Origin of the sequence: Apilactobacillus xinyiensis, from assembly GCF_019656235.1 — a bacterium.
GTDB classification, from domain to species: Bacteria; Bacillota; Bacilli; order Lactobacillales; family Lactobacillaceae; genus Apilactobacillus; species Apilactobacillus xinyiensis.
On the sequence record NZ_BPLL01000003.1, the window covers coordinates 1 to 89,879 of the forward strand.

At 30.4% G+C, this 89,879-nt stretch carries 77 protein-coding genes and 2 riboswitches; of the genes, 5 read left to right on the top strand and 72 right to left on the bottom strand.

Annotation, left to right across the window (positions count from 1 at the left end; all coding sequences use genetic code 11):
- Positions 1–75: 75 nt before the first annotated feature.
- Positions 76–1,800: an NFACT RNA binding domain-containing protein gene (locus K5Q11_RS01355; protein WP_220750960.1), complete on the bottom strand. Its 1,725-nt coding sequence runs from the start codon at positions 1,798–1,800 to the stop codon at positions 76–78.
- Positions 1,801–1,945: 145 nt separating this feature from the next.
- On the opposite strand from K5Q11_RS01355, the gene fakB reads away from it, so the two are divergent.
- Both fakB and K5Q11_RS01365 read left to right on the top strand, forming a co-directional pair.
- Positions 1,946–2,812, top strand: a complete 867-nt coding sequence (gene fakB, locus K5Q11_RS01360; RefSeq protein WP_220750961.1) for a DegV family protein — start codon at positions 1,946–1,948, stop codon at positions 2,810–2,812.
- Positions 2,813–2,866: 54 nt separating this feature from the next.
- Positions 2,867–2,962: riboswitch (THF riboswitch) on the top strand.
- A 41-nt stretch (positions 2,963–3,003) separates the two neighbouring features.
- Positions 3,004–3,540, top strand: a complete 537-nt coding sequence (locus K5Q11_RS01365) for a folate family ECF transporter S component (protein ID WP_220750962.1) — start codon at positions 3,004–3,006, stop codon at positions 3,538–3,540.
- 443 nt (positions 3,541–3,983) lie between these two features.
- Here K5Q11_RS01365 and msrA read toward each other — a convergent pair whose 3' ends face one another.
- From msrA to parE, 6 genes are all read right to left on the bottom strand, one after another.
- On the bottom strand, positions 3,984–4,502 hold the full coding sequence (gene msrA, locus K5Q11_RS01370; RefSeq protein WP_220750963.1) for a peptide-methionine (S)-S-oxide reductase MsrA: 519 nt from the start codon (positions 4,500–4,502) through the stop codon (positions 3,984–3,986).
- 38 nt (positions 4,503–4,540) lie between these two features.
- On the bottom strand, positions 4,541–4,960 hold the full coding sequence (msrB, locus tag K5Q11_RS01375) for a peptide-methionine (R)-S-oxide reductase MsrB (protein ID WP_220750964.1): 420 nt from the start codon (positions 4,958–4,960) through the stop codon (positions 4,541–4,543).
- A gap of 103 nt (positions 4,961–5,063) precedes the next feature.
- Positions 5,064–5,990, bottom strand: a complete 927-nt coding sequence (locus K5Q11_RS01380; protein ID WP_220750965.1) for a manganese-dependent inorganic pyrophosphatase — start codon at positions 5,988–5,990, stop codon at positions 5,064–5,066.
- Positions 5,991–6,006: 16 nt separating this feature from the next.
- Positions 6,007–6,981 (bottom strand): LysR family transcriptional regulator, encoded by a 975-nt coding sequence (locus tag K5Q11_RS01385; RefSeq protein WP_220750966.1) that lies wholly within the window; start codon positions 6,979–6,981, stop codon positions 6,007–6,009.
- 109 nt (positions 6,982–7,090) lie between these two features.
- A complete protein-coding gene (gene parC / locus K5Q11_RS01390) occupies positions 7,091–9,535 on the bottom strand; it encodes a DNA topoisomerase IV subunit A (protein ID WP_220750967.1) in 2,445 nt (814 codons plus the stop codon).
- 15 nt (positions 9,536–9,550) lie between these two features.
- Positions 9,551–11,515, bottom strand: a complete 1,965-nt coding sequence (gene parE, locus K5Q11_RS01395; protein WP_220750968.1) for a DNA topoisomerase IV subunit B — start codon at positions 11,513–11,515, stop codon at positions 9,551–9,553.
- A 154-nt stretch (positions 11,516–11,669) separates the two neighbouring features.
- Here parE and plsY point away from each other — a divergent pair, with 154 nt between their 5' ends.
- Positions 11,670–12,281, top strand: coding sequence for a glycerol-3-phosphate 1-O-acyltransferase PlsY (gene plsY / locus K5Q11_RS01400; RefSeq protein ID WP_248601403.1), 612 nt, complete (start codon positions 11,670–11,672; stop codon positions 12,279–12,281).
- 46 nt (positions 12,282–12,327) lie between these two features.
- On the opposite strand, the gene K5Q11_RS01405 is transcribed toward plsY, so the two are convergent.
- The 32 genes from K5Q11_RS01405 to dnaE all read right to left on the bottom strand — a co-directional run bounded on the left by K5Q11_RS01405 (position 12,328) and on the right by dnaE (position 46,134).
- A complete protein-coding gene (locus K5Q11_RS01405) occupies positions 12,328–13,194 on the bottom strand; it encodes an aldose 1-epimerase family protein (protein WP_220750969.1) in 867 nt (288 codons plus the stop codon).
- Between the two features lie 25 nt (positions 13,195–13,219).
- Positions 13,220–14,632, bottom strand: a complete 1,413-nt coding sequence (gene hslU, locus K5Q11_RS01410) for an ATP-dependent protease ATPase subunit HslU (RefSeq protein WP_220750970.1) — start codon at positions 14,630–14,632, stop codon at positions 13,220–13,222.
- Positions 14,633–14,647: 15 nt separating this feature from the next.
- Entirely contained in the window at positions 14,648–15,190 is a 543-nt protein-coding gene (gene hslV / locus K5Q11_RS01415) for an ATP-dependent protease subunit HslV (protein WP_220750971.1), read from the bottom strand.
- A 17-nt stretch (positions 15,191–15,207) separates the two neighbouring features.
- Complete coding sequence (xerA, locus tag K5Q11_RS01420; RefSeq protein WP_220750972.1) at positions 15,208–16,104, bottom strand: site-specific tyrosine recombinase/integron integrase; 897 nt, start codon at positions 16,102–16,104, stop codon at positions 15,208–15,210.
- A gap of 81 nt (positions 16,105–16,185) precedes the next feature.
- Positions 16,186–18,282, bottom strand: a complete 2,097-nt coding sequence (topA, locus tag K5Q11_RS01425) for a type I DNA topoisomerase (protein WP_220750973.1) — start codon at positions 18,280–18,282, stop codon at positions 16,186–16,188.
- A 14-nt stretch (positions 18,283–18,296) separates the two neighbouring features.
- Positions 18,297–19,184, bottom strand: a complete 888-nt coding sequence (gene dprA, locus K5Q11_RS01430; protein ID WP_220750974.1) for a DNA-processing protein DprA — start codon at positions 19,182–19,184, stop codon at positions 18,297–18,299.
- Positions 19,185–19,223: 39 nt separating this feature from the next.
- On the bottom strand, positions 19,224–19,997 hold the full coding sequence (rnhB, locus tag K5Q11_RS01435) for a ribonuclease HII (RefSeq protein ID WP_220750975.1): 774 nt from the start codon (positions 19,995–19,997) through the stop codon (positions 19,224–19,226).
- On the bottom strand, positions 19,990–20,850 hold the full coding sequence (gene ylqF, locus K5Q11_RS01440; protein ID WP_220750976.1) for a ribosome biogenesis GTPase YlqF: 861 nt from the start codon (positions 20,848–20,850) through the stop codon (positions 19,990–19,992). The genes rnhB and ylqF overlap by 8 nt, the downstream gene beginning before the upstream one ends.
- Positions 20,851–20,919: 69 nt before the next feature.
- Positions 20,920–21,141, bottom strand: coding sequence for a YozE family protein (locus tag K5Q11_RS01445; RefSeq protein ID WP_220727809.1), 222 nt, complete (start codon positions 21,139–21,141; stop codon positions 20,920–20,922).
- A gap of 17 nt (positions 21,142–21,158) precedes the next feature.
- The gene (locus tag K5Q11_RS01450; protein WP_220750977.1) at positions 21,159–21,758 is read right to left on the bottom strand and encodes a YpmS family protein; all 600 of its coding nucleotides are present in this window, start codon (positions 21,756–21,758) and stop codon (positions 21,159–21,161) included.
- Positions 21,759–21,779: 21 nt separating this feature from the next.
- Positions 21,780–22,682: a GDSL-type esterase/lipase family protein gene (locus K5Q11_RS01455; protein ID WP_220750978.1), complete on the bottom strand. Its 903-nt coding sequence runs from the start codon at positions 22,680–22,682 to the stop codon at positions 21,780–21,782.
- An 18-nt stretch (positions 22,683–22,700) separates the two neighbouring features.
- The gene (locus K5Q11_RS01460) at positions 22,701–23,192 is read right to left on the bottom strand and encodes a dihydrofolate reductase (protein ID WP_220750979.1); all 492 of its coding nucleotides are present in this window, start codon (positions 23,190–23,192) and stop codon (positions 22,701–22,703) included.
- A gap of 23 nt (positions 23,193–23,215) precedes the next feature.
- A complete protein-coding gene (locus K5Q11_RS01465) occupies positions 23,216–24,166 on the bottom strand; it encodes a thymidylate synthase (RefSeq protein WP_220750980.1) in 951 nt (316 codons plus the stop codon).
- Positions 24,167–24,184: 18 nt separating this feature from the next.
- Complete coding sequence (locus K5Q11_RS01470) at positions 24,185–26,089, bottom strand: ABC-F family ATP-binding cassette domain-containing protein (protein ID WP_220750981.1); 1,905 nt, start codon at positions 26,087–26,089, stop codon at positions 24,185–24,187.
- 5 nt (positions 26,090–26,094) lie between these two features.
- On the bottom strand, positions 26,095–27,303 hold the full coding sequence (locus K5Q11_RS01475; protein WP_220750982.1) for a CCA tRNA nucleotidyltransferase: 1,209 nt from the start codon (positions 27,301–27,303) through the stop codon (positions 26,095–26,097).
- A 120-nt stretch (positions 27,304–27,423) separates the two neighbouring features.
- Entirely contained in the window at positions 27,424–28,680 is a 1,257-nt protein-coding gene (locus K5Q11_RS01480) for a tetratricopeptide repeat protein (RefSeq protein ID WP_220750983.1), read from the bottom strand.
- A 96-nt stretch (positions 28,681–28,776) separates the two neighbouring features.
- Positions 28,777–29,052, bottom strand: coding sequence for a non-specific DNA-binding protein Hbs (gene hbs / locus K5Q11_RS01485; RefSeq protein WP_220727801.1), 276 nt, complete (start codon positions 29,050–29,052; stop codon positions 28,777–28,779).
- A gap of 118 nt (positions 29,053–29,170) precedes the next feature.
- Complete coding sequence (gene der / locus K5Q11_RS01490) at positions 29,171–30,478, bottom strand: ribosome biogenesis GTPase Der (protein ID WP_220727800.1); 1,308 nt, start codon at positions 30,476–30,478, stop codon at positions 29,171–29,173.
- Between the two features lie 76 nt (positions 30,479–30,554).
- Positions 30,555–31,769 carry a 30S ribosomal protein S1 gene (gene rpsA / locus K5Q11_RS01495; RefSeq protein WP_220750984.1) on the bottom strand — a complete coding sequence of 405 codons (1,215 nt, stop codon included), beginning with the start codon at positions 31,767–31,769 and terminating at the stop codon, positions 30,555–30,557.
- A gap of 84 nt (positions 31,770–31,853) precedes the next feature.
- Positions 31,854–32,525, bottom strand: a complete 672-nt coding sequence (gene cmk / locus K5Q11_RS01500; RefSeq protein WP_220750985.1) for a (d)CMP kinase — start codon at positions 32,523–32,525, stop codon at positions 31,854–31,856.
- Positions 32,526–32,545: 20 nt separating this feature from the next.
- Positions 32,546–33,232 (bottom strand): LysM peptidoglycan-binding domain-containing protein, encoded by a 687-nt coding sequence (locus K5Q11_RS01505; RefSeq protein ID WP_220750986.1) that lies wholly within the window; start codon positions 33,230–33,232, stop codon positions 32,546–32,548.
- Positions 33,233–33,261: 29 nt separating this feature from the next.
- On the bottom strand, positions 33,262–34,725 hold the full coding sequence (locus K5Q11_RS01510; RefSeq protein WP_220750987.1) for a RecQ family ATP-dependent DNA helicase: 1,464 nt from the start codon (positions 34,723–34,725) through the stop codon (positions 33,262–33,264).
- The gene (locus K5Q11_RS01515) at positions 34,725–35,762 is read right to left on the bottom strand and encodes a helix-turn-helix domain-containing protein (RefSeq protein WP_220750988.1); all 1,038 of its coding nucleotides are present in this window, start codon (positions 35,760–35,762) and stop codon (positions 34,725–34,727) included. Before K5Q11_RS01515 ends, K5Q11_RS01510 begins: the two co-directional genes overlap by 1 nt.
- On the bottom strand, positions 35,763–36,326 hold the full coding sequence (locus K5Q11_RS01520) for an ECF transporter S component (protein ID WP_220727794.1): 564 nt from the start codon (positions 36,324–36,326) through the stop codon (positions 35,763–35,765).
- A gap of 87 nt (positions 36,327–36,413) precedes the next feature.
- A riboswitch (FMN riboswitch) is annotated at positions 36,414–36,534 on the bottom strand.
- Between the two features lie 49 nt (positions 36,535–36,583).
- Entirely contained in the window at positions 36,584–37,303 is a 720-nt protein-coding gene (locus tag K5Q11_RS01525; RefSeq protein WP_220727793.1) for a pseudouridine synthase, read from the bottom strand.
- Positions 37,304–37,307: 4 nt separating this feature from the next.
- A complete protein-coding gene (gene scpB / locus K5Q11_RS01530) occupies positions 37,308–37,823 on the bottom strand; it encodes an SMC-Scp complex subunit ScpB (RefSeq protein ID WP_220727792.1) in 516 nt (171 codons plus the stop codon).
- A gap of 24 nt (positions 37,824–37,847) precedes the next feature.
- Positions 37,848–38,564: a segregation and condensation protein A gene (locus tag K5Q11_RS01535; RefSeq protein ID WP_220727791.1), complete on the bottom strand. Its 717-nt coding sequence runs from the start codon at positions 38,562–38,564 to the stop codon at positions 37,848–37,850.
- Positions 38,545–38,916 carry a riboflavin biosynthesis protein RibT gene (locus tag K5Q11_RS01540; RefSeq protein ID WP_220750989.1) on the bottom strand — a complete coding sequence of 124 codons (372 nt, stop codon included), beginning with the start codon at positions 38,914–38,916 and terminating at the stop codon, positions 38,545–38,547. The genes K5Q11_RS01535 and K5Q11_RS01540 overlap by 20 nt, the downstream gene beginning before the upstream one ends.
- Positions 38,917–38,935: 19 nt before the next feature.
- Positions 38,936–39,838 (bottom strand): site-specific tyrosine recombinase XerD, encoded by a 903-nt coding sequence (gene xerD / locus K5Q11_RS01545; RefSeq protein ID WP_373310649.1) that lies wholly within the window; start codon positions 39,836–39,838, stop codon positions 38,936–38,938.
- Positions 39,838–40,719: a CvfB family protein gene (locus K5Q11_RS01550; RefSeq protein WP_220727789.1), complete on the bottom strand. Its 882-nt coding sequence runs from the start codon at positions 40,717–40,719 to the stop codon at positions 39,838–39,840. The genes xerD and K5Q11_RS01550 overlap by 1 nt, the downstream gene beginning before the upstream one ends.
- Before the next feature lie 123 nt (positions 40,720–40,842).
- Positions 40,843–42,603, bottom strand: a complete 1,761-nt coding sequence (pyk, locus tag K5Q11_RS01555; RefSeq protein WP_220727788.1) for a pyruvate kinase — start codon at positions 42,601–42,603, stop codon at positions 40,843–40,845.
- Between the two features lie 159 nt (positions 42,604–42,762).
- On the bottom strand, positions 42,763–46,134 hold the full coding sequence (gene dnaE, locus K5Q11_RS01560) for a DNA polymerase III subunit alpha (protein WP_220750990.1): 3,372 nt from the start codon (positions 46,132–46,134) through the stop codon (positions 42,763–42,765).
- Between the two features lie 123 nt (positions 46,135–46,257).
- On the opposite strand from dnaE, the gene K5Q11_RS01565 reads away from it, so the two are divergent.
- A complete protein-coding gene (locus K5Q11_RS01565) occupies positions 46,258–46,452 on the top strand; it encodes a DUF2929 family protein (protein ID WP_220727786.1) in 195 nt (64 codons plus the stop codon).
- 46 nt (positions 46,453–46,498) lie between these two features.
- On the opposite strand, the gene clpB is transcribed toward K5Q11_RS01565, so the two are convergent.
- The 15 genes from clpB to rpsU all read right to left on the bottom strand — a co-directional run bounded on the left by clpB (position 46,499) and on the right by rpsU (position 62,763).
- The gene (gene clpB / locus K5Q11_RS01570; protein WP_220727785.1) at positions 46,499–49,081 is read right to left on the bottom strand and encodes an ATP-dependent chaperone ClpB; all 2,583 of its coding nucleotides are present in this window, start codon (positions 49,079–49,081) and stop codon (positions 46,499–46,501) included.
- A gap of 110 nt (positions 49,082–49,191) precedes the next feature.
- Positions 49,192–50,427 carry a peptidase T gene (pepT, locus tag K5Q11_RS01575; protein WP_220727784.1) on the bottom strand — a complete coding sequence of 412 codons (1,236 nt, stop codon included), beginning with the start codon at positions 50,425–50,427 and terminating at the stop codon, positions 49,192–49,194.
- A 16-nt stretch (positions 50,428–50,443) separates the two neighbouring features.
- A complete protein-coding gene (locus K5Q11_RS01580) occupies positions 50,444–51,247 on the bottom strand; it encodes a Nif3-like dinuclear metal center hexameric protein (protein ID WP_220750991.1) in 804 nt (267 codons plus the stop codon).
- Positions 51,234–51,944 (bottom strand): tRNA (adenine(22)-N(1))-methyltransferase, encoded by a 711-nt coding sequence (locus tag K5Q11_RS01585; protein WP_220727782.1) that lies wholly within the window; start codon positions 51,942–51,944, stop codon positions 51,234–51,236. The genes K5Q11_RS01580 and K5Q11_RS01585 overlap by 14 nt, the downstream gene beginning before the upstream one ends.
- 92 nt (positions 51,945–52,036) lie before the next feature.
- A complete protein-coding gene (rpoD, locus tag K5Q11_RS01590) occupies positions 52,037–53,149 on the bottom strand; it encodes an RNA polymerase sigma factor RpoD (protein ID WP_220727781.1) in 1,113 nt (370 codons plus the stop codon).
- A 15-nt stretch (positions 53,150–53,164) separates the two neighbouring features.
- Complete coding sequence (gene dnaG, locus K5Q11_RS01595) at positions 53,165–54,973, bottom strand: DNA primase (protein WP_248700634.1); 1,809 nt, start codon at positions 54,971–54,973, stop codon at positions 53,165–53,167.
- 109 nt (positions 54,974–55,082) lie between these two features.
- On the bottom strand, positions 55,083–57,164 hold the full coding sequence (gene glyS / locus K5Q11_RS01600) for a glycine--tRNA ligase subunit beta (RefSeq protein WP_220750992.1): 2,082 nt from the start codon (positions 57,162–57,164) through the stop codon (positions 55,083–55,085).
- A 1-nt stretch (position 57,165) separates the two neighbouring features.
- Positions 57,166–58,092 (bottom strand): glycine--tRNA ligase subunit alpha, encoded by a 927-nt coding sequence (gene glyQ, locus K5Q11_RS01605; RefSeq protein WP_220750993.1) that lies wholly within the window; start codon positions 58,090–58,092, stop codon positions 57,166–57,168.
- A gap of 284 nt (positions 58,093–58,376) precedes the next feature.
- Positions 58,377–59,138 (bottom strand): DNA repair protein RecO, encoded by a 762-nt coding sequence (gene recO / locus K5Q11_RS01610; RefSeq protein WP_220750994.1) that lies wholly within the window; start codon positions 59,136–59,138, stop codon positions 58,377–58,379.
- 21 nt (positions 59,139–59,159) lie between these two features.
- Positions 59,160–60,068 (bottom strand): GTPase Era, encoded by a 909-nt coding sequence (era, locus tag K5Q11_RS01615; RefSeq protein ID WP_220750995.1) that lies wholly within the window; start codon positions 60,066–60,068, stop codon positions 59,160–59,162.
- 14 nt (positions 60,069–60,082) lie between these two features.
- Positions 60,083–60,481: a diacylglycerol kinase family protein gene (locus K5Q11_RS01620; RefSeq protein ID WP_220750996.1), complete on the bottom strand. Its 399-nt coding sequence runs from the start codon at positions 60,479–60,481 to the stop codon at positions 60,083–60,085.
- On the bottom strand, positions 60,465–60,944 hold the full coding sequence (gene ybeY / locus K5Q11_RS01625) for an rRNA maturation RNase YbeY (protein ID WP_220727773.1): 480 nt from the start codon (positions 60,942–60,944) through the stop codon (positions 60,465–60,467). The genes K5Q11_RS01620 and ybeY overlap by 17 nt, the downstream gene beginning before the upstream one ends.
- 15 nt (positions 60,945–60,959) lie before the next feature.
- Positions 60,960–61,934: a PhoH family protein gene (locus K5Q11_RS01630; protein ID WP_220750997.1), complete on the bottom strand. Its 975-nt coding sequence runs from the start codon at positions 61,932–61,934 to the stop codon at positions 60,960–60,962.
- A 122-nt stretch (positions 61,935–62,056) separates the two neighbouring features.
- Complete coding sequence (locus K5Q11_RS01635) at positions 62,057–62,500, bottom strand: GatB/YqeY domain-containing protein (protein WP_220727771.1); 444 nt, start codon at positions 62,498–62,500, stop codon at positions 62,057–62,059.
- 71 nt (positions 62,501–62,571) lie between these two features.
- Entirely contained in the window at positions 62,572–62,763 is a 192-nt protein-coding gene (rpsU, locus tag K5Q11_RS01640; protein WP_056966837.1) for a 30S ribosomal protein S21, read from the bottom strand.
- A 175-nt stretch (positions 62,764–62,938) separates the two neighbouring features.
- Between rpsU and K5Q11_RS01645 the strand changes: the two genes are divergently transcribed.
- Positions 62,939–63,754 carry a pyruvate, water dikinase regulatory protein gene (locus tag K5Q11_RS01645; RefSeq protein WP_220750998.1) on the top strand — a complete coding sequence of 272 codons (816 nt, stop codon included), beginning with the start codon at positions 62,939–62,941 and terminating at the stop codon, positions 63,752–63,754.
- 38 nt (positions 63,755–63,792) lie between these two features.
- Here the strand turns inward: K5Q11_RS01645 and K5Q11_RS01650 are convergent, their stop codons facing one another.
- The 18 genes from K5Q11_RS01650 to lepA form a co-directional block, all read right to left on the bottom strand.
- The gene (locus K5Q11_RS01650) at positions 63,793–64,698 is read right to left on the bottom strand and encodes a deoxyribonuclease IV (protein ID WP_220727769.1); all 906 of its coding nucleotides are present in this window, start codon (positions 64,696–64,698) and stop codon (positions 63,793–63,795) included.
- Complete coding sequence (locus K5Q11_RS01655; protein ID WP_220727767.1) at positions 64,688–65,905, bottom strand: CDP-glycerol glycerophosphotransferase family protein; 1,218 nt, start codon at positions 65,903–65,905, stop codon at positions 64,688–64,690. The genes K5Q11_RS01650 and K5Q11_RS01655 overlap by 11 nt, the downstream gene beginning before the upstream one ends.
- Before the next feature lie 19 nt (positions 65,906–65,924).
- Positions 65,925–66,734, bottom strand: a complete 810-nt coding sequence (locus K5Q11_RS01660; RefSeq protein ID WP_220727766.1) for an ABC transporter permease — start codon at positions 66,732–66,734, stop codon at positions 65,925–65,927.
- Between the two features lie 16 nt (positions 66,735–66,750).
- The gene (locus K5Q11_RS01665) at positions 66,751–67,914 is read right to left on the bottom strand and encodes a CDP-glycerol glycerophosphotransferase family protein (RefSeq protein WP_220727765.1); all 1,164 of its coding nucleotides are present in this window, start codon (positions 67,912–67,914) and stop codon (positions 66,751–66,753) included.
- A 73-nt stretch (positions 67,915–67,987) separates the two neighbouring features.
- Positions 67,988–68,866, bottom strand: a complete 879-nt coding sequence (locus tag K5Q11_RS01670) for a YitT family protein (RefSeq protein ID WP_220727764.1) — start codon at positions 68,864–68,866, stop codon at positions 67,988–67,990.
- A gap of 95 nt (positions 68,867–68,961) precedes the next feature.
- On the bottom strand, positions 68,962–70,740 hold the full coding sequence (gene aspS / locus K5Q11_RS01675; protein ID WP_220750999.1) for an aspartate--tRNA ligase: 1,779 nt from the start codon (positions 70,738–70,740) through the stop codon (positions 68,962–68,964).
- A 14-nt stretch (positions 70,741–70,754) separates the two neighbouring features.
- Positions 70,755–72,044: a histidine--tRNA ligase gene (gene hisS, locus K5Q11_RS01680; protein ID WP_220751000.1), complete on the bottom strand. Its 1,290-nt coding sequence runs from the start codon at positions 72,042–72,044 to the stop codon at positions 70,755–70,757.
- A 290-nt stretch (positions 72,045–72,334) separates the two neighbouring features.
- Entirely contained in the window at positions 72,335–72,988 is a 654-nt protein-coding gene (locus K5Q11_RS01685; RefSeq protein ID WP_220751001.1) for an HAD-IA family hydrolase, read from the bottom strand.
- 49 nt (positions 72,989–73,037) lie between these two features.
- The gene (gene dtd, locus K5Q11_RS01690; RefSeq protein ID WP_220751002.1) at positions 73,038–73,484 is read right to left on the bottom strand and encodes a D-aminoacyl-tRNA deacylase; all 447 of its coding nucleotides are present in this window, start codon (positions 73,482–73,484) and stop codon (positions 73,038–73,040) included.
- A gap of 21 nt (positions 73,485–73,505) precedes the next feature.
- Complete coding sequence (locus tag K5Q11_RS01695) at positions 73,506–75,737, bottom strand: RelA/SpoT family protein (protein ID WP_220751003.1); 2,232 nt, start codon at positions 75,735–75,737, stop codon at positions 73,506–73,508.
- A 71-nt stretch (positions 75,738–75,808) separates the two neighbouring features.
- Complete coding sequence (locus K5Q11_RS01700) at positions 75,809–76,549, bottom strand: 16S rRNA (uracil(1498)-N(3))-methyltransferase (protein WP_220751004.1); 741 nt, start codon at positions 76,547–76,549, stop codon at positions 75,809–75,811.
- Between the two features lie 14 nt (positions 76,550–76,563).
- Positions 76,564–77,439: a 50S ribosomal protein L11 methyltransferase gene (gene prmA, locus K5Q11_RS01705; RefSeq protein WP_220751005.1), complete on the bottom strand. Its 876-nt coding sequence runs from the start codon at positions 77,437–77,439 to the stop codon at positions 76,564–76,566.
- Positions 77,440–77,482: 43 nt separating this feature from the next.
- On the bottom strand, positions 77,483–77,815 hold the full coding sequence (locus K5Q11_RS01710; protein ID WP_220727754.1) for a hypothetical protein: 333 nt from the start codon (positions 77,813–77,815) through the stop codon (positions 77,483–77,485).
- Between the two features lie 143 nt (positions 77,816–77,958).
- Complete coding sequence (locus tag K5Q11_RS01715; protein WP_220727753.1) at positions 77,959–78,693, bottom strand: DUF6198 family protein; 735 nt, start codon at positions 78,691–78,693, stop codon at positions 77,959–77,961.
- 332 nt (positions 78,694–79,025) lie between these two features.
- Entirely contained in the window at positions 79,026–84,074 is a 5,049-nt protein-coding gene (locus K5Q11_RS01720) for a bifunctional glycosyltransferase/CDP-glycerol:glycerophosphate glycerophosphotransferase (protein WP_220751006.1), read from the bottom strand.
- A 13-nt stretch (positions 84,075–84,087) separates the two neighbouring features.
- Positions 84,088–86,322: a CDP-glycerol glycerophosphotransferase family protein gene (locus tag K5Q11_RS01725; protein WP_220751007.1), complete on the bottom strand. Its 2,235-nt coding sequence runs from the start codon at positions 86,320–86,322 to the stop codon at positions 84,088–84,090.
- Between the two features lie 140 nt (positions 86,323–86,462).
- The gene (locus K5Q11_RS01730; protein WP_373311473.1) at positions 86,463–87,719 is read right to left on the bottom strand and encodes a uracil-xanthine permease family protein; all 1,257 of its coding nucleotides are present in this window, start codon (positions 87,717–87,719) and stop codon (positions 86,463–86,465) included.
- A gap of 155 nt (positions 87,720–87,874) precedes the next feature.
- A complete protein-coding gene (lepA, locus tag K5Q11_RS01735; RefSeq protein ID WP_220751009.1) occupies positions 87,875–89,713 on the bottom strand; it encodes a translation elongation factor 4 in 1,839 nt (612 codons plus the stop codon).
- Positions 89,714–89,879: the final 166 nt, after the last annotated feature.

Here is an 89,879-nt window from a genome sequence, read left to right on the forward strand (position 1 = left end):
TAGTTGAATATTTTGACATAAAAAAACCGCCTTAAAAAATTAGATATTATGTCTAACTTTTTTAAGGCGGTACATTTAGGGTTTGCTTTTTTTGTAATTTTGTCTTAATTTTTCTACTAAATCTTCAGTCGGAGTTACGTATAGCGTGTTCTGACTGTCATATATAACCATCCCTGGTTTAGCTCCGTTAGGCTTTCTAACATGTTTAACTTGTACATAATCAACAGGAACATTAGCTGAGTCTCTGGCTTTTGAAAAGTATGCTGCTAAAGTGGCTGCTTGAACTAAGGTTTCGTCATCTGGATTAAAAGATTTAATAATTACGTGTGAACCATGTATTTTTTGAACGTGCAACCATATTTCTCTTTTATCTGATGATTTAAGGGTTAGTTTATCGTTTTGTAAGTTGTTTTTTCCCACTTGAATTTCGATACCGTTATCGGATATGAAACTTTCTGGTTTACTTATTTTTACTTTTTTATGCTTAGCATTGTTATGATAGTTATGATTTTTAAGTAATCCTTCTTGCTTGAATTCTAATTTGATATCTTTTAAATCTTCAGGATTAGCTAATTCGATTTGAGATAAAATATTTTCAAAGTATTCGATATTAGCATTGTTTATTTTTATCTGATTATTAACATAGGACACTGCGTTTTTATCCTTTTGATATCGTTTAAAGTATTTTTGAGCATTTTCAGAGGGTGATATTTTGTTGGACAACTTTATTTCAATGTCATTTTGATTATCATAAAAATTAGGTAGGGTAATTGACTTCATACCACGTTGAACTTTACCTAAGTATGTCATTAGAATTTCACCTTTAATGCGATATTCATCAGCATTTTTAGTTTCATCTAGTGTTTTTTGCAATTTTTTAGCTTTACGCTTGCCTTTTTTTAATTCGTTTTTCGCAATTTTGATCAGTAGATTACCTTGTTCTTTAGTTCTTTCTCTCTGAGCTTTGTCACGATAATAATAATCTAACATTTCACTAAGGGTATCAAATTGTTTAAAATTATTGTTAAATTGAAAGGGATAAACCGTAAAATCAATTTTATTATTTTGTTCAGTAATAGTAGGTGACGGATTTTTATAAACATTAATAAAACTATTTAATTTATCTTTAACTTCACCATTTTCATGTAATGTGTTGGCTAAATATAATGATGTATTGTAACTAAGTCCTTGAAAATGTTGTTGAAGATTTTGTGCTAAAACTTCTGCATTAGGAAATCTTTTATCAAGTTCTGATATTAATTCTAAACTATCGTCTTCAAATAAATTAATTGTGTCTTGTTTAGGTGGATTTATATAGTTATCTCCAGGCAAAAGGGTTCTATATCTGTTTTTATCAGACCCAATTCTTTTAATAGCATCGATAACAGTTCTATCATGACCATTGATTAATATGATATTACTGTGTCTAGCCATTATTTCAGTAATAAGTACGATTTCTTGCAAATCGCCCAATTCATTTCTAGTGATAAAATGAAGGCTTAATACTCGATCATTATCTAATTGCGAAACTTTATTTAAAATTGCACCATTTAGATATTTACGCAAAGTCATATTAAAATTAGTTGGCTTTTCAGGATTAGAATATGGAATATTTGTAATTTGGACACGAGCATAACTAGGATTAGCCGATAATAACAGTGGGTAATTGCTACCATTGGCTCTAATTGTTATAATTATTTCATTTTCATAAGGTTGATTTATTTTTGAAACTCTACCAGTTGCTAATTTAGCATTTAATTCGTTAACCATTGCATGTGTAAAGAATCCATCAAAGGACATATTAACATCTCTCTTTCTTATAAAGAATGCACAATTTATAGTATAAAGATTATTAAAAGGTTACGCAAAGCACAAGTCAATTAAATACTATATGTATTTTAATGTTATAATAAAACAATATTGATTAATTTAAAGGGTGAAACAAATGAAAACAGCTATTGTTACTGATAGTACATCTTATCTGACTAAAGAAGAACAAGAAAAGTACAATATTCATGTTGTTCCTATACCAGTCGTTATTGATGGTAAAAGTTACGATGAAGGGGTAGATATTAGTAATTCTGAATTTTATGAAAAATTAAATAATTCCAAATCTTTTCCTAGTACTTCACAACCACCAATGGGTAAATTGATTGAATTGTATAATCAATTAGCAGATGAAGGCTATGATAACGTCATTAGTATTCATCTTTCTGATACCATTTCTGGTTTTTATAATTCGTTACTAACGCTTTCTAAAAGCATTGACACTATAAATATAATTCCATTTAACTCTAAGTTAACTGTTAAATTAATGGGATATTTAGCTATTGAAGCATCTAAGTTAGTTAATGCTGGGCATTCAATCAATCAAATATTAAAAGAATTAGATGAAATTCGAAGTACTATTGATGAAGTTTTTGTTGTGGATGATTTACAAAATCTTGTACGTGGTGGAAGATTATCTAATGCATCAGCATTCTTAGGTAGTTTACTAAAAATAAAGCCACTATTAACTTTTGATGAAAAAACTAATGAGATTGTTGCTTTTGAAAAAGTTAGATCTCGCAAAAAAGCTTTAAAACGTGCTGAAGAAATTTTTGATGAAAAAATTAAGAATGTTAGTTATCCTATTAAAGCTATTATTATTAACGCAAATGATCCTAAATCAGGGGAAGATTGGGCTAATAGTATTAAAGAATTGCATCCTCATATTAGTGTAGAGCAGAGCTATTTTGGTCCAGTAATTGGAACCCATCTAGGCGAAAAAGCCTTAGCTTTAGGATGGATGATTGATACTGATAAAATATAAAAAAGTAGTTAATAATTGATTTAGATATTCATATCGTGTATCATTCGTTACAAAACAGGAGTAGGGTAATACGCGTTAAGTGCCATTGGAACGGAATGTGAACTTTGGACGAAGAGCTTTTCTCGCGATGTTTTACCCGCATTCGCCCTTATATATCTATTTTATAAGTGGCAGCTCTTAAATTTAAGGAGATGTCCATTATTTTTGTTAACAAGTTTAAAGTTCCCAAGTTACAAGTTAGGGATGTAGTGTATATTGGAATGTTAATGGCTTTAAGTTTTATAATTAGTAAGTTTAATATAAATACCCAATTCATTTCAATACGGCTAGCATTCATAATAACAGTTATTATTGGTTATTCATATGGACCTATATTGGGAGCTTCAATTGCTGGTATATCCGATATTTTATTTACGTTTATTAATGGCCAGATGTATTATCCAGGATTTACGGTTTCAGCTGTTTTAACTGGTTTTCTATATGGGCTGTTTCTATATAAGAATAAAGAAGCTAAGTTTAGTCATATTGTAGTATGCCAAATACTAATTGTTATATTCGTTAATACAATTTTGAACACTCTATGGCTGACCTTGCTTTATAACATACCTTGGCAAACTATAATTACCGCAAGAATAATAAAGCAACTTATAACAACGCCTATACAAATAGCTATTATCTTTTTGATACTTAGAAGTAAAAATTTAAAAAAATTATTATTTAGAATTTAATAAAAAAGCAGGGGAAATAGTAAAATGTTTTATCTTTTTCTACTTTACATAATATATATTATACGAAGTTATTTAAACAGTTGATAAATGCTTACATAATTATATTTTCCTAAATGTTACCCATTTACTAACATTTCAGTGCTTAAAACAATGTTAGTTTAATAAATTAAAGAAAAAATAATTGCACAAAAATCTTTTATAATATTTTGTTTATAAATTATTATTTTTAATAACAAAAGTAAAGCCTTTTTATACTAATTAAATATTTTTGACCCGTTTGAATTCCTACTTTTATGTAAAAGTAGGAATTCAAATTCCTTATAAATCAATGTTTATATGATTTTTTAGATACGCTTTAAAAAATCATATAATGAGTAATTATACATTTATAATATGAACGTGTCTTTACATAACGCATAAAAAAAGCCGGATTAATCCGGCTTTTACTTGTTCCACTTAGTATCTTTAAATTGTTGTCTTCCACCTAATTCTTCCATTTGATATCTTAAAGGGTCTTTTTTATAAAAATTTTGATGATAATCTTCAGCTTCATAGAAAGGCATAACGTCTTCAATTTTAGTAACTATGGGCTTATCAAATATTTCACTATCGGATAGTTCTTGCTTAGATGTTTCAGCAATTTTTCGTTGATTTTCATTTTTAACAAAAATAACAGGCCTATAACTATCTCCGCGATCTTGAAATTGTCCTGAAGCATCTGTCGGATCTGTTTGCTGCCAATAAATTTCAACTAATTCTTTGTAGGAAATAATTTCAGAATTAAAAACAATTTTAACTGCTTCAGTGTGACCTGTGGTATGACTACAAACTTCTTCGTAAGTTGGATTAGGAACATGTCCACCTGTATATCCAGAAATAACTTTTTCAATACCTGGTAAGGTATCAAATGGTTGCACCATGCACCAAAAACAACCCCCTGCAAATATAGCTGTATCTAACATATTATCAAACTCCATTCAGTATTTTATATATTATTTTATTAAATATATTTTATATATTTTTCGTATCCTTTTTCTTTCATTTCTTTTTTGGGGATAAATTTTAATGCTGCTGAATTGATACAGTATCTCATACCACCTAATTTATTAGGACCATCATTAAATAAATGTCCCAAGTGTGAGTTAGCATTAGCGCTTCTAATTTCTTCTCTAATCATTCCATGAGATAAATCTGTTTTAGAGCTAACGCTATCTTTAGAAATGGTTTTAGCAAAAGATGGCCATCCACATCCTGCATCATACTTGTATTTAGAACTAAAAAGTGGTTCTCCAGAAACTATATCTACATATATTCCGTCTTCAAAAAAATCGTCATATTTACCAGTAAATGGTGCTTCTGTCATATTGTTCTGTGTTACATCATATTGAATTTTATTTAAATGGCTTTTATCATATTTCATTTATATATACTCCCTTCTATAAAGATTTAATTATATAATATATAAAAATACTAAAATTGCAAATAAAAAGGAATGACATTTAAAAATGTCATTCCTTTTTATTTTATTCCATTATTTCATTTAAAGGAGGTACTACTTGTTTCTTTCTAGATACTACTCCAGGTAAATCAATAGTGTCATCTATTACTTTTTGATTGAAAGCTTTTTCTAAAGCATCTTTAGGTTCCCCAACAATAATTGCTTTAGAGTTACTATCTAAAACATTAGTTGCAATGACTAAGAACAAATCATAGCCTTCAGCATCTGCTTCACTTTTCATTGCTGAAATTAAATCATCTTTACGTTTTAACACATCGTTTAAGTCAACAGTGTTAATTTGGTCAATTCTAATTGATTTACCACCCATGTTAAATGATTTGGCATCGCCATCAATTAAATCTTGATCACTTCTAGCATCAACGTTTGTTCCAGCTTTTAACATTTTAATACCATATTCTTCATAGTTAACGTCAGCTATTTTAGATAATTCCTTAACTGCTAAAATATCTTTTTCAGTAGTTGTTGGAGATTTAAGCAATAATGTATCTGAAATAATTGCTGATAGCATTAATCCAGCTAGTTTAGCAGGAATTTCAATTTTATTTTCATTAAACATTTCAAATAAAATGGTACTAGTACAACCAACGGGTTCTGCACGGTAGAATAATGGCTTTTCTGTATTAAAATTAGCAATTCTATGATGATCTACCACATCAGTCACTGTTAGTTTATCGATATCATTAACACTTTGTTGTGGTTCGTTATGATCACATAACATTACTGAATCTACTTCATTGCTAGCGGTTTCAATAACTCTAGGGGCATCTTCTTTAAAGTAATCTAAAACAAATTTAGTTTCTTCATTAAGCTCACCCAATGCAACGGCTTCAACATCTTTGCCTAGTTTAGTTTGTAAATATGCAAATGCTTTAGGGGCTACAATTGCATCAGTATCTGGACTTTGATGTCCAAAAATTAATTCTTTTGACAAAATAAATTCCTCATTTCTATTGTTTATCAGATTTTAATCTAGAGAAGTAGTCTTGTTCACTTAAAAATTCTTCAAAATCTTCAAGGAAACGACTAATTCTAGGAATTTCGCCCTTGTTTTTTCTATAAACAAAAGCTAAATCAAATTTAATGTTTGGTGTAAAACGAGAAGCATAAGTTTTGCACTCTTTCATTTTATCACTATTTTTACTCATAATGAAAGACTCTGGTAAAGCTGTGCTAGATTGTGTTTGCATTGAGAACTTCAATAATTGATTAGGCGTAGTAAATCTAGCTACACTCTTTGGTGCATCAACCATTTGATTTTTAAAAGTTTCTCTAATTATGTGATTTAAATAATAGTCTTCTGGATAAGATGCCCATGGATTGTTAATGGTGTCTTTAAATCTAATCTTTTCTCTATCCTTGAACTTATCTTCATGATGAATGAATAGTAAATTATCACTAATGATTTTTTTAGATTCATAAGGTTTCCAATTCTTAATTGATTCATCGGGTAAATACATAATAGCTAAGTCTATTTTATTGTTTTCAAGATTTTCCCAAATTTCTTTTCGGGTTAACATGTGAATGTTAATTCTTAATTTAGGATTATTGTTGTATGAATGAATTGCAAAGTTTTCAAACACTTTATCTTCAATTGAAGATAAGATACCGATGTTAACATCCCCACTAGTTGCACTAGTAGATTGTTCAATTTCATCAGTAGTTTCATTTAAAATTTCATAGATTTTATGAGTAGCATTAAGCATTATATGACCAGAGTTTGATAGTCTTAACTTTTTACCGATTGAATAAAACAATGGAGATCCTACGGTTTTTTCTAACTTCTTGATTTGTTGAGTTAATGCTGGTTGTGTAATACCCAAGATTTGAGCAGCTTGAGTATAGTTCATAGTATCAGCAAGCTGAAGGAAATATGTTAATGTTTTTGAAGAAAAAATATTTTCTTGTTTAGTCTTTTTTTTCATTAGTAACTCCTTAATAAAATAATATTATTAATTATAAATTATATAATAAATGATATTTTTATTAAAGATAATTTATAAATTTTTTATTGAAATTATAAACAATGAATAATTATAAAATTATATTAGTAATTTTTTGAGGATTTCCCTCTTTGCTGATATCAATTATCATAGAACCATTTGATTTACGATTACTAATCGTATGATCATCTGGGACGATGTCATGTATTCTACTATTGCTCGTGTATACTCTTAATGGATTGTGTACTTCGTTAGATTGACTCAATTTAGCAAAATCAATTACTTCGTAAGAATTACGTTTTAATGGAGTTAAAATTTGTACACCACGTCTACCACGACTAGTTAAAGGAATTTCATTAACCAGCATATTTTTGTATGAACCACGCTGAGTGATTATACCAATAATATCATTATCATGTACTAAAGCCATATTACATACTAATTCTTCATCTCTAAGTTCAATAGACTTAACTCCTGTAGTTCTTGGACCGTTTATTGACACTTCATTTAGCATAAATCGACTTGCCATCCCTATATTCGAAATAACCACTACTTCACTATCGGTATTATTATTTTCGATATAAGCTACCTTAACTACTTTGGCCTGAGCATTCTTTAATTTTTCATAAGTAAGTGAATGTGAACGATAAGTTCTACCAGGAATTACTTTACTAAACTCAGTGCGTTTTATATATCCATCGCTAGTAGCTATCACGAACATACCATTAGCTTTTAAATCTTTGAAATCAAAAATATCAATTATTTGTTCATCTGAATCTAAGCCAATTGTTTGCGAAATATGTTCTCCAGTATCTTTCCATTTTACATCTGTTATTTCAAAAATTGGTCGATAAATTAAATGTCCTTTATTGGTAAACATAAAGAGATGATCTCTGGTACTTAATTTTTTAAGGAAAATTGGATAATCATCTTCCTTAAGACCACAATCATCTGTTTCAGAAGCCTTATATGATCTTAAGCTGCTACGTTTTAGATATCCATCATGACTAACCAACACAACTGTTGTCTCGTCAGGGATTGTTATTTTATTGCTTACCTTAATGTTTTCAATTTCATTTTCAATAACGGTTTTTCTTTCAGAACCGTATTCTTTTTTTATACTTAATAGTTCTTGTTTAAGTACATCATCCAGTTTCATTGGATCATCTAATATACGATTAAAGCTAGTTATCTTATGAGTTAACTCAGCTTTTTCAGCTTTTAACTTAGTAACATCTGTATTAGTTAGTCTGTATAGCTGAAGTGCAACAATAGAATCAGCTTGATTCTCAGAAAAATCATAAGCTTTAACTAGATTATTACTAGCATCTTTACGGTTGTTACTAGAACGAATGGTTTCAATTACCTTATCAAGAATAGATAAAGCTTTTATTAAGCCATCTACAATATGTTCACGTTTTTTAGCAACCATTAAGTCATATTTAGTACGATTGCTAACTATTAAACGTTGATATTCCAAGTAAGAACTTAAAATTGATTTTAAAGGTAGACGCTTAGGACACATTTTATCAATTGCAACAACATTAAAATTATAAGTGATTTGTAAATCGGTATTTTTTAGTAAGTAATTAAAAATACCTTTTTGATCTACATCCCTTTTTAGTTCGATTGCAATAGATAAACCGTTACGGTCACTTTCATCTCTTACCTCGGCAATACCATCAATTTTTTTGTTAATTCTAATTTCATCGATTTGCTTAACTAGCTGTAGTTTATTAACCTCATACGGAATTTCAGTAATTCTAATAAGCTGTTTACCACCACGTAACTTTTCAATTGCAGTCTTTGAACGTACAACGATTCTACCACGTCCAGTTTGATAAGCTTTTTTAATTTCATCCAAGCCTTGAATGATTCCACCAGTAGGGAAATCAGGGCCCTTTACAAAATTCATTAAATCATTTAGTGAAGCATCTGGATGCTTTTGCAAATAAATCACTGCATCTATCACTTCACCTAAATTATGTGGGGGTATTTCTGTAGCATATCCAGCTGAAATACCAGTTGCTCCATTAACTAATAAATTAGGAAATCTAGATGGTAAAACGACCGGCTCTTGTTCAGTATCATCAAAATTAGGAATCCAGTTAACCGTATCTTTACCAATATCTCTAAGCATTTCACTAGCAATTTTGCTAGTTCGAGCTTCGGTATAACGCATTGCAGCAGCTGGGTCTCCATCCATGGAACCATTATTACCATGCATTTCAATTAATGGATCTCTTAACTTCCATTCTTGGCTCATACGAACTAAGGCTTCATAAATAGAACTATCACCATGGGGATGAAAATTACCCATCACATTTCCGACAGATTTAGCCGACTTTCTAAAACCTTTATCATAGGTATTACCATCCTTATACATTGCATATAAAATTCTACGCTGTACAGGTTTTAAACCGTCCCTAACATCTGGTAATGCTCTTTCTTGAATAATTGATTTAGAGTATCGACTAAAACGGTCGCTCATAATATCTTCAAGTGTTAATTTTTCAATATTAGTACCACTACTCAAAGTGAGCCCTCCTCATTAATTGTATGAATTTTGATTGTCTAAAATACTACCATCTTCTTTAAGCGTGAATTGAACGTTTTTTTCAATCCATTCACGACGTGGTTCTACTTTATCACCCATTAGTGTGGTTACACGCTTTTCAGCTAGGGATGCATCATCAATACTTACTTTAATTAAAGTTCGATTATCAGGATTCATGGTTGTTTCCCATAATTGGTCTGCATTCATTTCACCAAGCCCTTTAAATCTCTGCAAACTTGGATGACGTTTAGTGAACCCTTGCATTAAACTATCTAATTCATCATTAGTCCAAGCATATTCAATAACGTTTTTACCACTATCATTCTTACCTTTAACCTTATATAAAGGTGGTAAAGCAATGTAAACATGCCCTTTTTCTATCATTGGACGCATATACTTATAAAAGAAAGTTAATAATAATATTTGAATATGTGCACCATCATCATCCGCATCAGTCATAATGATTATTTTATCGTAATTAGCTTGTTTTACATCAAAGTCAGGCCCAACGCCCGCTCCAACGGTATAAATCATTGTACTGATTTCTTCATTTTTCATAATATCATTTAGTTTAGCACGCTCAGTGTTTAAAACTTTACCTCTTAAAGGAAGAATAGCTTGATGCTTACGATCTCGACCTTGTTTTGCAGATCCACCGGCTGAATCTCCTTCGACTAAGAACAATTCATTTTTACTAGTGTCCTTAGATTGTGCTGGAGTCAATTTACCTGAAAGCAATTTTTCCTTACGATGATGTTTTTTACCATGTCGACTTTCTTCACGGGCTTTTCTTGCGGCTTGACGAGCTTGACGAGCTTTGATTGATTTTTGTACTAAAGTTTGTGAAAAGTCATTATTCTCAAGCAGGAAGTATAGTAGTTTTTCAGAAACAATACTATCTACAATTTGTCTAACTTCTGGACTACCTAATTTTTCCTTAGTTTGACCTTCAAATTGTAGCATTTCTTCAGGTACCTTAATTGAAATAACTGCAGAAAGGCCTTCACGTACGTCGCTTCCCTCTAAATTACTATCTTTAGCTTTTAATAAATTAACGCGGCGAGCAAATTCATTGAAGGATTTAGTCCAAGCACTTCTAAAGCCAGATTCATGAGTACCACCATCTTTAGTTCTGACATTATTTACAAATGATAAAGTATTTTCAGTATATCCGTCATTATATTGAGCTGATATTTCAACTTCTACACCCTGTTTTTTACCATCAAAATACATTACTTTACCTAGGGTATGTTTTCCTTCATTTAGATATTGAACGAATTCTTTAATACCATGTTCAAAATAAAAAGTATCACTATTGTCATTACGTTCATCTGTTAAAACAATTTTAATACCCTTTAACAAAAAGGCTGATTCTCTTAAGCGTTCTTTTAATGTGTCATAGTTGAAAACGGTAGTGGTAAAGATTGCCTTATCAGGTTTAAAAGATAGTGTAGTACCACTATGTTCATTAGTTTTGCCCAAATCATTTAAAGTTCCAACTGGTTTACCACCGTTTTCAAAACTTTCTTCATATTTATGTCCATCTCGAACGATGGTTACTTTTAACGAAGTCGACAAGGCATTAACTACACTAGAGCCGACCCCATGTAGTCCACCTGATGTTTTATAACCACCATTTTCAGAAAACTTACCACCTGCATGCAGCACAGTTAATATTACTTCAGGAGTAGGTTTACCTGAAGAGTGCATCCCTACTGGCATTCCTCTCCCATGATCGACTACCGTAATACTATTATCTTTATGGATAGTTACTTTAATAACATCTCCGTAACCAGCTAATGCTTCATCAACGGCATTATCTACAATTTCGTATACTAAGTGATGTAATCCTTTTGCATCTGTTGACCCGATGTACATTCCGGGTCTTTTTCTTACAGCTTCTAAACCCTTCAAAACTTGAATTGAAGAGTCATCATAAGTTTGTTTGTGTTCCGGCATTGATAAGCACTCCTTTATTTACAATATATCATAATAAACTATTTTAAAGCGGTTGAAAAGTATTCTCGAACATATGTTCTTATTAAACATAAATCAGTTCAAAATTAAAAAATATGTTAAAATTGTATCTGCATTAAAATTGGAGGAAATTATCTTGAAAATTGCAATATTATTAATTGTTGCTTATATCTTAGGATCAATTCCTAATGGTATATGGATTGGAAAGGTGTTTTTCAATACTGATATTAGAAAACACGGTTCTGGAAACATTGGTACTACTAATACTTTTAGAGTACTAGGAAAGTTTCCAGGCGCTTTGGTTATGGTACTAGACATTTTAAAAGGCACTCTAGCTACTTTATTACCAATACTATTTAATATCAACCATGTTTCACCTATTATTTTTGGTATTTGCGCTGTAATTGGACATACTTTTTCTGTTTTTGATCATTTTCACGGTGGCAAAGCAGTTGCTACTAGTGCAGGGATGTTATTAGCATTGCATCCGGTCCTTTTTGTATGTGCCTTTGTTTTCGAATTAACTTTTACTTATTTAACAAGTATGGTTAGTTTGGCAAGCATGATTTCTTTCCCATTAATTACAATATTAATATTTATAAATAAAGATATTCCCTTAGGAATTATTGGTGTAATACTTTCAGTATTTATAATTGTTAGACACTTAGGTAATATTAAACGTATCCTTAATGGTGAAGAAAACTTAATGCCTTTTGGTTTACTATATAAACGTACACATAAACAATAATAAAAAGCTTTGATGAATTTCTATATCATCAAAGCTTTTTATATTATTATATAAATTCAATATTTAAGTTATAATCATTACTTTTGGTAGGCATAAGTTCATTAATTCCTACTTTAGTATTAATTTCATGATTATGACTAGTAGTGTCAGCAATTCCCCACCAAGGTTCAATACATACAAAAGAACCATCTTTGGGATAGGTAGACCAAATTCCAGTGTACTTACAATTAAATGCATTAACTTTAATCTTATGATTATCTTTATCATTAGACAATACAAATGAGTTAATACTATTATCACTAGTATCAATTATCTTAGCATCATCCTTGAAGAATTCACGGTTTAATCTAATTGGTTCATTAGCATTTAACTCATCAGTATCTTCAAAGTCACTTAAAGATTTATTAAGTGGGATATGCTTATAACTTCCGCCATCGTTGATGGTAATCTTATAATTTTCCATATTGTAAGATAAATTGAAAGCGGGATGTGCACCTATGGAATAATACATTAATTTAGTATCATTATTTTTAACAATATAATCAACGCTTAGTGTTTTATTTGATAAAGTATATTTGATTTGTAAGGAAAATTTATATGGATACATTGACATAGTTTCATCATTTTCAGATAGTTTAAATAACACACTGTTGTCGTTTTTTTCTAAGACTTCAAATTCGTTATCTCTAGCAAAGCCATGTTGTCCCATTGAATATTTATTTCCATGTAATAAATAAAAATCATCTTTTAATCTACCAATTATAGGAAACAAAACGGGTGCGTGTCTGCCCCAAAATTTACTATCAGCTTGCCATATATATTCATGTTCCTTATTGTCTTTAACACTAGTTAATTCAGCACCCTTAGTATTTAATAATACAGTGAGTTCTTCATTCTCTAATTTAACTAACATTATTTCCTCAACTTTCTAATGATTTTTACAAAATATAACGTGATAAATTAGGGTCTTTAGCTAAGTTGCCCACTTTATCTTCTACATATTTTTCATTAATAGTAATATCACCCATTTCCATATCTGGGCCTTCATATAATAGATCTTCTAGTAATTTTTCTAAGATTGTATGCAGTCTTCTGGCACCGATATTTTCAGTATCTCTATTAACATTAAAGGCAATTTCAGCAATCTTTTCAATAGCTTCCATTGTAAATGTTACTTTGATATTATCAGTTCCAATTAAAGCAATATATTGTTTTACTAAAGCATTATTAGGTTCAGTTAAGATCCTAACAAAGTCTTCTTTAGTTAATGAATCCAATTCAACTCTAATTGGTAATCTACCTTGTAATTCAGCAATTAAATCACTGGGTTTACTTTCAGCAAAGGCACCTGAAGCAATAAATAAAATATGACTAGTATCAATTAAACCATATTTAGTTTTAATGGTTGAGCCTTCAATAATTGGTAAGATATCTCTTTGTACCCCTTCTCGAGACACTTCACCTCTACTTCTAGATTTTCCACCAGTAATTTTATCAATTTCATCTAAGAAAACAATTCCTGAGTTTTCAGCATTTTTGATTGCTTCATCATATAAATCAGCGCCATCAACCAATTTTTCTGATTCTTCTCGTACTAATACTTTTCTGGCTTCAGAAACTTTTAAATTACGAGTTATTTTTTTATTAGGCATTAACTTACCTAAAGTTTCGTTGATGTCAATTCCCATTGATCCCATCATGTTGTCGTTACCAACATTTTGCTTAGGGTCATCAACTTGAATGCTAACCATTTTATCTTCTAAGAAGCCTTTGGACAATTTATCATAGACATCCATACGTCTATTCTTGATTTCTTCACTAACATTTTCTTCGGTGTTTTCATTGTAATTAGGCATTTTACCCTTTTGCATTTTTTCCATCATTTTCATGAAGTCACCAAAGTCATTCGGATTGTTTTCTTTTTGTTTACTTTCATTGGGAACTAAAATTTTAACTAATTTATTATTAGCACGTTTAGTAGCTTCACTTTCTACATCTACAAACTTGCGTTCTTTAACCATTTGAACTGATTTTTCTACTAAGTCTCTAATCATTGATTCTACATCTCCACCTACATAACCAACTTCGGTGAATTTAGTAGCCTCTACTTTTACGAATGGAGCATTAACTATTTTAGCTAATCTTCTAGCAATTTCAGTTTTACCAACTCCAGTAGGTCCAATCATTAACATATTTTTTGGTGTAATATCTTCTTGCATAGACTTAGGTAGTTCCATACGACGATATCTATTTCTTAAAGCAACTGAAACAGCTTTTTTAGCTTTATTTTGACCAATTATATATTGATCTAGTTCTTTAACAATTTGTTTAGGGGTTTTTTCTGTATTCATACTCTTACCTCTCTCTTATAATTCTTCAGAAATAACGTTTTGGTTAGTGAAAATATCAATACTACCTGCTATGTGAATAGCTGCCTCAGCAATTTTTCTAGCTGACATGTTTTGAGCATGGTGTTTCATTGCTGTAGCAGCAGATAGTGCAAAGTTACCACCTGAACCAATCGCTAAGATGTCATCGTCAGGTTCAATTACTTCTCCAGAACCTGAAACCAATAGTAAATCTTTTTTATCTGCAACAATCAACAAAGCTTCTAGTTTTTGCAATTGTTGATCACCGCGCCATTCCTGAGCAAGCTTAACAGCTGCTTGTTTTAAATTGCCGCTAAATTCTTTTAATTTTCTTTCAAAACGCTCTTCTAAAGTAAATGCATCAGATACACTTCCGGCAAATCCTACTGCTACCTTGCCATCATATATTTTTCTAACCTTATGAGCGGTTCCTTTCATAATTACTTTTTCACCCATGGTTACTTGACCATCTCCGGCCATTGCAATATGACCATTATGTCTAACTGCACATATAGTTGTGGCTTCAAATTTAATTGGCATTTTAAACTGGCTCCTTTTTATTTTGATCTAGGAAAGTATTTCATGTAATCCTTTAATAAATGTTCTTTAGTCACATGAGTATATATTTGAGTTGTGGATAAACTGCTATGACCTAGTAGTTCTTGCACACTTCTTAAGTCTGCACCATTATCTAACATTTGTGTAGCAAATGTATGTCTTAACATATGGGGATGAATGTTAGCGGTTAAAGAAGTTCTTTTTATAATTTCATTCATTATATATTCAATTCCTCTAACTGTTAACTGATTCCCATTATTATTAATAAAAAGATAATCGTGATGTTTTTTATGTTTATCCATAATTGGTATTCTACAATTTTTTTCATACAAATCAATTAATATTCTTATATATTTACTGAAAGGAATGTTTCGTTGCTTATTTCCTTTACCTATAATTATCATAATCCTATTTTCTTTATCTATGTCGGAAATTTTTAAATTAGAACACTCACTAACTCTAATTCCAGTAGCGTATAAAATTTCTAAGATTAAACTGTTGCGATAGTTTAAATCATTTCTTTTACCTTTTTTAGCAGCTTTAAATAGCTCTTTTATTTCTTCTTTATAAAAAAATTTAGGTAATTTATTTTTATCTCTACTTAAATAAACAAATTCAAATGGATTATTAACTATTAAATTTTTCTTTATTAGGTAATTATAAAAATTTTTAATTGATGATACTTTACGGTAGATAGTATTTTTACTATCACTTTTTATAGTTTCTAGATATGTTTCTACATCTAAATTATCTATTTCTATTAAATTATTGGTTCCATTTTCAATGTTTATTTTTTCAAATTCAGATAAGTCATTAGAATAAGCTAAAATAGTATTTTTAGAATATTGCTTTTCACTCTTTAAATATGTGATATAATTTTTTATTGCTTTTTTCATTTTATTTAATTAGTTAAAGTAACTGTTAACATTTATAATTAAATAAAAAATCTTAAAAAGATTTCTCTTAATTAAGATTTTTTATTTTTGAACTTTTTCTTCATAGTCACCATTAGGACAAATAACTTGCACTCCGCCCTTTATTTTCTTTTCAACTAAGAAATGACCATCTTTTGGACAGTTCCTACCAATTGGTTTATCCCATGAAACAAATTCACATTCAGGATATCTAGAACATCCATAAAATAAACGGTTACGTTTAGATTTCCTTTCTATAACTTCACCTTTACCACAGGTAGGACAGACTACCCCTATTTTTTTAACGATTGCTTGCGTATTACGACAATCTGGGAATCTAGAACATGCGTAAAACTTACCATACTTACCCATTTTAATAACCATTGGTGAACCACATATTTCACAATCAAAACCTGCTGGTTCATCTTTAATTTGTACACTAGCCATATTAATTTCAGCATTTGAAACTTCTTTAGAAAATGGTTGATAGAAATTATCAATAATTTCTACCCAGTTACGCTTAGCTTCTTCAATTTCATCCAATTCTTGTTCTAGTTTAGCTGTAAAATCGATATTAATTATATCAGCAAAATAATTTTCAATAATCTTATTTACGATTTCACCTAATTCAGTTGGTTCAAAACGACGACCTACTAATTTAACATAATATCTTTTTTGGATAGTGCCTAAAGTAGGTGCATAAGTTGAAGGACGGCCTACACCATTCTCTTCAAGTGTTTTGATTAAATTAGCTTCACTATATCTTGCTGGTGGTTGAGTAAAATGTTGATCTGGATTTGTTTGTAATAAATCAATATTATCTCCTTCAACAATGTCAGGTAAAATATTATCCTTTTCATTGTTACCACCATAGACTTTTAAGAATCCTTCAAAGTTAAGTTTAGATCCATTTGATCTAAAAAGAACTCCATTTTGTTCAATATCTACAGCCATAGTATCCATGATTGCTGGTGTCATTTGACTAGCAACAAAACGACACCAAATCAAGTTATAAAGTCGATATTGTTCTTTGCTTAAATAATCCTTCAAAGAATCAGGTGTTCTAAAAACTGACGTTGGTCTAATAGCTTCATGCGCATCTTGAGCACCTTCAGGAAGTTTACCCTTGATAGGCTTAGTAGCTGCATATTCCGCTCCAAAATTTTCATGTAAAAATTGTGAAGCCTCATGTTTAGCAATTGCGGAAATTCTAGTCGAATCAGTACGCATATAGGTAATTAAACCTTGATTGCCTTCTTTACCGATGTTAATACCTTCATACAATTGTTGAGCAGCCATCATAGTTTTACCCGTTTTAAAGTTTAACTTACGGTTAGCATCTTGCTGCATCGTACTGGTTGTAAAAGGAACTTGTGGTTGTCGTTTACGTTGTTTTTTAACCACTTTTTTAACATTAAACGGTTTTTTAGTATCAATTTTGGATAAAACAGATTTAACGTCTTCATTATTGTGTAAATCCATTTTTTTATTATTTAAGCCATAAAAGTTAGATTTAAATTTATTTTTGTCTTTCGACATCATGGATTCAATAGTCCAGTATTCTTCTGGATTAAATGACTTGATTGCACGTTCTCTTTGAATAATTAACCACAATGCGATTGATTGAACTCGTCCAGCACTCAAGCCCTTCTTAACTTTTTTCCACAATAACGGTGAAATTGAATAACCAACCAGACGGTCCAAAACTCTTCGTGCTTGTTGCGCGTTTACTAAGTTCATATCAATTGTTCTAGGATGCTTAAAAGCATCTTTAACTGCATCTTTAGTTATTTCATGAAACGCAACTCTATTTTTATCATTAACATCTAAACCTAATAAGTAAGACAAATGCCAAGCAATTGATTCTCCTTCACGGTCCGGGTCAGAAGCTAAATATACAGCTTTAGCCTTCTTAGCTTCTGCTTTTAAAGCTTTAATCGTATCACCCTTTCCACGAATAGAAATGTAATGTGGGGCATAATCATTTTCCACATCAACACCCATTTTACTTTTAGGCAAATCTCTAACATGACCCTTACTAGCGACAACTTTATAAGTTCGGCCTAAATATTTTTGAATAGTTTTAGCCTTAGTGGGCGATTCCACTATTACTAACTTTTTCTTAGTGCTACGTTTTCTTTTTTTAGTTGTTGTAGCCATTAATATCCCTCATTTTAATATTGAAATTCTTCGACTATGTCTTTAAAACTTAAAACTGGTTTTGCACCAGCTAAAATCAAATCATTACATCCCTTAGACATAATATCATTAATTCTGCCAGGAATAGCAAAAACTTCCCGATTGTTCTGTAAAGCTAAGTTAGCAGTAATTAAGCTACCAGAATGAGATTTAGCTTCAACCACCAATACTCCTCTAACTAGAGTAGCAATAATTCGATTGCGATCTGGAAAGTGAAACTTAGCAGTGGACGTATCTAACGGATATTCAGTCATCACTAAGTGGTTTTTTGATATATAATCCTGCAATTCTTGATTTTCAGCAGGATAGTATTTATCTAACCCAGTGCCTATAACCGCTATCGTACTACCTCCACTAGCAATAGTACACTGATGGCTTAATTTATCAACCCCTTGAGCAAGACCAGAAACAATAGCAAAATCTAATCTAACACAATCAGGTAATATACTTTGCAAAGCTTGGATAGCATATTTAGTATGCTTTCTAGACCCAACAACTCCTAGTAGTTTTGAATGGTTCATCAACTGTTTATCACCTTGATAGAACAAAATATTAGGTGGTAAATATCCCTCTTTCAAAGCAATTGGATAGTCAGTATCAACAATCGAAATGTATTTACAAAATTTCAAATTTTTATTTAATCTTATATACATAGCATGACTGTTAAAGTCACCAATAAATATTTTAGCATTTTTAACGTTCAACTGGGCTATTTGAGCAATTATTTTTGCATTTAAATCTTCAAAACAAACTGATTTTTGGTTTTTATGCATCCATTGGTAAAATTTGTGCTCACCGCTAATTCCAATCCCTTTAGATATTCTTAGCTTTAATAAAAGTAATTTGATTTTTTCGATATTCATCATAATCTCCTATATATATTTTATGATGATATACGTATTTTAATTATTTATTATTTTAGTAACTGGACTAAACGTTTTTCTATGAATAGGTGTCGCACCGAATTCTTTCAATGCTGATAAATGCTTCTTTGTGCCATAACCAGCATTATGAATGAAATCGTACTCCGGATACATTTGTGCATATTTATCCATTAAATTATCACGATACACTTTAGCTACAATGCTAGCAGCCGAAATTGAAATACTTTTAGCATCACCTTTAATTAATTTAGTTTGATGAATTGGTAAATCTATATCCATCGCATCAACTATAATTTCATCTGGTTTAACCTCTAAATTATTTACTGCTTGTTTCATCGCAACTCTAGTGGCTTCATATATGTTAATTTTATCGATTAAATGGTTATCTGCTATACCAATTCCATAAGCAATACATTCATTAAGAATTTTATCATATAGTAATTGTCTAATTTTAGGACTCAATTGCTTAGAATCATTAACCTGATACAGATCAAAATCATGTGGCAAAATAATTGCACAACTAACAACTGGGCCAGCTAACGGTCCTCGACCTACTTCGTCTACTCCAGCAACCATATTTTTACCTTGGCGCCAGAAATTGTTTTCATAATTGAAACGTTTTTTAAATTCGTTTTTTAATTGATTTAATTTGTTAATTTGGACTTGCTTAGCTTTTAATAACTTTTGCACTCCAACCCTAGAATCACTCTGTAAATCAACCAAAAACGAATCATCTAAATTATTTATACTTACTAACTTGGCTTTAATTTCGCTAATTGTTAACTTACTCATTATCATCAACGTCCGATAAATCATCTAGTGTAATTCTACCTAACTTGCCTCTTCTAAAATCTAAGATGATTCGATTAGAAGCTCGTTCATAATCATCACGCATCCCAACTTTGTCAGTTATTCTAAGTAATAAGTCAACATCGCTAAGTTCAAAGTCTTGATCATTAAGTTTATATCGCGTAATAAGTGATTCTTTGCAATTATTTCTAAAAATAGATAGTGCAAATAAGGCAACATCATCACTATGATAAATACTATCCTTGACAGCACCTGATAATGCTAACTTGTTAGCAATTGTTTCATTTTGAAATTTGGGCCATAAAATGCCGGGAGTATCTAGCAATTCCAAATCTTTACTGGAACGTAACCATTGTTGTCCTTTAGTAACTCCTGGACGATTTCCCACTTGAGCTGCACGTTTTTTGACTACTTGATTTAATAAAGTTGATTTACCAACGTTAGGCACACCTACACAAATTGCTCTAAGAGAATCGTTTTTCATTCCTTTAGCTTTGTTAGCCTCAATTTTGTCAGCTAAAACATGCTTAACAATTTTCGTTAGATAATTTCCGGTTGTGTTTTGTTTTGAATCAACTGATATTGCATAATTACCTTGCTCTTTAAAAAATTTAATCCAATTTTCAGTTTGCTGTTTATCCGCTAAATCTGCTTTAGTAAGTATCATTAAATGCGGTTTACCATTACTTATTCGCTTTACCTCAGGATTAATAGAACTATATGGACATCTAGCATCAACTAATTCTAAGACAATATCAACCAAATGAATATTTTCCTCAAATTGCCTTATTGCTTTAGCCATATGTCCTGGAAACCATTGAATTCTTGAACTCATTATAAATTACTCCTATCATATTTTAAGATATTTAAACAAAAATAAACCTATGTAAATAGGTTTACTTGATTAATTGCTAGAAAGCAAATATTTTTGCCAAGCATCATCAAAAACCGTCATGCTTGGTAAATAACTACTATTTTCTTCTAGATATTCAGATATTTCTTCAAAATCAGTAGATTGTTTGGGAAATGATTGATCCAAAAAAGCGTTGTTAGCAAACTCAGCGATTGGATCATAACTATTTTCATTTCTTTCACTCATTAAATATTGATAAAAACTTCTATGCATTTAATTTTCCTCTTGAACTATTTTGGAATTAAAACTTGAAATTTAAAATCACCATTACCATTCATATCAATTTTAGTAGTTCGATATGATAAATTATCTTTGCTACCAAAATCATTAACATTTAGAATAATTTTACTATTTTTACTATCAAGTTTTACCCAATTAGGGATTTTATAGTTTCGACTGACATATGATAGCACAAATCTAGGTGGAATATTAAGTTTTCCAATTTCCAATCCATCAGCATCTAATTGAATGTTCCCATCACTAAGTAATTTAGGTTTTAAAGCTAAAACATATTTAATTTTGGATCCTAATATTTTGATATTGCCATATACATAAGCTCGATCTGTAACTACAAACTTATAATCCATTTTATCGTTGCTAGAAGATTGAACTTTTTCCAAGTAATAAGTTGATAGCGCATTTAATTGTTGCTTATTTAAGCCAACTGTTATAGGTGTTGCATCACTATCATATTTTTGAGTTGAAACAGTTTTATTTTCATTAACAGGAGTGCTATTTACGCTAAACCATAAAAAACCAATACCAAATAAAATAGCTAAAATTAATAAGAAAAATAAGTATTTAAAAATGTTGAATCTTTTTTTGCGCATTTCATTTCACCAGCTTAAAGTTTAATTAAATTTTTCATTGCTTTTAATAACCTTAAATAAATTATTAGTCATTACGTCATAGCCAGCATCATTAGGATGAAAATTATCTTTATCAGATAAATAGTCATTTATTTCTTTACTGTCAGATTCTTCACGGCTAAAATCTTTTACATTGAAATTACTATGTTTAGCATCTTTTAAAAGTGATTTTCGTTGCTCTTCAGTCTTGAACTGTCCATAGGTTAAAGAGTTAATATCTACATAATGACATGCCTTATAGTCATTAGCTGTAGTACTATTTATTAAGTTTAACTTATTAACATAGTCAGTTATTTTATCGACATTGGCAAAGTACACATACAAAGGATTATAAACACCAAACAAATATATGTTGCAATTATGATTATATTGTTTAATTGAATGTAAAAGTTTGTTTAAGTTGATTTGATAAGTATCTAAAGCTTTCGTCATATTCTTTCTAAAAGTATTTTTGTTGGAAATCAGAGCGTTTTTTTGTAGCGCTTGTAACAAATCGTTACCTCCAACTGTAATGACTACTATATTAGCATTTTTAATATCTTGTTGAATATTTTTTTTATTTAAAACACGTTGATTGATTTGGTCACTGCGTTCTCCTGCAATTCCATAGTTTTTAACATTTAAATCAATTCCTAAACGATCATCAAATAATTGCTTAATTCTAGGAACATAACCACCGTTATTACTAACGTCACCTACACCTTGCGTTAATGAATCACCGATAGCAACTAAATTCATTGACTTTACAACATGTTGACTATCATTTGATTGTTCAATTTTATTAACGTGATGAACATTTTTATTATTAATATTAATAGAAAAGTATGCTAATAAGGCAATACATGATATTGCTATTAAGCAAAGATATTTTATAATTCGTTTCAAAATATTCACCTACAAATATTATTTTATTTTTGTAAAAACTTCAAAGGTAAACGGATAAGGATTCTTTTCATCTATTTTTCCAGGGGTGGATTTAATAAGTTCAAAGTTATCATAGTTAATGTCGGGCATTTTTACATCACCAATAAAAGCATGCTCAATAACAGTTTTATATAGTCTATCAGCATATGGTAATAACTGTTGGAATATATTAGCTCCACCTACTACGAAGATTTCTTCAGTAGTATGATTTTTCGCATATTCTAAAAATTTGTTTATATTATGCAATACTAAAACACTATCATCATTAATATTTTTTGAACTTGTTAAAACTATGTTCTTTCGATTAGGTAAAGGACGTCCAAAACTCAAATAAGTTTTACGACCTGCTAAAATTGTTTTACCTGTGGTGGTATTTTTAAAGTATTTCATATCAGCAGGTAAATGCCATGGTAAATGACCATCTTTACCAATAACATGATTCATGTCTTCAGCCCATAAAAAAGAAACCATTGTCGTTTTCTCCTTAAAATTTATTAAACCGCTACTGGAGCTTTAATTGGTCCATCAGGGTTATAATCAATAACTTTGATATCGTCCATATCATAATCAAAAATGCTATTTTTATCTGGATTAAGCCATAGCTTAGGTGGGTTCTTAGGAGTTCGACTTAATTGTTCTTTAACTTGATTAATATGGTTAGAATAAATATGTGCATCACCTAAAGTATGAATAAATTCGCCTGGCTTTAAGCCTACTTCTTTAGCAATAAGTGAAGTTAACAATGCATAACTAGCGATATTAAATGGAACTCCTAAGAAAATATCGCCTGAACGTTGATATAATTGACAGCTTAATTTACCATCATTTACATAAAATTGAAACATTGTATGACAAGGAGGTAAAGCCATAGAAGGAACATCTTCTGGATTCCAGGCTGAAACAATTAAACGTCTTGAATTAGGCTTTTCTTTAATATCTTTGATTACATTTTTAATTTGATCAATGGTTTCACCAGTAGATGTTTTCCAATTACGCCATTGACTACCATATACCAAACCTAAATCACCATATTTTTCACTAAATTTTTCATCAGATAAAATTTTATTACAAAATATTTTCTTTTGATCAAGGTATATTTTTTTAAATTCAGCATCATTAGCAGCCCTACGACCAAAATCAGTCATATCTGGTCCATCATATTCATCAGAGTCAACATAGTTCTTAAAAGCCCATTCATCCCATATATGATTTTTATGCTCTAACAAGTACTTGATATTGGTATCACCCTTTAAAAACCATAATAATTCACTTTTAATTAAACCAAACGGTACTTTTTTAGTAGTTAACAGTGGAAAGCCTGCACTTAAATCAAAACGCATTTGATATCCAAAGGTGCTAATGGTTCCAGTTCCAGTCCGGTCACCTTTAACATGACCATTATCTAACACATATTTTTCTAAGTTTAAATAAGCATCTTCTAACATAATAAGCTCCAATTCATTTTAATCATCTACATATTGACTTAAATATTCCCAACGCTTCATTTTAGCATCAGATTCAGCAGTGTTTTTATCTAACTTAGCTTGCAAATCAGCTAATTTATCGTAATCACCACCGTTTTTAAGCATCATACTTTGCAATTCTGTACGTTCTTGATCTAATTTATCAATATCATCTTCAATATGTTTCCATTCTAATTGTTCAGCATAGGTTAATTTCTTTTTATCATTATCTTTGGATTTTGTCGTTGCTTCATTTTTATTTTCTTGTACAGGTTTTTGTTTAGCAACATTATTAGAACGTTTATTATTGCGTTGTTCATTTAATAAATCGGTAAATTTACCAACGTGCTCAGAAATTTTAGCATTACCCTCAAAAATTAATAAACGATCTGCTACTTTATCCAAGAAATAACGATCATGTGAAACCGTGATTACAGTTCCACTAAAATGATCAATATAATCTTCTAAAACCGTTAATGTTGATATATCTAAATCGTTTGTAGGCTCATCTAATAATAAAACATTAGGTTGCTGCATTAATAGTTTCAATAAATATAAGCGACGTTTTTCACCACCAGATAGTTTTCTGATTAAAGTTCCATGCATAAACTTAGGGAATAAAAATTGCTCTAGTAGCTCAGTAACACTCACTTGATTGCCATCTTTATCTGTAACATGTTGGCCAACTTCACTTAGATAGTTGATTACTCTTTTATCGTCTGGAATATTTTCAGTCTGTTGAGTGTAATAACCTAATTTTACTGTTTCACCAATATCAATTATTCCAGAATCCAGTGGTATTTTTTGAGCAATTACATTTAAAAGCGTAGTCTTACCAGCACCATTTTCACCACTAATTCCAATTCTTTCAACACCTTGAATCAGTACATTAAAATCTTTTAGAATTTGTTTATTATCAATTCTAAGATTGGCATCTTTGATTTTGATAACTTTTTTACCTAGTCTTTGCTGACCTAATGAAATATCAACGTCTTTATCAACTTGTAAGTTACCTACATTGTCTTTTAAATCATTAAAACGGTTGATTCTAGCTTGTTGTTTAGTAGAACGAGCCTTAGCACCCTTTTTCATCCAAGCAAGTTCTTGTTTATAAAGTTGATGTTTTTTGTGTTCTGACTCTACTTCACGATCAACTCGTTCAGCTTTTTGACCCACATAGTCCTGATAGTTACCTAAGTATTTATATAGTTTGCCAAATGATAGTTCCCAAATGTTATTTACTACTTCGTCTAAAAAGTATCTATCATGTGTGACTAATAAAAGTGCACCTTTATACTTCGATAAATGATCTTGTAACCAATAAATAGAATCAAAATCTAAATGGTTTGTTGGTTCATCTAAAATTAATAAATCAGGAGATTGAATTAGGACTTGTGCTAATCCCACTCTACGTTTTTGTCCTCCCGATAAAGTGCTAACCTTTTGATTCATATTATCAATTTTTAATTGAGTCAAAATAGTTTTAACATCACTTTCAGCTGTCCAAGCGTTTTCCTCATTCATCTTAGCTTCAGCTTCTAAGTATTGACGTTCTATTTTACTATCATTAGGATTTTGAGAATATTTATCTAACATTTGTTCATATCTTCTAATGGCATTAAAAATATCTTGGCTACCTGCAAATACAGCATCTAGAACCGTTAAGCTTTCGTCTAAATTAGGATCTTGTTTTAAATAACCAATACTATAAGTTTTAGAAGTTATAATTTCACCGGTAGAGTCGTGATCAGCTCCTGAAATAACATTTAATAGGGATGTTTTCCCACTACCATTAGTTCCAATTAAGCCAATACGATCATGTTCGTTAATGATGAAATCTAAATCCTTAAATAAAGTTTTTTCACCATATGTTTTAGTTAATTTTTCAGCACGTAAAGTCTGCAAACAACTCACTCTTTCAACAATTTTTTTGTATATTCAATAATACTGTTTTTGTTATTAGGCAATTTACCATTCACAATATTTAATTCAATTCCACTTAAAACCTTACCAATCATTGGACCTGGTTTTACTAAGTTTAATTTCATTAGTTGAGAACCATCAATTTCGATTTCTTTTTTATGCTTCACAGTCAACTTTGCATAGTTTTGCATAACTTTAATTTCATTGATGTCTATAGATAAGCATTTAGCTATCTTAAGTGTTTGTCTAAGTAAATCTTCACCTGTATGATACATAATCATATTGTTAAGGCTTTGCGATTCTATAGCTTTCAAAGCTTTAACCATTGTTAAGACATTAGAAATAAGTTTGTTAGATGTTTTCCATGCCTTTAAAAAAGATTTAATTTGTTGTTCACCTAACTTAAATTGAAAACAAATCAATGTCCATACTTGCTCTTCAGATTGCAAATTTAAATCTTTAAAATTTAAAAGATTTGCAAAAGAATCTAAATAATCATGAAAACCAGGAATGTATTCAACTAAATGTGTTTTAAGCATATCACTAATACCTTTTAAAGGATTTTGCCCTAACATCATTTTAACAAACTCTGTATGAATTCTTTCTACCGCAATTTTAGATAATAGTTCACTATGGTTAGATATAGCTTCAAGTGTGTGTACTTCAATACTAAAATCTAATTTACTAGCAAAACGAACTGCACGCATCATACGTAAAGCATCTTCATTAAAACGTTCTTCCGGATTACCAACTGCCTTAATTAATTTACTGTTCAAATCAGATAAGCCATTAAATAAATCAATTATTTGTCCGTTTTCTTTCATAGCTAGAGCATTGATTGTAAAATCACGACGTTTCAAATCTTCAGATAATGACCTTACAAAAGTAACCTTGTCAGGTCTTCGATAGTCTTGATAACCTGATTCAGTCCTAAATGTAGTAATTTCATAACCATTACCATGATCTAAAACCATTACGGTTCCATGCTCAATCCCTGTATCAACAGTATGTTTAAATATATGCTTAATTTCTGCAGGATAAGCACTAGAAGCAATATCTACATCATGAATTTCATCACCTAATATAGTATCTCTAACACTTCCACCTACAAAATAAGCTTCAAAACCTGCATTTTCAATGTTTTGCATAATTGGTCTAGCAATTTCAAACTCTTGTGGTAAATTTTTAATCTGCATTGTAAAGCCTCATTTAAAAGTTCTATATAATTTAATATTAACAGATTGATATTAATTGAAACAATAAAAAATCCAAATTTCAGAACTAAATCATTCATAAAATCTGGATTTTAAAAACTATTATCGATATTCTTCTAAAAGCATAGCCATCTCATCATCAGAAGGAACTAAAGAAACATACTTATTTAGTAGGGAAATAGTTTGCTGTAAATTACCATATTCCCTAAAAAATAGCGCTGCTGTTTTTAAAAAACTAGGCATTTCATTAAAGTATGGAATTGCAGCTAGATAATACTTATTAGCATTTACTAAATCATCCTCATGATCATAAGATGATGCTAAATTCCAATAAAATTGTGGATCAATTTGATCATCTTTCATGTATGAACTAATTAAATCTATATTTTCATCGTATCGTTCTTGTTTAACCAATAGATTAGATAATTCTAGTGCAATTGAAATATCTTCTGGATCAATAGATATGCCCTTTCTAAGGTATCTTTCAGCCTGCTCTTCATCAGCTAATTTCAAGGATAATTTTGCGGCTATTACATATAATCTTTCATTATATTCATCTACACTTAATCCTTCTTGGGCTACTTTTAATGCTTCGTCATCTTTGTGTTGAGCACTTAAAGCATTTGCTAAATATGGATATAAAGTTGCATATTGTGAATCTGTGTCTCTTAAATCTTTAAATATTTCTATTGATTTTGCATAATTTTTCAACTGTAAATAAGTAAAAGCCGTTTCAAATTTAACATCTGGAGTCATATCAATTGTTTTAATCTGTTCTAAGTACCCAATAGCATGGTCAAACTTACCATCATTAGCATAAGCAATTCCAATTCTTTCAACTAAATTAACCGCTGATATATTAGTAATTCCTTGTTTAATTAAATTTAGGTATAAAGGAATTGCTTTATTAAAATTACCCATAACAAAATATAATTCAGCCAAAGCAAACGTTATTACACTTTCTTCAGGATCAATTTTTTTGGCTTCTAACAATTTTTCAGTACTAACTTCAAACATTCCTTGAGTTTGATATAAATCTGCTTGTACCATCAAAGATTGGACATATGCATCAGATGTAGGTTTTATTTCACTTAAATAACTTAATGCAGTATCAACGTGTCCTTCACCAATTAAAATATCTGCCAAATTGGTTCTTAACTCGTCTTCATCCGGATATTTACTTAACATTTTTATATATATTTCCTTAGATTTATCTGAAAAACCCAATGAATATAATTCTTCAGCTAATGAATAAATTAAATCATCGCTATCGTTTTTTAAGGCTAGTTCATAGTTCTCATTAAATTCATTTAATTTTCCTTGTTCTAAAAAATCTAATGCTTTTTGGGAATAACTCATTAATTTGCCTCCTATATTTAGGCTTAAATAATTAATAATAAAAAAACCAGCCCGACAAATTGCCGTGCTGGAGTTTATTTAGTACAAAACAAATGCTTATTTAACAGCATCCTTTAAAGCTTTACCTGGTTTAAATGCAGGTACTTTGCTTGCAGGAATTTGAATTTCTGCACCAGTTTGTGGGTTACGACCCTTACGAGCGGCACGATCACGTACTTCGAAGTTACCGAAACCGATTAATTGTACTTTTTCGCCTTTAGCTAATTTTTCTTCAACTGAACTAAAAACTGCATCAACAGCAGCTGTTGCGTCTTTTTTAGTTAAGCCAGTTTTAGTTGCTACATCACTAACTAATTCTGCTTTGTTAGCCATATATTTCACCTCCCAAAAAGATAGGATTAAACATAGTTAAACATAAAACTATGTTATCACATGTATTAAAGTTATCACATGAAGCCCGCTAGTGCAATGATTTAATCAACATTTTAAGTTATTTTCGACTTCTTGGAATAATTTTTAAAGGTGTTCCTGTAAAATCATAATATTTTCTAATTTGGTTTTCTAAATATCGAACGTATGAGAAATGCATAAGTTCTACATCATTGACAAATACAACGATTGTAGGCGGAGCGGTTTTAACTTGTGTAGCATAATAAATTCTTAGCTTACGACCTTTAATACTTGGTGTAGGTGTTATTGCAATAGCATCCATAATAACATCATTTAAGCTAGAAGATGATATACGTCTGCCATGATTATCATAAACTGTTTTAATTAATGCTGGTAATTTAGCTAAACGTTGCTTAGTTAAAGCTGAAACAAATAGTATCGGCGCATATGATAGATATTGAAATTCAGCTCTAATTGCAGCTTCAAATTCCCGCTGTGTAGAATTAGTCTTTTTAAGTGTATCCCATTTATTAACTAAAATTATAACTCCCTTACCGGCATCATGTGCATAACCAGCAATACGCTTATCCTGCTCTCTTATACCTTCTTCAGCATTTAAAACTACTAAGGCAATGTTACTGTTATCAATTGCCTTCATAGCTCGCATAACTGAATAACGTTCAGTATTTTCATATACTTTACCACGTTTTCGAAGACCTGCAGTATCAACCATGGTGAATTCTTGACCATCATCTACAAATTTAGTATTAATTGCATCTCTAGTGGTTCCTGAAACATCAGAAACAATAACTCTTTCTTCACCTAAAATAGCATTAACTAATGATGACTTACCAACATTTGGCCTTCCAATTAAACTAAATCTAATACTGTTGTCTTCTTTGTCATCCTGTTGTTCACTAAAGTTATCAATAACTTGATCTAATAAATCACCTAAGCCAATTCCATGTGCACCGGAAATAGCGTATGGATCACCAAAGCCAAGTGAATAGAAATCATAAATATCAGCACGACTTTCAAGATTATCGATTTTATTTACAGCTAATACAACCGGCTTATTTGAACGATAAAGAATTTTAGCAATATTCTCATCAGCATTAGTAATGCCTTCTTTACCATTAACCATAAATATAATAACATCTGCTTCTTCTATAGCAATTTCCGCTTGTGCCGTTATTTGTTTAACAAAAGGTTGATCACCTATTTCAATTCCACCAGTATCAATAATGCTAAATTCATGACCGACCCAGTCTCCATGAGCATATATTCTATCTCTAGTAACCCCTGGTGTATCTTCAACTATAGATATTCTTTCACCAACAACACGATTAAATATAGTTGATTTACCTACATTAGGTCTTCCAACAATCGCAACAACGGGTAATCCCATGTTTTATCCCCATTTCTTTATATTAATAAAAAAATTATCCTTCTAATTAAAAGAAGGATAATTCAAAAAATAATTTTTAGTCTAATTTCTTACCAACAATATCACCTAAAGTGAAACCTTTTTCTTCTTCAGGAGCATTATCAGTTGATTTATCACTAACTACTTTTTTAGTAGCATCTTTTTTAGAATCATTGCCTTCTGGTTCTGGTTCCAAAGCCTTCATTGATAATGCTAAACGATGTTCTTCTGGTTGAATGTTTAAAATCTTAGTTTGAACATTTTGACCAACTTTTAAAACATCAGCGGGAGTATCAACATGTTTATGTGAAATTTGTGAAATGTGAACTAATCCTTCAACACCTGGCATTACTTCCACAAAAGCACCAAAATCAACAAGACGTTTTACTGTACCTTCAACAACATCGCCTTCATTGAATTTATCTTCAACTTGATCCCATGGTTGTGGTTCAGTTTGTTTAATTGAAAGTGAAATACGTCCACGTTCTTCATCAAGTTTTAAGACCTTAACCTTAACTTCTTGACCCACTGACAATACGTCAGAAACTTTGTTAACACGATCATATGAAATTTCTGAAATGTGAACTAATCCATCAACGCCACCTAAGTCAACAAAAGCACCAAAGTTAGTTAATCTAGCAACTTTGCCTTCAACAACGTCACCTTCATTAAGTTCACTCATAACCTTTTCTCTAGCAGCTGCTTGTTGTTTTTCAACTACTTCGCTGTGAGATAAAATTAAACGATTTTCTTCTGGAACAATTTCAACAATTTTGCATTCAAATTCTTGACCATTGTATTGTTTTAAATTACTTACAAAATGGTTAGCAATCATTGATGCTGGAATAAATCCTCTAACACCATCAACATTAACAACTAAACCACCTTTTACATTTCTAGTAACTTTAGCGTTAACAACAACGTCATTATTTTCATCAAATTTAGCTTTTAAATCATCCCATACTTTAAGTGCTTCTAAACGACGGATAGATAGTAAGAAACTACCGCCTTCTTTATCGTCACCAATACGTGAGATAACAACAACTTTAACTTTGTCGCCAACTTTAAATTGAGATCTTACATCTTCAACTGGTTGTGATGATAATTCTTTACGTGGAATTACACCTTCAACCCCGGCATTTTCAATACCAACAACAACTTGTTGGTCATTATCAATAGCTAAAACTTCACCATTAACAACGCTTCCTACTGTAACTTGAGGAACACTATCCAATGCTTCTAATAAATCTTTGTTTGTATTTTCTTCACTCATCCCAAAATTCCTCCTTGAAACAACTCTAATTTGTATTTTAGACTAACTTAGCAATAAATGCTAGTCTATTGATTATCAAATTAACTATTTTTGACAATTTTCTACAATTTTTGATATCTCATTAACAACTTCGTTGATACTTAATGAAGTTGTATCTAATTCAATTGCATCTTCCGCTTTAACTAATGGTGATACTTTACGATGAGAATCTTTGTAATCACGAAGTTCAATTTCTTTTTTTAATTCTTCTAAAGGTGTATGAATCCCCTTTTCAGCATTATCCTTAAATCTACGTTCAGCTCGTTCTGAAACACTTGCTATTAAGAATATTTTAACTTCAGCATCTGGAATTACCGTAGTTCCAATATCTCTACCATCCATAACAATACCACCATCATTGGCAATATCTTTTTGTCGTTTAACCAAAATAGAACGTACGTTAGTTAAAGCTGCAACTGTTGAAACTGAATTAGTAACATCCTCTTGCCTAATATCATTAGTAACTTCATCGCCATCAATAAAAACTAATTGTCCTTGTTCAGATGGTTTAAAAGTTATTTCTGTACTTTCTAGCATTTTCACTATTTTAGATTCATTATGTAGGTCTATCCCTAAACGCATAGCCTTCAATGTAGTTGATCGATACATTGCACCAGTATCACAATAAATATAAGAGAATTTTTTAGCAACTAATTTAGCAACCGTACTTTTACCAGCAGATGCCGGACCATCAATTGCTATTCTTAACTTCTTCATTTTTAAATACCACCTAATTTTTATCTAACTCTTAACTTTTGACCAGGGTGAATTTGAGATTCACTAGTTAAATTATTCAATCTCAATAGTTCACTTTCAGAAATACCAGCATTGGTAGCTACTCTATAAACTCCCTGACCAGGTAACACAGTAGCATATTTTTCACCATTAGATGAATTTTGCTGACTACTACTTTCTTTGTTAGCACTGGCACTAACACTACTACTGTTATTTTTTTCACTGTTTGTATCTTTAACTGAACTGCTAGTTTTTGAAGATTCGTTTTTTACATTCTCGCTAGCATTGTCAGATGTTGATTTTGTAGAGCTATCTTTACTTTTTGTGCTAATACTTGATGCAGAATTTTCACTAGATTCTATTTTATTAGAGCTGCTGGTAGATTTTTTAGAGCTACTATTTTGACTAGCTTTTTTACTATGACCATCTTTATGGTGATTATATGATGAAACTGAAATATTAGACACACTTTTATCTGATTGACTGGCACTACTGCTGTTATCAGGACTTTTTAGTATCCCAAATGCTAATGCAAACAGTGCAATCATTACAATAATTGTTACCAAAATAATAGTGGTTACTTTATTACTATTATTTTGTTTACGCATTTTAGACCTAGACAAGTTACCATCTTTGTCTCTGTAATCTTCAAAAGTCTCATTCCAAGGCTCTTTGTTTTTATCACTCAAAATCATAACCTCCAGATTAATTAAACTATTTATATATTAACATTATAAAACAAAGAATTAATAATATCTCTCCAATTGGTATGATTTTGATTTGATTTTACGATATTTTTATTAAATAGCCCCAAAAATTTTAAATCAACTGTTGAATTAGAAGCACAACATTTGTCATTATATTCAGAAAATTGTTCATCAAAATAATTTAATAAATACTTTCTTAAGCATCCCTGTAGATTAACATACTCATGTAAAGATTTTAAACCTATAATCTTTTGATGAACTAAATTATTAAATATGCTTATAACATAATTTTTGGAATAATCTCTAGAATAATAATATTTTAATAGTTTAATCTTTTCATCGTCATTCGAAGTTTTAGCAAATATTTTGGCATTATCAAAGAAAAAATTAATTTCATCAGTACTAGGAACATCACCTAAAGCTAATTTATTTGCCAAACCTATATCACTATCTTGATATAAAACAATTGAAATGCTCTGCTTACCGTCACGTCCAGCTCGACCAATTTCTTGCATATATTCTTCAAGTGTAGTTGGCAAATGATAATGAATGATAAACCTAATATTATTTTTATCAATTCCCATACCAAAAGCACTTGTAGCACAAACCAAATCTAATTTATTATTCATAAATTGTTGTTGAATACGGTATCGGTTATCATCACTTATTCCAGAATGATAGGCTTCTACGTTTAATGAAGTTTTAGCCTTAATTAAATCAGTAACTTGGTTAGCTACTTTTTTGCTAGAAAAATATATAATTCCCGGAACCTTTAATACACTAAGTAGCCTTATCAAATAGTTCTGCTTGGTTTCCAAAGAACTAAAAGTATGTGTATTTAAAAAGATATTATCCCGATTAACTGAACAACTAATCAATTCCACATTCTGCGGACTTAAATTTAATTTTTCAACTATATCAAACCTTGTTTTTTTAGATGCTGTAGCTGTTAACATTAACACTTGCTTGATATTTAAATTACGAATGACCGATGATAAATCTAAATATTCAGGTCTAAAGTCCAATCCCCATTGTGATATGCAGTGAGCTTCATCGATTACCAACAAATCGATACACAAACTTTTAAAAATTTCTTGAATTCCATGATCAGATAACATTTCCGGTGAAACATAGATATATTTATATTTTTTTATATTTCTTATGACAAAATGTTTTTCTTGATTGCTTAAAGTAGAATTAAAAGCAATTGAATTTTTGTAACCTAAATAATGCATTCTATTTACTTGATCTTGCATTAAAGAAATCAATGGAGAAACGATTAATATCGTATGGTTTCGCATCAATCCAAACATTTGATATATAAGCGTCTTTCCTGCACCAGTAGGCAAAATAGCCATAGCACTTTTACCCTTTAGCAAAGCATCCAAAACTTCTAATTGTCCTGGTCGAAAATCTTCATATCCAAAATTACTCTTTAAAACATGCTTTAAATGTTTTTTTAATTTATCATTCATCAATGCTTACTCCTGAATATTTGATAAAGTCTAAAGCCAAAAAAGCTGATATGAGTTTGCTTAATTGTAACAAAACTCCACTCATCAATATTACCTTTTAAATTATGCTTAAAAAATTTTATAGTTTCATTATTCAAAAATAAACTGTAAGGAAAAGCAGTCTTGGGTAAAACAATTGCTGCATTTAACAAGTGTTCTTTAACCGTATTAGTTTTAATGTGTTTAATATGAGCTATTTTGTTAATTGAATTTCCCTTTATCAATAATTTAAAAGTATCAAAAGATGCATTCCCCATTAATTGAATATCTAAATCACTTAATAGCGGATACAAGAAATTATAATCCTGATTTGCTTTTATAAAAATTATTAACTCACTAAAAAGATCTAACTGCATAAAGTATAGTTGCAGGGAAGTAACATTTAGTTGACTTTTTTGTTGTTCATTAGTTAAGGCAATCCTTTTATGACCAGTTAAAGCCGTAGCAAATTGTATAGCTCTCTGATTATCTAATGAGTCTGCAAAATTATACAGTAATCGATGCATTTTTAAAATAAAGTCTGTTTTTTTATTATTTTTAAACCAATTTTTTATTAAATTATATTCTAATATGTTCATTTGCAAAGGAAAATATTGTTTATTGTGAAAACTGTATTCCGATACAATTTGAACTGCTAGCAAAAAACGTTTGCTAAATTTAGCAACGTTATATTTTTGATAAACATCAAGATGCTTTGGTAAGTAATAATTATCGATTAAATTTTTTTGCCTATCTAAACCTAATTTAGTTAACAATAAATGTTTATTATCTTTGGAGCGTCTTAAATAACCACTTTTTTCTAATTTGTGTACTTTGCTCATGATGCTAAATTCTTTAAATTTACTAAATACTCCGCAATAATCTAATAATCTATAACGCATACCCCAAAATAGCGTAGAAACTGTTTTTCTACCAGCTAATAAGTTTTCAATCAACTTAGGTCGGCGGGGTTGATTATATGAGAAAAGAAATATTAAGAATTCATCATCAATTTTCATCTAAATTCCTCTTATATTTTTTATTATTTTTTTATATATTAGCATAAAAGTTAAAGTAACAATTAACCCTTTGATAATATTAAAAGGTACTACCGCATATAAAACCAAATCTTGCACACTGTAGGCAAATTTGAAGCCTATAACATTAATGTATAAAGGCGTTATAACAAAAAAGTTAAGTACCGACATAACTGCAGTTAAAGCTAACGTTGTAAATGTGGTTCCCAATATGATTTCTTTGATTCCATTAAATCTTTTAACAAAAAAAGTTACAGAAAACAAAATAATTAAACTAGAAATAAAAGAAGATCCTACTCCTATTAAATTAATAATAGATGGACCTGTAAAGATAAAGTAAAGCAATGATTTCAGCAAAGCAATCATAAATCCATCTTTTCTAGTAAAAGTTAATGCACCTATTAAAATAGGGATGTCACTAAAATCAATTGTCATATAACTCGCTATTGGTATAACCGGAAACTTAATATACATTAAAAAGAAAGCTAAACCACTTAAAATTGAAATAGTAACTAATCTTTTGACACTAAATTGCTTTATACTCATAAAAAAATCCCCTTCTGAATTAAAGAGGCTTATCTTCAAAAAAATCTCTAAGACTAAAAAGTCAAAGAGATTTTATGCACGGATAAATAAAATCTTCTTTATACCAGACTATACTGTCGGTTTTGGAATTACACCAAATCAACTATCTAAAGATAGGTCACGGACTATTACCGCCGGTCGGGAATTGCACCCTGCCCCGAAGACAAACCAATTATTTTATTTTAATAAATATAACATGTTTAATATTTTTAAATCAATTATTTAGTAGCCATTTCTATTAATTTATCCACTTCATATTTCTTTAATGGACGCCATTCACCGACTTTTAAACCTCTTAAGTTTAAGAATGCGTATGATTCACGTTTAAGTTTTTTAACTGGATGATTAACTGCCGCAAGCATATTTTTAACTTCGTGATTACGTCCCTCATGAATAGTCAATTGTATAACGGAAGTATTATTCTTAGGATTTTGTTCAATTAAATTAGTTTTAGCTTTAGCAGTCTTTTTACCCTTTATTTCCACTCCAACTCTTAGTTGTTTTAATTCTTCATTAGTGGGAATTCCTTCAACCTTAGCAACATAAGTTTTATTAACTTCATATTTAGGATGGGTTAGATAGTTATCAAAATCACCATCATTAGTCATTAATATTAAGCCAGAAGTATCGTAGTCTAATCGACCAACAGGATAAATTCTTTCATTTACTTCTGGGAAAAAATCCATAACTGTTTTACGTTTTTTCTCATCTCGAACTGATGATATAACTCCTCTAGGTTTATAAAGCAAGTAATAAACTAGTTCTTCTTTTCCAATTGGAACATTATCAACCATAACTTCATCAGATACACCCACTTTAGTCCCTAGTTCAGTTACCACTTTACCATTAACTTTAACTCTGCCACTTTGAATAATAACTTCTGACTTACGACGAGATGCTACTCCTGAGCGAGCCATTAATTTTTGTAGTCTTTCCACTCTCTTATTTCTCCTTTATATTTGTATTTGGTAAATCTTTCAAACTATTTAAGCCAAAAACTTCTAAAAATTTTTGGGTAGTAGCATACAATGTAGGATTTCCCAAAACATCTTTTTTACCATTCTTCAAAATCAAGTTCAAATCTAGTAATTTTTGAATTGTACGTGAACTATTAACTCCACGAATTTCATCAATTTCAATTCTAGTAATGGGTTGTTTATAAGCAATAATTGTTAGAGTTTCTAAATTAGATTGACTTAACTTAATACTATCTTTTCCAACTAAATCGGTAATTAAATTATTAACGCATGGTTTAGTAGCAAAACGATATTTATTAGCTGAATTAAGAATTAACAACCCACTATCTTGGTTATGAAGTAAATCGTCATTCAAATCATCAATAATTAATTTTATTTGATTGGCGTCTATTTTTATTAAATCAATAATTTGAGCTAACGAAATACCCTGGTTACCCGATGCATATATTAACGCTTCAATTTTACCTTTATTGCTTATCAATTTAAAATTTCACCCCAGCACAATTCAAGAAATGTTTGTCAAATACAATATATCATTATCTTGTGATAAACTAATTATTTTATTTTTAGACATCTGTAAAATTGCTAAAAAATTAGTAACTACCTCTTCTAATTCATATTCTTCATCAAATAAATCTAAAAAATTAATTTTATGACCAGGTTTTAACTTTTTGATAATGAATTTAGTTTGATTTTCTATCGAAAAATTCCATTTTTTAACATTATGAGAATTTGTAATGTTCTTTAATTTCTTTTTGTGCAACAATTCGTTATACATATTACTTAAAATATCAACATCCGCATTAAGTATGTTATCAGAAAATTTTAAATGATTAATGTTAGGTGTATAAAAACTAGCTTGATGATTTATTAATTTTTCCAAATCATTAGCAAGATTTTTGTAATGCTTATATTCCAAAAGTTGTTGAACTAAGTCTAATCTAGGATCATCATCAACTTCATTAAAGTCATCATCATACGTAGGTAATAACATTTTAGCCTTAATATTCATTAACTTGGCAGACATAACAAAGTATTCACCAGCTATGTTAATATTTAATTTTTTCATATGCTTTAAGTGTTCGTTATATTGATTTGTAATTTGAGAAATTTGAATATCATATATATCCATTTGTGAATCTTTTATGAGTTTTAATAACAGTTCTAGTGGACCTTCAAAATTATTTAAATGAACGTGCCACTCACTCTGCTGGTTCGTCATTTTTTCGTTTCTCCCATATTTCACAAATAGAGGTAGTGTCCATGGTACCAATAACTTTTTTGTCTATATATATGTGTGAAAGTGCATCAATCATAATACAACAGTTATTAATACTCCAAGATTCTGGAGTAAGAATAATTCTTCTTACGATAATATTCTTAGATTTCTCTTCTACTGAAATAAGTCCTGCCCAGTTATTTTCTTTGTTTCTCCAAAGATATATATTTCTAGAGTTACTATTTGAATACCATTCAATTTCTTCTTCAACAAAATCAATATCATTAACTTCAGGTAATAAACTAAGCATATCCATTGCAATTTTTTTATATTCATTTCGATACTTAAATAACAAACTTAACACCTCTTATCAATCAAATTTCAGGATGATATTTATCATATACCTCAGATAATCTATGATTAGATATATGCGTATAAATTTGAGTTGTTGAAATATCTGAATGTCCTAACAAATCTTGGACAATTCGTAGATCAGCCCCATTTTCTAAGATATGTGTTGCAAAAGAATGCCTTAAAGTATGTGGAGTTACATTTTTTTTAATGCCTGCTAGGCTAACATATTTCTTTATTTTCTGCCAAATGCTCTGTCTTGAAAGACCACTACCATGCGCATTCAAAAATAGAAATGGTGACCGACGATTTTTAAGTAAAATCGATCGACTATGATTAAGATATATATTTATCCATTTACTAGCAACGTCACCAATAGGAATAATTCTTTCTTTATTACCCTTACCTAAAGTCTGAATTAAGCCTACGTTCAAATGCAAATCTTCGAGCTTCAAATGCACTAGTTCACTTACTCTTAAACCTGTCGCATACATAACCTCGAAAATAGCTCTATCTCTAATTCCATATTTATTAGATGTGTCTGGTACAGCCAACAGTTTATCTACTTCTTCAGTAGTTAAAACCGCTGGTAAATGCTGTGCTCTTTTTGGAGTATCAACTTTAGACATAAAATCATCATCAATATATTTAAATTGAACTAAATATTTAGAAAATTTTCGCAAAGTTGATACAGATCTAATGATTGAATTACGTGACAGATTATTTTCGTTCATATGTTTCATATAATTTAAAATAGTATCTTCATCTAGTAATTCAAAGTTATTTACACTGTTTATATTTAAATAACTAATAAAATGTTTTAAATCTTGTCGGTAACTTTTTATAGTATTTATGGATAAACCACGTTCAATTTTTAAAAAATGTAAATAATCTTCTAGTAAATCGTTATCTATAATCTTTAAAATTATTGATCAAACTCTTTTCCCTTATCAGTTAAGTAAGTTCCATTTTCAGATTGAGCAATCAATCTATTCTTGAGCAGATGACCAATTGCACGTTTAAATTGACCTTTACTAATTCCAAAGAATTTCTTTATATCATCAGGATTACTTTTATCATTGTAAGGAATAGTAAAATCTTCAGCATTTTTTAAAACTGCCATTAGCATTTTAGCATCATCAGAAATAGCTTCATATGCTCTTGGACGCATTGAAAGATTCAAAGTTCCATCTGGATGGACTCCGATTACTCGAACAGATAGTCTTTCACCTAATCGTGGTTCTAACTCACGTTCACTAGGGTGTATAAAACCAATTCGATAATCATCAGTTAATACTTTGGTACCAGCTAATTTTAATCTAAATGCAGTTGCTTTTAAATTAAAGTTCATCATATTTTTGTTTCCTGGAATAGAAATAGCCTTAAATACATCTTCATCAGCTAATTCACCCCAAATTCGATTTTTATTATCAATTTTTAAAGCAATCATAACTTTGTCACCACGTTGTGGCCACAAAGATTTAATAGTTGGTAAATCATCAAGGGATACTGCAATATCTTTATTAGGTAATCCTATATCTACAAAGACTCCTAGTCCAAATTTACTATTTACAATTGTTCCAAAAGCATAGTGATCTTGTTGCGATTTAGGCGCATTTCTAGTAATTTGCATCTTATGATCTTCGTTTTCATAAGCAAAGCCCTTAAAATTACTACCTAATTTTAAAGGTTTAACAATTTCTTTTTTGTCTAGAAAAAAAGTTTCTCCTTCTATTTGTACAAAATATCGTTTATCATTTTCGTCAGTAACTTTACCAGAAACTATCTTACCTAGAATGTTATTCATTAAAAAACCTCTTTCAATAATATATACGCTAATTTTACACTGGAATGAATACAAAGCAAAGTGCAAAAAGCGTTATGTAAAATAAAAGGACACGCCTTAGCGTGTCCTTTTAAAAATCATCTATTATAGTGAGTTTGCTGCACCATGATAAACGATACCACGTTGTGCATCTACTGTAATAGTTTCACCATCAGAAATTTTTTCTGTAGCATTGTTAGCACCAACAATAACTGGAATTCCCATAGAAATACCAACTACTGCTGCGTGTGATGTCAATCCACCATCTTCAACAATGATAGCACTAGCTTTCTTCATTGCTGGTAGATAATCTTTGTTAGTATTCTTAGCTACTAACACGCCACCGTCTACAGCCTTGCTGTTTGCGTCGGCAGCGTTACTTGCTAAAAAAGCTTTACCAATAACGGCTTTGTCACCGATTCCTTGACCTTGAGTCAATTTTGAACCGATTAACTTAACACGCATAACGTTAGTAGTACCTTTTTCGCCAACTGGAATACCAGCAACGATTAATACTAAGTCGCCTTCTTTAGCTAAACCAGTTTCAACGGCCTTGTTTGCAGCAAAGTCAAACATACCATCAGTAGTTTCTGGTTTTTCAACAACGATTGGTTGAACACCCCAGTTAATTGTTAAACCACGACGTGTACGGTCATCAAATGTCAATGCTAAAATATCAGCATTAGGACGGTATTTAGAAATCATACGTGCAGAGTAACCAGTTGAAGTAGATGTAACAATAGTTTTAATACCTAAGTCTTTAGCTAAAGCAGCTGCTTCTTTACCAAAGGCTTCAGTAACATCACCATTGTCGAATGCTGGACGAGCATCTGCATAAGTATCATAATGTTCTTCAGCTTTTTCATCTAATTTTCTCATCATATCTACGGCCTTAGCTGGGTACTTACCATTAGCACTTTCACCTGAAAGCATAGTAGCATCAGTACCACTGAATACAGCGTATTCAACATCTGAAGCTTCAGCACGAGTAGGACGAGGGTTTTCAATCATTGAATCTAACATTTGAGTAGCAGTAATAACTGGTTTACCCATTTCGTTACATCTGTGGATCAAGTGTTTTTGAACGATTGGAACATTTTCTGCTGGAATTTCAACAGCCATGTCACCACGAGCAATCATTAAACCATCAGACACATTCATGATATCTTCAAAGTTGTCGATACCTTCTTGTGATTCAATCTTAGGGAAAATTTGAACATCTTCCATGTGTTGTTCTTCAAGTAAAGTACGGATGTCAAGAACATCTTGTGGCTTTCTTACGAAAGAAGCAGCAATAAAGTTAATGTTCATTTTTTCAAGACCAAAACGAATATCGCTTGAATCTTTTTCAGTAATACCTGGTAAGTTAATTGAAACACCAGGAGCATCAACAGTTTTACGTGAACCTAGAAGTGCATCGTTTTGAGCAGTAACAACTAATTCTTTATTAGTTTCATCTTTTTCGTCAACAACAGTATCTAAAATACCATCATCAAACAAGATATGACCGCCAACTTTAACATCATCTAGTAATCCAGGATATGTTACAGCAATTTTATCTTTAGTTCCATCAAGACTTTCGTCCATAGAAATTCTGAATTGGTCACCAGTGTTGTATTGAATTTTACCGTCTTTTTGAACAGTAGTACGAATTTCAGCACCTTTAGTATCAAGCATGATACCAACTGTTTTACCAGTTCTCTTTTCAGCTTCATGCACCTTGTTCAAACGATCAAAATGTTCTTCATGGTCACCGTGTGAGAAGTTAAATCGAAAAATATTAGCTCCTGCTTCGATCAACTTAACGATAGTATCGACGTCGGTACTAGCAGGTCCTAAAGTACTTACGATCTTTGTTTTCTTCATAAGTCAAAATCTCTCCTTTTATTTTGCAACTAGTTAATTTAGCTTCATAAAAAACTAATATAAACCAACTACATAATTAGAATTCAACATAATTGTATCACTTTTTAAAAAGTATGTCTGCTATGGATTACCTGTTTTTTGTAATTTATTGTACAAAAATCATTTATAAATAGCATTATCTTTTCCTAAAATAAGTTTTAACGAATCGATAGCCGAATTGGTCCCATTTATTTGGTAAGGCTCTCGTAAAATCCTAGTGGAATCATCACTATCTCTATGAATTATTATAGGTATTTTACCAAGATTGTTTTGTATAATAAAATACAATTTACGCCAAGTTTCCTTAGAATCATGTTGATTATCAATCTTTAAATATAACTTCTTGGTAGAATGCTTTTCAGGCTTAGGATAATTAATTGCTAAATTAATTGTTCGAGCAATTAATTGTTTTGAACCATTATTTTTAGAATCTACATCGACTTTTCCATTAATTAAAATAACTTTACTAGTTTTTAAATAACTCTTACATTTCAAAAAAGCATTAGGAAAAACCACCACACTATAACTACTACTCATGTCTGAACCATTCAAGAAAGCCATCTCTTGTCCCTTTTTAGTACGAATAACTTTAATATTATTAATAAAAAACAAAGTGTTAACGTAACTATCAACTGCTGGAAATTCGTCACTGAAAGTTAATTTATACTGTCTTCGCAAATATAAATACTGTTCTACTGGATGTCCAGAAAGATACACGCCTAAAATTTCTAGTTCCTTATTTAGTTTATTGCTCAAAGATATCTCGTTAAAATGTCTTACTTTAGGTTTTAAGTTATTAAATAAAGTAATTGAATTGCCAGATAAATTAATTGAACTAATAAATTCGGGAATAGCATTTAAAAGCTCCGCATGATTGTATCCAAAATCATTTAAAGCCCCTGAATAAACTAGTAGCTCAAGTAACTCTGGTTTTCTGAATTTTTTATCAATTCGTCTAATAAAGTTTTCCAAATTAGTATACTTACCATTGTCAGATCTTTCACTAATTATAAATCTTATGAAATCAGTTCTTAACCCCTTAATAGACCTGAAACCAAATACCAAATTGTTATTTTTTATGGTAAACATTTCTTCACTTAAATTAATATTGGGTCCTGCTATTTTAACGTTTCTAGCTTTAGCCTCATTAAAATATATCTTGGTCTTGACAGCATTATTAAGTACTGAATTAAAAATATTGGTATAAAAGGCTAATGGATAATGAACTTTCAAGTAAGCTAATTGAAAAGCCATTTTACTGTAAGCATAAGCATGTGATTTATTAAATCCATAGCTGGCAAATTGATCAATATAAGAAAATGTTTTTTCAGCAGTGTCGATAGAAAAACCTTTACTTAAAGCGCCATTAACAAATTTATCATGTATATTATCCATAACTGATTGTTTCTTCTTGCTCATTGCACGTCTTAAAATGTCAGCTTCACCCAAAGTGAATCCAGCCATGGCAGAAGCTAATTGCATAACTTGTTCTTGATACACAATTATTCCAAACGTTGGCTGTAATATTTTTTTCAATTGTGTATCCGAATTAATTTGATAGTTGTCATTTTTTCTCTTAATAAAATTATCAATATTATGCATTGGACCTGGTCGATAAAGAGCATCTACTGCTGCTATTAATTCAAAACTATTGGGTTTTAATTTTCGCAAGACGTTTTTTATTCCACTCGACTCAAATTGAAAAACTCCATTAGTTTGGCCTTTTTGAAAACAATTAATAGTATCAATGTCATTTAAATTAATTTGATTAACTTTTAAATACTTACCAGTAAGTTTATAAATGGTATCTACAATATGAGCAATTAATGATAAATTTCGCAAACCTAAAAAATCCATTTTCAACAGACCTACTTGCTCTACATAGTTTTTTGAATATTGTGTCATTAATAAACCTTCATTTCCCATTTGTACTGGCGCATTATTAATTAATTTATTAGCACTAATAATAACTCCGGCTGCATGAGTAGAATAATGTCTGGGAATTCCTTCTAATTTAAGTGAAACATCAAAAATAAGTTGATTAATTCTATTATCACTCACTAAATTAGACAATTTTTTAGACTGTTTAATGGCTTCTGAAAGCTTAATGTTAAGTTGAGTTGGAATTGCATCACTCCATTTACTCATTTGCATAGAATTCAAACCAAATACTCTACCTACATCCCTAACTACCTGTTTTGCTGATAAAGTTCCAAATGTAACTATTTGAGAAACATAGTCATCACCATACTTATTATGAACATAATTCAAAATTTCATTACGCTTATCATCTGGAATATCTAAATCAATGTCTGGCATTTGTGCTCGCTCTTCATTTAAAAATCTTTCAAATAGCAACCCATATCGAATAGGGTCAACATCAGTAATTTTTAATGCATAAGAAACAAGGGAGCCTGCCGCAGAACCCCTTCCTGGTCCAGTCATAATATTATGTTGATGTAAATAATTAATAACATCCCAAACAATTAAAAAATAATCATTAAACCCCATTCGATTGATTACGGTTAGTTCTTGTGTCAGTCGTTGTTTATATTTTAATACTATATTTTTGTCAATTTCACCCTGCTTAATTCGTGATCGTAAACCATCTTCACAAAGCTTTTGTAAAAACTGTGCTGATGATAAATGTAAATCATTTTTAAATTTTGGCAATTGTGGCTGTTGTTTCACAATTTTTAAATTACATGCCTTGCTAATATAATCATTTGAAACTAACGCTGAATTTAGGCCTTGCTTATCAAATAATTTATACATTTCATCACAGTTACGTAGCCATGCACTACCTAAAATGTGACTACTTTCTAATGGATCCACTATTTTTTGACCACTATCAATTGAATTTAACACATCCACTGCAAAATAATCATTAGCATTTAAATATTTAACCGGTGATAAAGCAACTGTGCTAGTTTGAGTATTTTTAGACAAATTAGAGATGATTTGAATCAAATTATCTGATGTATTAATGTCTAAACCAAAATAAAGTGATTGTTTATCCATATTTAATTTCAATTTATGAATATAATCAATGGCTAAATTTTTTTGTCCACGCATTAGTAAAGAAAAGATTTCAGAATTTTTCGGTATAACAATAAAAAGATTATTTAAATATGACTTGATATCATTCAATGTTAACTTAGCATCTAAATTATTACGATTTTCAGTCATTTTTAAACTAGATATTTTCATTAAGTTTTTGTAACCTTCAAAATTTTTAGCTAACAATATAAGCTCAAATGATTGATCAAAAATTTCCATCCCCATCAGTTCAATAGTAAGCCCTATAATGGGTTTAACATCATTTTTTAGACATTCATCATAAAATTCTATAGCTCCATACATAACATTTTTATCTGTTAAAGCTAAACTTCGATAACCCTTTTCCTTAGCGTCTAATACTAATTTCTTTATGGATATATTACTTTGGAGTAAACTATAGGAACTTATGACCTGTAATGGGGTATAACTCATAAAATCATCCTTTCTCATTGATTAAATTATAACAAAGTTATCTTATTTTTTTGATATGAATAGTTTGTTTGAATTTTTATATGATTTTATGCTAAAATCTTAATGAATTGCGAGGTGGATATAATGCGTTTTATTTCTGCAAATTTAACAATTATTTTCTGGTCAGCAGTATTTGGTGAAGTTATTGGTTATATCTCAAGTGACTTAACTTCATTACCTTATTCTGCAACACAGATAGCAATTGTTACTGTATTAACTGCTGTTATCTTAGTAAACGGTATTAACCTAATGATGGATAAAAAAGCAGTTGAAAAATAAAAAGGTTTGAACATTTACATGTCCAAGCCTTTTTATTTTGTATTTTTTATTCAAAAATTAATTTGTCGTCTTTTAAATTAATTTGAACCTTAGAATTGTCTTTAACTTTACCAGCAATAATCAACTTAGCTAATGGAGTTTCAACGTAACGAGTAATAAATCTTTGTAATGGTCTAGCACCGTATTGAGGTTGATAACCCTTTTTAGCAATCCAATTAATTGCATCATCACTAATCTTAATTTGAATCGATTGTTCTAAAGTACGTTTAGACAACTTACTAATTACTTTCTTAACAATCAATTTAACGTCATCTAATGACAATGGTTTGAAAGTAATAACATCATCAATTCGATTTAAAAATTCAGGTTTAAATTTAGTTTTTAATAAAGCGTCAACCGATTTCTTGGCATCTTCACTAATGTTTCCATTATCATCAGTTCCACTAAGTAAAATATCAGAACCAAGATTTGAAGTCATAATTAAGATAGTGTTTTTAAAGTCAATTGTACGTCCTTGACCATCAGTAAGACGCCCATCATCCAATACTTGTAACAAAATATTAAATACATCTGGATGAGCTTTTTCGATTTCATCAAATAAAACAATGGTATATGGATCACGTCGAACAGCTTCAGTCAACTGTCCACCTTCTTCATAACCTACATAGCCTGGTGCAGCTCCTACTAGTCGAGAAACTGATTCTTTTTCCATATATTCAGACATATCAATTCTTACCATATGATTTTCTGAATCAAACAGATTTTCAGCCAAAGCCTTTGCTAATTCCGTCTTACCTACACCTGTTGGTCCTAAGAATAAGAAAGAACCTAGTGGTTTACTTGGGTCTTGTAAACCTGCTCTTGACCTTAAAACTGCATCAGAAACTGCTTCAACTGCCTCATCTTGGCCAACCACACGTTTGTGTAAATTCTTATCTAAATTCAATAATTTTGCACGTTCACCTTGCATCAAACGTTGAACTGGAATGCCAGTTTCACGACTTAAAACATTTGCAATTTCATTTTGCGTTACAGATTCACTAACTAACCAATCATTAGAATGATCTTGTTTTTCCATATCAGCTAGTTCTTGTTCTAATTCAGGAATAGTTCCATGTTTTAAAATTGCCGCTTGATTTAAATCATAGTTACTCTCAGCTTGTTGCAAATCATTTTTGGCTTTATCTAATTCGCGCTTTTTATCGCCCAATTTTTTAATAGCATCTTTTTCACGTTGCCAACGAGCATTTAAATTATTAACCTTTTCTTTGGTTTCAGCTAACTCAGGAGTCAGTTTAGATAAACGTTGTTTAGAGGCATCGTCAGTTTCATTTTTCAATGCAGCTTGTTCAACTTCTTGACGAATCAATTGACGATTAGCTTGATCTAACTCGGTAGGACTGGAATTCATTTCCACTCGAATGGTAGATGAAGCTTCATCTACTAAATCAATAGCTTTATCCGGTAAATAACGATCAGTAATATAACGGTCAGCTAGTTTAGCAGCTGAAACTAAAGCATTATCATGAATTCTTACTCCGTGATGAATTTCTAGACGTTCCTTAATTCCACGTAAAATAGTAATCGTGTCATCTACTGAAGGTTCTTTCACCATTACTCTTTGGAAACGTCTTTCCAAAGCCTTATCTTTTTCCATATATTTACGATATTCATCAACGGTTGTTGCACCAATTAAATGCAATTCACCACGCGCTAACATTGGTTTCAAAATGTTTCCCGCATCCATGCTACCTTCAGTCTTACCAGCACCAACGATATTATGAATTTCATCAATAAACATGATGATTTGGCCTTCAGATTTTTTAACCGCTTTTAATACTGCTTTCAAACGCTCTTCAAATTGTCCACGATATTTAGCACCGGCAATTAAAGAACTCATATCTAGTTCAAACAATGATTTATCTTTTAAATTATCCGGTACGTCGTTAACAGCAATTCTTTTAGCTAATCCCTCAACAATAGCAGTTTTACCTACTCCAGGATCTCCCAAAAGAATTGGATTATTTTTGGTCATTCTAGATAGAATACGAATTACATCTAAAATTTCTTCATCTCGACCAATAATTGGTCCTAATTTACCAGCCCTAGCTTCTTTAACTAAATCAGTCCCATACTTTTCTAAAGCTTGAAAAGTTTCTTCTTGATTTTTAGAAGTCACTTTTTCACCTCCACGAATTTGTTTAACAATATTAAGAATTAATTTCTTATCAATTCCATTATTTTTTAAGTAGTCGGTTAATTTACAACCACTTAAATCCATAAGTGCAATCGCTAATGTATCGATTGCAATATATTGATCACCTAAAGCTTCTTTTTCTTTATCTGCATTTTGTAGTAACGAAAGCATATTAGTTGATAAAGATTGTCCATAATTAACATTAGAACCCTCCACTACGGAAATGGAATCAAGTTCATGGTCAATTTCTGTTTCTAATTGATCAAGATTTAATTTTGCTTCAGAGAATATTTGACGAACTAATTCTCCCGGTTGAATTAAAAATTTAAATAAATGTGCAATACTTATATCTTGGTGTTTACGATTATTAGCTACCTTTTGTGCTTCAGCTAATGCTTGATTAACTGATTCTGTAAAATTTTCTGGATTCATATATCTTCACCCACTTTAAAATAAAAAATACTTAGTAAGTCATAATTTATGACCTATAAGTATTTTATCAAAAGTAATTATCAGATAAAAATATTTTGACCTTTTTTGACCTAAATATTTTTAGTATTCAATTTAGCAACTTCAATAATTAAATCAACTGCTTTTTCCATGGTTTGTAATGATACATACTCAAAACGACCATGCATATTTTCGCCACCAGCAAATAAGTTAGGTGTTGGAATCCCCATAAATGAAATTTTAGATCCATCAGTTCCACCACGTACTGGAAATATATTAGGTTTAATGTCTAAATTAAGCATAGCCTGTTTAGCTAAATCTACAACGGTCATATCTTTTTTAATAACCTCAGCCATATTGTAATATTGATCTTTAAGCGTCAATTGAATTCTTTGGCCAGAATATTGAGCATTAATTGTATTCACAATGCCTTGAAATAATTGTTTTCGACTTTCAAATGCATCTCGATCATGATCTCTAATTATATAATTTAAAACTGCTTGATCAGGAGTTCCATGCATATCAGTTAAAAAGAAAAATCCTTCTCGTCCATCAGTCAACTCTGGACGATCGTGTTTTGGAAGTTGATTATGAAAATCCATTCCCAGTTGAAGCGCATTAACCATAATGCCCTTAGCTTCAGCAGGGTGTACATCCGTTCCTGATATAACTAACTTAGCACTAGCAGCATTAAAAGTTTCATACTGTAAATCTCCTAATGGCCCACCATCTACAGTGTATGCAATATCAGCATTAAAATCTTGAACATCAAAATGATCTGCACCAGTACCAATTTCTTCATCTGGACCAAAGCCTATAATAATCTCACCATGTGGAACTTCTGGATGATCAATTAAATATTGCACAGCAGTAATAATTTCAGTTACTCCTGCTTTATCGTCTGCGCCAAGTAATGTATTACCATCAGTAGTAATTAAAGTGTCACCTACATATTTATTTAAGCTTTTAAATACTTGTGGGTCTAAGCGGTATTCACTAGTACCTAATTTAATAACATTACCGTCATAACGTTCTATAACCTGTGGATTAATATTTTCTGAATTAAAATCAGCCGTATCAACATGGGCTATAAATCCGATTTTAGGTAAATAACCTTCTACGTTAGATGGTAAATTAGCAAATAAATATCCACTTTGTGAGTTAATTCTAACGTTGTCTAAACCTATAGATGTCAATTCGTCTTTTAGCATATCAATAAAAATTACTTCTCGTTTAGAAGACGGTATACTTTCACTTTGCTCATCAGATTGAGTATTTATTTTCACATATTTTAAAAATCTATTGAGCATATCATTATAACTATTCATAAAACAAAATCCTCTCTTAAATAAAAGTAAATGGATACGTATTAATTTGGGAATCAACAATGTCGATGCCCCAGTTATATTGTTGGTTCCAAGTATTAAATAATTTTAAAAGTTGCTTTTTACAAATACTTTCAATGTGATGTCCTGGATCAATGACCGAAATGCCATCAGCAAGCATGTCATGACCAGTATGATAGTATACATCCCCAGTAATATATACATCAGCATGTTTATGCATTGCATCATGATAAAACTTACCACCGTCACCACCTAAAATAGCTACTTTTTTAATCTTTTTAGTTGGTGTATTACTAATCAGTCTTAAACCTTTAATATTAAAAATCTTCTTACATGTATTAGCAAATTCAATAACCGTTGATTCAGATGTTAGTTCACCAACCCGGCCCATGTAAAAATCTTGATCATATTTATTAAACATAAAAGATAAGCCTTGAACATCACTTAAATTTAAAGCTGATGCTAACCAGTCATTCATTCCACCAACAGCATTATCTAAATTAGTATGTGCAGCATAAACAGTAATATCGTGTTTAATCAATTTCGCATACATCGCATTTTGTGGAATCGACAAGTCTAAATTTTTAGCTGGTCGAAACATTACTGGATGATGTGCAAAAATAAAATCAACATGGTTATTAATAGCTTCATCAACTACCTCGGGTCGAACATCTAAAGTAGTCATAACTTTATTTATGTCCTTGTTCAAAGAGCCAATTTGTAGTCCAACTGGGTCGCCTTTAACTGCTATGTCCTTTGGTGCAAATTGTTCAAAACGTTTTACTAAATCAATTCCTTTCACTTTTTAACACCTCATCTATTTTAGATATTTTATCTTCAATTGCATTAATTCGATCAATAGGTCTATGTTTTTTAGCTTGATTCATTTGATTAATTACTTCACGCATACGCAATTGCTCATTATGCCATTTATCAACAAAAGTTTGCGATTTAGCTCTAAGTAAAAATGGTCCAAATTGCAATTCATCTTTATCATAAAGTACCATTGAATCAACTTTTTCAGCAACAATTATTTCGTAAGTATGACCATCTTCGCGAATAATATCTTCGTTAGTTATCTTATAATAATTATTCATCAACCACATTCTAAGCACTAGTTCGCCTACGTTAGGTTGTAAAATTAATTTTTCTTTACCATTTAATTTATTTTTACCACGTTCTAAAATATCACGTATTAAAGTTCCGCCCATTCCAGCAATAGTTATACAATTAATGTTATCAGACAAATTAATGGCATCTAATCCGTCAGCTAATCTAGGCAATATAACTCCATCTAGATGTTCTAATGTTATTTCATGTTCTGCATTTTCTAAAGGTCCCTTAGCAACTTCACCAGCAATGGCATATGAAATTTTATTGTTTTTAGCTAAGTAAACTGGTAAGTATGCATGGTCAGAGCCTATATCGGCCATTCGACTATTTAATGGCACGTAACTAGCAACTGTTTTTAAACGTTCTGATAAATGATTAGAATCCATCATTAAACTCCTTTAGGGAAAAATTTATTAAATTTATTATATCTTAAATAAAAAGCAGATGCATTCGTGCATCTGCTTTTTTAATTAATATTTTATTCAAGAAAATCTTTTAATTGTTTACTACGTGATGGATGACGTAATTTACGCAAAGCCTTTGCTTCAATTTGACGAATTCTTTCACGAGTAACCCCAAACACTTTTCCAACTTCTTCAAGAGTGCGTGTACGACCGTCATCTAAACCAAAACGAAGTCTTAATACATTTTCTTCACGATCAGTTAAAGTATCCAAGACACCTTCCAATTGTTCCTTTAGAAGTTCATATGCCGCATGTTCGGATGGACTAGTAGCATCTTGATCTTCAATAAAGTCACCTAAATGAGAATCATCTTCTTCACCAATTGGTGTTTCTAATGAAACAGGTTCTTGTGATATTTTCAAAATACCACGTACTTTTGAAGTTGGCATATCCATTTCGGCACCAATTTCATCAGGAGTAGGTTCACGTCCTAAATCTTGTAGTAATTGTCTTTGAATTCTAATCAACTTATTAATAGTTTCAACCATATGAACTGGTATTCTGATAGTACGAGCTTGGTCAGCAATTGCACGCGTAATTGCTTGTCTAATCCACCAAGTTGCATAAGTAGAGAACTTAAATCCTTTACGGTAATCAAACTTCTCAACAGCTTTCATCAATCCCATGTTACCTTCTTGAATTAAATCTAGGAACTGCATCCCTCTACCTACATAACGTTTAGCAATTGAAACTACCAGTCTTAAGTTAGCTTCAGCAAGTTCTTGTTTAGCTGCTTCATCGCCATCTTCAATTCTTAAAGCTAAACTAACTTCTTGATCAGCAGTTAATAAAGAAACTCGACCTATTTCTTTCAAGTACATTCTAACTGGATCATTAATTTTAACTCCAGATGGGGCGGACGCTGTGTTTTTTAGTTCTTTTTGAGTTACTTTCTTAGCAGCTTTTAAAGCACGTGGATCTGGATCGCCATTTTCATCCACAACACTAATTCCAGAATCTTCAATTTTTTCTAATAGTTTATCAGTTTGATTAGTAGTTAATTTAAATGGTAACGCAATTCCATTATTAATTACGTCATAGGTAACATGACCTATTTTTTTATATTTTTTAATAAAAACATTTAAAGAATCTTTATATTCTTTTTGGTTTAATTTTTTATCAGTCATTCAAAGAGCCTCCTGTTAATCCTTGTCAATCAACTGTTGTTTCTTTTTTAATTTGATGATTTCAATGGCTAGCTGAGTTTGACGATCAATATCCCCTAATCTAGTAGCTTCTTTAAATTCATCTTTTTTAGACTTTAATTTAATGTCTATCGGTGCTTGGTTCATAATTATATTAACATAATCATCTATCTCTTTTACACTACTTGTGCCTAAAACATTAGAAACTTCAATATCAATCATTAACTTTTGTAAATTATCTTCCTTAATAAAATCAGTAAATTCAGATATGTTAAATTCATCATGTTCAGCAAAATATCCTTGTGCTAATAGAAAAAGCATTTGATATTTTTCATGAACAAAGTTAAATCCATCAATTCCCATAATCTGTATCCAAATATTATGATCATGAAGCATTCGATATAATAACATTCTTTCGGCATTTTCCACTTTGCTAATTAAACGTTTGTTATTAACAAGTTTAGATAACGACTCACGATTAGTACTAGTAGTTACTGAATTAGTAGGTTCAAAAGCATCTATTTCATCTAATTGTTTAATTAATATGTTTTTATCAATGTTAAACTGTTCAGTCAATTGATTTAAATATATTTCTCTTTCAATTGGCTTAGACATTTTAGCAACTACTTTTAATACATCGCTAATATAAGAAGTTAAATCTTTTTCATTGTCTAAATTACGATTTAATTTCAAATATTGCATTTCAAATGAAACCGGTGATTCCTTTGCTGAATCAACATAATTAAAGAATTTATCTTCACCATATTGTTTCCGGTATTCGTCAGGATCAATCCCTTTAGGCATTTTTATAACACCTAAGTCTAATTGACTACCTTGTAAAAGTTTCAAAGCCCGATCAATCGCATTTTGTCCTGGAATATCACCATCATAACAAATATATAAATTTTTAGTATGTCGCTTTATTTGATAAATTTGTTCCTTAGTTAAACTAGTCCCCATAGATGCTATTCCATTTTTGACATTCGACTGAAAAGCAGAGATAACATCCATAAATCCTTCAAACAAAATAACTGAATGTTGCTTTCTAATTTCGTCTTTAGCATTACTAAAATTAAAAAGCACTTTTCGTTTATTAAATATTTCAGTTTCTGGACTATTTAAATATTTAGCTTGATTATTTTGATCAAAAACCCTTCCAGAAAAAGCAACTACTGAACCATTAGTATCAGTAATTGGAAACATTATTCTATCAAAAAATCGATCTTTTAAATTCCCATCAGCATCCTCAATAAAAAGCCCTGATTTTCTTAGCAAATCATAAGAAATCTTTTTTTGTTTAAAAAATTCTTCTAATATTTTTTGCTGGGGAGCAAACCCTAATTGATAATGTTCAATTGTATCATCAGATAAGCCTCTATTTTTAAGGTATTCAAGAGCTTGTTCACCCATTTCGGTATTAATTAAAATATGGTGGTAAAGCTTCTTAGCGTCCTCATGTAAAGATATTAAATTCCTATTTGGACTATTTACATGATTATTGTTGTTTTCTAAATACTTATCCGAAAGTTGAATTCCCTGCATATCTGCAACCTTAACTACTGAATCCGGAAATGATATGCCCTGTAAATCCATTAAAAATTTAAAAACGTTTCCTCCACGACCGCAGCTAAAGCAATGGAAAATCTGTTTATCTTCAGATACTGAAAATGAAGGTGTTTTTTCAGCTTGAAAAGGACATAAACCAAAATAGTTACTTCCCGATTTTTTTAGTTGAACAAATGAACTAATTACATCTAAAATATTAGTTTGATTTCTAACATTTTCAATAACCTCTTCTGGTATCATAGCCAAAATAAACACCCCCATTATAAGAACTTAAAGCCGCACTTTGAAGTGCGACTTTAAAAATATAGATATTAAATGTTATCACATTTTAAATACTATTCCAAATATTTTACTTAATGATTAATTCATTTAAATCACCAAACCATTTAATCATATTAGAAATAATGGTCAATTGTTTTAAATGATTGTTTTTAATTTTTTCATCTTTAGCCATTACCATAGTTTGATCAAAATAATTATTAATTAAAATGGGTAGTTGCATTAATCTTTCATAAGCTTCTGAAGCATTTAATTCAAAATAGCCATCTTGCATTGCATTAACTTTTTCAAACAACGCTTTTTCTGAATCATTTTCAAATAATGATGTATCCACTGTTAATTCATCTGGTTTAAATGAAGCTTTTTCTGAAATTCTTAAAACACGATTTAAAGCTTCTATAGAATCTTTAAAGTTATCATTATTTTTATCGTTATTAATGACATCAGCACTATCAAAAATAAATTTAACATCCGCATTTAAGCCATTAGTCATTGCTTCAATAATATCATGTGAATATTTATCACCTTTTAGAATTTTTACAATTCTATCTTTAATAAATGCAACAATTTCATTTATTTCTTTATCTTGGTCAAGATTTGGAGCAACATCGTTAGCATTTTCTAATTCAACAAATTTACTCATCATAGCTTTTAGTGGTAAATTAAGTTGTTTATCTTCAATAATTCTAACAATTCCGTTAGCTTGTCTTCTTAATGCATATGGATCATTAGATCCACTAGGGATCATCCCTGCAGCAAAGAAGGTTAAAATACTATCAAATTTGTCAGCTAAGGCTAAAACAGCTCCCACTTTACTTTGTGGCAATTGTCCATTTGCTGAAATAGGCATGTAATGTTCTCTAATAGCTGTGGCTACAACATTATTTTCGCCATTAATCAAAGCGTATTTTTCACCCATAACACCTTGAAGTTCAGAAAATTCACCTACCATGCCGGTAACTAAATCAAACTTATAAATGTTAGCTGCTCTAGATAAGTCAGTTAATTCTGATTGATTCAAGTTAACCATTTCACCAATGCAATTAGCAATAACGTTTACACGTTGCATTTTTTCAAACATTGTGGAAATTTTATCATGAAAACTAACTTTTTTAAGCTTATCAACATAAAATTGTATATCATGTTTTTGATCTTCATGATAAAAGAACATGGCATCTTCTAATCTAGCAGTTAAAACTTTTTCATTTCCAGTTGAAACGTTTTCCAAATATTCAGAATTTCCATTACGTACAGAAACAAAATAAGGTAATATTTTTTCATTATCAGCATCTTTAACATAGAAAAAGCGTTGATTATCGCGCATTGAAGTAATCAAAACTTCTGAAGGTAATTCTAAATATTTCTCGTTAAAGCTACCAAAAAAGGCAGTAGGCCATTCAACTAAATTGTTAACTTCTTCCAATAAGCCGGAATCAATATTGATGGTCCAATTATTATTAGCAGCAATTTCATTAATTTGTGACTCAATTAATGCTTTACGTTTTTGAGCATCAACGATTACATACTCTTTTTCCAAATCACTTGCATAATCATTGGCATTATCAATGCTTATATCTTTACCTAAGAAACGATGCCCACGACTAATTCGATCTGATTTAACATCTAAAATTTGAATAGGAATAACCTTATCATCTAGTAATGAAACAATCCATCTAATTGGACGAATATATTCTAAGTTATAAACGTTCCATTTCATCATAGTTGAAAAGTTCATACTAGTAATAACATCTTTCATTCCAGAAAGAATTTCTGCTACAGATTTACCTGGAATATGTTTTTGAACAAAAACGTATTCTGTACCTTTAACTTCCTTAAAAGTAATATCATCAGTAGTCATACCTTGTCCCTTAGAGAATCCGATTGCAGCTTTAGACCAATTACCTTCACTATCTAAAGCAATCTTTTTAGCCGGACCCTTTACAGATTCATCAATATCAGGTTGTTTGTCAGCTAAACCTTCAATTTTAATTGTTAGTCGACGAGGAGTTGAAAATGGAATTATGTCAGAATAATCCATTCTGGTTTCCTTTAAATACTTTTTAGTTCTATCAACTAACTGTTTAATACTAGGAGTTACCGCATGTGCGGGCATTTCTTCTAAGCCAATTTCCAATAGAAATGTATGAGCCATCTTATTTATCCTCCTTATCGTCTTTTAGCAATTCTGCTCGTTTCTTTTCATCTTTAATTAATGGGAAGCCTCGTTTTTTACGTTCAGCAATAAACGCTTTGGCAATTGAACGAGCCATATTTCTAATTCTAGATAAATAACCAGCACGTTCAGTTACAGAAACCGCTCCTCTGGCATCTAACAAGTTAAATGTGTGACTACATTTTAGTACATAATCATATGCTGGATGCACTAAACCATTAGCAATCTGTTTCTTAGCTTCTTTTTCAAAAGAATCAAACATATCTAAAAGCATTTCTTGATTACTTTCTTCAAAACTATACTTAGAATGTTCATATTCGGGTTCTTTAAAGATATCACCATATTTAACACCATCACCCCATTCTAAGTCATAAACACTGTTTACATCTTGAATGTAGGAGGCTAGTCTTTCTAATCCGTAAGTAACTTCAGCAGCAACTGGGGCCATAACTTGGCCACCAACAATTTGGAAGTAAGTAAATTGAGTAACTTCCATTCCGTCTAGCCAAATTTCCCAACCGACACCGGCACAACCCATTGAAGGATTTTCCCAGTTATCTTCAACAAATCGAATATCATGTTCTAACGGATTAATACCTAACTCTTTTAGACTACCTAAATATAATTCTTGAATATTCTCTGGAGAAGGTTTCATAATTACTTGGAATTGATGATGTTGGTATAAACGATTTGGATTTTCACCATATCTACCATCTGCTGGTCTTCTAGAAGGCTCAACATATGCAGCATTCCATGGTTCTGGTCCGATTGCTCTTAAAAAGGTGTATGGACTCATTGTACCTGCACCCTTTTCAGTATCATAGGATTGCATTAACATGCAACCTTGTGATGACCAATATTGTTGCAATTTTAAAATTATTTCTTGCATTGAAAGTTTTTTTGTCATTGTTATCCTCCCCAATTTTAATCCATAAAAAAAACCTATGTAAAAAAGTAATAAACAATTTTACATAGGGACGATATAATCGCGGTTCCACCCTAATTTTGGACTAATCAAAAATCCAACAACTTAATTTAAAGAGTTCAAAAAGCGCCAATATCCTTTTATAATCTATGATTAGCTCACACCACATCTAATCTCGCTGAAAAAAATTATAAAATAATTCTTTTATCTTAACTCTAATTATTCATATAGTTTAATATTAAATTAGCTATTATAAAAAGTCAATTTTATATTTTAAAATTATTCATTTGATCTAAAAATTTTTTACTTTTTAACTTTATTCCTAAATCATTTTCATAAATATTATCAAAAAAAGAACGCAATTCTTTTTTGGTTTGATTATTAACTTTAATATTATTAATTTTAGAAAGTTCGATAATAGAAAATTTACGTAGGTAATAAATTGTCTTTTTGTCCAATCTTAATCGACATAAATCTTGATTAAAGTGGTTAGAACATATTAATCCGCCCATCTTTTCAGAATAGTCTAAATCTAAATCAGAACGACCGCAAATCACACACCCGCGTAATTCTGGGGCGACTCCAAAAACGGATAATAGCTGAAGTTCCATGATGTTAGTAACAATCTGTGGATCCATTCCAACATTTATTAGCTTTAAACTATAGAATAATTTATTAAACCACTCTAGACTATGATAACCATCTTCAAAGGCTGTATCTAAAAGATTCATAATATAAGTCGCATATGCATTTAGATAAATATCTTCAGATATATTTAAATAATGTTTAACATCAATTGGACTAATAATATAACACAACAAATCTTTTTTTATGTTACCAGTGTATTTGCCATAACTAAATGGCAAAATATCAGCAGCTAATTTATAATTCTTTTTTCTAGCCCCTCTTAAAAAAAACATTTTAGGACCAAATTCAGCAGTGAAAAATTTAACTAGCATATCATGTTCACGATAATTTTTACGATACATTAAAATCCCGTGAAAATCTATATAGTGATAATTTTTCATAACATTACCACCTTAATAGTATTAGTAATTGTCTTTACGATATCCCAAAGATTTTAGCATAGCCGATTTATCACGCCATCCTGGTTGAACTTTAACCCATAGTTCTAAGAATACTTTGCTTCCAAGCAAATCTTCAATATCTTGTCGAGCTAACGTTCCAATCTTTTTCAACATTGCACCTTTTTTACCAATCACAATTCCTTTTTGACCGTCACGTTCCACAATAATTGTAGCTTCAATATGAACTTTTTCGTTGTCTTGAGACTTCATACTTTGAACTTCTACAGCTACTGAATATGGAATTTCTTGTCTAGTTAGCATCAATATTTTTTCACGAATTAGTTCAGAAACAATAAATCTTTCTGGATGATCAGTAACTTGATCTTCTGGATAATATTGTGGACCTTCAGGTAACTTATGTTCTAAATTATCTAATAATTCATCTACATTGTTTCCCTGTAAAGCTGAAATTGGAAACACTTCACTCCAATCAAGAGCATTCTTATAGGTATCCATAATGTCTAATAACTTGTTAGGATTGATATCATCAATCTTGTTAATTAATAAGTAAATTGGTTTATCAACTTTCTTTAACTTATCAATAATAAAATTGTCACCAGCGCCCCTAGTCTCAGTAGCACTAACCATGAATAAAACTGCATCAACCTCATTCAAAGCAGATAAAGCTGAATCTTCCATAAAATCATCTAATTTATTAATTGGTTTATGAATTCCTGGTGTATCTAAGAATACTATTTGAGCATCATCGGTGGTATATACACCTTGTATTTTATTTCTAGTAGTTTGAGCTTTATCACTCATAATTGCTATTTTTTGACCAATAATTCGATTCAAAAATGTAGATTTTCCAACATTTGGACGTCCTACAATCGCAACAAATCCTGAACGAAATTCCTTATTATCATTCATTAAATTATCCTCCATTACCTAATTAATTTTAAAAAAGATGGTATAAAAATCAAACATCCAATTATAATAGCAAATAAAGCAGATATTAAAACGCCACCAGAAGCCACGTCTTTAGCTTTCTTAGCTAAGATACTGTAATGATTATCAACTATTAAATCAACTACTGTTTCAACGATAGTATTAAGTACTTCCGCTGCAATTACCAAAAAAATTGCTGTAACAATCCATAACCAATCATTTATATTGATTTTTAAAAATATACCTAACATAAAAGCAAATGCTGAAGCCAAAATATGAAAACGAAAGTTTCTTTCTTCAGTTACTAAAGCCCAAATTCCTTGTAGGGCATGCATCAAAGATTGACAAAAATTTTTATTTTTGCCAATCTGCTTAACATTATCTTTTAAGGCCATAAGAATCCATTATTTTTCTTTGTAGTGGGAACATAACCGCTTCATCTTCAGGCTTCATATGATCATAACCATTTAAGTGTAAAAATCCATGTACTACTAAAAAGCCTAACTCTCGCTCATAAGAATGATTTAAAAATTCAGCTTGCTCAGCTACCTTATCAATTGAAACAAATATGTCACCTATATTTTTAGGTATTTCGGCTTGCATTTCATCATCCATAATAATTGGAAAATCATCACTATCATCTTCGATAGCAAAACTAATTACATCAGTAGCGCGATCAACACCACGATATTTTTTATTAATTTGTTGAATTCTATCATTATTAACAAATGTAACTGACATTTCAGTGTTTTCAGCTAAATTAATATATTTACCTGCATATTCTAAAATGTCTTTAATCAAGTCAATATGTTTTTGTGGTACTTTACTCTTGGTTTCATCGTAAATTTCTAAATCCATGTTATCTTCCTTAAACTAATTATTTTTAACGTTATATTTATCATATGCATCAATAATTTTGGCTACTACTGGATGACGAACTACGTCAGCCGAATTGAAGGTTACAAATCTAATTTTATCAACATCTTGCAAAATCTTTTGAGCCTGTACTAAACCGCTACTAGCATGTTTAGGTAAATCAATTTGTGATATATCACCGTTAACAATCATTTTAGAATTAAAACCTAATCTAGTTAAAAACATCTTCATTTGTGCGGTAGTAGTGTTTTGTGCTTCGTCTAATATTACAAAAGCTGAATCTAGAGTCCTTCCACGCATATACGCTAATGGTGCAATTTCAATAACTTCTCGTTCCATTAATCTAGCAGTATGCTCCGTGCCTAAAACAGCATGCAAAGCATCATAAATAGGTCTTAAATATGGATCCACTTTTTCTTTTAAATCACCTGGCAAAAAGCCAAGACTCTCACCCGCTTCAACAGCAGGTCTAGTTAAAATAATTTTTTCTACCGTTCCTCGTTTAAGAGCAGCTACTGCCATAACGACTGCCAAAAAGGTCTTACCCGTTCCAGCTGGTCCAATGCCAAAGGTAATGTCGTTTCTAGACACAGATTGAACATATTGACGTTGTCCAAAGTTTTTCACACGAATAGGTTTACCATTATTATCTTTAATTAAGATTTGATTATACAGGTCTTGAAAATGTTTTAAAGTGCCATTTTTAGCCATGTTCATAGCACTAACAACATCACTACTATTGATAGAAATACCTTGCTGAATCAAATCTAATAAATTGCTTAATATTTGAATAACAGCATTAACATTTTCTTTGAGACCTAAAACATTAATTTCTGTTCCAAAAGGATTGATTGTAACTTCCATGCCTTCTTCAAGCAAAAACATAAACTTATTTTGCGCCCCAAGTAGTAAGGGTTCATCATCTAAATTATTTAGTATAAATTGCTTTTTAATCTTAGAGTTTTCAGCCAATACAGCTTTCTCCTTTACAAGTTTTATTAATCAAATATTAGCATAATTTTATACTTAAAAAAAGCAGTTTGTTCTATGTATGATACTAACTAACAACTGTGTTAATTAGTATACGAAATATATTATTTTAGTTGAGATTTGACAGCTTGGTTAACTAAATTACCGTCAGCCTTACCTTTAACCTTAGGCATAACTGCTCCCATAACTTTACCAAAATCAGACATGTTAGAAGCACCAACTTGCTCAATTGCTTCAGCAACTACTTGATTAATTTCATCTTCTGATAGTTGCTTAGGCAAATAGTCTTTCAAAATAGATAATTCAGCTTCTTGTTGTTCTACTAAATCATCTCTACCAGCTTCTTTGAATTCATCAATTGATTCTTTATGTTGTTTGGCTTCACGACTAACAACCGTTATTTCTTCTTCATCTGATAAATCATGACCTAACTTAATTTTTTCATTCATTAGAGAAGCCTTAAGCATTCTTACAACGGTAAGCTTAACTTTGTCATGTGCTTTCATAGCGTTCTTTAAATCAGTCATTAGCGAATTAGCTATACTCATAATATAATCCCCTTTTGTAAAAAATAATAAAAAACGCTCCTGGATTTAAACAGGGGCGTTTTTTACAATAATTAGAAGCGACGTTTTTTCTTGTTATTGCGTTTACGTGCTGCTTCAGATTTTAACTTACGTTTAACACTTGGTTTTTCGTAGAATTCTCGTTTACGGTATTCTCTCAATGTACCGTTTTTAGAAACTGTACGTTTGAAACGACGAAGAGCATCATCAAAAGACTCGTTTTTACGAACAACTGTTTTTGACATATGAAAATTCCCTCCCTCCGAATTCAAAATACAACTTGTTTAAAATGTGTTTTAACAACTTAAACCGGTTCTTAATAATTATACAAAAATAAATATTATACGTCAATCTTTCTATGAAAAATAAAATTAAAATAATTATGCTAGAATATAGTAAAAAGCAAGGGAGCATTAAATTATGAAAAAACTAATCGTATTTGCTGTATCAGATTCTAGCGGTGAAACTGCAATGCAAGTAGCTAAAACAGCATGTTCACAATTTAAAAATATTGAAATTGAATATGAAAGATATCCATTTATCACTACTGATTCTATTTTAAATGGAATTTTAAATTTAGCAGAAAAGAAAAAAGCAATAATATTCCATACCCTTGTAGATACAAAATTAAGCAATCGTGTAGTAGAGTTTACAAAAACTAAGGGTTTAAGGAATTTTGATTGTATTCAAAAACCTCTACAGTTAATATCTGATCAAACTGATGAACATCCAGAAAAAATAACTGGCTTAGTACATGATTTAAATGAAAACTATTTTGATCGTATTGCTGCAATGGAATTTGCAGTTGCCAATGATGATGGTAAAAACCCTCAAAACTTAGCACAGGCAGACATTGTAATTCTAGGAGTTTCTAGAACATCTAAAACCCCATTATCACTATATTTAGCTAATAAAAACTTAAAAGTAGCTAATGTTCCAATTGGTCCGGAAACTCAATTACCAGATGAAATTTGGAGTATTAATAAAAATAAAATTTTTGGTTTAACTAACAGTGTAGAAGCACTGAAAAAAATTCGAGAAGCAAGAATGCTATCTTACGGTTTAGACGTTGATACACCATATTCAAATACCCAACATATCGAAGCTGAATTAGAATACGCTCGTAAATTGTATAACAAAATTGGTTGTTTAAATATTAATGTATATGACAAATCCATTGAAGAAACCGCAACTATCATAATGGAAAGTTTGAATATTGACACTAGAGAAAAATAAAAATCAATAAAAAAGTAGCCAATCATATGGCTACTTTTTTATTGATTTTTAATATCGGCTAATAAATTTGGATTAAATTGATGTGTTTTTAACATCTGTACCTCAAAATAGTGTGGTGATTTTTTAGTTTTGCCATCTTCCAGTTTTACCATTGGTGTTTCCATAATTTTAGGAACATCAACCAAACTTTCATGATGTGCTATATAATCTAAACTATCAAAACCAATAGTTCCTAATCCAATAATTTCATGACGATCTTTATGACTAGCAAAAGGATTTTTAGAATCATTTAAATGCACTACTTTAAGTTTTGGTAAGCCAATTATTTTGTCAAATTCATTTAAAACATCGTCAAAGTTATTTTTTACATCGTAACCGGCATCATTAGTATGACAAGTATCAAAAGTAACCGACAATTTATCGTTTAATTCTACTTTATCCATAATAGAAGCAATTTGTTCAAAACTTCGACCCACTTCAGTACCCTTTCCAGCCATAGTTTCTAAAGCAATCTGAGCCGTTTGATTAGCATCGATAACTTCGTTTAAACCCTTAGCAATGTTTTCAATTCCCTTATCCTCACCTAGTCCAACATGTGAACCTGGATGTAAAACAATTTGTTTAGCACCAATAGCATCAGCTCTAACAATTTCATCATGTAAAAATTTAATGGCAAAGTTATAACTAGCTATTTTTTTATTATTAGCTAAATTAATGATGTATGGCGCATGTACTACTAATGATTGAATATCATGATCATGCATATATTTATGACCATCTTCAATTCTAAACTTATCAATACCTTTACGTACTGTATTTTGTGGAGCACCTGTATATACCATAAAAGCATTTTCATCGTAACTATTAGCTTCTTCAGCTGCTCCTAACAGCATCTTACTTCCACTCATACTAACATGTGAACCAATTAAAAAATTATTTTCCATTTGAAAGTTCCTCCATTAAATTAGTAACTTTAAATGCAGATTGATCAGATTCCCAACTACAATATTTATTGTAAAAATTATTAAATTGTATATCATAGCCATTAAAAATGCCTGCGTTGTTAAAAATCGCTATCCACTTTAAAAACTGCTGTTCATTTTGTGCTAATGGTCCTGGCAATTCAGTTTTATAGTTAAAATAAAAACCTCTTAAATGGTCTCGATAATGCTCCAAATCATATGCATAAAAAAGCATTGGGCGCTTAAGATTAGCGTAATCAAACATTACCGAAGAATAATCTGTAATTAATAAATCTGAAATTAAATATATTTGACTTATATCATTGTCAGCTAAAATTTTAACGCGATTTTCAAATCCCTTAATATTAATATTATCTTTAATTAAGTAGTGTGGCCTAATAACTAGAATTGTATCACTATCCACCGCATTGAAAAAAGATTTTAAATCAAACGGAAGTTCAAAGTTATAAGCACCTTTTTTAGTATAATCATCATCACGCCAAGTAGGTGCATAGGTAATCACCTTACAGTTTGAATTACCTAATAAATCTTTTTTCAACGTCTTAATATATTCTAAATTATTATTTTTATATAAAACATCATTTCTAGGGTAGCCTATGTCTAAAGATTGACCTTTAAAATTAAACGCTCTAGAAAAAATATCTTTAGAATACTGATTGGGTGCAATTAAATAACTCCATCGGTGTGATTCCTTAATAAATTCATGTTTATATTTTTTAGTACTTATATTAGGTATTTCAACATTATCAATATCAACACCTAATTTTTTTAAAGGAGTACCATGCCAAGTTTGAATGTAAGTGGTGTTGCGATTTTTCTTCCACCAGCCAGGGATTCTTGAATTAAAGACCCAAAAATTAGCTCTAGCCATTAAATAAACCCACTTGGGCATAAAACGCTTAACTAGTTTAATCTCTGGGTACTCTGCTTTTAATTTATTATATAGTTTAGGTTTTACACTAAAATAAGCTAAATTTTTATTGTGTGTTTTAATCCACTCTCTATAAATTGCAGCTGGATTATCATTAATATCTTTCCCATTAAAACTTTCAAAAATAACTAAATTCTTTTTTACAGGTAAATAAATAAACCCATCGTTAATAACGATGAGTCCACCTCTAATGAGAATTTTAATACAATTTATAAGTTTATTTTTTAAACTATTCATAAAAATCCTCATTTCTATTTTAAATTAAGTCCACAAATCTAGAACGGAATTTGTAATGTAAGTGTGAACCAACTAGTAAGAAAAATAACACAAAAAGCCAAAATGTGATAGTTAAGATAGGTTTTTGCCAGAACCAATCATCACCTAGCATAGATTCTCTGAATCCTGAAATAATATAGAAAAACGGATTCAATTGAAAAATTCGAACTAAGGGTGCTGGAAAAGCATTAGTTTCAAAATTAAATAATACTCCCGACATGTAAAATAGCATACGCATCAATGATTGTAGAAAGATTCGATAGTCTCTTACTAAAATAGCAATTGTTGAATTAAAAATACTAAAAGCTACTAACCAACAAACCATGGCAAAGAAGTAGTAAATCCACTGAATCCAATACATATTAGGTACAATGCCACCTTTGAAAAATGCAATGAAAATTGAAACAACTAGCATTGCCCAAAAAGAGCTTAAATTAGAGATAACTTTAATTGTTGGTAAAACACTAACTGGGAATTTCATTTTAGAAACCATCCCAACTTGAAGGTAAATACTCTTAGATGCATCTAAAACTACACTATTCATGTAGAACCAAGGAGTAATCCCAATAACCATCCATGAAAGGTAATCAACCCCACCGGATGTCCCTTTCTTTAAACCGAAACCAAATACTAACCAATAAATTCCAATCTGAATAATTGGATATAAATACTCCCAAACTAAACCTAAATAGTGACTTTGATAATCTGATTTGTCTTGGTATTTAGAAATTCGAAACATTATGCCTAAATTACCAAACTGTTCTTTAATTAATGTAATGACTTCTTTCAAGTCAGTCACACTTCCTTTACTTTAATGTTTTAATATATTTATCAATTAATCTTTCGGTTGCAAATCCATCATTATAAGTATTCCAATTTTGATTAAATTTTGTAAAATCAGTTTTATGATTTGACTTAATAGCTTTAGCTAAATCACCGGTAGTAGTGATTGGTTTACTAGGTAACCAATTTAGCATATCATCTTGAATACCTGGATCTTTTTTATATTTATCTAAATCAAACATAAAAAATAATAATGAATGTGCCTTTGGCAATAGTGCAAAATCAAAGGCAATTGATGAATAATCAGTTATAAGTGTATCCGTCACCGATAATAAATCGTTAGTAGATAATTGACTATAAAAACATAAATTTTGATTATTGCTTATTTGCTGCAACTCATGCTCTCTATCTTTTAAAAGTGGATGAAGTTTAACTACCACTACAGCATCTTCAGTAGAAGATAACACTTTAGACAAATCTTTCGGTGGATTAAAGCCAATATCTTCACGATAAGTAGGCGCATATAAAATAACTCGTTTATTTTTTAATTCAGGTGCCGCTTTATAAACTCTTTTTTTAGCTAAATCTTGCCACTTATGATGAAAAAGCCTATCTGATCTAGGATAACCAATCATTTTCATTCGATCAAATGGAACATGATAACTATTTTCAAAAACTTTACCCATAGTTTCAGAAGCAACTACGTAATCATCAAAACTATCGTATACTTTTTGAAAACGTTTTTTATCAGATTTGCTTCTTAAAGCAGTTGTTGGATCTTCCCAACCAAACTTTTTAATAGCTCCATTAGCGTGCCATAATTGAATAATCTTTGTTTTATGGGAATGGTACATACCACCTAAAAATGGAAAATAATTATCACAAAAAATCAAACTACCGGTCATTATAGTAGGCAATATTTTAAAAACAAAATGTAACCCATCCCAAAACGGAACAGTTTCAATTCCATATGCTGCTAAATCAGTAGCTGCAGCTTCAGTAACTGGTTTATATAAAACAATTAATTTACGATTTTTTGGTAAATTGTTTGCAATTTTTTTAATTAACTGTAAGTTATTATCAAAACTCATTATGTAAATAACGTTACGTTTTTTCCTAAAATTACATAAAAAAGAAATAATTTTTATCAACCACAGATAAAATACTTTCAATTTATACCCCACCATATAATTTGTAATGTTTAATACAAGTGGTAATTATAACATAATTTAAAAACAATAATTAAAAAGTTTTTGGGAATCATTTTAACTTATGTTCATAAAAATGTCCCAAGATAGTATCTGCTTCGGTTACACTAGCAAATGCTTTAGGGTCTGATTCATCAATGGCTTCTTCTAATTCAGCCATTTCATATCGTGAAATCGTTGTAAACAAAATCGTTTTAACATCATGACGATAAGCACCTTCGGCTCCATGAATAATTGTAACTCCACGACGCATATGATTTTGAATACTATCAACTACTCGCTTAGGACGATTAGTTACAATTAATACTTGCATCCTTTGTTGTCTAGTGTAGGCAAAATCAATTGCCTTTGCGTTAACAACAATTCCGATTGCAGAATAGAAAGCAAATGGCCAACCATAAGCAAAGCCGGCTGCTGACACAATAAAAACATTGAACATAATATTAATATTTCCAATACTTTTACCTGTTTTACGTCTTATAACAATCCCTAAAATATCTAAACCACCAGTTGAAATTTCATTCTTCAAGCTCAGTCCAGTCCCAAAACCATTAACTACACCACCAAAAATGGCACAAATCATAGGATCATGGGTTAAATACACTGGATGCAAAGCCTTAATCATAAAACTAGCTAGAAAAACCGTCAAAAGTGTAAATAAAGCAAATTGATGGCCAATTTGCTTCCAAGCTAAAATTAACAACGGAATGTTAAATAACAACAATCCCCAAGACGCAGAAATGGTAAATGGTAAATATCTTGAAGAAATGGTATTGATTAATTGTGCTAATCCCGTGAACCCAGATGAATAGATATTTCCTGGTGTCCAAAAAAAGTTCATGGCTATCGAAACCATTATTCCATACATAAAAGCAGTAGAAGCTTTAGCTATATACTGATGTCTTCTCAAAACTTTTTGTACATCATCCATAATTATTACTCCTCAACAAAAATATGAAATTAGTATAACATTGAAATGAATAAGTGAATAGTAAAAAAAAGCTGAATAAATCAGCTTTTTTATTATTAATATGCGCTATCATCAGGTTCAATTCCCAAATCTTCTAATTGTTTTTTAGAAACTGGAGATGGAGCATTAGTCATTGGTTCAGTAGCTTTAGAGTTCTTAGGGAATGCAATAACATCACGAATATTTTCAGTTTGTGCTAATAGTCTAGCAAAACGATCTAATCCGATTGCTAGTCCACCATGTGGTGGAAAACCATAATCCAAAGCATCTAGGAAATATCCAAAACGTGCTTGTGCTTTTTCACGGTCAAAGCCTAATGCTTTTAACATTTTAAGTTGTAACTCTTTTTTATGGATACGAATTGATCCACCACCAAGTTCTAGACCATTTAGGATAATATCATAACTTTGTGCATGCGCTTTATGTGGATCTTCGCCATCGTTTAAGTAATGTTCATCACCTTCATTAGGCATAGTAAATGGATGGTGAGCAGGAACCCATCTATCAATTCCTTCATCATAATCAAATAATGGCCAGTCTACGACCCATAAGAAATCAAATACGTCTTTTGGAATCATATTTTGTTCTTCAGCAATTGCTACTCGCAAGTATCCAAGCGTATCAGCAACTACTTTTTCGCGGTCAGCAACAAATAGTAATAAGTCACCTACTTTGGCATCTGTACGTTGTTTAATTGCACTATCAATCGTTTCATCTTTAAAGAATTTAGCAATTGGTCCGTTAAATCCATCATCAGTAACTTTCATCCATGCTAAACCTTTAGCACCAAATCTTTCAATGTATTTAGCATATTTATCGATATCTTTTCTAGAATATTTATCAGCACCGCCAGGAACACAAATAGCTTTAACTTTACCACCATTTTCAACAGCGCTAGCAAAAACTTTAAAGTCTACATCTTTAACAATGTCTGAAATATCTTTTAATTCCATTCCAAATCTAACATCTGGTTGGTCAGTACCAAATCTATCCATAGAATCTTGCCAACTAATACGTTTGAAAGGAAGTTTAACATCAATATCTAAAGCATCTTTCATAACTTTAGCAATTAAACCTTCAGTAATATCTTGAATATCTTTAGCATTCAAGAATGAAGTTTCCATATCAATTTGTGTAAATTCAGGTTGACGATCTCCTCGCAAGTCTTCATCACGGAAACAACGTGCGATTTGGTAATAACGGTCAAATCCAGAACCCATTAATAATTGTTTAAATAGTTGAGGAGATTGAGGTAGAGCATAGTAAGAACCATGATATAAACGTGAAGGCACTAAGTAATCACGAGCTCCTTCAGGAGTTGAAACTGTTAAATTAGGAGTTTCAATATCAATAAATCCTTTACTATCGAAGTAACTGTGTACTGATTGCATAATACGGTTTCTTAGTAAAATACCTTTTTGTACTTCTGGTCTACGTAAATCTAAGTAACGGTATTTTAATTTAGTGTCTTCAGAAGCAGAAATACCATCCTTAATATCGAAAGGTGCAGTCTTAGCTTTGTTAAAAATTTCAACATTAGTAACATCAACTTCTACTTTACCAGTACGCATATCATTATTTATTTCTTTTTCACTTCTAGCAACTACAGTTCCACGAACTTGAATGACATATTCACTACGAAGTTCATCAGCCATTTCTAAAGCTTTTTTACTGTATTCTTCACTAAAAACTAATTGTACAATTCCTTCACGATCACGTAAATCTACGAAAATTAATTTACCTAAATCACGACGTTTTTGTACCCAACCATCTAGGCAAACTTCTTGTCCTAAATAGCTTTCATCAACTAGTCCACAATATGTTGTTCTATCCATATGAACCATCTCCTCTAATCAAAATTATTTTCAATAACTGCTGAAAAATCTTTTTTAATAGCATCTAAATCTACAGATATTTCTTTTCCGGTTTCCATTGATTTTAGATTTACAGTTTTACTTTCTAATTCTTTATCACCAATGGTTATTGTAAAGTTAGCGTGTAATTTATCAGCAGATTTAAATTGTGCCTTGGGTTTACGTGATAAATAATCTCTATCAGCAGAAAAACCACGGTATCTCAAAGATTGTACAATTTCTAAGGATTCCAAACTTGCTTGTTCACCAATGGCTACTACATATACATCTAATGGATTAAACTGTGGAAACTCAACTTTTTCAGAATCCATAAGTAAAAGTAGACGTTCTACTCCTAATCCAAAACCAATTCCAGAAACTTCAGGACCGCCTAATTCTGAAACTAAGCCATCATAACGACCACCAGCACAAATAGTAGTATAGCCACTACCTAAGGCTTTTGAATTAGCCATAATTTCAAAAATAGTATGGTTGTAATAATCTAAGCCTCGAACAATTGTTGAATCAACTACATAATCAATGCCTAATCGTTTCAAAAGACTAGTAACCTTATCAAAATGATTTTGCGCATCATCAGTTAAATAATCCAAAATCGAAGGTGCTTTTTCAACGAATTTTTGATCTTCTGGAGCCTTACTATCCAACACTCTTAGCGGATTCTTATGTAAACGTTCTTTAGAATCTTCACTAAGTTCATCAAAATGTGGTTCTAAATAATCAATTAAAGCTTGACGATAATTAGCTCTAGTTTCTTTGTCACCTAAAGTATTAATGGTTAATTTTAAGTCCTTAATACCAAAATGTTGTAATAAATCCATTGCCATCGCAATAACTTCAACATCTAATTCTGGTGATTCACTACCAAAAGCTTCTACTCCAATTTGATGAAATTCACGTAATCGACCTGATTGTGGTCTTTCGTATCTAAACATAGGACCAGAATAAAATACTTTAACTGGCTTTTGAACATCAGGACCATATAATTTATTTTCAATAAATGCTCTAACTACTCCAGCTGTTCCTTCTGGTCTTAATGTAATATGACGATCACCTTTATCATAAAAATCATACATTTCCTTAGTAACAATGTCAGATGTTTCACCTGAGGTTCTAGAAAATACATCAAAATTTTCAAACATTGGCGTTCTTATTTCTCTATATCTATAGTCAGAAAATAGCATTCTAGCAGTTTCTTCAATATATTGCCATTTTTCTGATTCTCCGGGTAAAATGTCAGCTGTACCCTTTGGACGTTGATATCGCATAATAAACCCTCCTAAATATAAAATAAAAAGCCCTTGACTATATTATAAAAATATAATCAAGGGCGCTTAAAAAGCACGGTACCACCTTTTTGTTTCTAAAAATAACGCAATTAACATGCGAATAACAAATGTTATTAACCTCAAAAGCGTCTTTCAGTAATCTCGAACCCATCTTTTCAGCAATATAGATGTTCTCTTTGCAACAAGATTGACCGTACTATTCTTTATCATAGGTAAAATATTTAATTCTATTTCAGATTAAATTAAAAAAAGCTAAAAGTCAAGATTTACTATTTATCTTTTCCCAAATTCATTAAAAATAATTTTAAATCATACATATTCGAAAATTTGTGATTTGCGTTACAGTTTTCAATTATTATAGCATCTGGATCAAATAAAATTGACTTAATCCCTGCATTTTGACCTGCTCTAATATCTATAACCCGATCACCAATAATTAAAGTATCCATTTTTTTAAGATTATTTTTTTCAATGATTTGATTGATTGCCGCTGGATTAGGCTTTCTAGGCAGGTTGTCATCCTTTGTAATAATCATTTTAAAATAATCAGCAAAGTGATTATTTTCAAGAACTTGGTATAAAGTCTGTTTATCACGGTGTGTTAGTATAAAATGGCTATAATCATTTTTAATAGTATTTAATAATAGTGTTTCCAGATTAAAAAATGGCTTAGATTTTAATATATTTTGTTTTTCATATAATTGATAATTCAATTTTAAATCACCAGCAACTAAATTATAATGTGCTGCATACTTTTGAATAGCTGTAGATAATGAATGCCTACGCATAACCTCATAAATTTCATATTCATCAATTTCCATTTCATCTATGTGCATCTTTTTCAAAGCTAACAAAAAACTATTAACCATTTGTGGATAAGTATCAAATAATGTTCCATCAAAATCCCAAATAATGTTTTTCATAAAATCAGTCTCCTAATTTAAAAATAAAAGAACCTAAATGTAGGTTCTTTTATTTATTATCTGTATCAAAAATAATTGTACAAGGACCATTATTTTCAATTTGCACCGTCATATCAGCACCAAAAACTCCTGCTTTAACTGTTATACCAGTTTCTAATAATTTTTGATTAAAGTCATTGTATATCTTTTCAGCATATGATGGTTTACCCGCTTTTACAAATGAAGGTCGATTACCATGTTTTGTATCAGCATATAAAGTAAATTGCGATACTGATAATATTTCTCCATTCACTTGCTTAATATTAAGATTCATTTTTTTATCAGAATCTTCAAAAATTCTTAAATTAGATATTTTTCGAATTAGATACTCAATTTCATCTTCACCGTCAGAATCTTCAACGCCGACTAATAATAAATAACCTAAATGAATTGAGCTATATTCTATATCGTCAATAGAAACACTTGCTTTATTAACTCTTTGTAAAACTATACGCAAAAGATTCCACATCCTATTTGATTATTTAAATGGGCGTTGTACAACATAAATATCATGAATATTTTTAACATGATCAATAATCATTTTTAATTGATTAATATTTCTAACCCCTATTTTCATTGAAATGGTAATTAACTTATCATGGGTTACCTTACCTTCAACCGAGTTGATTTGTTTAGTAACATTATTAACGGTTTTAATAACATCATTTAAAAATCCTCCACGATTATAACCTTGAACTTCAAGTAAGGCTTCGTAGATGTTTTTATTTTCTAAATTATCAGCCCAACTAACACTAATTAATCTTTCACCGCTATCTTCAGCTTTTTTAATATTTGGACAATCATAACGGTGTACAGAAACCCCACGACCCTTAGTAATATATCCAACTATTTTATCGCCTGGGATAGGAGAACAACAATGGCTAAGTCTTAATAATAAATTATCAACACCTTTGATAATAACCCCTTCAGAAGTGCTGCTAATATTTTTAAATTTATCATTTTCCTCTGGTGAAATAGTTTGGTGATTTTCTAAAAGTTCTTTTTGCTCACGAGCTTGTTTTTCTTTTTCTTCAGCATCCCTAATATCAGATGTTAAGTTGTTAACAACACTTTGTGGTTGCACATCACCAAAACCAATAGCAGCAAATAAATCATCAACATGATGAAATTTCATCATATCTAAGACCCTGCTAACATTATCTTTTTCCAAAATAATTTTAGCATCATAACCATTTTCTTTAATTAATTTATTTATAGTTTCATGACCTGCTAAAATGTTCTTGTCACGATCTCTCTTCTTAAAGAACTGTTTAATTTTGTGACGAGCTCGACTAGTTGAAACTAATTTTATCCAATCTTCACTGGGGCCAGCTGAGTTGGATGAAGTCATAATACTAACGATATCACCATTTTTTATTTTATAGTCTAAAGGTACAATTTTACCATTCACACGCGCACCAGTTGTTTTATTGCCGACATCTGTATGAATTAAATATGCTAAATCTAAGGGACCTGCCCCTTTAGGCAATTCTAAAACGTCTCCCTTAGGAGTAAAAGCATACACGTGATCACCAAACAGTTCACCCTTTACACTAGTCATAAAGTCTGAAGCATTATCAGTATCTTCTTGTAATTCAATAATACGTTTGAACCAATTTAAACGACTATTATCACTAGAAGTTTTAACTTCATCTTTAACGCCTTCTTTATAAGCCCAATGTGCAGCAACCCCATATTCAGCAACTTGTTGCATTTTATGAGTTCTAATTTGAGCTTCTAAAGGTCTACCTTCGGGGCCGATAACTGTAGTGTGTAATGATTGATACATATTAGCCTTTGGCATAGCAATGTAGTCTTTAAATCTTCTAGGCATTGGTGGCCATTGGGCATGAATAGCTCCTAATACACCATAACAATCTTTTATAGAATCAACAATTACTCGAACAGCTAATAAATCATATATCTCACTAAATTGCTTATGTTTATCTTTCATTTTCTTATAAACAGAATAAATATGTTTAGGGCGACCGTAAATTTCTACATTAGACATATTTAAAGCCTTAATAGATTTTTTAACATCTTTAATGGCTATTTGGATATATTCTTCTCTTTGATTTCTTTTAGAGTTCATTAAGTGCACAATTCGATAATATTGTTGAGGATTTAGATATCTTAATGAAATATCTTCAAGTTCCCATTTAATCGTACCAATTCCTAATCGATCAGCTAATGGTGCATAAATTTCTAAAGTTTCGTTAGCTATTCTTCTTTGCTTCTCAGGTCTTAAATGTCCAAGTGTACGCATATTATGAAGACGGTCAGCTAATTTAACAATCATTACTCGAATATCTTTACACATAGCCAATAGCAGTTTTCGATGATTTTCAGCTAACTGTTCTTGGTTAGATTTGTACTTAATCTTACCTAATTTAGTAACTCCATCAACGATTAAGCTAATGTCATTCCCAAACAACTCTTTAATATCATCTAAATTTGCCCCTGTATCTTCTACCACGTCATGCAAAAATCCGGCACTAATTGTTTCTGCATCCATTTTTAAAGTCACTAAAATACTAGCAACTTGGATAGGATGGACAATATAAGCCTCTCCAGACTGACGTTTTTGACCGTCATGACAAATTTTAGCAAAATCATAAGCTTTTTTGATTAAAGATAACTGTTCTTTATTCATATATTGACTAGCTTCATCAAAAATATCAATTGCAGACCATTCTTCATGCTTAGACATATAAGTCACCCCTTGAAAATAAATTGATTATTAATTCAACATTTTAGCACAGTTTAAAACATTAAGAAAAATTACTTTAATTCACATGCAAATGATAAAGCTGCTAGGAAATATAGTGGGGCTGTTTCAGCACGTAATATTCTAGAACCTAAGCCACAATTTATAAAACCAATTTCGTTTAGGTAAGCAACTTCTTTAGGTGATATACCACCTTCAGGTCCGAAAAATGCTGCTATTGAGTCATTAACATTAAGTTGTTCTAAATTAGTTTTTAATGCTGATTTTTCACCTAATTTAGCTGATTCTTCATAAGCTAAAATTTTAGTATTATAATTCTTATCAATGTCTTTAATACTATTTAAGAACTGTACTTTAGGAATAATATTCCGATGTGATTGTTCTGCGGCACTTTTGGATATCTTATTTAATCTTTCTAATTTTCGGCCAACCTTATTACCCTTCCATTTTGCAATTGACCAATCTGTATCCACAAATATAATACTTTTAGCGCCCATTTCAGTTGCTTTTTGTACTATCCACTCGGCTTTTTCTTTCTTAGGAATTCCGCAAATAATACTAACATTATATGGTAATTCAACGTTTTTTGAATCTAATTTCATAACTTTTATATTATTTTCGTCTTTTTTATCTGAAACAAGTTGAGTAATATAATTTTGCTCGTTAATATCTACAATTTCACACTTATCTCCTATTTTTGAACGTAAAACTGATACAAAATGATGATAAATATCATCTGGTAATGTAAAAGTTTGCGTTTCATGTAAAGGAAAGTCTACAAAGTAATGTTGCATTTATATACACACTCCTAAACCTCTTTAATTGCTACAATACCACGCCAATTTTTTAAAGCAAAAGTTTGTTTAATTTGAAAATTATTATTTTCAAGTTGTTCAATTGTATCTTTTAATTTTTCATCTATAATACCAGATATTATAAAAACTCCATTATTTTTTAGATTATTAAAAGCTTGTGGAATTAATGGAAAAATAGCTTCAGGTAACATATTAGCCACAATTAATTCAACTTTAGTATGAATTCCATCAAGTAAACTGTTTTTTGTAACGTCAATTTCATTACTTAAACCATTCAACTCTATGTTTTCAATAGAAGAAGCAATGGCATTATCATCATTATCAAATGCACAGATCTTACCAGCTCCCATTTTTTTAGCAGCAATACTAAGAATGGCAGTTCCAGTTCCAACATCTAAAACGTTCTCATTTCCTCTTAAATACATTTCCAAAGCCTGCAAACATAAAATAGTTGTAGGATGAACCCCTGTACCAAATGCTTTTCCTGGATTCATTGTTAAAACTATTTCTTTAGAACTAGCTGGCTGATATTCCTTCCATTTTGGTACAATCGTCAAATATCTAGTGATTTTAGTAACTTCATAATACTTTTCCCATTCATGACTCCATGCTTCATCATTGTTCTTTGAAAGCTTAATCTCAACTTTTCCTGGATCTAGATTATATTTAGTTAATGCGCTTATTTTGTTTTCTATTTCATTCAATGATAAATCTTTATCAGAGTTTAGAGGATGATAAGATGTAATATTTATTTTATTATCTGCTAATTCATCTATCTTAACGCCTGAAGAATCTAAATCCATCAAAATATTAATTACCGCATCTTTCACTTCATTGTTCACGATAATATTTAATTCATTCCAAACCATGTAAAAAACCACCTATATGTTTTATTTAAAAAAGTGCCTCCAATTACTTGGACGCACTTTTATTTTCTAATTCTTTAGCTTTAATTTCAGCTAACTTTTGCTCATGTTCTTTTAAATGACCTTCTAAGTAAATTAATAAACCGTTCTCGTCATTAAAAATACGCGGATGATTTTGTTTATGAAGTCTTAAATCAATTTCATTAATTTTTTGTCTTCCTGTCCATTTATGACCATATCTGACAATCAAGCGATTATTTAAATGCTTTTTGCCAAATCTAAATACATAAACATTGTCTGGAGTAAACAAAGGTCGAATGTAAGTTTTTTTATAGTAATAACCATTACTACGTAAAAATTGTTTAGTACGATTCAACATATAATACACCCCCCAGAATTAGCTAATAAGTTTACAAATCGAACTGACTATATTAATTAATATCATAATAAAGTTTACGTAAAATAGCAAGAAAATTTATCTAATAAAAAACACCTTTGACAATCATCAAAGGTGTTTTTGTATTATTTTTTACTGTCACCAACATCAAGAGCTTGATGTTTTAGACTTCTAAAGACAAATTTGTCAGAAATACCAGTAATACCACCTTGGAAGAAGAATGCGAATACAGTACCTAAACCAAAGTATTCAATTTTACCAGTAAGAATAACGGCGATAATAGCCATTACTGTTGGTGGAATGTATGAGAACCACATTGCTTTAGCAGCATTCCCATTACAGTATTTAAATCTAAGAATTTGCATTAAATCATCAGCAGGATGCAATGCTAAGTTAACTCTTTGATAGATTGAAATGGCAATAGCAATTAAAGCAACACCTAAGAAGTTTAATAATACATAAAGCACTACCATAAACATGTTGTTAGCATCTGGTAAAACTTTAATGAATACATTATTGAAAAATTGGATTAGCAATGAAAATGGTCCAAGGAAAATAGCATTTCCGATAGCTCTACCCCAGCTCCAGTGTCCAACTAAAATTGCGTTAAGCACTGTAGTTAACATACCTAAACCGAAGAATGCCCAAAATAAACTCCATTTTCCGTTACCTAAAACAGCAATTCCTAAGTTATTTTCTGCAGCTGTCCAGTAAGCAGATCCCAAAAATTGAGGATGAATTTTAGCACTAGTAACAAGTGTTAAAACATTACCACAAGAATTAATGATTAGAGAAATTGCAAAATAAATGATTGAACTAGTCATTGAAATAGTTCTTTTAGCTTTTACGCTATTTTCCATAAATATCACTCGTCCTTATTAAATTTAAAAATAAACTTGATTATTTGTGAATATATATACTATTTAATATAAAATTGCTAAACCGTTAATAGTTAACTTAATCACAATCACAATTCAATTATAAACAAAAGTTCATAAAATACAAGTGTTTATTATATTAAATATAATGTGATATAACTATTTAACATTTTAAAAAATCAAATAATTCAAGTTATTTTTTATTGTGAATTTCATAACAATAAGAATTATATAACATTTTATTTGTAAAATAAACCCCCTATTTAAAATTAAAATAAAAAAATCTATTACTTTTTAAGTAATAGATTTCTTATTTATTCTAAATTTTCTAAATTAACGTATGCAGATTGACCATTATATTTAATAACTGCATATTTAATTTTACCTACATTTTCATCAAATGCATTCGATTTTAATAGCATGACTTTTTTAACTTCAAAACTATCATTTTCAGTATAATTATAGTTTTCTATAAAACCATAACTGTCATTATTAGTAAAATCTTTATCAATATCCCAAATAGCCGCGCCATCTTTTAGAGTCATTGAAGATTTTAAATTGTACTTAGATAAATCATCATCTAAATGCATTTTAACGCTACTATCATTTAACAATTCGTCAACCACTCGTTTAGTTGATGAACCATCCATCCATTTATTATATTTATTGTAAAATTCAATATAATTATCATTAGGTGTCCAATTATTTGCAAAAACATTGTCTAATTCTTGAATAACTTCATCACTAGTTTTCACTATTTTTCCAGGAGCACTATTTACAAAATCAAAGTAAAATCCGCGAATATCACCTGCATATTTTTCTAAATCATAAGCAAAGAATATAATTGGACGCTTTAAAATAGAATAATCAAACATTACTGATGAATAGTCAGTAATTAATACATCACTGACTAAGTATAATTCAGCAATATCATCATATAAGCTTACATCTAGTGCAACATCAGAAAATTCAGACAAGTCTAAACTATTAGAAATGAGATAATGTGTTCTAATTAAAACTAGGACATCATTTCCATAATGGGCTTTTATTTTATTTAAATCTAAATGTAATTTAGCGGTAAATTCACTGTCTTTAACAAATTCATCATCACGCCAAGTAGGTGCATATAAAATTACCTTTTTATCCGATTGGATACCTAATCGAGCTTTTATTCTAATTACATCATTTTCAGTGTAATTAGATAGAATATCATTTCTTGGATATCCTGTAAGCATCATCTGATTTTCATTTTTTCTAAAAGCACGTTGCATAATCAAATTAGAATACATATTAGGTGCTATTAATTTATCCCAACGACGATCATCGTTATAAACTTGTTTATGATACTTGGCTGGATTATTTCCAGGCATAGTAACAATATTAACATCTGCACCAATTGTCTTTAATGGCGTTCCATGCCAAGTTTGCAATACAGTTGTATCTTTAGCTGGATGCCATCTAAAAGGTCTTCTAACATTGGTTACCCAATATTTAGCTCTGGCTTGTTTAAAAATACCCTTATAACCAAATCTAACAATGTATGGAATATTATATTGCTTAAAGTAATCAACATAGTCCTTATTGACATTCCAATACATTTTAAATTCTGGATGATTTTTCTTCATGTACTCATATATAGCTTTAGGATTATCTGAATATTGTGTTCCAAAGAAACTTTCAAACATAATAATATTCTTTTTAGATAATTTTTGAGATAAATAATTAAGCATAGTTGCTTGGAAATTTTTAATCTTAAAGAAATGCCAAAATTTATTAAAGATAACATTTTTGACTGGTTCTTGATCTAAATCAGAGTTTTTAGTTGACAAGATAGTTTCAATAACATTTTTAGAAGCATCACCATTATTACCAAACTCAGCAAATTTATCATGAAATTGATTTAATTTATCCTTATATTCAATAGCAATTTCATTAATATTTTTAATACAATTAATTAAATCAGCTTGAGTTTCCACAACTGGTCCTGGTATCTCTTTATCATAATCCAAATAAACTCCACGATTTTCATCATCTAGGTACCAATCTTTATCATATGCATAAAACAACATTGGACGTTTTAAATGAGCATAATCAAACATTACTGAAGAATAATCTGTAACCATCAAATCACTAATCAAATATAAGTCATTAATGTTCGGATAATCCGAGACATCAAACACAAATCCAGGATTGTTGTAAAAACTATTAGAATGTGCAACAAAATAATGCAAACGAACTAGTAAAACGTAATCATCTGATAGTTGTTTTTCTAAGTTATCAAGGTCTAAGTTAAAGTCAAAACCTTCATCAGCACGATATGTTGGTGCATATAAAACAACTCGTTTGTCTTTAGGAATTCCTAATCTATCTTTAATAGCGTTAATATACTGGTCATTGTTATTAGTATACAGTTCGTCATTACGTGGAAAACCAGCTTTAATTAGTTTTTGATGATAATCAAAAGCCGAACTAGCTGTGTCGGCCATATAGTTAGATGGTACTACCATGTAATCCCAGCGACGATTCCTTCTAGCAAAGGCATTTTGAATTCTAGGGCTAGCTGTTTTAAAGTATGGCTCATCAAATCCCATATGTTTTAAAAATGTTCCATGTAACGTTTCTACCTCAATTTGATTTTTACGTTTCAAATATTGATTAGGTAAGTTGGTATTTTGAATTAAATACTTAGCAACGGCTAGATAATACCAATATTTAAAGCTATCGGTTCTAACTCGTTTACCATTACCATCAATCTCAGTTTGACTGTTCTTAAAAAACCATACCGTTTTTATTTCAGGATGATTTTTTTGTACATATTCATACATTAACTTTTCATTACTATCGAACTTACTAGACCAATAGGCATCAAAAACCATAACCTTACGTAAAGGTAGTAAACGCATTAACGGATATAAAACTGAGTAACTAATAGCTCGACGAGCTTTAGTTCTACTTAATAACCCAACAAAAGGTTGAGTGACTCTTACTGTAAATTCATCAAAATGATTACTTTTAGCATTAACGTAAGCAATATCTTGTTTACTATTTAAAGCAATTTTAGCCTTAGCTAATTTTACGTCTTTAGTATTAAGTAACTTAATTGGATGTATATCATTATCAATATTTAAATAAATTTTGAAAACATAGTTACCTCTCAAGATATTTAAGTTATCTTGACTTTCGTTCAACAATTTAACTGTAAATAAAAGCGAATTACCGTCTAATTTAAATTGTCCGTCATTAGCATTCAAAACTTTACGCACTGACTTATCAGTACTAATCATTTCAATTTTACTACCAGATAGTTCTATTTCATGTTCTTTTAAATCAAGGTTTAGATTAGTAATTACTCTTAAGTAGCTATGATTAATTATCTTAATACTTTCCAAACTTGCATGCCTATAAGTAGTGGAAACTAAGATATTTGAAGTGTTATTTTGATATACATTCAATGTATTATCATCTTTTATAGCAAAATGCTCATTAGCACTGCTTACTTCAAATTCATAATCAATTTTATGATTAGTCTGTGTATGCAAAAGCAATAACTGACCATTTTGATTCATAAGAGCATTCTTTAAATCATCAATATTAAAGTTAATTAAGTAATTGGAATCAGATTTTTCAATACTTCCATTTATAAATTGTCCGTTTTCATTACTAATAACTGACCTTACTGCATTGGGCGTTACCAAACCAGCTTTAAATTGTAAACAATTATTTTGAACAATTGGTGATTTTATCCAATTGGCTTTTTTAGAACCAATTAAATTTAAAGGATTAACTGTAAAAGATAGCTCATCATTGGTATTAAATTTAGATGAAATTCTTACATTAAACTTATCTAGTGGTTTCAAAACCTTATCAATAGCTTTACCACGTGGATTAGACAAAAATTCACTAGCAACAAACTTATTGTCAATTTTGTTGAAAGCTTTGATTTTCCAAGTCCCTATGCCTAGATTACTTACAGCTTTTTCGATATCAAAACTAAATCTATATTTAGCATTTTTCCAAGCTGATTTAGGCCTTAATATTCTTTTATACCTTGAAGTCGCAATTCTTTTAAAAGATATAGACATATATTTTCCATTATCAACATTAATTAATTGTGCTGATAAAATTTCATTAACATTGTTGTCTTTTCCAAAACGTTTAACTAATGGTAAATGATTGATTTTTATAAAACCAGATCCAGAAATTTTTGTTTCATCTTTAGAATAATAAAAATTATTTAGCCTTTGAACCACATTTAAAGCATTATCACTAAAGTTAATAGCATCAAGCAATTTAACATCATCATTATTCACAATTCCTAGAGAATAGTGCTTACCTCTAAACTTACGTTTAAATTCAATTACGTTTTTATCATAGGTAAATTGTTTTAGTAATTTCAAATCTCCATTTTTCACAGCATAATAAACAATTTGATGCTTGATAGACAATGAATTTGTAAGTTTTAAGTCTAGTAATTTCCAATCTCGTAAAAATTTATATACTAATTCCTGAATCTTATAAATATAGTCTTCTTCATTATCTCCAACATTTTCCAAAAAAATGTATAAATCTAAATTTAATATTTTAATTTTAAAATCATTAATTAAATCTTTATTTTGCAAATGATCATATTTTTTTAATATGTCCCAACATACGTTTAAAGCATTTAAACGACTATTAAAGTTAGATATAGCATTACGGCTTTGAGTAATTGAATCATGGGTTTCTCGCCAACGCCAATTATAAACAACGTCACTAATCACTGTAGTGTTTTTAGACAATAAGTGAATTAACATTGTAAATGGTAAATCTTCATAAATTATATCAGGAATAAATTTAATATTATTTTCTCTCAAAAAGTCTAGTCGATAAACTTTATTCCAAACAGTAGTGTCATACAACAAATCATGATTATTAGTAATATGTGTATGATCTAAATCATCTTTAACAGCAAATTTATGCAAGAAAGAATTTTGATAACGACTAGAATCAAATCTTTTAACAAAACCCAAAGTTACATCTGAAGCGTTCATTTCAGCTTTATATACCATTTTGGTATATGCATCGACAGGTACAATATCATCCCCATCTACAAACGCTAAATACTTACCATTAGCTTTATCAATTCCATAGTTACGAGTAGAACTAATTCCACCATTTTCTTTATGAAAAGCTTTAAAGAATGCATAATTGTTAGCATACTCATCCACTATTTTAGATGTGTCATCAGTAGAACCGTCATCAATCATTAATACTTCTAAATTATCTTTAGGAAATTCTGTATTAGCAATTGAATCCAAGCAATCTTTTAAAAAATTGTCTACGTTATAACAGGCTACTACGACACTCAGGTCAGGTCTTTGCATTTAAAAATTCACCTCAATCAATTTTTTTAACCCTTTTATCATCTTTTAATAACATATTTACCACTCGTTCTGAAGCATGACCATCTTCCCATTTGCTAAATTTCTCACTAAATTCAGCATACTTATCAGCATATTCAGCACTAACATCATCTATATTCTGAATAGTATTAATTACTTCATCGCTAGTTTTAAGTAACGGTCCAGGTAAATCTTTTTTCATATCTAAATAAAATCCACGTAGCACACTGGCATATTTATCATAATCATAAACATAATATAAAATTGGTCTTCTTAATATTGAATAATCAAAAAATACACTTGAATAGTCGGTAATTAAAATATCTGAAATTAAATATAGTTCTGATATATCATCATAACTAGATTCATTGTATACAAAATCTCCAAAACCAGATGTATCTAGGTTGTTAGTTATAAAGTAATGAGTTCTAAGGACCATAACATATTCATTGCCTAGTTGCTCTCTGAGCTTAGCAATATTAAGTTTCAATTGGAATTTATATTGTCCTACATCTACGTATTCATCATCTCTCCAGGTAGGTGCATATAAAATGACTTTTTTATCTAATGGAATGCCTAATTTTTGCTTAATATTCTTAGCTAATTCATCACGATTAGGTGCATTTAAGATATCATTTCTAGGATAACCTGATTTAATCATTTTTTGCTCTGGATACATAAATGCATGTTTAAACACATCTACAGAAAATTGATTAGCTGTAACTAAATAATCCCATTGTCGAGATTGTTCATAAAAGATCTTTTTGTAAAGTCGTGTAGCACTAGCAACATTTTCCATATCGAAAACTAAATGTTTCAATGGGGTTCCATGCCAAGTTGACATAAATACAGTTCCTGTTTTTTTATGGAACCATCTAGGTTGGCGCATATTAATGACTTGATATTTAGAAACACCCATATAGTACATGTACCTAAAACCAAACCTTTTAACAACTTTAGTATTTGGTTTACTTGATAAATCTTTTTTTACATTAGAATTAGCCGCAATCCAAATATGTTTAAACTGTCCTGGATAATGCTTTTGAATATATTCATAAATATATTTAGGACTGTCAGAATAATTTCTTCCTAAAAAAGATTCATAAATAATAACTTTTTCATTTACTTTAAGTTTTTTACAAATCATTTCATAGTAAACTCTGGTAATACCTCTACCCTTATTTTTTAATAACTTATGAATATATCTTAATCCTATAAGCAACTTCATTTGACGTTTGGCTTTACTATAATTATGTTTTTTTATATTAATTAGAATTCGTCGACTAATAAAATTAACATTATTAAGCAATTTAACGTTGATTAAAGATAAATAATTACTCATAATATTTAAAATATCATTCAATTTATTTTTACTAAATTTATTGCTAATAACCGCATTATAAAAATATTTATTTATTTTATTGATTGAGTGAATCACTATTTTATTTTGTAATTCATTATAGGTAACACTATTAAATGTTTTAATAAATGAGTTCAACATTTGATCCCATCTATCATCACATTCCAATTGACTCAATGATGGATCATTAATGGGATCGTTATGCTTAACTTTTACATATTTAAAAGTATCAAATTGTATAAATTTATCCACAAGTCCCAAAACTTTACCCATAAAATAAAAATCATCATATAAAGGATTCTCTTCATCAAATAAAATATCGTTATCCCAAACGATACCCTTTGGAATTATCTTTCCACTAATCTTCAAATAGTTGCTAATATTATCAAAAATTATATTTTGATTTACTTCTTGAAAATTATCATTTAACTCAGTTTCTTCAGCTATAGGTTCAGGAATTCGTCTAAAAGCCCAATTAGGCATTCTAAACTCTTGTTTTTGATTAATTTCTGTAAAATATGAATTAACTGGTTCATATGTTGGATAAACTTTTAAATCTGTTAAACAATTTGGTTTTAACTTATTAATAACATTATTAATTGTATTAGGCAGCAAAAAATCGTCTGCATCCACAAACATTAGGTAATCACCATGTGCTTTACGGATAGCTGCATTTCTAGCTTGTGCAACGTTTTCTCCATTAAAATTAATGCTCTCAATTGGAAAATTTAATCCATTTAAGTCTACATCATGATTACAAGCTATAACCCATTCAAAATCATTATTATCTTGGCGATTCAAATTGGTTGCTAACTGTTTTAGTTTCTCAATATCTTTAGTTTTGCAAGGAGTAATGATACTCAATTTCATAAACTAAAATCATTCCTTTTCTTTACATTTTAATTTAAACCGTATTTACACATATCGTATTATATCATTAATAGATACGCTTTAAATTAAATTTTAAAGTCAATTCAATAAAAAAATGACTCCAAATGGAGTCATTTCTGTTATTCCTTATGCGGTAAAACCACATTTAATATTATACCTAGCAACGTAGCAACAGCCAATCCACTAAGTGGTAACCACCAAAAAATGTTCAAACTAAAATTACCTACTCCAACAACTAATACCGTTGAAACAATCATTAAATTACGTTTTATATTCATATCAACATGATTTTCAATTAATATTTTTATACCGCTAGATGCAATCGTTCCAAAAAGTAAGAAACTAATTCCACCAATTACCGGTAATGGCATCTGCATAATTAAAACATTTAATTTATTTATAAATGAAAATACAATTGCAAACAAAGCTGCACCCATCAGCACATAAACACTATGTACTTTTGTAATTGCCATTACTCCAATATTTTCACCATAGCTAGTCATAGCTGGACCACCTAAAAGACCGGCTGCAATAGATGATAAGCCATCACCAGTTAAAGTTCGATGAAGACCTGGATCCTTAATATAATCGCGACCCGTCAATTCATCTAAAACCATAATGTGTCCTAAATGTTCTGTCATTGTCACTAAAGCAATGGGGGCTATAGATAAAATAGCTCCAATTTCCAAATGAACATGATAATTCAAAAATGGTATTTCAAATTTAGGCATCGCAAACCATGAGGCTTCTGCAATTGCATGCAAATTAACTAAACCAAGCATAATTGAAACGATATAACCACAAACCACTGCTAATAAGATGGGAATAAGTCCTAAAAAGCCCTTTAAAAAGGTATTAAATAGTATTGCTAAAGCCAATGTTATTAAAGCTACAGCAACAAATCTTAAATCATAGTGTCCATTATTCATGGTAGCATTTTGGGCTGCACTACCAGCCAAAGACAAGCCAATAACCATGACAATTGGTCCGACTACAATTGGTGGTAATAATTTATCTATCCATTCTGAACCAACTAGCCAAACTATCAAGGCTACAATCAAATATACTATTCCTACAGCAATTACTCCTTGAGCAATTCCTGGATAACCTGTAGTTTTCATTAAAGCGGTCATTGGAACAATAAAAGCAAAGCTAGATCCCATATAAGCTGGAATTTGTCTTTTAGTAACTAAGATGTGCAACAATGTTCCAACTCCTGAAGCAAATAGTGCAATATTAGGACTTAAGCCCACTAATAATGGAACAATTACAGTACTACCAAACATTGAAAACATATGCTGCAATGAAAGTCCAATCCACATTAATAAATTTGGCTTATCATTAACATCTAAAATAACATCACGATTATTTTTCAAATTAAATCCTCCGTCCAAAACAAAAAGCCCACTAATCCCGTAAGAAAAGTAGACTTTCATTTTTTGAACGAATGCTTATTAGTCTCACGGGACTATTTTAAAGCTCTTGTATTATTTTAAATAATACTAAATAAAAAATTACATTTTGTCAAACATTAATTGCTGCCTTTTTCATCTTCATCAGTTTGTAAGACTGCCATGAAAGCTTCTTGCGGAATATCAACTTTTCCAACTGCTTTCATACGTTTCTTACCAGCTTTTTGTTTTTCTAGAAGTTTCATTCTTCTAGTACGATCACCACCGTACAATTTAGCTGTAACATCTTTACGATAAGCTTTAATGTTAGTTCGAGCAATAATTTTGGCACCTACTGCCGCTTGAACTGGTATTTCAAAGTTTTGTCTAGGAATAATGTTTTTTAATTTACCGACAATATCTCTACTACGACTAGCAGCAAATGAGCGATGTGAGATAAAACTTAACGCATCAACTTTTTCGCCATTTAATAAAATATCAATTTTTACTAAGTCTGATTGCTTATAATCTTCAACTTCATAATCTAAAGAAGCATATCCGCGAGTAGCCGATTTTAAATTGTCAAAGAAATCAAAAATTATTTCAGATAATGGAATATGATAAATAACATTTACACGATAATCATCAACATACTCCATTGTTTCAAATTGACCACGACGATGCTGACATAGTTCCATAACTGCTCCCACGTAGTCATTAGGCACCATAACTGTAGCCTTAACATATGGTTCTAAAACTTGTTTAATTTCTGAAGCATCTGGCATTTCAGATGGATTTTCAACCAACTTGTTTTCGCCACCTGTAGTATTAACATGATAAGTAACTGATGGTGCAGTCGTAATTAAATTCAAATTAAATTCACGTTCCAAACGTTCTTGAACTACATCCATGTGTAATAAACCTAAAAATCCACATCTAAATCCAAATCCTAAAGCTTGTGAAGATTCTGGTTCAAACTCTAAAGCTGCATCGTTTAATTTTAATTTTTCTAAAGCTTCTCTTAAGTCACCAAATTTAGCGTTATCAGTTGGATACAATCCAGAATAAACCATTGGTTCCATTTCACGGTATCCTGGTAAAGCCTTATCTGCAGGGTTATCAGCATTGGTAACTGTATCACCAACTCGAGTTTGAGTAATATCCTTAATACTGGCAGTTATATAACCAACATCTCCAGCCATAAGATAGTCTCTTTGAACTGGATGAGGAGAGTTTACCCCCACTTCGTTAACTTCATATTCACTACCACTATTCATAAGTCTAATTTTATCGCCGGGTTTAACTACCCCATCATATAATCTAACACTTAAAACGACACCACGATAATCATCGTACACGGAATCAAAAACTAAGGCCTTAAGTGGAGAATCTAAATCACCTTGTGGAGCTGGAACTTTTTGTACAATTCGTTCTAATAACTCTTCGATTCCAATTCCCTTTTTAGCACTAGCTAATACAGCATCTGATGTGTCTAATCCAATAATATCTTCAATTTCTTTTTTAACACGATCTGGATCAGCAGATGGTAAATCAATTTTGTTAACAACTGGCACAATTTCTAAATCGTCATCGATTGCCAAATAAACATTAGCTAATGTTTGCGCTTCAACACCTTGTGCAGCATCAACAACTAGAATTGCACCTTCACAGGCAGCTAAACTTCTTGAAACTTCGTATGAAAAGTCTACGTGTCCCGGAGTATCAATTAAATGAAACTCATAATCATGTCCATCTTTAGCATGATATTTCAATTCTACTGCGTTCAATTTAATCGTTATTCCACGTTCTCTTTCCAAATCCATGTTATCTAAAAGTTGATTTTTCATATCTCTTTTAGCAACTGTATCGGTCATTTCCAAAATTCGGTCGGCAAGTGTTGACTTACCATGATCGATATGGGCAACAATCGAAAAATTACGAATGTATTTTTGATGCTCTTTCATTTTGTCTATGTCCATACTGTTTAATTCCTACTTTCAATCTCTTTAATTTATAACCTAATTATAACAATCGAAATAATTTATAACAAATAAAAAAGGACTATTAAAATTGAAGTGCCTTAAAAAAGTTAGACAATTATTACTAAATTAAATATTTAATTTCATGGAATGATTTCGATATTCA

Bases quoted from the DNA above. Each gene is read 5' to 3' on its own strand.
- K5Q11_RS01715 (WP_220727753.1), bottom strand. From the start codon at position 78,693: ATGGAAAATAGCGTAAAAGCTAAAAGAACTATTTCAATGACTAGTTCA.
- K5Q11_RS01510 (WP_220750987.1), bottom strand. From the start codon at position 34,725: ATGAATGATAAATTAAAAAAACATTTAAAGCATGTTTTAAAGAGTAAT.
- xerA (WP_220750972.1), bottom strand. From the start codon at position 16,104: ATGAAAAAAGCAATAAAAAATTATATCACATATTTAAAGAGTGAAAAG.
- K5Q11_RS01385 (WP_220750966.1), bottom strand. From the start codon at position 6,981: ATGAAAAAAAAGACTAAACAAGAAAATATTTTTTCTTCAAAAACATTA.
- hslU (WP_220750970.1), bottom strand. From the start codon at position 14,632: ATGAATACAGAAAAAACCCCTAAACAAATTGTTAAAGAACTAGATCAA.
- K5Q11_RS01720 (WP_220751006.1), bottom strand. From the start codon at position 84,074: ATGCAAAGACCTGACCTGAGTGTCGTAGTAGCCTGTTATAACGTAGAC.
- fakB (WP_220750961.1), top strand. From the start codon at position 1,946: ATGAAAACAGCTATTGTTACTGATAGTACATCTTATCTGACTAAAGAA.
- lepA (WP_220751009.1), bottom strand. From the start codon at position 89,713: ATGGACATAGACAAAATGAAAGAGCATCAAAAATACATTCGTAATTTT.
- K5Q11_RS01655 (WP_220727767.1), bottom strand. From the start codon at position 65,905: ATGAATAGTTTAAAAAATAAACTTATAAATTGTATTAAAATTCTCATT.
- K5Q11_RS01405 (WP_220750969.1), bottom strand. From the start codon at position 13,194: ATGTTAGTTAAATTAGAGAATGAAGAACTCACTGTATTATTAAATACT.
- K5Q11_RS01700 (WP_220751004.1), bottom strand. From the start codon at position 76,549: ATGCAACATTACTTTGTAGACTTTCCTTTACATGAAACGCAAACTTTT.
- ylqF (WP_220750976.1), bottom strand. From the start codon at position 20,850: ATGAGTTCAAGAATTCAATGGTTTCCAGGACATATGGCTAAAGCAATA.
- parE (WP_220750968.1), bottom strand. From the start codon at position 11,515: ATGCCGGAACACAAACAAACTTATGATGACTCTTCAATTCAAGTTTTG.
- aspS (WP_220750999.1), bottom strand. From the start codon at position 70,740: ATGGATAGAACAACATATTGTGGACTAGTTGATGAAAGCTATTTAGGA.
- dnaG (WP_248700634.1), bottom strand. From the start codon at position 54,973: ATGATACCAGAAGAGGTTATTGAAAATGTTAGAAATCAAACTAATATT.
- K5Q11_RS01475 (WP_220750982.1), bottom strand. From the start codon at position 27,303: ATGCAGATTAAAAATTTACCACAAGAGTTTGAAATTGCTAGACCAATT.
- K5Q11_RS01550 (WP_220727789.1), bottom strand. From the start codon at position 40,719: ATGAATAACATTCTAGGTAAGATAGTTTCTGGTAAAGTTACTGACGAA.
- rpoD (WP_220727781.1), bottom strand. From the start codon at position 53,149: ATGACTGATAAAAAATTAAACCAAAAAGAATATAAAGATTCTTTAAAT.
- hslV (WP_220750971.1), bottom strand. From the start codon at position 15,190: ATGCCAATTAAATTTGAAGCCACAACTATATGTGCAGTTAGACATAAT.
- K5Q11_RS01520 (WP_220727794.1), bottom strand. From the start codon at position 36,326: ATGAGTATAAAGCAATTTAGTGTCAAAAGATTAGTTACTATTTCAATT.
- K5Q11_RS01725 (WP_220751007.1), bottom strand. From the start codon at position 86,322: ATGAAATTGAGTATCATTACTCCTTGCAAAACTAAAGATATTGAGAAA.
- glyQ (WP_220750993.1), bottom strand. From the start codon at position 58,092: ATGACAAAAAAACTTTCAATGCAAGAAATAATTTTAAAATTGCAACAA.
- K5Q11_RS01650 (WP_220727769.1), bottom strand. From the start codon at position 64,698: ATGGAAAATAATTTTTTAATTGGTTCACATGTTAGTATGAGTGGAAGT.
- K5Q11_RS01365 (WP_220750962.1), top strand. From the start codon at position 3,004: ATGTCCATTATTTTTGTTAACAAGTTTAAAGTTCCCAAGTTACAAGTT.
- msrA (WP_220750963.1), bottom strand. From the start codon at position 4,502: ATGTTAGATACAGCTATATTTGCAGGGGGTTGTTTTTGGTGCATGGTG.
- K5Q11_RS01665 (WP_220727765.1), bottom strand. From the start codon at position 67,914: ATGGTGGGGTATAAATTGAAAGTATTTTATCTGTGGTTGATAAAAATT.
- K5Q11_RS01645 (WP_220750998.1), top strand. From the start codon at position 62,939: ATGAAAAAACTAATCGTATTTGCTGTATCAGATTCTAGCGGTGAAACT.
- rpsU (WP_056966837.1), bottom strand. From the start codon at position 62,763: ATGTCAAAAACAGTTGTTCGTAAAAACGAGTCTTTTGATGATGCTCTT.
- K5Q11_RS01535 (WP_220727791.1), bottom strand. From the start codon at position 38,564: ATGACGAACCAGCAGAGTGAGTGGCACGTTCATTTAAATAATTTTGAA.
- glyS (WP_220750992.1), bottom strand. From the start codon at position 57,164: ATGGCTCATACATTTCTATTGGAAATTGGCTTAGAAGAAATGCCCGCA.
- ybeY (WP_220727773.1), bottom strand. From the start codon at position 60,944: ATGGATTTAGAAATTTACGATGAAACCAAGAGTAAAGTACCACAAAAA.
- K5Q11_RS01635 (WP_220727771.1), bottom strand. From the start codon at position 62,500: ATGAGTATAGCTAATTCGCTAATGACTGATTTAAAGAACGCTATGAAA.
- K5Q11_RS01465 (WP_220750980.1), bottom strand. From the start codon at position 24,166: ATGTTAGAAGATGCTTATTTAAACTTAGAAAAATATGTGTTAGATAAT.
- pepT (WP_220727784.1), bottom strand. From the start codon at position 50,427: ATGAATAGTTATAATGATATGCTCAATAGATTTTTAAAATATGTGAAA.
- era (WP_220750995.1), bottom strand. From the start codon at position 60,068: ATGAATGATAATAAGGAATTTCGTTCAGGATTTGTTGCGATTGTAGGA.
- cmk (WP_220750985.1), bottom strand. From the start codon at position 32,525: ATGAAGAAGTTAAGAATAGCAATTGATGGTCCGGCATCTGCTGGTAAA.
- K5Q11_RS01670 (WP_220727764.1), bottom strand. From the start codon at position 68,866: ATGGATGATGTACAAAAAGTTTTGAGAAGACATCAGTATATAGCTAAA.
- pyk (WP_220727788.1), bottom strand. From the start codon at position 42,603: ATGAAGAAAACAAAGATCGTAAGTACTTTAGGACCTGCTAGTACCGAC.
- K5Q11_RS01710 (WP_220727754.1), bottom strand. From the start codon at position 77,815: ATGTTGAATCGTACTAAACAATTTTTACGTAGTAATGGTTATTACTAT.
- rpsA (WP_220750984.1), bottom strand. From the start codon at position 31,769: ATGAGTGAAGAAAATACAAACAAAGATTTATTAGAAGCATTGGATAGT.
- clpB (WP_220727785.1), bottom strand. From the start codon at position 49,081: ATGAATCCAGAAAATTTTACAGAATCAGTTAATCAAGCATTAGCTGAA.
- dprA (WP_220750974.1), bottom strand. From the start codon at position 19,184: ATGAATATCGAAAAAATCAAATTACTTTTATTAAAGCTAAGAATATCT.
- K5Q11_RS01355 (WP_220750960.1), bottom strand. From the start codon at position 1,800: ATGTCCTTTGATGGATTCTTTACACATGCAATGGTTAACGAATTAAAT.
- msrB (WP_220750964.1), bottom strand. From the start codon at position 4,960: ATGAAATATGATAAAAGCCATTTAAATAAAATTCAATATGATGTAACA.
- K5Q11_RS01685 (WP_220751001.1), bottom strand. From the start codon at position 72,988: ATGAAAAACATTATTTGGGATTTTGATGGAACATTATTTGATACTTAT.
- K5Q11_RS01445 (WP_220727809.1), bottom strand. From the start codon at position 21,141: ATGCATAGAAGTTTTTATCAATATTTAATGAGTGAAAGAAATGAAAAT.
- K5Q11_RS01565 (WP_220727786.1), top strand. From the start codon at position 46,258: ATGCGTTTTATTTCTGCAAATTTAACAATTATTTTCTGGTCAGCAGTA.
- K5Q11_RS01695 (WP_220751003.1), bottom strand. From the start codon at position 75,737: ATGTCTAAGCATGAAGAATGGTCTGCAATTGATATTTTTGATGAAGCT.
- hisS (WP_220751000.1), bottom strand. From the start codon at position 72,044: ATGCGATATCAACGTCCAAAGGGTACAGCTGACATTTTACCCGGAGAA.
- recO (WP_220750994.1), bottom strand. From the start codon at position 59,138: ATGAAAAATTATCACTATATAGATTTTCACGGGATTTTAATGTATCGT.
- dnaE (WP_220750990.1), bottom strand. From the start codon at position 46,134: ATGAGTTATACCCCATTACAGGTCATAAGTTCCTATAGTTTACTCCAA.
- K5Q11_RS01620 (WP_220750996.1), bottom strand. From the start codon at position 60,481: ATGGCCTTAAAAGATAATGTTAAGCAGATTGGCAAAAATAAAAATTTT.
- K5Q11_RS01585 (WP_220727782.1), bottom strand. From the start codon at position 51,944: ATGGATTCTAATCATTTATCAGAACGTTTAAAAACAGTTGCTAGTTAC.
- prmA (WP_220751005.1), bottom strand. From the start codon at position 77,439: ATGGTTTGGAATGAATTAAATATTATCGTGAACAATGAAGTGAAAGAT.
- hbs (WP_220727801.1), bottom strand. From the start codon at position 29,052: ATGGCTAACAAAGCAGAATTAGTTAGTGATGTAGCAACTAAAACTGGC.
- K5Q11_RS01480 (WP_220750983.1), bottom strand. From the start codon at position 28,680: ATGAGTTATTCCCAAAAAGCATTAGATTTTTTAGAACAAGGAAAATTA.
- K5Q11_RS01450 (WP_220750977.1), bottom strand. From the start codon at position 21,758: ATGCGCAAAAAAAGATTCAACATTTTTAAATACTTATTTTTCTTATTA.
- K5Q11_RS01515 (WP_220750988.1), bottom strand. From the start codon at position 35,762: ATGAAAATTGATGATGAATTCTTAATATTTCTTTTCTCATATAATCAA.
- K5Q11_RS01460 (WP_220750979.1), bottom strand. From the start codon at position 23,192: ATGGTTTCTTTTTTATGGGCTGAAGACATGAATCATGTTATTGGTAAA.
- rnhB (WP_220750975.1), bottom strand. From the start codon at position 19,997: ATGAGTAAGTTAACAATTAGCGAAATTAAAGCCAAGTTAGTAAGTATA.
- der (WP_220727800.1), bottom strand. From the start codon at position 30,478: ATGGGATTACCCGTTGTTGCGATTGTTGGAAGACCTAATGTAGGTAAA.
- topA (WP_220750973.1), bottom strand. From the start codon at position 18,282: ATGGCTACAACAACTAAAAAAAGAAAACGTAGCACTAAGAAAAAGTTA.